This is a genomic window from Tessaracoccus caeni (assembly GCF_029211185.1).
Taxonomy (GTDB): Bacteria; Actinomycetota; Actinomycetes; order Propionibacteriales; family Propionibacteriaceae; genus Arachnia; species Arachnia caeni.
The window spans coordinates 57,672-173,014 of the sequence record NZ_JARGDO010000003.1 but is presented as its reverse complement, the minus strand read 5'-3'; the positions used below and the strand labels follow the sequence as shown (position 1 = coordinate 173,014).

Annotated in this window: 87 protein-coding genes, 2 tRNA genes and 2 pseudogenes (2 of these 91 cut by a window edge); 35 read left to right on the top strand and 56 right to left on the bottom strand. The window is 66.8% G+C overall.

Annotation, left to right across the window (positions count from 1 at the left end; all coding sequences use genetic code 11):
- The 11 genes from P0D62_RS04180 to P0D62_RS04130 all read left to right on the top strand — a co-directional run.
- Positions 1–312 carry the end of a carbohydrate ABC transporter permease gene (locus tag P0D62_RS04180; protein WP_275701366.1) on the top strand. Its footprint begins 591 nt before the window's first position, so the window shows 312 of its 903 coding nt (coding positions 592–903); its start codon lies off the left edge, out of view; the stop codon is at positions 310–312.
- A complete protein-coding gene (locus tag P0D62_RS04175; protein WP_275701365.1) occupies positions 309–1,433 on the top strand; it encodes a family 20 glycosylhydrolase in 1,125 nt (374 codons plus the stop codon). Before P0D62_RS04180 ends, P0D62_RS04175 begins: the two co-directional genes overlap by 4 nt.
- 136 nt (positions 1,434–1,569) lie before the next feature.
- A complete protein-coding gene (locus tag P0D62_RS04170) occupies positions 1,570–2,580 on the top strand; it encodes a methionine ABC transporter ATP-binding protein (protein ID WP_275701364.1) in 1,011 nt (336 codons plus the stop codon).
- The gene (locus tag P0D62_RS04165; RefSeq protein ID WP_275701363.1) at positions 2,577–3,263 is read left to right on the top strand and encodes a methionine ABC transporter permease; all 687 of its coding nucleotides are present in this window, start codon (positions 2,577–2,579) and stop codon (positions 3,261–3,263) included. The genes P0D62_RS04170 and P0D62_RS04165 overlap by 4 nt, the downstream gene beginning before the upstream one ends.
- A 54-nt stretch (positions 3,264–3,317) precedes the next feature.
- The gene (locus P0D62_RS04160) at positions 3,318–4,193 is read left to right on the top strand and encodes a MetQ/NlpA family ABC transporter substrate-binding protein (protein ID WP_275701362.1); all 876 of its coding nucleotides are present in this window, start codon (positions 3,318–3,320) and stop codon (positions 4,191–4,193) included.
- A 74-nt stretch (positions 4,194–4,267) separates the two neighbouring features.
- Positions 4,268–4,630: a TadE/TadG family type IV pilus assembly protein gene (locus tag P0D62_RS04155; RefSeq protein ID WP_275701361.1), complete on the top strand. Its 363-nt coding sequence runs from the start codon at positions 4,268–4,270 to the stop codon at positions 4,628–4,630.
- Entirely contained in the window at positions 4,627–5,052 is a 426-nt protein-coding gene (locus P0D62_RS04150; RefSeq protein WP_275701360.1) for a TadE/TadG family type IV pilus assembly protein, read from the top strand. Before P0D62_RS04155 ends, P0D62_RS04150 begins: the two co-directional genes overlap by 4 nt.
- Positions 5,053–5,069: 17 nt before the next feature.
- Positions 5,070–5,732, top strand: coding sequence for an HAD family hydrolase (locus tag P0D62_RS04145; protein WP_275701359.1), 663 nt, complete (start codon positions 5,070–5,072; stop codon positions 5,730–5,732).
- 105 nt (positions 5,733–5,837) lie between these two features.
- Positions 5,838–7,085: a hypothetical protein gene (locus tag P0D62_RS04140; protein ID WP_275701358.1), complete on the top strand. Its 1,248-nt coding sequence runs from the start codon at positions 5,838–5,840 to the stop codon at positions 7,083–7,085.
- A 171-nt stretch (positions 7,086–7,256) separates the two neighbouring features.
- On the top strand, positions 7,257–7,751 hold the full coding sequence (locus P0D62_RS04135) for a SigE family RNA polymerase sigma factor (protein WP_275701357.1): 495 nt from the start codon (positions 7,257–7,259) through the stop codon (positions 7,749–7,751).
- Positions 7,748–8,839 carry a hypothetical protein gene (locus P0D62_RS04130; RefSeq protein ID WP_275701356.1) on the top strand — a complete coding sequence of 364 codons (1,092 nt, stop codon included), beginning with the start codon at positions 7,748–7,750 and terminating at the stop codon, positions 8,837–8,839. The genes P0D62_RS04135 and P0D62_RS04130 overlap by 4 nt, the downstream gene beginning before the upstream one ends.
- 59 nt (positions 8,840–8,898) lie before the next feature.
- Here P0D62_RS04130 and P0D62_RS04125 read toward each other — a convergent pair.
- A tRNA-Gly gene (locus P0D62_RS04125) sits at positions 8,899–8,972 on the bottom strand.
- A gap of 167 nt (positions 8,973–9,139) precedes the next feature.
- Here P0D62_RS04125 and P0D62_RS04120 point away from each other — a divergent pair.
- Positions 9,140–11,083 carry an FAD-binding oxidoreductase gene (locus P0D62_RS04120; protein ID WP_275701355.1) on the top strand — a complete coding sequence of 648 codons (1,944 nt, stop codon included), beginning with the start codon at positions 9,140–9,142 and terminating at the stop codon, positions 11,081–11,083.
- Here P0D62_RS04120 and P0D62_RS04115 read toward each other — a convergent pair.
- Positions 11,080–12,210 carry a 6-phosphofructokinase gene (locus P0D62_RS04115; protein WP_275701354.1) on the bottom strand — a complete coding sequence of 377 codons (1,131 nt, stop codon included), beginning with the start codon at positions 12,208–12,210 and terminating at the stop codon, positions 11,080–11,082. The two genes, P0D62_RS04120 and P0D62_RS04115, sit on opposite strands and share 4 nt — an antisense overlap.
- A gap of 89 nt (positions 12,211–12,299) precedes the next feature.
- On the opposite strand from P0D62_RS04115, the gene P0D62_RS04110 reads away from it, so the two are divergent.
- Genes P0D62_RS04110 through ppgK form a run of 4 tightly spaced genes read left to right on the top strand, consistent with a single transcriptional unit; the run spans position 12,300 to position 15,853 of the window.
- Entirely contained in the window at positions 12,300–12,974 is a 675-nt protein-coding gene (locus P0D62_RS04110) for a DUF1707 SHOCT-like domain-containing protein (protein ID WP_275701353.1), read from the top strand.
- Between the two features lie 17 nt (positions 12,975–12,991).
- Positions 12,992–13,501 carry a PH domain-containing protein gene (locus P0D62_RS04105; RefSeq protein WP_275701352.1) on the top strand — a complete coding sequence of 170 codons (510 nt, stop codon included), beginning with the start codon at positions 12,992–12,994 and terminating at the stop codon, positions 13,499–13,501.
- The gene (locus P0D62_RS04100) at positions 13,501–15,021 is read left to right on the top strand and encodes a PH domain-containing protein (RefSeq protein WP_275701351.1); all 1,521 of its coding nucleotides are present in this window, start codon (positions 13,501–13,503) and stop codon (positions 15,019–15,021) included. Before P0D62_RS04105 ends, P0D62_RS04100 begins: the two co-directional genes overlap by 1 nt.
- A gap of 49 nt (positions 15,022–15,070) precedes the next feature.
- Positions 15,071–15,853 (top strand): polyphosphate--glucose phosphotransferase, encoded by a 783-nt coding sequence (gene ppgK / locus P0D62_RS04095; protein WP_275701350.1) that lies wholly within the window; start codon positions 15,071–15,073, stop codon positions 15,851–15,853.
- An 81-nt stretch (positions 15,854–15,934) separates the two neighbouring features.
- On the opposite strand, the gene P0D62_RS04090 is transcribed toward ppgK, so the two are convergent.
- The 10 genes from P0D62_RS04090 to P0D62_RS04045 form a co-directional block, all read right to left on the bottom strand.
- Positions 15,935–17,521, bottom strand: a complete 1,587-nt coding sequence (locus P0D62_RS04090; RefSeq protein ID WP_275701349.1) for an ABC-F family ATP-binding cassette domain-containing protein — start codon at positions 17,519–17,521, stop codon at positions 15,935–15,937.
- A 31-nt stretch (positions 17,522–17,552) separates the two neighbouring features.
- Positions 17,553–19,310 carry an ABC transporter ATP-binding protein gene (locus tag P0D62_RS04085; RefSeq protein ID WP_275701348.1) on the bottom strand — a complete coding sequence of 586 codons (1,758 nt, stop codon included), beginning with the start codon at positions 19,308–19,310 and terminating at the stop codon, positions 17,553–17,555.
- 87 nt (positions 19,311–19,397) lie between these two features.
- Complete coding sequence (locus P0D62_RS04080) at positions 19,398–21,158, bottom strand: ABC transporter ATP-binding protein (protein ID WP_275701347.1); 1,761 nt, start codon at positions 21,156–21,158, stop codon at positions 19,398–19,400.
- A gap of 142 nt (positions 21,159–21,300) precedes the next feature.
- Positions 21,301–22,515 (bottom strand): hypothetical protein, encoded by a 1,215-nt coding sequence (locus P0D62_RS04075; protein ID WP_275701346.1) that lies wholly within the window; start codon positions 22,513–22,515, stop codon positions 21,301–21,303.
- A 1-nt stretch (position 22,516) separates the two neighbouring features.
- The gene (locus tag P0D62_RS04070; RefSeq protein WP_275701345.1) at positions 22,517–23,134 is read right to left on the bottom strand and encodes an RNA polymerase sigma factor; all 618 of its coding nucleotides are present in this window, start codon (positions 23,132–23,134) and stop codon (positions 22,517–22,519) included.
- A gap of 258 nt (positions 23,135–23,392) precedes the next feature.
- Complete coding sequence (gene ppdK / locus P0D62_RS04065; protein ID WP_275701344.1) at positions 23,393–26,041, bottom strand: pyruvate, phosphate dikinase; 2,649 nt, start codon at positions 26,039–26,041, stop codon at positions 23,393–23,395.
- A gap of 188 nt (positions 26,042–26,229) precedes the next feature.
- The gene (locus P0D62_RS04060; RefSeq protein WP_275701343.1) at positions 26,230–27,576 is read right to left on the bottom strand and encodes an ABC transporter substrate-binding protein; all 1,347 of its coding nucleotides are present in this window, start codon (positions 27,574–27,576) and stop codon (positions 26,230–26,232) included.
- An 84-nt stretch (positions 27,577–27,660) separates the two neighbouring features.
- Positions 27,661–28,575: a carbohydrate ABC transporter permease gene (locus P0D62_RS04055; RefSeq protein WP_275701342.1), complete on the bottom strand. Its 915-nt coding sequence runs from the start codon at positions 28,573–28,575 to the stop codon at positions 27,661–27,663.
- Positions 28,572–29,450: a carbohydrate ABC transporter permease gene (locus tag P0D62_RS04050; RefSeq protein WP_275701341.1), complete on the bottom strand. Its 879-nt coding sequence runs from the start codon at positions 29,448–29,450 to the stop codon at positions 28,572–28,574. The genes P0D62_RS04055 and P0D62_RS04050 overlap by 4 nt, the downstream gene beginning before the upstream one ends.
- Before the next feature lie 260 nt (positions 29,451–29,710).
- A complete protein-coding gene (locus P0D62_RS04045) occupies positions 29,711–30,589 on the bottom strand; it encodes a pyruvate, water dikinase regulatory protein (RefSeq protein WP_275701340.1) in 879 nt (292 codons plus the stop codon).
- 164 nt (positions 30,590–30,753) lie between these two features.
- On the opposite strand from P0D62_RS04045, the gene P0D62_RS04040 reads away from it, so the two are divergent.
- Positions 30,754–33,273: a sodium-translocating pyrophosphatase gene (locus P0D62_RS04040; RefSeq protein WP_275701339.1), complete on the top strand. Its 2,520-nt coding sequence runs from the start codon at positions 30,754–30,756 to the stop codon at positions 33,271–33,273.
- 248 nt (positions 33,274–33,521) lie between these two features.
- On the opposite strand, the gene P0D62_RS04035 is transcribed toward P0D62_RS04040, so the two are convergent.
- From P0D62_RS04035 to P0D62_RS04025, 3 genes are all read right to left on the bottom strand, one after another.
- Complete coding sequence (locus tag P0D62_RS04035; RefSeq protein WP_275701338.1) at positions 33,522–33,947, bottom strand: thiol-disulfide oxidoreductase DCC family protein; 426 nt, start codon at positions 33,945–33,947, stop codon at positions 33,522–33,524.
- A 130-nt stretch (positions 33,948–34,077) separates the two neighbouring features.
- Positions 34,078–35,028: a prolipoprotein diacylglyceryl transferase gene (lgt, locus tag P0D62_RS04030; RefSeq protein WP_275701337.1), complete on the bottom strand. Its 951-nt coding sequence runs from the start codon at positions 35,026–35,028 to the stop codon at positions 34,078–34,080.
- A gap of 223 nt (positions 35,029–35,251) precedes the next feature.
- On the bottom strand, positions 35,252–36,925 hold the full coding sequence (locus P0D62_RS04025) for a DUF885 domain-containing protein (RefSeq protein ID WP_275701336.1): 1,674 nt from the start codon (positions 36,923–36,925) through the stop codon (positions 35,252–35,254).
- A gap of 172 nt (positions 36,926–37,097) precedes the next feature.
- Between P0D62_RS04025 and P0D62_RS04020 the strand changes: the two genes are divergently transcribed.
- Entirely contained in the window at positions 37,098–38,822 is a 1,725-nt protein-coding gene (locus tag P0D62_RS04020; protein ID WP_275701335.1) for an ATP-binding protein, read from the top strand.
- A gap of 140 nt (positions 38,823–38,962) precedes the next feature.
- On the opposite strand, the gene P0D62_RS04015 is transcribed toward P0D62_RS04020, so the two are convergent.
- The 3 genes from P0D62_RS04015 to P0D62_RS04005 all read right to left on the bottom strand — a co-directional run bounded on the left by P0D62_RS04015 (position 38,963) and on the right by P0D62_RS04005 (position 42,151).
- Positions 38,963–39,853 (bottom strand): hypothetical protein, encoded by an 891-nt coding sequence (locus P0D62_RS04015; protein ID WP_275701334.1) that lies wholly within the window; start codon positions 39,851–39,853, stop codon positions 38,963–38,965.
- Positions 39,854–41,135: 1,282 nt separating this feature from the next.
- Entirely contained in the window at positions 41,136–41,390 is a 255-nt protein-coding gene (locus P0D62_RS04010) for a hypothetical protein (protein WP_275701333.1), read from the bottom strand.
- A 635-nt stretch (positions 41,391–42,025) separates the two neighbouring features.
- A complete protein-coding gene (locus P0D62_RS04005) occupies positions 42,026–42,151 on the bottom strand; it encodes a hypothetical protein (protein ID WP_275701332.1) in 126 nt (41 codons plus the stop codon).
- Positions 42,152–42,197: 46 nt separating this feature from the next.
- Here P0D62_RS04005 and P0D62_RS04000 point away from each other — a divergent pair, with 46 nt between their 5' ends.
- The gene (locus P0D62_RS04000) at positions 42,198–43,580 is read left to right on the top strand and encodes a class II fumarate hydratase (protein ID WP_275701331.1); all 1,383 of its coding nucleotides are present in this window, start codon (positions 42,198–42,200) and stop codon (positions 43,578–43,580) included.
- A gap of 173 nt (positions 43,581–43,753) precedes the next feature.
- Here P0D62_RS04000 and P0D62_RS03995 read toward each other — a convergent pair whose 3' ends face one another.
- The 7 genes from P0D62_RS03995 to P0D62_RS03965 all read right to left on the bottom strand — a co-directional run bounded on the left by P0D62_RS03995 (position 43,754) and on the right by P0D62_RS03965 (position 53,081).
- The gene (locus P0D62_RS03995) at positions 43,754–44,404 is read right to left on the bottom strand and encodes a response regulator (RefSeq protein WP_275701330.1); all 651 of its coding nucleotides are present in this window, start codon (positions 44,402–44,404) and stop codon (positions 43,754–43,756) included.
- A 22-nt stretch (positions 44,405–44,426) separates the two neighbouring features.
- Positions 44,427–45,623, bottom strand: a complete 1,197-nt coding sequence (locus P0D62_RS03990; protein ID WP_275701329.1) for a sensor histidine kinase — start codon at positions 45,621–45,623, stop codon at positions 44,427–44,429.
- Between the two features lie 260 nt (positions 45,624–45,883).
- Positions 45,884–47,218, bottom strand: coding sequence for an MFS transporter (locus tag P0D62_RS03985; protein WP_275701328.1), 1,335 nt, complete (start codon positions 47,216–47,218; stop codon positions 45,884–45,886).
- A 13-nt stretch (positions 47,219–47,231) separates the two neighbouring features.
- Complete coding sequence (locus P0D62_RS03980; RefSeq protein ID WP_406708215.1) at positions 47,232–48,392, bottom strand: TerC/Alx family metal homeostasis membrane protein; 1,161 nt, start codon at positions 48,390–48,392, stop codon at positions 47,232–47,234.
- Positions 48,393–48,560: 168 nt separating this feature from the next.
- Positions 48,561–49,946 (bottom strand): glycosyltransferase 87 family protein, encoded by a 1,386-nt coding sequence (locus tag P0D62_RS03975; RefSeq protein ID WP_275701327.1) that lies wholly within the window; start codon positions 49,944–49,946, stop codon positions 48,561–48,563.
- A gap of 9 nt (positions 49,947–49,955) precedes the next feature.
- Positions 49,956–52,190 (bottom strand): transglycosylase domain-containing protein, encoded by a 2,235-nt coding sequence (locus tag P0D62_RS03970; protein ID WP_275701326.1) that lies wholly within the window; start codon positions 52,188–52,190, stop codon positions 49,956–49,958.
- A 30-nt stretch (positions 52,191–52,220) separates the two neighbouring features.
- Entirely contained in the window at positions 52,221–53,081 is an 861-nt protein-coding gene (locus P0D62_RS03965; protein WP_275701325.1) for a mechanosensitive ion channel family protein, read from the bottom strand.
- A 307-nt stretch (positions 53,082–53,388) separates the two neighbouring features.
- Here P0D62_RS03965 and P0D62_RS03960 point away from each other — a divergent pair, with 307 nt between their 5' ends.
- Genes P0D62_RS03960 through murJ form a run of 3 tightly spaced genes read left to right on the top strand, consistent with a single transcriptional unit; the run spans position 53,389 to position 60,372 of the window.
- A complete protein-coding gene (locus tag P0D62_RS03960) occupies positions 53,389–54,795 on the top strand; it encodes a CCA tRNA nucleotidyltransferase (protein ID WP_275701450.1) in 1,407 nt (468 codons plus the stop codon).
- A 38-nt stretch (positions 54,796–54,833) separates the two neighbouring features.
- Complete coding sequence (locus tag P0D62_RS03955; protein ID WP_275701449.1) at positions 54,834–56,690, top strand: DUF6049 family protein; 1,857 nt, start codon at positions 54,834–54,836, stop codon at positions 56,688–56,690.
- Positions 56,674–60,372, top strand: coding sequence for a murein biosynthesis integral membrane protein MurJ (murJ, locus tag P0D62_RS03950; protein ID WP_275701324.1), 3,699 nt, complete (start codon positions 56,674–56,676; stop codon positions 60,370–60,372). The genes P0D62_RS03955 and murJ overlap by 17 nt, the downstream gene beginning before the upstream one ends.
- Positions 60,373–60,444: 72 nt before the next feature.
- On the opposite strand, the gene rpiB is transcribed toward murJ, so the two are convergent.
- The 3 genes from rpiB to P0D62_RS03935 all read right to left on the bottom strand — a co-directional run bounded on the left by rpiB (position 60,445) and on the right by P0D62_RS03935 (position 66,251).
- Positions 60,445–60,894 carry a ribose 5-phosphate isomerase B gene (gene rpiB / locus P0D62_RS03945; RefSeq protein WP_275701323.1) on the bottom strand — a complete coding sequence of 150 codons (450 nt, stop codon included), beginning with the start codon at positions 60,892–60,894 and terminating at the stop codon, positions 60,445–60,447.
- A gap of 129 nt (positions 60,895–61,023) precedes the next feature.
- Positions 61,024–63,543 carry a YhgE/Pip domain-containing protein gene (locus P0D62_RS03940; RefSeq protein ID WP_275701322.1) on the bottom strand — a complete coding sequence of 840 codons (2,520 nt, stop codon included), beginning with the start codon at positions 63,541–63,543 and terminating at the stop codon, positions 61,024–61,026.
- A complete protein-coding gene (locus P0D62_RS03935; RefSeq protein ID WP_275701321.1) occupies positions 63,540–66,251 on the bottom strand; it encodes an MMPL family transporter in 2,712 nt (903 codons plus the stop codon). The genes P0D62_RS03940 and P0D62_RS03935 overlap by 4 nt, the downstream gene beginning before the upstream one ends.
- Before the next feature lie 87 nt (positions 66,252–66,338).
- On the opposite strand from P0D62_RS03935, the gene P0D62_RS03930 reads away from it, so the two are divergent.
- From P0D62_RS03930 to P0D62_RS03915, 4 genes are all read left to right on the top strand, one after another.
- Positions 66,339–66,932: a TetR/AcrR family transcriptional regulator gene (locus tag P0D62_RS03930; protein ID WP_275701320.1), complete on the top strand. Its 594-nt coding sequence runs from the start codon at positions 66,339–66,341 to the stop codon at positions 66,930–66,932.
- Positions 66,933–67,055: 123 nt separating this feature from the next.
- Complete coding sequence (locus P0D62_RS03925) at positions 67,056–67,664, top strand: MBL fold metallo-hydrolase (protein ID WP_275701319.1); 609 nt, start codon at positions 67,056–67,058, stop codon at positions 67,662–67,664.
- Positions 67,665–67,735: 71 nt separating this feature from the next.
- Positions 67,736–68,725: a UDP-glucose 4-epimerase GalE gene (galE, locus tag P0D62_RS03920; RefSeq protein WP_275701318.1), complete on the top strand. Its 990-nt coding sequence runs from the start codon at positions 67,736–67,738 to the stop codon at positions 68,723–68,725.
- Between the two features lie 308 nt (positions 68,726–69,033).
- Positions 69,034–69,106, top strand: a tRNA-Ala gene (locus tag P0D62_RS03915).
- Positions 69,107–69,298: 192 nt separating this feature from the next.
- Here P0D62_RS03915 and P0D62_RS03910 read toward each other — a convergent pair.
- From P0D62_RS03910 to P0D62_RS03875, 9 genes are all read right to left on the bottom strand, one after another.
- Positions 69,299–70,831: a recombinase family protein gene (locus tag P0D62_RS03910; protein WP_275701317.1), complete on the bottom strand. Its 1,533-nt coding sequence runs from the start codon at positions 70,829–70,831 to the stop codon at positions 69,299–69,301.
- A 29-nt stretch (positions 70,832–70,860) separates the two neighbouring features.
- A complete protein-coding gene (locus tag P0D62_RS03905) occupies positions 70,861–71,727 on the bottom strand; it encodes a nucleotidyl transferase AbiEii/AbiGii toxin family protein (RefSeq protein ID WP_275701316.1) in 867 nt (288 codons plus the stop codon).
- Positions 71,724–72,281, bottom strand: coding sequence for a type IV toxin-antitoxin system AbiEi family antitoxin domain-containing protein (locus tag P0D62_RS03900; RefSeq protein ID WP_275701315.1), 558 nt, complete (start codon positions 72,279–72,281; stop codon positions 71,724–71,726). Before P0D62_RS03900 ends, P0D62_RS03905 begins: the two co-directional genes overlap by 4 nt.
- A gap of 306 nt (positions 72,282–72,587) precedes the next feature.
- Positions 72,588–76,757, bottom strand: a complete 4,170-nt coding sequence (locus tag P0D62_RS03895; protein WP_275701314.1) for an NACHT domain-containing protein — start codon at positions 76,755–76,757, stop codon at positions 72,588–72,590.
- A 256-nt stretch (positions 76,758–77,013) separates the two neighbouring features.
- A complete protein-coding gene (locus tag P0D62_RS03890) occupies positions 77,014–80,976 on the bottom strand; it encodes a helix-turn-helix domain-containing protein (RefSeq protein ID WP_275701313.1) in 3,963 nt (1,320 codons plus the stop codon).
- A 103-nt stretch (positions 80,977–81,079) separates the two neighbouring features.
- A complete protein-coding gene (locus P0D62_RS19150; protein ID WP_406708214.1) occupies positions 81,080–81,337 on the bottom strand; it encodes a helix-turn-helix domain-containing protein in 258 nt (85 codons plus the stop codon).
- Between the two features lie 115 nt (positions 81,338–81,452).
- A complete protein-coding gene (locus P0D62_RS03885) occupies positions 81,453–82,256 on the bottom strand; it encodes an alpha/beta fold hydrolase (RefSeq protein ID WP_275701312.1) in 804 nt (267 codons plus the stop codon).
- A gap of 46 nt (positions 82,257–82,302) precedes the next feature.
- Positions 82,303–82,932: a dihydrofolate reductase family protein gene (locus P0D62_RS03880; protein WP_275701311.1), complete on the bottom strand. Its 630-nt coding sequence runs from the start codon at positions 82,930–82,932 to the stop codon at positions 82,303–82,305.
- 57 nt (positions 82,933–82,989) lie between these two features.
- Complete coding sequence (locus tag P0D62_RS03875; protein WP_275701310.1) at positions 82,990–83,964, bottom strand: RNA polymerase subunit sigma-70; 975 nt, start codon at positions 83,962–83,964, stop codon at positions 82,990–82,992.
- Between the two features lie 197 nt (positions 83,965–84,161).
- Between P0D62_RS03875 and P0D62_RS03870 the strand changes: the two genes are divergently transcribed.
- Positions 84,162–84,857, top strand: a complete 696-nt coding sequence (locus P0D62_RS03870) for a YciI family protein (protein WP_275701309.1) — start codon at positions 84,162–84,164, stop codon at positions 84,855–84,857.
- Between the two features lie 2 nt (positions 84,858–84,859).
- Positions 84,860–86,086 carry an RNA polymerase sigma factor gene (locus P0D62_RS03865; protein ID WP_275701308.1) on the top strand — a complete coding sequence of 409 codons (1,227 nt, stop codon included), beginning with the start codon at positions 84,860–84,862 and terminating at the stop codon, positions 86,084–86,086.
- Here the strand turns inward: P0D62_RS03865 and P0D62_RS03860 are convergent.
- The 3 genes from P0D62_RS03860 to P0D62_RS03850 all read right to left on the bottom strand — a co-directional run bounded on the left by P0D62_RS03860 (position 86,083) and on the right by P0D62_RS03850 (position 89,592).
- The gene (locus tag P0D62_RS03860; protein ID WP_275701307.1) at positions 86,083–86,985 is read right to left on the bottom strand and encodes an alpha/beta fold hydrolase; all 903 of its coding nucleotides are present in this window, start codon (positions 86,983–86,985) and stop codon (positions 86,083–86,085) included. The two genes, P0D62_RS03865 and P0D62_RS03860, sit on opposite strands and share 4 nt — an antisense overlap.
- A gap of 310 nt (positions 86,986–87,295) precedes the next feature.
- Positions 87,296–89,110, bottom strand: coding sequence for a hypothetical protein (locus tag P0D62_RS03855; protein WP_275701306.1), 1,815 nt, complete (start codon positions 89,108–89,110; stop codon positions 87,296–87,298).
- Positions 89,107–89,592 carry a SigE family RNA polymerase sigma factor gene (locus tag P0D62_RS03850; RefSeq protein WP_275701305.1) on the bottom strand — a complete coding sequence of 162 codons (486 nt, stop codon included), beginning with the start codon at positions 89,590–89,592 and terminating at the stop codon, positions 89,107–89,109. The genes P0D62_RS03855 and P0D62_RS03850 overlap by 4 nt, the downstream gene beginning before the upstream one ends.
- Positions 89,593–89,696: 104 nt before the next feature.
- On the opposite strand from P0D62_RS03850, the gene P0D62_RS03845 reads away from it, so the two are divergent.
- Positions 89,697–90,578 carry a PmeII family type II restriction endonuclease gene (locus P0D62_RS03845; RefSeq protein WP_275701304.1) on the top strand — a complete coding sequence of 294 codons (882 nt, stop codon included), beginning with the start codon at positions 89,697–89,699 and terminating at the stop codon, positions 90,576–90,578.
- Positions 90,579–90,725: 147 nt separating this feature from the next.
- Here P0D62_RS03845 and P0D62_RS03840 read toward each other — a convergent pair whose 3' ends face one another.
- Entirely contained in the window at positions 90,726–91,949 is a 1,224-nt protein-coding gene (locus P0D62_RS03840; protein ID WP_275701303.1) for a carbohydrate-binding domain-containing protein, read from the bottom strand.
- A gap of 111 nt (positions 91,950–92,060) precedes the next feature.
- The gene (locus P0D62_RS03835; RefSeq protein WP_275701302.1) at positions 92,061–92,759 is read right to left on the bottom strand and encodes a TetR/AcrR family transcriptional regulator; all 699 of its coding nucleotides are present in this window, start codon (positions 92,757–92,759) and stop codon (positions 92,061–92,063) included.
- A gap of 87 nt (positions 92,760–92,846) precedes the next feature.
- Here P0D62_RS03835 and P0D62_RS03830 point away from each other — a divergent pair, with 87 nt between their 5' ends.
- The 3 genes from P0D62_RS03830 (at position 92,847) to P0D62_RS03820 (ending at position 95,316) form a co-directional block, all read left to right on the top strand.
- Positions 92,847–93,491, top strand: coding sequence for a DUF4386 domain-containing protein (locus tag P0D62_RS03830; protein WP_275701301.1), 645 nt, complete (start codon positions 92,847–92,849; stop codon positions 93,489–93,491).
- Between the two features lie 50 nt (positions 93,492–93,541).
- Entirely contained in the window at positions 93,542–94,726 is a 1,185-nt protein-coding gene (locus P0D62_RS03825; protein ID WP_275701300.1) for a hypothetical protein, read from the top strand.
- Positions 94,727–94,911: 185 nt separating this feature from the next.
- Positions 94,912–95,316 (top strand): hypothetical protein, encoded by a 405-nt coding sequence (locus tag P0D62_RS03820; RefSeq protein WP_275701448.1) that lies wholly within the window; start codon positions 94,912–94,914, stop codon positions 95,314–95,316.
- A 149-nt stretch (positions 95,317–95,465) separates the two neighbouring features.
- On the opposite strand, the gene P0D62_RS03815 is transcribed toward P0D62_RS03820, so the two are convergent.
- The 14 genes and pseudogenes from P0D62_RS03815 to P0D62_RS03750 all read right to left on the bottom strand — a co-directional run bounded on the left by P0D62_RS03815 (position 95,466) and on the right by P0D62_RS03750 (position 111,521).
- Positions 95,466–96,821, bottom strand: coding sequence for a hypothetical protein (locus tag P0D62_RS03815; protein WP_275701299.1), 1,356 nt, complete (start codon positions 96,819–96,821; stop codon positions 95,466–95,468).
- A gap of 331 nt (positions 96,822–97,152) precedes the next feature.
- Entirely contained in the window at positions 97,153–97,527 is a 375-nt protein-coding gene (locus P0D62_RS03810) for an FKBP-type peptidyl-prolyl cis-trans isomerase (protein ID WP_275701298.1), read from the bottom strand.
- Between the two features lie 180 nt (positions 97,528–97,707).
- The gene (locus tag P0D62_RS03805; RefSeq protein ID WP_275701297.1) at positions 97,708–99,162 is read right to left on the bottom strand and encodes an NAD-dependent succinate-semialdehyde dehydrogenase; all 1,455 of its coding nucleotides are present in this window, start codon (positions 99,160–99,162) and stop codon (positions 97,708–97,710) included.
- Positions 99,163–99,396, bottom strand: a complete 234-nt coding sequence (locus P0D62_RS03800; RefSeq protein ID WP_275701296.1) for a hypothetical protein — start codon at positions 99,394–99,396, stop codon at positions 99,163–99,165.
- A 6-nt stretch (positions 99,397–99,402) separates the two neighbouring features.
- Complete coding sequence (locus P0D62_RS03795) at positions 99,403–100,311, bottom strand: class C sortase (protein WP_275701295.1); 909 nt, start codon at positions 100,309–100,311, stop codon at positions 99,403–99,405.
- On the bottom strand, positions 100,308–101,615 hold the full coding sequence (locus P0D62_RS03790) for a SpaH/EbpB family LPXTG-anchored major pilin (RefSeq protein ID WP_275701294.1): 1,308 nt from the start codon (positions 101,613–101,615) through the stop codon (positions 100,308–100,310). The genes P0D62_RS03795 and P0D62_RS03790 overlap by 4 nt, the downstream gene beginning before the upstream one ends.
- A gap of 47 nt (positions 101,616–101,662) precedes the next feature.
- Entirely contained in the window at positions 101,663–103,351 is a 1,689-nt protein-coding gene (locus P0D62_RS03785; protein ID WP_275701293.1) for a SpaH/EbpB family LPXTG-anchored major pilin, read from the bottom strand.
- A gap of 557 nt (positions 103,352–103,908) precedes the next feature.
- A complete protein-coding gene (locus P0D62_RS03780) occupies positions 103,909–104,595 on the bottom strand; it encodes a sirohydrochlorin chelatase (RefSeq protein WP_275701292.1) in 687 nt (228 codons plus the stop codon).
- Positions 104,592–105,503: a sulfite exporter TauE/SafE family protein gene (locus tag P0D62_RS03775; protein WP_275701291.1), complete on the bottom strand. Its 912-nt coding sequence runs from the start codon at positions 105,501–105,503 to the stop codon at positions 104,592–104,594. The genes P0D62_RS03780 and P0D62_RS03775 overlap by 4 nt, the downstream gene beginning before the upstream one ends.
- A gap of 1 nt (position 105,504) precedes the next feature.
- Positions 105,505–106,860: a sulfate adenylyltransferase subunit 1 gene (locus tag P0D62_RS03770; RefSeq protein ID WP_275701290.1), complete on the bottom strand. Its 1,356-nt coding sequence runs from the start codon at positions 106,858–106,860 to the stop codon at positions 105,505–105,507.
- Positions 106,860–107,774 (bottom strand): annotated as a pseudogene (gene cysD, locus P0D62_RS03765) (sulfate adenylyltransferase subunit CysD); the annotation flags it as partial. The pseudogene cysD and the gene P0D62_RS03770, both read right to left, overlap by 1 nt.
- A 195-nt stretch (positions 107,775–107,969) precedes the next feature.
- A pseudogene (locus P0D62_RS03760) lies at positions 107,970–108,680 on the bottom strand (phosphoadenylyl-sulfate reductase); the annotation flags it as partial.
- 20 nt (positions 108,681–108,700) lie between these two features.
- A complete protein-coding gene (locus P0D62_RS03755) occupies positions 108,701–110,401 on the bottom strand; it encodes a nitrite/sulfite reductase (protein WP_275701289.1) in 1,701 nt (566 codons plus the stop codon).
- Between the two features lie 421 nt (positions 110,402–110,822).
- A complete protein-coding gene (locus P0D62_RS03750; RefSeq protein ID WP_275701288.1) occupies positions 110,823–111,521 on the bottom strand; it encodes an MgtC/SapB family protein in 699 nt (232 codons plus the stop codon).
- 114 nt (positions 111,522–111,635) lie between these two features.
- On the opposite strand from P0D62_RS03750, the gene P0D62_RS03745 reads away from it, so the two are divergent.
- The 3 genes from P0D62_RS03745 to P0D62_RS03735 all read left to right on the top strand — a co-directional run.
- A complete protein-coding gene (locus tag P0D62_RS03745) occupies positions 111,636–114,140 on the top strand; it encodes a DEAD/DEAH box helicase (protein ID WP_275701287.1) in 2,505 nt (834 codons plus the stop codon).
- Between the two features lie 119 nt (positions 114,141–114,259).
- Positions 114,260–114,874, top strand: coding sequence for a TetR/AcrR family transcriptional regulator (locus P0D62_RS03740; protein ID WP_275701286.1), 615 nt, complete (start codon positions 114,260–114,262; stop codon positions 114,872–114,874).
- Positions 114,875–115,074: 200 nt separating this feature from the next.
- A protein-coding gene (locus P0D62_RS03735) for a MarR family winged helix-turn-helix transcriptional regulator (protein WP_275701285.1) crosses the window boundary here: on the top strand, positions 115,075–115,343 show its start. The gene runs 457 nt beyond the window's last position; only the first 269 of its 726 coding nucleotides appear in the window; it begins with the start codon at positions 115,075–115,077; its stop codon lies off the right edge, out of view.

Genomic DNA, 115,343 nt, shown 5'->3' with positions numbered 1-115,343 from the left:
ATCGACGGCGCCACGACCTGGCAGCGGATCCGGCACATCGTGTGGCCGAACATCCGCGGCATGGTCAGCGTGGTAGCGATCTTCGCCTTCATCGGCGCATGGGACGACTTCCTGTGGCCGTTGATCGTGCTGACCGATCCGTCGAAGTACACCCTGACGGTGGGCATGGCCTACCTGAACGGCAACTTCGCCGCCGATCCGCGTCTCATCGCGGCCGGCACCATGATCGCGCTGGTTCCCATCGTGATCATGTTCTCCACGATGCAGCGATTCTTCTTCGCCGGCGTGCAGGAAGGCGCTGTCAAGGGGTGACCACTCCACTCCCTCACCACGACGCTGGCCTGCCGCGAGACTCGGTCTCCGGCAGGCCAGCCGTCGCGGAGCGCGGGCTCCATCTCGATGCTGCGCGGATGTACTTCCCCGGCGAGTGGATCCATGCGCTTCTCGAGCGCATGGCCGATTTGCGGCTGAACGCGTTCCAATGGCACTTCTCGGAGAACGAGGGGGTCCGTCTCGCGTCGTCGGCGTTCCCCGAGATCGTCTCCGCCGAGCACATCGATCGCAGCGAGGCGCGAGAGATCATCGCCCACGCCCGCGACCTGGGCATCGACGTCGTGCCTTCGCTCGACATGCCGGGCCACCTCCGGCACGCGCTGGCCACACGGCCCGAACTGCAACTTCCCTCGCGTGGCGGCATCGACACCAGCCACGCCCTCGACATCACCAACCCCGCGGCGGTCGACTTCGCCCGACGGCTGATCGACGATTACGCAGACGTTTTCCGCGACAGCACGTACTGGAACCTCGGCGGAGACGAGTTCGTCGACTTCGTCCGCATGGACGACTACCCGACGCTCGCCGCGGAGGCCGAGCGACGTTTCGGGCCGGGGGCAACGGGTTTCGACCTTCTGACCGACTTCGTCAACGAGATCGCCGAGTACCTCATCCAGCGAGGCTTCACCCCCCGCGCGTGGAACGACGGCCTGTTCCGCAGCAGCCTAGTGCGCCTGGATCCGCGCGTCGAGATCACGTGGTGGACCAACTACCACCGGGACATGCGGCCCGCCGAGGAGGCCTTCGCCGCGGGTCACCGGGTGCTGAACTTCGACGACCGGCACTGGTACTACGTCGTCGGTCAGAACGCCGGCTACTGGCACCCGACGTCGGAGCGCGCCTGGGCCGACGACTGGCACCCCGGCGTCTTCTCGCCGCTCGCCGGCGTCACCGCTCAGGAGTGGCGCCAGCCCTACCCGGATCTTCTTGCCGGCGCCTATTTCTCGATCTGGAGCGACAAGGGCGGCGAGTCGCTGGAGGAGATCACTCGACGAATCCAGCTGCCGCTCGCCGCATTCGCGGAACGCTGCTGGAACGGCGGGAGCTCGCTCACCTTCGAGCAGTTCATCGCGCTCGCGACCTCCCCGCGCCACCGCTGAGCCGCCCGTCGTCCTGAGCCAGTTGGCGTTCTCCGGCGGGATTGAGCCCTGCGTGAACAGTCGCGCCCCCGATTCGTCCCCTGAGTGCTCGGCTGATTGAATGTCATCAGGATTCTCAGCACGTTAGGAGGCGCCGGTGATCACCGTGACGGACCTGCACAAGGTCTACCGGCAGGGCAAGCGCGAGGTGGTCGCCCTGGGCGGCGTCTCGCTCACCGTGCCGACGGGCTCCATCCACGGCATCATCGGGCACTCCGGTGCCGGCAAGTCGACGCTGGTGCGCTGCCTCACCATGCTGGACCGCCCCACGTCGGGCTCCATCGAGATCAACGGGGTCAACCTCACCCAGGCCAAAGCCGACGAGCTGCGCACCGCGCGCCGCCGGATCGGGCTGGTGTTCCAGCAGGCCAACCTGTTCGACTCGCGCACCATCGCCGACAACGTCGGCTACCCGCTGGAGCTGGTGGGCGTCGGCAAGGAGGAACGCCGCGCGAAGGTGGCCGAGCTGTTGCGCCTCGTGGGGCTCGCGGATTCGGGCGAGGCTTACCCGTCCCAGCTGTCGGGCGGCATGCGCCAGCGCGTCGGCATCGCTCGGGCGCTCGCGTCGGATCCCGATGTGCTGCTTTGCGACGAGCCCACCTCAGCGCTCGACCCCAAGACCACCGACGAGATCCTCGAGCTGATCCTCGCGCTCAGGGACCGGCTGGACATCGCGGTGCTGGTGATCACCCACGAGATGCACGTCGTGAAGAAGATCTGCGACTCCGTCTCGCTGCTCGACGGCGGCCAGATCGTCGAGTCCGGCCCGCTCACCGAGGTGGTCCGGGAGCTCGACGGCCGACTCAGCCAGTCGCTGCTCGGCATCCCGCCGCACAGCTCGGTGCAGGGCTATCCCGGCGCCCTCGTCGACGTGCTCAGCACGGGCGAGAAGGCCGCGCTGCCCGTCGTGGCGCACACGTCGTCGGTGGTCGGCGCTGAGCTCAGCATCCTCGCGGGGTCCGTCGAGCACCTGGCGGGCACCACCTTCTCTCATCTTCGGATCGCCGTGCCCGAGGGCACCGACCCGCACGCCGTGATCGCCGCGCTGCGCGAGCAGGGCGCCGACGCGCGGCTCACCAGCGAGGCGGATCTGGAGGGGCGTCGATGAACCCCATGAACTGGCTGAACGACCTGTTCAGCAACCCCGCCATCCAGAAGGCGACGCTGCCCGCGATCTGGGAGACGCTCCAGATGGTCGGCATCTCGGGCCTTGTCACGGTGGTCCTCGGCCTTCCGCTGGGTGTGGTGCTGTTCGTCACGCAGCCCGGTGGAATGACGGAGAACAGCGTCATCAACCGGGGGCTCGGGGCGATCGTCAACATCACCCGTTCCTTCCCCTTCGCCATCCTGATGATCTCGATCGGTCCGCTCACCCAGTTCCTGGTGGGCACCAAGATCGGCCCGGTTGCCGCGTCGGTGTCGCTCGCCATCGCCGCCACCCCGTTCTTCGCCCGCCTGGTGGAGACGGCGCTGCGCGACGTGCACAGCGGCAAGTTGGACGCGGCCCACGCCATGGGCTCGACGCGAATGCAGTCGATCACCAAGGTGCTGATCCCGGAGGCTCTACCCACGATCGTCGCAGCCATCACCACCACCGTCGTGACCCTCGTCGGCTACTCGGCGATGGCCGGTCTGATCGGCGGAGGCGGCCTGGGGCGGCTCGCCTTCAACTACGGCTACCAGCGCTACCAGCCTGAGGTGATGTTCTTCCTTGTGATCATCCTGATCCTGATCGTGCAACTCATCCAATGGATCGGCGACGCCATCAGCCGCGCCGTCGACCACCGCTAACCACCCCATAATCGGGCGACTTGTTGTCGCCCCCGGAGCAAAGGAATCCTCCTGATGCGCAAGATTATCCCCACCATCGCGGCCTCGTTGGCAGCAGCCCTGGCGCTCACCGCCTGCGGTTCGAGCACGCCTTCGACCACCCCCTCGGACACCGGCGCCCCCACGACCAGCGAGTCCGCCGAGGCCCCGACTGGCGAGGTGACCGTCGTCAAGGTCGGCGCCAGCCCGGTGCCGCACCAGCAGATCCTGGAGTACATCGACGAGAACCTGGCCGCCGACGCGGGCATCGACCTCGAGATCACCCCCTTCGACGACTACGTGCTGCCGAACGAGGCCCTGGCGGACGGCACCCTGGACGCCAACTACTTCCAGCACCTCCCGTACCTGGAGGAGGAGATCGCGACGAAGGGCTACGCCTTCGAGCACGGTGCCGGCGTCCATATCGAGCCGCTGTCGCTGTTCTCGTCGAAGCACGCCGAGCCCGCGGCCGTCCCGGACGGTGGCCTGATCGCCATCACCAACGACGTGACCAACCAGAACCGCGCCCTGAAGCTGCTGGAGAAGGCCGGCCTGCTGGCCAACATCGACGACGCGGCCTCCGTGCTGTCGCTGACCGACGAGCAGAACCCGAAGGGCCTGCAGTTCGAAGAGACCAACCCTGAGATCGTGGTGACCCTGATCGATGATCCGAAGGTCGACGCCGCCGTGGTCAACTCCAACTTCATCCTGACCGCCGGGCTCAACACCGAGGACGCGATCGACGTGGAGGCGGTCGAGGGCAACCCCTACGCCAACATCCTGGCGTGGCGCACCGACAACACCAACGAGGGCGTCGCCGTCCTCGAGGGCCTGCTGCACTCGCCGGAGGTAGCCGAGTTCATCCGCACCACCTGGCCGTCCGGCAACGTCCTCCCGGGCGCGGCTTCCTGATCCGTCCTCCGCTTTTCCACAGCTGGGCCACCTGCATCACGCAGGTGGCCCGGCTGTTTTGGCACACTGACCCGATGAAGAGCGAACGGGGTCTATCCAACTCGGTCCAGTTGACCGTGCTGTTCCCGCTCGCCTTCCTTATCTTCCTCACCGTCGTGCAGTGGGCGCTGGTGACCTGGGCCAACTCGTCGGCGTTGGCGGCCGCTCAGGATGGCGCTGCCGTCGCCTCAGCCCTCGACGGCAGCGCCGACGCCGGGCGGGAGGCAGCCCAGCTGGCCGCCGACAACGGGTCGATGGGCTCCTTCACCGTCGAGATCCGGCGCGATGTCAGGCACACCGTCGTGACGGTGCGGGGCGTCGCGCACACCCTCCTGCCCGACCTGCTGGGCGCCGTCGAGAAGACGGTGACCCGCCCCACCGAACGGCTCACGCCATGAGGCCGAAGCGCGTCCCGAATCGCGACGAGCGCGGGATGAGCCTCGCGGTCTGGGCGACCTTGGCCATGCCGGCCTTCGTGATCGCCGTCGGGCTCGGAGTGGACTTCGCCGGCCACGCGACGGCCGAGCAGGAGTGCCGGGCGGTGGCACGAGAGGCCGCCCGCTCGGCGGGCCAGCAGGTGGTCTCCGATCTCGACGGCACACCGCGTCTGGACACTGGCGCTGCGAAGGCTGCCGCCCGCGCGATGCTGGACGCGGAGGGATACGGCGGGAACATCGAGATCGGGGGCACCACGATCACCGTCAACGCGTCCGGCGAGTACGACACCTTGTTCCTCGGCCTCATCGGCGTGGACCGGCTGCCCGTCGACGGGACCGGCACCGCCGACGTCGCCCGAGCGTTTCAGGGCCAGCGACGATAGGCCATATTCTGGGGCATATGACTGACGCGCGCGCCGCCCTGTTCGATCTGGATGGCACCCTCACTGACACCGTGCCGATCATCGCCTCAGGGGTCAGCCAGGCCCTGAACGAGTTCGGGGTCGCCTGCCGGCCAGAGCAGGTCGTTCCCTACATCGGAGTACCGCTCGTGGACTCCGTACAGCGGTTGGCCCCGGAGCTGGCGGCCAGCGAACGCTTTCCGGAGATGCTGCGGCTCTACCGCTCAAGGGTCATCGAGACCATCGCGGCGGCCGGCTCCGACCTGTTGCTGCCTGGTGTCACGGAACTCCTATCGGCGCTGCGCGCGGACGGCTGGATGGTGGCGGTGGTCACCGCGAGGCAGACCGCTGCTGCTCACCGTGTGCTCGACGTGGCGGGAATCAGCGACGCAGTGGACCTGGTGATCGGCACCGACCAGGTCGCGAAGGGCAAGCCGGCCCCTGACTGCGCCTTCCTCGCCATGGAGCGCTTCGGCACACAGCCGGCGAACACCTGGTACATCGGCGACGCCGCCACCGACATGCAGATGGCCGTCTCCGCAGGAATCCCGGGCCTCGGCGTCACCACCGGGGCGGGCACGCGGGAGGATCTCCTCGCGGCGGGCGCCCGCGCCGTCGTCGATTCGGCCGACGAGGTTCTCGACATCCTCGCCGCGGCATAGCGGCGTCCGCCGCTCAGGGCAACCCGACGTATCGCGGCGGCAGCCCGGTTGGTACGCTTCCCCCACCGTCAGCGAAGAAGCTGACACTCGTCAGGGGGAACCACCATGAGCGACGTCCGCAGCATCAGTCCGTCTCGATCGATCGTGGCCAGGGTACTCGGCGCATGCCTCGCACTCGCGCTGGCCGTCGTCGGCCTCGTCGCCCTCGTCGTCACACCCGCCTCGGCGGCAGACACGTCGTTCTCGATGAAGGGAAACGGATACTTCGCCTCGGAGAACCTCTACCTCGCGTCGGGGACGTACCAGTTCGACCTCAGCTTCTCGGGCAACACCGGCGGGGATCGGTTCACCTCCTGGGTGTTCCACGAGGACAGCAGCAACTCACCGCTCGTCGTCAGCGATGCCCCCGCTGGTAGTGCGCGGCACCTCATGCAGTTGGACGCCGACCTGGCGTTCTCGTTCTATATCGACGCGCCCGACCACGTGTCATGGGAGGCCTCCATCACGCAGCTGACCTCGCCGTCGGCGAAGCTGAGCCACTCCCTCAGCGGGACCGGCCTGAACGACTCATCGCTGTTCACGGTGAGTCCGGGCGTCTATCGCTTCCGGATGAGCTACTCGGGCAACTCCACGGCCGACGGCGCCGCTCCATTCGCCCTGCAGCTCACCTGCACGGAGGGTGAGACGACGACGTTGTGGTCGGACTACGCAGACAAGGGGTCGATGACCGATTGGCTCGTTGACGATGTGACGTCGACCTGCTGGATCAGCGCGAACAGCGCCAAATGGACGGTGAAGATCGACGGCGCCCTCACGTCGACGCCCACCCCCAGGATCGACGGCTCCCCCACCGTCGGCTCCAAGCTCGTCGCGGTGCCCGGAACCTGGAAGCCATCCGGCGTGAAGCTGTCCTATCAGTGGCTGCGCGACGGGAAGGCGATCGCGGGAGCGACCAAGTCCAGCTACACGCTCACGGCGTCCGACAAGGGCAAGAAGATCAGCATCAAGGTGACCGGCTCCAAGCCCGACCACGAGACCGTCTCCATGACCTCCCGGAAGACGGCGAAGGTCGCCGATCCGCGGAAGTTCTACTCGGCACCCACGCCGACGATCTCGGGCACTGCCAAGGTCGGCAAGAAGCTCGCCGCCAAGGCGGGCACCTGGAAGCCGTACGGATCCAAGGTCAGCTACCAATGGCTCCGAAGCGGCAAGGAGATCAAGGGGGCGACGAAGTCCACCTACACCCTCACCAAGTCGGACAAGGGCAAGACGATCACCGTCAAGGTGACCGGTTCCCGGCCCGGCTACAAGACCACCTCGAAGACCTCGAAGGCCACCTCCAAGGTCAAGTAACTCACTCCCAGCTGAAGCACACACGATGCCTCCTCGCTCCTTCGCAGACGGGGGAACATCTCCCACTGGAGTGTTCTCGGCGGCGGGGCGACATCCTTGTCTGCTCACCTCGCTGCATGCTGTTGTCAACCGACCGTCCTGGTCAGCGCGTGGTAGGGGTGAGGAGGGGTCATGACTGAACAGATCGCCGACGGCTTCGACCGGTTCGTCGCGCATCGATCCGGTCGGCTCTGGCGCGCGGCGTGGTTGCTGACCGGCGATCGACACAAGGCGGAAGACCTGGTGCAGACGGCGCTGTCCAAGACCTACGGGCGCTACGAGTCGATGGCTGACGACGAGGCCTACGAGGCGTATCTGCGGGTGACGCTGTATCGCACCTACGTGAGCTGGTGGCGTCGACGCTGGAACTCGGAGCTGCCCACGGCCGAGCCGCCGGACGAACTGGCCGACGATATATCGTCGTCGATCAGTCTCGACGTGACCAGGGCCCTGGCAGAGCTGCCCAAGATGCAGCGCGCCGTGCTGGTGCTGCGATTCTTCGAGGATCGTTCGGTGGCCGACGTCGCCGAGGCGCTCGGGATCACCGAGGGCACCGTCAAGACCCACACCTCCCGGGGCTGCGCACGCCTGCGCGGCTCCCTCCATCTGGTTGAGGAGGCATCATGAGCGACATCCACGATCTGTTCCACCGGGCCGCTCCCCCTGAGCCCCCGACTCAGGGATGGGCCAACAAGGCGCGCGCCAAGCGGACGCGTCGTCAGGCGACGCTGGGAGGCGTGGCCGCCGTCGCGGTGCTGGCCATCGCCGTGCCGCTGACCCTGCACTTCACCGACGACGGACCGTCCGTCGCATTGCCCCCTGCCGAGACGGCGTCACCGACCCCCGAGCAGACAATCGGCCCCGAACCGGAGAAGACGCAAACCTACCCCGAGGGCTTCTTCTACCCCGAGAACCTCGCCTGCCTGAGTGAATGGGACCGTCCTCGCGAAGCGGGTCCTGGTCCGGTGACCACCGGAGCAACCCAGGTGTGGCTGTGTGGCGACGCCGTCGTGACCGACGTCGTGCCCAGGGAGAAGGCCGACCCAGCCAAGGGACGAAACGGCACGCCCAGCGGGAGTCGCGGGCCGATGGAACCGCTCACCCTGAACCCCGATGAGCTCGTGGCCGCCTATCTGAACGCCCCTGAGGCCGACCCCATGGCCGCGTGCACCGAGGAGTACAGCCTCACCTATCGCCTCGTGTTCGAGTACCCCGACAAGGAGCCGCAGGTGGTGCGAGGCGAGCTGCACGGCTGCCGGACTGCCACCGACGGCGACACCGTGAGGGAAGGTGGGAAAGAACTGTACGACGCGGCGATCGCCGCCTGGACGGAGCAGCGACGCAGCACGGCGGATACTGTCGAGCCGGTACCGGTGAGCAACCTGGACTGCGATATCGCCGGAACCCTGCTGCCGGTCGACCTCGACGAGCTGCGGGTCGCGCTGGTGTGCGACTTCGAGTTGGTCAGCATTCGGGAGCCGCAAAGCATAGAAGAACTCATCGACGCGGTGCGCGAGGGCGGTGAGCCGTTCCCCGACGACTATGTCTGGCCCGACGAACCGACCGGGCGCAGTGTGAACTTGTTGAACGACTTCAGCGACGCCCTGGTCTTGACGGAGATCCGCGAGGGCGAGTTCGAGTTCTTCCACGACGGCGACCTCAGGCTCTTCCGCGCCTCGCCGGAGCTGATCGAACACCTGAAGACCGAAGAATGAGAAAGAGTCCGCAGTTGTGGGCGGGCAGACCCATCATGACTGCGGACTCTCTCATGAGCTGGAGCGGGCGACGGGAATCGAACCCGCGTATCGAGCTTGGGAAGCTAGCGCTCTGCCATTGAGCTACGCCCGCGAAGCCGCCGAAACGGCTCGTCGCCTAGGGTAGCAGGCTCCTGCTCGCGCTGTCAGACCGGCCGGATCCCGCCCTGAAACTCGACGTTCGGCTCTCCGTTCTCGGGCACTAGACTGCGTGAAGTGGACATGGCGGGGCAACGGGGCGTCCCACAGGAGGCTCAAGGCATGACGCGGGATGCCAGCGCCCTCACCCGGCTGGCCATGGCTCACGACGCCTCCCGTTTTCTCCTTACTCCGGAAGAAGTCGTCACCCCGGAGTCCGCTGAGGATGTGGCAGAGCTGTTCCGCTTCGCCCGCCGAGAACGACGCCACCTGACTTTCCGTTCCGGTGGCACCAGTCTCTCGGGGCAAGGCCTGACCGACGGCATCCTCGCCGACACCCGCACGCATTTCCGCCAGATCGAGGTGCTCGACGGCGGCGAGCGCGTCCGCGTCGGACCGGGTGCGACGCTGGCCGACGTCAACGCCAGACTGCGCCACTTCGGCCGACGGCTGGGCCCGGATCCGGCCAGCGCCGTCGCCGCGACGATCGGTGGCATCATCGCCAACAACTCCACCGGCAAGTTGTGCGGCATCCGCGACAACGCGTATCACACCATCGAGTCGATGGTGGTGGTGCTGCCAAGCGGCCTGGTGCTGGACACGGCGGACTCGGCGTCGGACATCGCCCTGCGCCTGGTCGAGCCCGAGCTGGTGGGCGGACTGTTCCTGCTGCGTCGCCGGCTGCGCAGCAATCCGGAGTCGGTCGCGGAACTGCGTCGGCTCTTCTCGATGCGCAACACCATGGGCTACTCGCTCCAGGCGTTCCTTGATCATCACGATCCGGTGGAGATGCTGCGGCACCTGATGGTGGGGTCGGAGGGCACGCTCGGCTTCGTCGCGGAGGCGACCTTCCGCACGGTGCCGCTGCGCCCATACCGCGTGGTGCACGTCGCGTTGTTCGCCACGCTCGAGGAGGCGCTGGAGGCGGTCACCCCGTTGAAGGCCACGGGCCTGGACATCATCGAGCTGCTTGACGTCGACGGCGTCCGCATCGCGCGCACGTTGCCCGACGCTCCCACCCTGTTCGCCGACCTCGACCTCGAGGACCAGTCGGCCCTGGTGCTCGAGTTGCGTCACGAGACCGAGGAAGGGGTGGCCGCGCTCGACGAGGCCGTCAGGAGCGTGCTGGACCGGGTGGAGCCCACCGCCATGCAGCAGCTCGACCCCGAGAAGATCTATCCCACGTGGCGGACCCACCACGGCCTGTTCTCGGCGATGGCCAACCAGCGTCCCGACGGAACGAGCATCCTGCTGGAGGACATCTCGGTTCCGCACGAGCGCATCTCGGCCGTCTGCCATGCACTGACTGCGCTCTTCGTGAAACATGGCTACGAGAACTCGGCCATCACCGGACATCTCGCCGAGGGCACGCTGCACTACATGCTGTATCAGGACTTCCAGGACCAGCAGGAGGTGCGCCGGTTCACCCGGTTCATGCGCGACATGGTCAGCCTGGTGCTGGACAACGGAGGCGTGCTGAAGGCCGAACATGGCACCGGGCGCGCCATGGCCCCGTTCCTGCAGCGCCAGTACGGCGACGAGCTGTACGAGGTGATGCGAGAGGTCAAACGCCTGTTCGACCCCGACCACGTGCTGAATCCCAACGTCATCTTGAACCGCGATCCGCAGGCCCACGTCACACGGTTGAAGCTGTTGCCGCGTCTGAACCCCGCCATCGACTCCTGCGTCGAGTGCGGCTTCTGCGAGCCCAGCGCACCCCGCACTGGCGGGGCGTTGACGCTTCGCCAGCACATCGTCGTGCAGCGCGAGATCGCGGCCCGCACCGACGATCCGGAGCTCGTCGCACAGGTGGCCTACGACTACCGCAACGCCCTGTGGGCCGCCTATCCCCACGACGCCTTGGCGCCGCCGGCATGCCCGTTGGGCATCGACGGCACCAGCCTGGTTCAGTCCGACCGACCAGACGTCGTGGGCGTCGATCCCGCCGCCGAGACGAAGAACGGGGAACGCAACGGCTCGACGATCGCGAACGCCCTGACGGGCCTCATCCGCAAGGTCATCGCCGTCTTCTCCGGCCGGCGGACCTTCGAAGACGAATCGTCCTAGTCTCCGAGACCCGTGCCCACCTGGCGGGCGGCGCGCACCCACTCGTGGTCGACGGGCACCGCCTTGAGATTGCCGGCCACGTCGGCGAGTGGCACGGGCACCGCCTTGCCGGCCTGTGAGGCGACGGTGATGCCGAAGGTGCCCTCCGCCACCAGATCCGCGCCGGCGCTGCCGAGCAGGGTGCCGAGCAGCCGGTCGTTGGCGTCGGGAGTCCCGCCGCGCTGCACATAGCCGAGGATGGTCACCCGCGACTCCAGCCCAGTGGCGCCCTCCAGAGCGGCGGCCAGCTTGAAGGCGTTGTCGCGGTGCGCGGCCTCGACGGCAGCGAGGTGCTGCTTGGCCGCGGCATTCTGCTCAGGCGTCTTCGCGACGTCGACCAGCGCCCTCGCCGCCTCCAGGTTCGCGGCATCCTCGACGGAACGGGCACCCTCCGCGATCGCGATCACGGAGAACTTGCTGCCGCCGTCGGCGCGACGACGCACCGACTCCGCCACCGAATCGATCGAGTAAGGGATCTCGGGAATCAGGATGATGTCGGCACCGCCCGCGATCCCGGAACCCAACGCCAGCCAGCCGGCCTTGTGCCCCATAATCTCGACGAGGATCACGCGGTGATGCGAGTGGGCGGTGGAGTGCAGCCGGTCGACGGCCTCCGTCGCGATGCCGAGCGCCGTGGAGAAGCCGAAACTGGTGTCGGTGTGGGCGATGTCGTTGTCGATCGTCTTCGGCAGGTGGATCACGTTGAGGCCGGCCTTCGCCAGCCGCTGCGCGTTCTTCGCGGTGCCGCCACCACCGATGCACACCAACGCATCCAGGCCGTTGCGCTCCACGTTCTCCAGGATCACGGGCGTCATGTCGCGGACCTCGCCGTCCACCAGCATCTTGTGCGGCTTGTCCCGCGACGTGCCGAGGATGGTGCCTCCGATGGTGAGGATCCCGGAGAGCTTCGTGGAGTCCATCACCTCCCAGCGGTCTTCGACGAGGCCCTTCAGCCCCTCCCTGAAGCCGATCAGCTCCATGCCGTGCTCACCGATGGCCGCCTTGCCGAAGCCGCGGATCGCGGCGTTCAGGCCCGGGCTGTCGCCACCCGCGGTCAGAATGCCGACCTTCATCTTCTTCTTGTTCATCGTGCTCCTCCTTCGTCGGGGGCTGCAGATCCGCTCGGGAACGGGCTCCGACAGGCGCCACCTACTTGCGGGATCTCTAAACTACTCGTATGAGCGAGGCAGAGGGCATAGAACATCTCAGGTGCGCCGACCAGGACCGGGAGCTGGTGGCCGAGGTGTTGAACGCGGCTTATGCCGACGGTCGGCTGAGCTTCGACGAGCACGCCGACCGCATCGCGGCAGCCTATGACGCGAAGACCTACAAGGAGTTGAACAAGCTCACCTCAGACCTCATCCCGGCCGCACCGAAATCACCTCAGCGCTTCGTCCCACCCCCACCGCCACAGCGTGGATACGGCTATCCGCCCGCCCCGGCCACTCCCCGTGCGCCCCATATCGCGCCCGCGACCTCCAGGGGTTTCGACGGCGGCAACGCGCACCTTTCGTCGCTGCGTCCGGGACGGATCACTCTTCTGGAGCCCGTCGTGAAGCTCAGCACCGTGATGGGCGACGTGCATCTGGACCTGATCGGCACCACCTTCGCCCACCAGGAGATCCAGCTCGACACCATGTGCATCATGGGGGAGATCAAGATCCGGGTGCCGGAGGGCGTCGGGGTGCGCACCGAGAACATCAACCCGGTGCTGGGCGAGGTGAAGGTCGAGGGGCTGGTTCCGGTTCCCGGCGGCGTGACCCTGCTGCTGAGCGGCCTGGTGCTCATGGGTGAGATCAAGATCTATGGTCCGGCCATGGACGAACGCAAATACCGAAAACTCATCAAATAGGCGGAAGAGCGAATCACGTGAGCGACCCATCGACGTCCATGAACGACCTCTTCGCACCACCCACCGAGCAATGGCAGCGCCTCTCGCCCAACTATCTGAAGGCGAAGTACCTGGGCTTGGCGGTCAGCGCGGTCATCGTCGGAGGCGGCGGCACCGTGGCCGCCTTCCTCTTCCTACCCGAGCCCTGGGGCTGGGTGGTGCTCGGCGTGATGGTGCTGTGGTTCGCCTGGAGAGCGGTGCGCGCCCCCAGGGTGTTTCGACGGTGGGGCTACGCCGAGCGCGAGCACGACGTCTACCTGACCAACGGCCTCTGGTTCCGCAACCTCACCTGCGTGCCGTACGGCCGGATGCAGATGGTGGAGGTGTCGTCGGGGCCGATCGACCGGATGTTCGGGCTGGCCTCCGTCGAGATGGTCACCTCGTCCACGTCCGGCACCGTGACCATCCCCGGCCTGGACAAGGACGCCGCAGCCGCGCTGCGCGATCGTCTCATCAGCCGCGGCGAGCAGCAACAGGCCGGCATCTGATGACGGAGTCCCATTCCGATGAGGCCCCGGCACCCCGGGAGAAGGTGATCGAGCGCCCGCATCCGCTGACCGGCATCGCCAACGCGTGGATCGCGCTGGTCGCGGTGATCGCGTTCGGCGGGCGTGAGTTCCTGGAGGGCGGTCTCACCTTCGATTGGAGCGGGGCGACGCTGGTCATCGTCGCGATCGTGCTCGGCGTCGCGCTGCTCAGCGTCATCGGAGGCGTCATCACCTGGCGTACCACGACGTTCATCGTCGACGACGAGGAGTTCCGGATCGAGCGCAGCCTGATCTCGCGGGAGTCGACGCGGATCGACTTCACCAAGGTGCAGGCCGTGGACATCCATCGACCGCTGGCCGCGCGGCTGCTCGGTCTGGCCGCCGTGCAGATCGACGTCGGTGGCAGCGGAGGGAAGTCGCTGAAGTACCTGAGCCTCGAGCGGGCCGAGGAACTCCGCGACCATCTGCTCGCTCGCATGGGCGGCCGCACCCGCATCGCCCGACTTCAGCCCGGCCCCGTCCGTCCCGATGACTCCCCAGATGACTCCCCCGAAGACTCCCTCACCAATCCCGGAAAATCGGCCATTGGCCCATTTTCGGCAATAGACACCGCAGAATCGGCCATTGGCCGATTTTCCGGGGAGGGGCCGGGGGCCGCGGGAGAGGTCGGAGGGAGTGCGCCGGGGTGGGCAGCCCCGGCATGGGTGGCTCCGCCGCAGACCGTCGTCGCGGTGAAGCCGGTCACCCTCGTGCTGGGCGTGCTGGTGTCCAACATGGTGTGGTACATCCTGATCTCGATCGTCGTCGGCGTCGTCGGGTTGGCCACCGGCACCCTGGGCGTCTACGGGTTCGGCTTCCTGCTCGGCGCCGCCGGCATGCTGTGGAAGGAGGTGGCCGGCAACTGGGGCTTCGTGCTCACCCAGACGCCGGACGGACTGCACGTCTCCCGCGGACTCACCAGCCGGTCGTCGCAGAGCGTGCGCCAGGACCGGATCCAAGGGGTGCTCATCCAGCACGACTTCCTCCAGCGCATCACCGGGCTGTTCCGCGTCCGGGTCACCGTGCTCGGCCTGGGCGACGAGGAGGGCACCTCCACCGACGTCATGCTCCCCTACGGCACCTGGCCCGAGGTGATGCGCGTGCTGCACGCCATCTGGCCCGACGTCGACCTCTCGACGATCACCCCCAACCACCAGCCCGAGCGCGCCAGGTGGCTCACCCCGCTCAGTTTCGCACACCACACCTGGGGCGCCTCCGACCAGGTCATCGTCGCCGACGACGGCTGGCTCTCGCACTCTCGGCAGATCGTGCCGCACCGCCGGATGCAGTCCATCGGCATCAGCCAAGGCCCGATGCAGCGCCGCCTGCGCCTGGCCAGCGTCGAGATCCACACCACCGACGGCCCGATCAGCCTGAAGGCCTATCACCTCGACGAGGCCGACGCGCGCCGGCTCTTCGACGAGCAGAACCTGCGTGGACGTCGCGCTCGGGCCGCCCAGCGATCGCTCGGCGATCGATAGTTCACGGGCATCCTCGCGTCTGGCGGAGCCGGATACTACCCTGTACCCCATGACCATCAGCTTCGGTATTGATATTGGCGGTTCGGGGATCAAAGGCGCCCCCGTCGACCTCAAGAAGGGAAAGTTCGCTGCCAAGCGACTGCGCATTCCCACGCCCCAGCCTTCGACCCCTCAGGCCTGCGGTGAGGTCATCGCGGCCATCGTCGAGCACTTCGCCGACGAGGTGCCCGCAGGTTCTCCGGTGGGCATCACCATTCCCGGCCCCGTCCAGCACGGCACCGTGCCGTTCATGGCCAACCTCTCGCAGGAGTGGGTGAACTTCCCGGCCAACGACTACTTCGAGGACCGTCTCGGTCGCCCGGTGTCGCTGTTCAACGACGCCGACGCCGCCGGCCTGGCCGAGGTGAAGTACGGAGCGGCCAAGAAGCATCCCGGCCTCGTGATCGTGACCACGCTGGGCACCGGCATCGGCACCGCGCTCATCCACAACGGCGTCCTGATCCCCAACTCCGAACTCGGCCACCTGGAGATCGACGGCTACGACGCGGAGAAGCGCGCCGCGTCGTCGATCAAGGAGAACGAGGGCCTGACCTACCCCGAATGGGCCGAGCGTCTGCAGCGCTACTACAGCCACGTCGAGATGCTGCTCTCTCCTGACCTGTTCGTGGTCGGCGGCGGCATCTCCAAGGATTGGGAGCAGTTCGGTCCGCTCCTCAGGCTGAAGACCCCCATCGTGCCGGCGCAGCTGCTGAACAAAGCCGGCATCATCGGCGCGGCGATCGCGGCCGAGGAGGCCGTCAAGCACCCCGACCAGCTCGCCCACAAGGGCTGACCCAGACGAACAAAACGGGATCCGGATGGTGGTTCGACGACCACCATCCGGATCCCGTTCGGTTTTCCGATGCGGCTCGCGTCAGAGCTTCTGCCAGTCGGGTTTCTCGACCTCCCGGACGCTGCCGTCGCGCTCCAGTACGAGGAACCGGTCGAAGCCGTTCGCGAACCACCTGTCGTGCGTCACGGTGATCACCGTCCCGTCGAAGTCCTCCAGCGCGGCCTCGAGTGCCTCGGCGGAGGGCACGTCCAGGTTGTCGGTGGGCTCGTCGAGAAGCAGCAGCGTGGCACCGGACAGCTCGAGCAGCAGAATCTGGAGGCGCGCCTGCTGGCCGCCGGACAGCGTGTGGAACCGTTGATCGATCGCCTTGTCGAGGCCGTAGCGGGCCAGCGGCTCCAGCGCCTCGTCGGGCTGGAGGGATGCGAGATCCCACAGGATCTCGGACAGCTGACGCTGATCCAGATCCGCTCGAGCGTTGGTCTGGGAGAAGTGGCCGGCCTGCACCCTGGCGCCGAGCGTCACGCTCCCCCGGTACGCCACCGTCTCGTCGCCCGCGATCACCCGGAGCAGGTGGGACTTGCCCACGCCATTGCCGCCCAGCACCGCGACCCGTTCACCGTGCAGCACCTCCAGATCGAATGGATCGGTGAGCCCCTCGACAGCGAGCCCAGACGCCGTCAGCACGCGCTTGGCGGTCTGCCCGCCGGCGAATCGCATCTGCACCTCTTCGCGCTCCGGGGCGCGGGGCGGTTCCTTGGCCAGGTGCCTCTCGAGCCTGGTGACGGCCGCCCCGGTCTTCGGCGAGGCGGCGTTCCGGAGCCGTTCGACGAGCGCGGTGAGCTTGTCGCGCTGCTCGCGCCACCGTCGGTGCGACAGGTCGAGGCGTGCGTGCCGATGCAGATGCTCCTCCCGGTAGCTGGCGTATCCGCCGCCATGCGCCCACGCCGAGTTGCCCCGTCCCTCGCGCCCCTCGAGCGTGATGATGTGATCGCCGACGGCCGCCAGCAGTTCACGATCGTGGGTGATCAGCAGCACCGACTTGCTCGTCGCACGAAGCTGATCCTCGAACCACATCTTGGCCGGCACGTCCAGGTAGTTGTCGGGCTCGTCGAGGAGCAGCACCTCGTCGTCGCCCTCGAGGAGCGCGCGGATGACGAGCTGCTTCTGCTCCCCACCGGAGAACTGCGCTGAGGCTCGGTGCCCGACCTCGCTCATCGACGCCCCCAGCACGTCGGACGCCGCGATCTCCCAGGAGTGCTCCACCGCGTAGCCGCCGACGTCGGCCCACTCGATCAGCGCATTCGCGTAGGCCATCTGCTCGTCATGCCGGTCTCGTGCGGCGAGGTCGTCCTCTGCTCGACGGAGCCTCCGGGCCGCCCGTTGCACCGACGGCGGCGCCATGGTGAGCAGCAGGTCGGTGATAGTGCCGGTGAAGTCGCGCGCGCCGACGAACTGCGGCATGTAGGCCACGCCACCGACCGACCGCACGCTGCCCTTGTCGGCCGGCAGTTCCCCAGCGAGGATGCGCATCAGCGTCGTCTTCCCGCAGCCGTTGGCGCCCACGATGGCGGCGACGTTCCCGTCGCCGACCTTCAGATGTACGTCCCGGAGCAGCGCGCGCCCGTCCGGCAGCGCATAGCGCACCCCGAAGGCCTCCAGGAAGCCCATTTCACCCTCGTCTCAGCGTGCGGCCCAGCGGTCAGCCGGCCTGTTCCTTGAAGATCTCCGCGAACCGGCCACCGGCGGCGAGCAACTCCTCGTAGCGGCCCTCCTCGATAACGCGACCCTCGTCGAAGACGTAGATGCGGTCCATGCCGCGCAGCGTCCACGCCCGGTGCGAGACCACGATCGTGATGCGATCGGCCGCGGACTGGCGCAGCTGCGAGAAGATCTCCTGCTCTGCCTCGGCGTCGATGGCCGACGTCGGCTCGTCCAGCAGCCAGATGCCGGCCCCGCGCAGGTAGATCCGAGCCAGCGCGATGCGCTGCCACTGGCCGCCGGAGAGGCCGGTGCCACCCCACTGCGTGCCCAGCTGGGTATCGAGGCCGTCGGGGAAGGACCGCACCAGGTCGCCGGAACGCGCGGCATCGAGCGCCGCCCAGATCCGCTCGTCGGACACGTCGAGGTCGGGAGTGCCCAGCGCGACGGACTCTCGCACCGTCAACTCGTAGCGGCCGAACTCCTGCGTCAGCAGCCCGAAATAGCCGAGGCGCTCGAACCGGGTCATCCCGGCGACGTCACGCCCGTCGATCGCGATCTCACCGTGGTCGGCGTCGACGATCCCGAGCAGCGCATTGACCGCTGTGGTCTTGCCCGCGCCGTTGACCCCGACGAAGGCGATGGTCTCGCCGCGTCGCACCGAGAACGAGAACCCGGTGAGCGCGGGCACGGCCTTCGTGGGATAGGTCACCTGGAGGCCCGTGGCCCGCAGCTCGTGCACCACGGGCACCACGACGCTCGGCTCGTGCGGCTCGATGGAGCCGATGAACTCGCGGAACCGAGTGACCTTGGGCGCTTCCGTCATGAGCGCGCCGTATGAGTAGGCCGCGCCCTGGATAGCGGCGACGCCGGAGATCACGCCGAGCGTGCCCGCGGCAACACCGGCGCCTCCTCCGCCACCGAGCGCGATCGAGCCCAGTGCACCTGCGATCAGCGCGGCCGTGACCGCACCTGCCAGCACTCCGGAGATCATGTAGGTGCGCAGGAGGCGCCCGAACAGGCGGTTGCGCTCGACCTGCGCGTCGTCGGTCAGCCGCGCCATCCGCACCCCGGAGCCCAGCGTTGCCAGCTCGGTGCCCGTCCGGGCGAACACCAGCTGCTCCTGGTAGTAGCCCTTCTTTCGCTCGAACTCGCCGATCAGCGGCCACTGCCGGTCCTCGGCGATCGCCGTCCACGATGAGGCGACGATCGTGGGCAGCACAGCGACGACCACGAGGATGCCGGCCAGCGGGTTGATCGTCCAGACCGATAGGCACAGTGCCGCAGCGCCGATGATCGCCGTGACGGCCGAGATGGCGCTGCGCACGTTCATACTCACGTCCCAGAGCGCGCCCCGGCAGCCCTGCACGTTGGCATTGACCTCTTCGGTGGCCAGCCGCTGCGGCGGCAGCTCGGTGATGGCCCACAGCAGCTGCTTCTGGTACTCGCGGGCGAGGGAAATCGAGAACTGCTCGCCGATCATCCCGCTCAGTCTGCCGGTGATCAGAAAAAGGCCGACGAAGGCTGAGAGCAGGATCAGCGGCAGCCACACGCCCTCTCCCCCGCCGTCGACGGCACGGACCAACTGGGCCACGAGCTGCACCTGGACGGCAGGGTTGAGCGCGATCAGCAACTCGAGGAGTACCGAGATCGCCAACCAGCCCGGTGTCCACACCGCTGCCTGCTTCACGCTGTAGCCGGCTGACGTCAGGGCCTCGCCCAGCACGGTCATCTTTGATCTCGTCGCCGCTTCGCTCACCGGGTTATCCTGCCACATCCCCCCCCCCGGCGAATCTCAGGTACAGCCGGCCCTCGACTCCGAACGTCGCCGCACCGGGCCGGGTGGTTATCCCGCCTGTTCCCTGAAGATCTCTGCAAACCGGCCACCGGCAGCGAGCAACTCCTCATAGCGACCCTCTTCGACGATGCGTCCCTCGTCGAAGACGTAGATGCGGTCCATGCCGCGCAGCGTCCACGCCCGGTGGGACACCACGACGGTGATCCGGTCTGCCGACGTGCGTCGCAGCTCTGCGAAGATCTCCTGCTCAGCCTCGGCGTCGATGGCCGATGTCGGCTCATCCAGCAGCCAGATGCCCGCGCCACGCAGGTGGATCCGCGCCAACGCGAGGCGCTGCCACTGCCCACCAGAAAGACCGGTGCCACCCCACTGCGTGCCCAGCTGGGTGTCCAGACCTTCGGGGAAAGACCGCACCATCTCCCCCGCCCGAGCGGCGTCCAGCGCCGCGCAGATCCGCTCGTCGGACACCTCCAACTCCGGAGTGCCCAGCGCTACCGACTCCCGCACCGTCAGCTCGTAGCGGCCGAACTCCTGCGTCAGCAGTCCGAAGTAGCCCAGGCGCTGGAGCCGCGACACGTCCTCGGCGTCGCGCCCGTCGATCAGCACCCGACCCGCGTCGAGATCGACGATGCCCATCAACGCGTTGATCGCGGTGGTCTTTCCCGCGCCGTTGACCCCGACGAAGGCGATGGTCTCCCCGCGTCGCACCGAGAACGAGAACCCGGCGAGCGCCGGAACGTCCTTGCCGGGATAGGTGACGCGCAGATCTTGGCCGCGCAGCTCGTGCACCACCGGAACCACGACGGTGGGCTCGGCGGGTTCGACGGAGTCGAGGAACTCGCGGAACCGGGTGACCTTCGGCGCGTTGCTCATCAGCGCGCCGTAGGCGTATCCGGCGCCACCTGTCGCTCCCACACCCGCGATGACGCCGAGGGTGCCGGCCGCGATCCCGGCCCCGCCACTGTCGCCGAAGGCGATGGAAGACAGCGCGGCCGCGATGATGCCTGCGGTGAGCACGCCGGCGGTGAACTCGCCCCGCATCATCGTGCTCATCAGCGCATCGAGTAGCCGGTTGCTTTCCACCTGCGCCTCGTCGGTGAGGCGGACCATGCGCACCCCGGAGCCCAGCGTCGCCAGCTCGGTGCCCGTCCGAGCGAACACCAGCTGCTCCTGGCAGTAGCCCATCTTTCGCTGGTGCTCGCCGATCTTCGGCCATTGCTGATCCTGCTTGATCGCCACCCAGGAGGAGGCCACCATCGAGGGAACCACTGCGAGCACCACGAGGAGGCCCGCCAGCGGACTGAGCGACCACACCGAGGCGCACAGGGCCGCCGCGCCGACGACGGCCGTCACCGCCGCCATCATGAACATGCTGTTCCGCGCGAGATCCCTCAGCGCACCGCGGCATGCCTGGACTTCGGAGTTGGTCTCCTCCGTTGCCAATCGCTGCGGGGGAACCTCCGTGAGCGCACGGAGGAGTTGCTGCTGGTACTGGCGGTAAAGCCGGACGAACTGCCGCTCAGCAAGGACATTGAGGAGGCTGCCAGCGACCAGCGACAACCCCATGAAGCCCGAGAGCAGGAGCAGCGGCAGCCAGATATCGCCGCGCTCACCCTTGTCGACGGTGTTCACGAGCAGGGCGACGAGCTGCACCTGGGCTGCGGGCGTGAGCGCCATGAGCAACTGAACCGCGACCACGGCGGCCAACCAGCCGGGTGTCCACGCGACTGCCTGTCGCACGCTGAACACCGCCGAGGTCAAGGCCTCACGGACGACACTGACCCTGGTGCGCGGAGCTTCCTTGTTCACCAGAGCATTCTGGCAGCGCCGACTGACACACCGCAGCTTGCGCGCACAACCGGTGGTCAGCCGCGAACAGGCTCCGGGTCGTGGCTTCCCACCACGACCCAGAGCCCGTTATCTCGTCGGCACCGTCTAGACGGCTACCCGGTCACTCCTTCCACCGGATGTCGTCACCGAAGTCACCGGGTGCGTACCGGAGGCTCGGGTAAGCCACATGGGGGTTGCCCGTTTCGATCTGCAGCCACCCGGTGTTGCACTCCCCCAGCTTCAGCAGCTTGGTCTTGTACACCGGCTCCCACCGATCCGCCTGCGGGAACTTCTTCAGCTTCACCCACTCCGTCGGCCGTCCGACCTCCAGATCCTCATAGGAGAAGTACCACGGATCGATACTCGTCCGGGTTGTCCCGTCCGCGTTCTCCTCGGGATGCCGGGCCGCGTAGCAGACCTCCACCTCGGCAGCCCAGGAGATGTTCTCCTCGTGGGAATCGAAGTCAAGCACGGTGACGTCGAAGTAGCGGGTCTGCACCGTCTCGCCCAGCTCGGCGGTCATCGAGACCGGACCGGTCGGACGGTCGGGCGTCTCGGGGTCGGTCGACGACGGCCAGTTCCAGCGGATGTCGTCGCCGAAGTTGGCGGGGGCATAGCGCAGGTCCGGGAAGAACAGATCCGGGCTGCCCGGCTCCGCCTGCACCCAACCGGAGTTGCACTCGCCCAGCTTCACGAGCTTGGTCCCGTAGGCCGGCGACCAACGCGTCGACGACGGAAGATCCTTCACCTTCACCCACTCGGCAGGCCCACCAACCTCGCCGTCCTGGACGGAGAAGTACCACGGATCGACGCTCGTGCGCGTGGTGCCATCGGCGTTCTGCTCCGAATGCGGGGCCGCGTAGCAGACCTCCACCTTCGCACCCCAGGCAAGGCCCTCGTCGTCAGCCTCGAGCGCGCTCACGGTGACGTCGAAGTAGCGGGTCCGCACCGTCTCGCCCAGCTCGGCGGTGATCGAGACCGGACCGGTCGGGCGCTCGGGCGTGGTCGTGGTGGTGGAGGACGTCGTCGGCGACGGGTCAGGCGACGACGTGGCCGAGGGAGAGGGTGTCGTCGTGCCCGACGGAGAAGACGTCATCGTGACCGGCGCGGTGGGCGTCGGAGTTCCGGGAACGACCGGCGCAGTGCCGCGCCCCATCAGCTGGAAGGCGACCACGCCCATCGCGGAGACCAGCGTCACCGCGGCGGCAAGGCTCAGGTACGGGATGTAACTCTTGCGGACGGGCTCGGACTTGACCGAGTCCACGCCGCTGATGATGTCGTCGACCATCCGGGCGGCGCCGGGAAGATCTCGTTCAGGGGGCAGGTTGGTCATCATCTCAGTTCTCCTTGCCGAGCAGGTGGGCGACCTCGGAGGTCGCGAGAGTGTTTCGGGCGCGGGCGAGCCGCGACTTGACGGTGCCGACGGCGACTCCCAGCGCATCGGCCACCTCGGTCATCGAGCAGCCGCCCCAGGCGACCAGTTCGACCACTTGACGCTGCCCGTCGGGAAGGCGGGAGAGGATGCCGTTGATGCGTCGCATCGACTCCTCATGCATCAGCCACGCGTCGACGTTGTCGTGCTGCCAAGGCGGTGGGTCTTCGCCCGCCTTGCCGACGAGGCGGAACCGTCGTCGATCCGAGCGGACCAGATTGCGGGCCTCGTTGCGTCCGCACGCACAGAGCCAGGCCCTGACCGCGCCGGAGCGGACCACCGGAAGACGGTTGCGGGAGGCCTGTCGCCAGACGGTGCTGAAGCACGCCTGCGTGGCGTCCTCCGCGATCGTCCAGGAAGCCGCGTGCCGGAACGCAACGTTGTAGACGGCCTTGTTGTGGCGGCCGAAGAGCTCACGGAAGGCCGTCTCGTCGGCCCCCCGGAGCGCCGCCCACAGCGCGTCGTCATCCATGGCGTCCATCATGTCTCGTACCTCAGGTCGGCGGAACTGCACATCCATCATCACCCCTCCTTTAGGTTTGCGGTTCACCTACGAATGTCCGGATGTGCCCGGTCCGGTTCCATCGGGGCTGAATCCGTCAGCGTTCGGGCCCATCCACGCTCAGCGGGGTTCTGAATGTCAGCATGCTGATATTCAGAACCCCGCTGATGCCAGATCGGCGAGCAACCGTACGGAATCAGCCCCGCTAACCGCGAGCGACCAAAAAAGGTGGCCCCGGGATCTTGTCCCGGGGCCACCCCCTTGTCGATTGGCTGCGTTCTAGCGCTGCTTCAGCACCGCCTTCGCTGCGGCGAAGCGGGCGATCGGCACGCGGAACGGCGAGCAGCTGACGTAGTCGAGACCGACGGAGTTGAAAAACTCCACCGAGTCGGGATCGCCGCCGTGCTCGCCGCAGACGCCGGTCTTCAGGCCGGGCTTGACGCTGCGGCCCTTCTCGACGCCGATCTTCACCAGGGCGCCCACGCCGTCGACGTCGATCGACTCGAACGGGTTGCGCTCGAGCACGTTCTCCATCACGTAGCTGGTGAGGAAGCCGTTCTCAGCGTCGTCGCGCGAGATGCCGATGGCGGTCTGCGTGAGGTCGTTGGTGCCGAACGAGAAGAAGTCGGCGTGCTCAGCGATCTTGTCCGCCACCAGTGCCGCGCGCGGCAGCTCGATCATGGTGCCGACGGTGTAGTCCAGCTTGCGGCCGGCCCGGGCCAGCTCGTCGGCCACGGTCCGCTCGACGATGTCACGCTGGGTCTCCAGCTCCTGGCTGAGCGCCACCAGCGGGATCATGATCTCGACGCTCACCGTCTCGCCCTCGCGGTCGAGCACGGCCAGGGCCGCGCGCACGATGGCGCGGGTCTGCATCTCGGGGATCTCCGGGTAGAGCATCGCCAGGCGGCAGCCGCGGGTGCCGAGCATCGGGTTGAGCTCGTGCAGGCGCTTGACCTGAGCCAGCGTCTGACGCTGGGCCTCCAGCTCGGCCGGGTCGCCGTCGGTGAGTTCCAGGCGCTGCACCAGCAGCGACTGCTCCACCAGGTTGGGCAGGAACTCGTGCAGCGGCGGGTCGAGCAGGCGCACCGTCACCGGCAGGCCCTTCATGGCGGTGAAGATGCCCTCGAAGTCCTTCTGCTGCATCGGCAGGATCTCGGCGAGCGCCTCGGTGCGGTCCTCGGGGGTCTCCGCCAGGATCATCTTGCGCACGGCCGGCAGGCGGTCCTGCGCCATGAACATGTGCTCGGTGCGGCAGAGGCCGATGCCCTCGGCGCCCAGCTCGCGAGCCTTGGTGGAGTCCTCGAAGTTGTCCGCGTTGGCGCGCACGCCCAGGCGACGCACGCCGTCGGCCCAGGCCACGATGCGCTCGAAGTCCTCGTTGATCTGCGGCGGAATCAGGTCGAGGCCCTCCCCGAAGACCTGACCGGTGGTGCCGTCGAGGGTGATCACGTCGCCCTCCTTGATCACGGTGTCGCCGATGGTGAGCGTCTTGGCCACCAGATCGAGCCGGATCGCCGAGGCACCCGCCACACAGGGCTTGCCCATGCCGCGGGCCACCACCGCGGCGTGCGAGGTCATGCCGCCATGCGAGGTCAGGATGCCCTGGGCCACGATCACGCCGTGGATGTCGTCGGGCGTGGTCTCGTGCCGCACCAGCACCACGGCCTCGCCCTTGCCACCGCGCTCGGCGGCCGTGTCGGCATCGAAGACCACCTCACCGACGGCGGCACCCGGCGACGCCGGCAACCCCTGGGTGAGCGCGGCCTTGCCGTGATTCGGGTCGAGGGCAGGGTGAAGAAGCTGATCGAGCTGCTCCGGCTCGATGCGCATCAGCGCCTCCTCCTTGGTGATCACGCCCTCGTCGAACAGATCGGAGGCCACCTTCAGTGCTGCGGCGGCGGTGCGCTTGCCGTTGCGGGTCTGCAGCAGGTAGAGCTTGCCGTTCTCGATGGTGAACTCCATGTCCTGCATGTCGCGGTAGTGGAGTTCCATCTTCTTCATGGTGTCGATGAGCTGACCGTAGGCCTCGGGCAGCACCGCCTCCATCTCCTCCAGCGGCCGCGGGGTGCGGATGCCGGCGACGACGTCCTCGCCCTGGGCGTTGGTCAGGAACTCGCCGTAGAGCACCTTCTCACCGGTGGACGGGTTGCGGGTGAAGCAGACGCCGGTGGCCGAGGTCTCACCCCGGTTGCCGAAGACCATCTGCATGATGTTGACGGCCGTACCCAGCGAGGCGGGGATGTTGTGCGCGCGGCGGTAGACGTCGGCGCGCGGGTTGCCCCAGGAGCGGAACACGGCGTTGACGGCGCGGTTGAGCTGCTCGACCGGGTCGCTGGTCCATTCGCCGCCCAGGTGCTCGTTGGAGATCTCCTTGAAGGTGGCGACGAGACCCTTGAGGTCGTCGGCGCTCAGGTCGGAGTCGAGATCGACGCCCCGCTCCAGCTTCAGCTGGGTGAGCGCGTCCTCATAGGCGTGCCCGGGCACGCCCTCGACGACCTCGCCGTACATCTGGATGAAGCGGCGGTAGCAGTCCCACGCGAAGCGCTCGTTGCCGGACTCCTCGGCGACAGCGACGACGGACTCGTCGGAGATGCCGAGGTTCAGCACCGTGTCCATCATGCCTGGCATGGAGACAACGGCGCCCGAACGGACGGAGACCAGCAGCGGCTTCTCGCTGCCGCCCAGCTTGCGCCCGGTGCGCTCTTCGAGCCGGGCCAGGCCTTCCGCGATCTGCGCCTTGAGCGACGACGGCCACTGACCGCCGTTGTTCATCGCGTAGACGCAGGCGGCGGTCGTCACGGTGAAGGCATCCGGCACGGGAACGCCGACGCGGAGCATTTCTGCAACGCCGGCCCCCTTCCCGCCCAGGATGCTCTTCATGCTGGCGTCGCCTTCGTGAAGGTCGTAGATGTAGCGATCCTCAGACATATCTGGGCAATCTCCTTTGACTCAAATCCCTGGGCCCCTGAGGGCCGCCCCCAGCCTACTCTGCCCACGCACCCCAGCGAAAAAGGTGACCGAGTTCCGCGAGACAAGGCCGGATGCGCGGCATGAGAAAGGGCCCCGGCCTCCTCAGCGGAGACCGGGGCCTTTCTGCGTTGTAACGACGCCGAGAATCAGCCCTCGAGGACCGACTTCAGGTCGCGGTCGTAGAGGGTGGTCATCTCGTCGGCGACCTTCTTCATGGTCTCCTCCGGGTCGGCCTTCTGCACCAGTACCTCGTTAAGGCCTCGAGCCAGAGCGATGTCGCCACCGGGCAGAAGCACGCGGCCGAAGTCCTGCACGTGTGCCCGCTCAAGCTGCTGCACCGCAACCTCGAACAGCGGATTCTCCGCGTAGACGGCAGACATATCGGCGTCCTTGCGAACGGGCAGGTAGCCGGTCAGGCCCGAGAACGCAGCGGTGTTCTCGGTGCTCGTCATGAAGGAGACGAACATCGCAGCAGCTTTCTGCTTCTCGGGTGCCGACTTGGAGGCGATAGCCAGGCCTGCGCCGCCCGTCGGCACGACGTCGGTTGCACCACTGGGGCCGGTGGGCAGGAACCCGACGCCGATATCGAAGCTCGCGGCTTCGATCGTCGAGCGCAGCGCACCTGTGGAGGCCACAACGGACGAGTTTGCACCCGCGGCGAAGTCGGTCTGCGGAGAGGCGGAAGCAACCGCCGCCCAGCCGTCGGCGAGCGCCTCCTGAGCGAACTTCAACGCGGCCACGGTGCCCTCGCTGTAGGCCTGAGAGAAGTCCCACTCATTGCTCCAGCCACCACCGAAGCTCCACACCAGGTTGGCCATGGTCCACGCCGGGTACTCGGCCTCGGGCGGGAAGGCGAAGGCTGTGGTGTGGCCGGCCGCAGCCAGCTTGTCCGCGTACTCCCTCAGCTCGTCCCACGTGGCGGGAGCCTGATCCGGCAGCCCCGCGTCGGCGTAGTGCTCCTTGTTGTAATAGAACAGCGGGGTCGAACGACCATACGGCACGGCCCAGTGCTTGCCGTCGTACAGGTAGTCCTCGTAGAGCGCGTCGACATAGGTAGACGTGTCATTGTCGGCAGCCGCGACCAGATCGTCCACCGACGTGATGGAGCCCGCCAGATAGGCCGAGAACCAGTTGGCGTCGGACATCACGACTACGTCGCCTTGGTCACCCGCGGTCTGCGCAGTCTGGAAGCGCTGGGCGATCTCTTCGTAGGTGGCACCGGCGGTGATCAGATCGACCTTGATCCCGGTCTCCGCCTCGAACTTCGCCGCGATCTCCTTCTCGAAGTCCATCGAGCCACCGGGGTGGGTGCTCCAGAACGTGATCTCCTTGGCCGGTTCGACGGTTGACCAGTCGGTCGCCTCGGTCTGGTTGGCAGAGGGGTCACTGCCCCCATTGTTGCCACCGTCGACGATGGGGCCACCGCAGGCGGTCAGCGCCAGTGCTGACACTCCGGCGAGACCCACCGCCTTGATCAGGGGGTTCTTCCTCATGTGCTTTTCCCTTTCTTTTCACAACTCGCGTTCGGTTGCGGGGTGATTGACTTACTTGGATAGCTATCTGACTATGGGCGCCGGTTACTTGACGGAGCCCTGGGTGAGACCCGCGACGATGTAGCGCTGCAGCATGGCGAACACCACGAGGATCGGGGCGATGACCAGCACGGCACCTGCCATGAGCACGCCGTAGTTGCCGGTGTTGGATTCCAACGATTGCAGCAGGTTCAGCGCCACCGGCAGCGTCATAGCCTCCGGCTTGTCTGTGATCACCAATGGCCAGAGGAACTGGTTCCATTCACTGACCACGGTGACCAGCGCAACGGTGGCGATCGTCGGGACGGTCACTGGCACCACGATCAGCCATAGCCGTTTCCAGTGTCCGGCTCCGTCCAACTCCGCAGCCTCGAGTAGCGCATGCGGAAGAGTCAGGAACTGCTGACGCAACAGGAAGGTGCCGAACGCGGTACCCAGCGACGGCAGGATGATGCCCCACAAGGTGTTACGTCCACCCATCGTGGAGATCGTGATGTAGTTGGGCAGCATCGCCGCCTCGGTTGGGACCATCAGCGCCACCAGAATCGCCATGAAGACGATGCCAGCACCCCTGATCTTGATGAACACCAAGGCGTACGCCGTGGTGATCGCAAGGAACACCTTGATCGTGGCGCCGACGATGGTGACGATCAGCGAGTTGATCACCGCGGAGACCAGAGGCACTCGGGCAGCAACCGACTCGTAGTTCGCCGTCGTGGCCTCCTGCGGCCAGAACGTGGGATTGATCGTGACGATCTCCGTCGGCGGCTTGAACGATGCGATCACCATCCATACCAGCGGCATGGCGATGATTATCAGCGCGAAGATCATCGGCAAATAGCCGGCGAACAAGGTCTCCACGAGATTCTTGCGAGAGAAGGCCTTCTGTAGATCCGACTTATCCGGATGGAAATCAGGACTGGCCGACGAACCGGCACGGGGCTTGGTAGTCGCACTCACTGGTAATGCACCTTTCGCTGAACGTAGCGCATCTGGAATGCGGTGATGGCAAACAGGGTGAGGAACAGGATCACCGAAACCGCGCCGGCATACCCCGCCCGTTGGTAGGCACCGAAGGACTGCAGGTAGATCTCGAAGATGATGGTGTTGGTGCCATTGCCAGACGGAGTCATGATCCGCAGGATGTCGAAGGCCTGCATCGAGTTCAGCACCATGGTGATGGAAAGGAAGAAGATGGTGGGACTGAGCAACGGCATCACGATGGTAAAGAAGGTCCGCCGGCGACTGGCCCCGTCCACATCGGCCGCCTCCAGGAGCTCGGGCGGAACAGACTGCAGACCTGCGATGAAGATCACCGCGGCGTAGCCGAGGTTCTTCCAGATGTAGACGATGATCACCATGACCAGCGCCCAGGTTGGGTCGTTGAACCACTCGGGAGACTTGGAACCGAAGAACTCGAAGACGAAGCGCATCACGCCGAGCCGGGGATCGAAGATGAAGCTCCACACCATGCCCACGCCGACGCCGGAGAGGACGTAGGGCGAGAAGAGCGCGGTACGCGCGACCGTGCGGCCCGGGAGCTTCTTGTTGAGCACTACCGCCATGAGCAGGCCCAGCACCATCGCGCCGATCACCGTGGCGACCGTGAAGATGATGGTGACCTTCCACACTTGGAGACCGTTGGAGGAAGTAAAGAACTCGATGTAGTTCTGCAAGCCCACCGACCGCGCATTCGCCGACCCAAGCCGCCAGTCCAGGAAGGAGAAACGGAAGTTCATGATCAACGGGTAGTAGATGAACAACAGGATGAGCGCGATATTTGGACCCGCGAACAGCAGGAAGGTGAAGTAGTTCTTGGAACGACGTACGCGCATCGCTCTTCGCCGGTCTGGTAATTCCGTCTTTGGACGCGCCTCCTTGGCCACCTCAACACTCATACGCATGCTTCCTTTGTTCGGACCAAGACCTCGCCAATGCGGTCTTGATTCTTCACCGGCGACCTCCCGGACCACCTGACAGGTCACGCTAACAGACTCGCAGGTCACTAGCCAGACTGATTTGATAACCATTTGGCAACGCCCATATGGTCATCGCGAGAACTTGTGCATGCACGATTTCTCACGTAACCATCCCGTCAGGGCCTGCTGGTGATCACCCCCGGCGGGCGGCGCAGCCGCGACCCCATCCGCTGGGCGCGCTGATCCACCATGTCGATGATCCGCGACGCCGCCTCCTCGAGGGCTAACCCCGTCATGTCGATCACGGGACACCCGAGGCGACGATGAATGGCGGCCACCTCGTCGAGTTCGTCGTAGATCTTCGCCAGATCGGCGTAGCCATCCTTGGTGCCGAAGCCGCCCATGCCACGCACTCGCTGTCCCCGGATCGACATCAAGCGCTCCGCATCCATGGTCAGCCCCATGATCCGCCAGCGGTCGAGCGCGAACAGTTCCTTGGGCGGGTCGATGCCGGGGATCAGCGGCACATTGACCGCCTTGTAGCCGAGGTAGCCCAGGTAGATCGACAGCGGGGTCTTGCCGGAGCGCGACGGCCCGGCCAGGCAAATGTCACACTCCCCCAGCGCGGCCGGGAGGGATCCGTCGTCCATCCGCACCGCGAAGTCGATGGCTGCGATCCGCACGAAGTAGTCGGCCTCGACGCCCACCGGACGCATCGGCACCTGGTCGGCATGCACGCCGGTGATGGACTCGAGCGCGTGCATCGCGTTGGTCATGAGGTCGACGAACGGGAAGCCCAGTTCGCGGCACGCTCCCTTCACCAGTTCCGCCAGATCTTCGTTGACGAGGGTGACCATCACCGCCGTCGGCTGTCCTGCCCGCTTTTTGAGCGCTTCGAGGGCCGTCATCATCGTCTTCGTGGACGCCATCCGACGGTGTCGCACGACGGTCATCTGGTGAGCGGGGAACTGGGCCATCGCTGCGCGCGCGATGCGCACCGCGCTCTCTCCCGTGGAGTCGGCGATGATGTGAACCTCTAGCGGCGCTGCTGGCATGCCTGAACCCTAGCGCCCACTCTCGAACCCCATCGGTCAGGCTTGTATATACAAAGCCTTCCGGGCGAACTCACATTTAACGGGGGTACCCCTCATCGCGACCAACTACTGGTCGTAGTATGAAGGTGGGCAATGCAGCCCGATAACAAACGCCAGGAGAAGTCATGTTGGACAACGAGAAGTCCGCTGAGACTGTCGGTGACAGTCCACGTCGATGGCGACGCGGCGCCGTAGGCATCGCGGCCATCCTCACGCTCGCGCTGAGCGCCTGCAGCAACACCGCGCAGCAAGGTGGAGGCGACACCCATATCGGCGGCGAGGCCAATCTGCAGCTGCCCGACCTCAACCAGGTGAGCTTCCTCGGCATGCCGGGCGGCACGCTGCTGTCGCTGGGCCTGTTCGTGTGTGTGCTCGGATTGGCCTTCGGCATCCTCACCTACTCGCAACTGAACAGGATGCCGGCCCACCGCTCCATGCGGGAGATCTCCGAGCTGATCTACACCACCTGCAAGGCCTACCTGATGCAGCAGGGCAAGTTCCTGCTCGTGCTGTGGGCCTTCATCGCGACGATCATCGTTCTGTACTACCTGTTCCTCGTCGGCTTCGGCGTCGGCAAGACCGCCGTGGTGATCCTGTTCTCGCTGATCGGCATGGGCGGATCCTTCGCCGTCGCGTGGTACGGCATCCGACTGAACACCCTCGCCAACTCCCGCACCGCGCACGCGGCGCTGGCCGGCAAGCCCTACCCCGCGCATGACATCCCGATGCGCTCCGGCATGAGCATCGGCATGGTGCTGATCTCGATCGAACTCGCCATGATGCTGATCATCATGGTGTTCCTGCCCGGCGAGATCGCCGGCGCCTGCTTCATCGGCTTCGCCATCGGCGAGTCGCTGGGCGCCTCGGCACTGCGCATCGCCGGCGGCATCTTCACCAAGATCGCTGACATCGGCTCCGACCTGATGAAGATCGTCTTCGGCGTCAAGGAAGACGACGCCCGCAACCCCGGCGTGATCGCCGACTGCACCGGCGACAACGCAGGCGATTCCGTCGGCCCGTCGGCGGATGGCTTCGAGACCTACGGCGTCACTGGCGTCGCGCTGATCACCTTCATCCTGGTGGGCGTGCACGACGTGACCGCCCAGGTCACGCTGCTGGTGTGGCTGTTCCTGATCCGCGCCGTCATGGTGGTCGCCTCCGGCGTGTCCTACTACGTCAACGCCGCGCTCACCCGTGGTCGCTACAAGGACGCCGACGAGATGGACTTCGAGCACCCGCTCACCCAGCTGGTCTGGATCACGTCGGCCGTCTGCATCGCCACCACCTTCCTCACCTCCTTCTTGCTGATCGGCTCGATGGACGGCGGCATGTGGTGGAAGCTCTCGCTGATCGTGTCCTGCGGCACCATCGCCGGCGCACTCATCCCGGAGCTGGTCAAGGTGTTCACCTCCGTCAAGGCGCGCCACACCCACGAGGTCGTGGTGTCCTCCGGCAAGGGCGGCGCGTCGCTCAACATTCTCTCCGGCCTGGTGGCGGGCAACTTCTCCGCCTTCTGGCTGGGCCTGTCGATCACCGGCCTGATGGCGGTGGCCTTCGCGATCTCGACGATGGGCCTCGGCGATCTGATGCTGGCGCCCGCCGTCTTCGCCTTCGGCCTAGTGGCCTTCGGCTTCCTCGGCATGGGCCCCGTGACCATCGCCGTCGACTCCTACGGCCCGGTCACCGACAACGCACAGTCGGTGTTCGAGCTGTCCACCATCGAGGAGATCCCCGGCATCGAGCAGGAGCTCGAGCGCGACTACGGCATCACCGCCGACTTCGAGCGCGCGAAGTACCTCCTCGAGGCCAACGACGGCGCGGGCAACACCTTCAAGGCGACGGCCAAGCCTGTACTGATCGGCACCGCCGTCGTGGGCGCCACCACCATGATCTTCTCGATCATGATGGGCCTCACCAAGGGTCTCACCGAGAACGTCGACCAGCTCTCCCTGCTGCACGCCCCCTTCCTGCTGGGACTGCTCATGGGCGGCGCGGTGATCTACTGGTTCACCGGCGCGTCGATCCAGGCGGTCACCACCGGCTCCTACCGCGCGGTGGAGTACATCGGGGCGAACATGAAGCTCGACGACACCATCACGCGGGCCAGCAACGAGGACTCGTCGAAGGTGGTCCAGATCTGCACCCAGTACGCACAGAAGGGCATGTTCAACATCTTCCTCGGCGTGTTCTTCATCACGCTGGCCTTCGCCTTCGCCGAGCCGTTCTTCTTCATCGGCTACCTGATCTCGATGGCGCTGTTCGGCCTGTACCAGGCGATCTTCATGGCCAACGCCGGCGGCGCGTGGGACAACGCGAAGAAGCTGGTCGAGGTGGATCTGGCGGCGAAGAACACGCCGCTGCACGAGGCGTCGGTGGTGGGCGACACCGTCGGCGACCCCTACAAGGACACCTCGTCGGTGGCATTGAACCCGGTGATCAAGTTCACGACGCTGTTCGGCCTGCTGGCCGTCGAGCTGGCCGTGGCGTTCAACGCGCAGGGCAACACCACGCTGACAACGGTGCTGGCCGTCGGCTTCGGCCTGGTGGCGCTGTTCTTCATCTACCGCTCGTTCTACGGCATGCGGATCGGTGAGAGCATCGAGTCGGCAGCGGCTGCACAACAGAAGGAGCCCACTCCGGTGTAACCCTCGTCACGCTCTTCGAGGTGCGACGAGCTCTGCGAGGAGCCTCGAGGAGAGCCAGCCGGCAGCCGGACAACAGACTGTTCTTCGGCTGCCGGCTCTTTTCGAGGCTCGCTTCGCTCGCACCTCAAAGAGCGTCATCGGCGCTTCGCGCTTGCCTTGATTGTCGAGGCTCGCTTCGCTCGCACCTCAAAGAGCGTCATCGGCGCTTCGCGCTTGCCTTGATTGTCGAGGCTCGCTTCGCTCGCACCTCAAAGAGCGTCGGGCAGGCGGCACTCTTGGGTGCCGCCTGGAAGTCTGTGGCGGTTCTTCGCGACGACGCCGTAGGCCCAGGCGGCGAGCCTCGAGATCCCGGGGAGCAGGATCAACCGACCCACCAGTGGCCAGGGCCGACGACTCCGGCGCAGGATGGCGGCGACCGCCTCATGACCGACGCTGATCGTGCCGTCCGGAGCCACGCAATGCAGCGACTCAGCACACTTGTCCACAGCCAGGTTGTGGATAGATAGGTCGACCGATTGGAAGGCCCTAGCACAACAGTCCGCCCGAAACCAGGCCCCGAGCGCAATCCGAACGGACCGTGAACAGAAACCGCAGTCTGAATCGAACAGAACGAGCAATTTCTGCGGTTTCGCACTTTCCCCCAGGTTTTCAACATCCCGGATCCGACCTGACATCAGGAATAACACCTAGTCAAGCCAGATATGAGCGGTGCCACCGGCCACATTCCCACAGACGATAGAAGCCTGTTGACAAGCTCGCAGTGGACAACCCTGAAAAACTCTCAGGTGAACCTGAGTTGTCAACTCAGCGCTCATCCGACGCGTGATCACGCGTATCTGCGCTCTCATCCGACTCACCCGAGGCGACGATGTCACCCTCGTTCGGTGGCTGCTCGTCGGAGTTCTCCACCTCGTTGTCCACAGGGCTTTCCACGTCGGATACGGCCTTCATCTGGCCCCAGCTCAGCAGCACCGCACCCGCCAGGATCATCGGCACGCACAGCCACTGCCCCATGCTCATGCCGAGCGACAAGAAGCCGAGGTGAGCGTCGGGCTCACGGAAGAACTCACCGACGAAGCGCAGCGCCCCGTAGCCAAGGAAGAAGGCGCCGAGCACCTGGCCGCGGTAGCGCGGCTTGCGGGCGTACAGCCACAACAGCACGAACAGCAGGACGCCCTCGAGCAGAGCTTGGTAGAGCTGAGACGGGTGGCGAGCCACGTCCCCGCCCGTCGGGAAGATCATGGCCCAAGGCAGGTCGGCCGAGGCCTCGCGTCCCCAGAGTTCGCCGTTGATGAAGTTGCCGATCCGGCCTGCGGCCAGGCCGAGGGGCACCGTCGGCACCAGGAAGTCGCCGAGCTGCAGGAAGGGGCGCTTCTGCCGCCACGCCAGGATCGCGAGACCGAGCACCACACCGATCGCCCCGCCGTGGAAGCTCATGCCGCCGTCGCGGATGTAGAGGATCGAGATCGGGTTGGCGAGGTACTCCGCTGGCTTGTAGAAGAAGCAGTAGCCCAGCCGTCCGCCGACGATCACGCCTGCGATCGCGTAGAGCAGGATGTCCTCGACGATGGCCGTCGTCCACGGCGATGGCTTGGTGATCGAGCGGTACGGCTCGTGACGCAGCCTGCGGCGCATCAGCACGTACGCCATCGCGAACGCCAGCAGGTACATGATGGCGTACCAGTAGATGGCCACGCCGAAGACGCTGAAGGCGACCGGGTTCAGGTCGGGAAAGTTCAGGACCAGAGGACTCACGCCCCCTAGTCTCCCCTATCCGGCAAAGAAGCCTCGAGAATCAGGATCCACGCTCGTCGAGGTGCCTCCCCCCACGCTGTTCGAGGTGCGAGGCCGCCTGCGGCCGAGCCTCGAGGAGAGCGTCAGGGGGCCAGAGCATCCGGAGGACGTCGAGGCCAACGAAGCACCCCACCCACGCTCTTCGAGGTGCGAGGCCGCCTGCGGCCGAGCCTCGAGGAGAGCGTCAGGGAGCCAGAGCATCCCGGAGGACGTCGAGGCCGACGGAGCCGAGATCGAGGGCCTTCCGGTGGAAGTCCTTGATGTCGAAGGCGTCCCCAGCCCGTGCGGCGGCGGCGTCGCGGGCTTGTTCCCACAGCCGCTGACCCACCTTGTACGACGGCGCCTGGCCGGGCCAGCCGAGGTAGCGGTCCAGCTCGAAGCGCACGAAACCCTCGTTCATGTTCACGTTCGACTTCAGGAACGGCCAGGCCTTATCCGCGTCCCAGATGCCGCCACCCCACTCGTCGGGGCACGGCTTGCCGAGATGCACGCCGATGTCGAGCACGACGCGGGCCGCGCGCATCCGCTGCCCGTCGAGCATGCCCATCCGGTCTCCGGGGTCGTCGAGGAAGCCGAGTTCGGCCATCAGGCGCTCCGCGTACAGCGCCCAGCCCTCACCGTGACCGGACACCCAGCACAACAGGCTGCGCCACTTGTTCAGGTCGGACGCGCGGTACACGGCCTGGCCGATCTGCAGGTGATGGCCGGGCACGCCCTCGTGGTAGACGGTGGTCTTCTCTCGCCAGGTGCTGAACTCGGTGACGCCCGGCGGCACCGACCACCACATCCGGCCGGGACGGGAGAAGTCGGCGGTGGGGCCGGTGTAGTAGATGCCTCCATCCTGGGTGGGGGCGATGCAGCACTCGAGCGCGCGCAGCGGCTCGGCGATGTCGAAGTGGCTTCCGGCCAGGGCCGCGACGGCTGCGTCGGAGGTCTCCTGCATCCACTGCTTCAGTGCGTCGGTGCCTCGCAGCTGACGCCCGGGGTCGGCGTCGAGACGCTCCATGGCCTCGGCGGGACTCACGCCGGATCCGTACAGCTCGCGCGCCACGGCCTCCTGCTCGGCGACGATGCGAGCCAGCTCCTCGCGGCCCCACTCGTAGGTCTCGTCGAGGTCGATGGTGGCGCCGAGGAAACGTCGGGAGAAGCGCTGGTAACGCTCGCGCCCCACGCCGTCCTCGCGAGGCGCGCGGTAGGCGAGGTCGCGGAGAGCGTCGGCCAGCAAGGCATAGGACTCCGCCGCGTGGGCGGCACCTCGCGCCAGCTCGGTGCGCAACTCGTCGGGGGCTTCCTCTGACGCAGCGAGCTTGGTCCAGAACGAGCCGCGTCCCGCCAGCTCCTCTGACTGCGCGATGCCGATCTCGATCTGCCGGATGGCAGGGAACGGACCATCGGCCTGAGCAGCGGCGTGCTGCAGCGACGCGATATAGCCCCGGATCGCGTCGGGCACGGCACCCATGCGTCCGGCGATAGCGGCCCAGTCGTCGGCGGTGGCGGTGGGCATCAGATCGAAGATGCTGCGCACGCCCTGCAACGGCGAGGCGATGTTGTTCAGCTCCGCGAAGTCCTCACCGGCATCGAAGAGTTCGACGCCGAGCCCCAAACGCTCGATCATGGCGGCCTTGGTGACGGCATCCACGTCGTCGACAACCTCGGCCTGCTCGACCTTGCGCAGCGTCGCGCGGGTCAGATCAGCCCTGGCCTGAAGGCCATCGGGGGAGAGATCGTCGAGTCGGTCCGTGCCGGCGTCGTAGCCGAGATCGATGGCAAGGATGGGGCTGAGCGTCACCAGATCGTCGACGTAGGAATCGGCGATCCGATCCAAGGCGGTAGGGACGCGAGTGCTATCGGCAGACATGCCAGCGAGGTTACTCCCCGCACCCCATTGATCAGCATCAGCTCAAGCTCGATGGCGATGGTTCCCTCTGCTCGCGAAACAACTCTCTCAACAGACGCACCCGACGGTGATAGAGTCGGTGATAGAGTCTGAGAGAGTTGGTGAGAGAGTGTCGGAGTCGAGTCTGAGTGGGGTGATCGAGCGGCTCCGGCGGCTCGGGCTGGAGCCAACCGAGATCGAGGTCAAGGCTGCTGTCGGCGGGTTGCCGAAGTCCGTCTTGGAGACGTTGAGCGCGTTCGCCAACGGCGACGGCGGGACGCTCCTGCTTGGCCTTGACGAGGACGGATTTCTTCCTGCTGCCGGTTTCAGCGCGTCGAAGATTCGAGACGCATTGGCTGACGCGTGCCATCAGAAGCTGACACCACCCATCCGGAGCACCATCGAGGTCGTCGACTTCGACGGGGCGCAAGTTGTCCGTCTCGATGTGGAGGAAATCGATCCTGTCGAAAAGCCGTGCTTCGTGACCGATCGGGGTGAGTACAACGGGTCCTTTATCCGTGGCGGCGACGGCGACCGGCGCCTGAGCCGATACGAGATCACCCAGCTCCTGTGGAACCGCGGCCAGCCGGTCGACGATCAGGAGGTTGTGACCCACGCCACTGTTGACGATCTCGACCCACGCCTCGTCGAGCAGGTGCTGCGCCGCGCAGCCGAGCGGTCGCCTCGAGCCTTCGACGGTGTCGAGGCAGTCACGGCGTTGACGCGTCTTGGCGCGGTACGGGATCTGGACGGAGTGCCGCGTCCCACCCTGGCCGGCCTGCTCTGCCTGGGGATCTATCCGCAGCAGTTCTTTCCCCAGCTTTTCGCGTCCGTCGTCGTTCTCCCCACCGTACGTATGGGAGAGGTCGGCCCAGAAGGTGAGCGATTTCTTGAAAACGCCACGGTCGACGGGCCGATTTCATCGATCCTCCATGACATCGTGGCGATTCTGCGGCGGAACATGAACCGGGCGGCGATTGTTCGCGGCCTGGGCCGCGAGGATCGCTATGACTATCCGATCGAGGTGATCCGCGAGCTGGTGACCAACGCGCTGATGCATCGCGACTACAGTCCTGAAAGCCGCGGAACGCAGGTCCAGATCGAGTTGTACCCGGACAGGCTCGTCGTCAAGAGCCCCGGTGGCCTCTTCGGTGGCGTCACGGTGGATCAGCTGGGCACTGGGCGGATCGAGTCGAGGTCGCGCAACGCGACGCTTGCGAAGCTCCTCGCGGATGTCCCGCTTCCTGATCGACCAAATGAGACCGTTGCCGAAAATCGGGGATCCGGGCTCGTCACCGTTGTAGCTGCCTTGCGCCAAGCGGGAATGTCGCCGCCGGAGTTTGACGCAGAGCCTGGCCGACTCATGGTGACCGTGCCACGAACCGCCCTGCTCGCACCTGCGACGGTCGATTGGATCGCCCGGCTCGGCCTCACAGGCCTTACCGATGCGCAACATCTAGCTTTGGCCATCATGCGAAGCTCTGGCCGCGTCAGCGTCGGAATGCTGCGCGCGTGGGGCGTCAGTGACGCCGATGCCCAACGCGCCGTCCGCGATCTCGTCACACGAGGTGTGTGTGTCCGCGCCGGGGGTAAGCGTTACGCAAGCTACCGACTGATCGAGGACGTCGACCAGTCACCACTCTCTCTTAGTGACGACGGGGCAGCCCCTTCGGAACAAGCGGGCGTTGACGCCGACCTAGACATCATCATTCAAGCCATCCGGGCTGGACACACCACTTCGCGCGACCTGGCTGAGCACCTCAGGATGGGGTACCAGTCAGTCCTCAGGCGCCTACGCGAACTAGAGAACCGAGGCCTGGTGGCCCCCACCCGACCCAAGAGAAGCAGCAAGCAGAGCTACCGCCTTGTCGACGGCTGACTCGTGCCGAGCAGCTGCTGCCGTGAGCAGTGCTTGACTGATCACCCTGACTGCGCTGGGTTCATGATCTGAATTGGCGGGGACGCGAGGGCTATCGGCAGGCATGCCAGCGACGCCACCCCTTGCCCGCCCGAACGGATTCACATTCCGAAGTGGATCAACACGTCCTCCGCACATCCCGGATCGATCGGGAACTGGTCCCTGTAGTCGGCGGGATTCCGCAGGGCCTCCTCCCAGAACCCCCTTCCGCCCATCAGCAGGCTCATCGCCAGCATCGCACCACTATCGGTGGCGCAGTGGATGCCCGTGACCTCCGCCTCAGCCTCCTGCCACTGCGCCACCGCGTCCTGCAGGGCCAGTTCCAGAGCAGGTTTCTCCTCCTCGGGGATCTCTTCCAGCCGATCCCATAAGCCGTCGAAGTTTGCTTCAGCGTCCGTGGTGGGAGCGATCACCTCGAACATCCGCTCTGGAGACACCGGCTCCTCGAGACTCACGCAAACCAGAGGCGGATCGCCTACCTCGAGCCCCTCCGGGCGCCGGACGTTCGACGCGATGGACTCAGGCACAAAACCAAGATCAATACTGACCACTTGCACTTCCGGTGCCGTGTTCCCCGCTTCCAACCATTCACGTTCGCGTCGGGTGAGAGGGATCCTTGGGGGAACTGGAAGCGCCAGTTTGTGCGCCCACTGGTCGACGATGCCCTGGCACTGAGCGACAAGTTCCAGCGCGGCCTGCACAGGATCCTCGGCGAAGATGCCAAGATCCACAGCGATCTCAACGCTCACGGTGTGAAGATCGTCGTTGACGCGATGCCAGTGGAATCGCGGACTTTCTACCTGCGTTGTGTCGAGTCTGACGATGAGGTAAGCCGCAAGACCTTGGGCTTGGGCCCACACCGCCAAGATCTCGCCGTACACCGAGTTGATTACGTCTCGCCGACCTACGATCCGACTCGGAAAGCGCGTCGGGTCTTCGAACAGAAGCTGGAACCCGCTCCAACTTCGCTCATCATCACGAAACAGGCTCATCGACTCACCTTTTTCCTTCTTCCCAATCCAGGACCTACGCCTGTCAGTGTAGCGCCGACCGGACCAGAGATTTCTGAGCGATTCCTCGATACCATTCACCCAAAGAGCGGCATGGATTCAGGTCATAGCAGAAACGGCTGGAGCTTGGCCGGCAGCGTCAAGCGCGTCGCACCGTGACTCAGGAGCACCCCGACCAACCGCTCACCCTTGGTGGCGCCGCCGAACCGACCCGATAAACGCAACTCCCTCAAGACTCGCCAGCGAAGCTTTCCCCGAGAGTTTACGATCAAAACGGGGACGAGATGCCCATCTTCAAATGAACCAGAAGACACATTAAAAGTTCTCGCTAGCCCCACGCCCCTCAAGTCGTCCCATTTGATTCTTCCACGCCACGTCCACAACCCCGATTTTCCGCGAACGACACCCCCGGGAAACCCCGATGCGGGCATCGCAACCGCCGCCAATCCGAAGACCAGCGCCAGAACCGGTTCCCATTCGCCGACCAACAATGCTATTACAGGACCAACGAACAGAAACCCCGGCACCAGAGAAAGTGCGAGAGCAAGGCCACTAACCATTATTCGTACACGCCCCCTTGCCGGAATGCGCACAGTAGGCTTCTCGCGGCCCAACGACGCAGCTAAAAACTCCCCGGGAGACGGCCATCGTCTCAAATCCGGCACCTCTTTCACGACCCAATCAAATCTGACGTGGTGGCTGAAAAGACCACCTTTACCCCCTGAGGTTTATTCAGGCGGTTGCCCTGGAGCACCTTGACCCGTGCGGCTTGGTCAAGGTTCTTCATCTACCTCAAGGCGCAATTCGGGAAGCCCTCCACTCTGTGCGTATCTCTTCATCGCGCAGTCAAGGAGTTCCTTGTGCCGTTCGAATGATTCTTCCCCCAACCCGAACAGAATTTTTGACCATCGCACCCTCCGGGAAATAGCAATCAAGAACCCGCCACCCAGCGACGTCCAAGGAACGGGAACTATGTCAAATCCTTCGATATCAACAATCTTATATCGTTGAGTCCGCCACAGCCCTCTATAGAACAGCTCCGCTTCACGCTGATTCAAGTATAGGCCGATTCGAAGCGCTCTAGTCACCCAGAAGACCCAAAACAGACTCCACGAGAACGCTAGGACCAAAGACTCCGTTGAGAAAAATCTAATATCCCAGTAAGTGACCCACGGCAACGCAGCAAGGGCCGCCAGCAAAAGGCTTGATTTTAGTCGACTCGAGACAGTCACAACAAGTGCAACAATACCCGTCTCCCGACGAATCATCTTAGCTCTATTTGAAACTGCCCAACCTCGCCCGCTGGTCCGGCGAAGGCGTTGAAGTCAGGGCTAGTGACATCTCGTACTAGAAAATCTATATCACCAGTCCTACAAAAGTAGACATCTTCGGCGTCACCTGGTTCACATCCCATGGCACCCAGGCTCTGGATACTAACTTTAGAGAACGGCGCCATCAGGATTCCCACCTGCCCACCGTACTCCTCACAGTCGTAGCTGGACACATGATCAGCCTTCACGGAGAGCCCTTCCTCCACAGCGACTACTGCGCTATCAAGATCACGAGCGCCCCATGGCGTACACGAGTACTCAATCGCGCACGACGACAACAAAAAAGGTGCCGATAGTATCGCCAGAACCACCCCGACACCAGACCAACTAACCGCACCCACCTTGCCCATAGTCACCTCAGCAGTCCACACTTTCCGTCACAAGTGACCTTCCTTCTACGAAACAGCTTCTACGACCTGACCCGTTGCATTGCGGTAACCGTACACGGTTTCGTGGCCGCCTCATACGGGGTCGATGCCGGTGAACAAACCAATGGCGGGATTATAGAGACGGGCTCCCATTAGCAGGATCCCGATCGTGGTGATGGTGCGCTGATCGCCCCAGCCATCCGCAACCGGCGGGCGCTGCCCTGGTATTACCCGCGTGTTGGGTGGCGAGAGGTTGGCCGTACTCGGCCGACTGTCAAGGCAGCGGCCAACGTCAACAGCACGCCTCGAACCCATCGCCAACCCGACCACTCTGTCCATGTCCGCGGGTCTCTTCGCATGGCGCGAATACTAAGAGATCCCGCAAGCAGGTGGCACCTACTTGCGGAATCTCTAACGGGCTACTCCCGATGGTGGATGCGCGAGCGCCAGGAGCGCTACACCGGGTCGGTGGCCTCGGCCCAGAGTTCCTGGCGCTTCTTGGCCCTCCGCACGTCCGTGACCTTGAAGCCGGCCCAGATCAGCGTGGCGATGATCGCGGTCCACATCAGCTTCTTCATCATGGACCCCACCGTACCCGCGCCGATCAGCCGGGGGTACGGTGGATATATGAACGATATGCGTATCGAAAAAGACAGCATGGGCGAGGTCCAGGTTCCGGCGAAGGCGCTGTGGCGGGCCCAGACCCAACGAGCCGTCGAGAACTTTCCCATCAGCGGCACTCCTCTCGAGCCCCGGCTCATCCGGGCTCTGGGCTTGGTCAAGCAGGCAACCGCCCGCGCCAACCTCGGGCTCGGCGTGCTCACCGAGGAGCAGGCGACCGCCATCGGGGACGCGGCCGCCTCCATCGCCGCCGGCGAAAATCTGGATGCGTTCCCCATCGACGTCTTCCAGACCGGCTCCGGTACCTCGTCCAACATGAACACCAACGAGGTGATCGCCACGCTGGCCGCCCAGGCCGGCGTCGATGTGCACCCCAACGACCACGTCAACGCTTCGCAGTCGAGCAACGACATCTTCCCGACCGCCGTCCAGGTGGCCGCGTCGCTGGCCGTCACCGAGGATCTCCTCCCCGCCCTCGACGTGCTGCGCGCCAGCCTGGCGGCGAAGGCCGAGGAGTTCGCCGATCTGGTGAAGTCGGGCCGCACCCACCTGATGGATGCCACGCCGGTGACGCTCGGCCAGGAGTTCGGCGGGTACGCCGCGACGCTGAGCCTGGCCGCCGAGCGCCTCGAGTCGGTACTCCCCCGCGTTCGCGAGCTGCCACTGGGCGGCACCGCCGTCGGCACCGGCATCAACACGCCTCCCGGCTTCGCCGTCGCGGCCATCGAGGCCCTGGCGGACCTGACCGGAACCCCCTTCACCGAGACCCGCAACCACTTCGAGGCGCAGGCCACCCGCGACTCCGTGGTGGAACTGAGCGGAGCGCTGCGCACGGTGGCCGTCGGGCTCACCAAGATCTGCAACGACCTGCGCTGGATGTCGTCGGGCCCCACCACCGGATTGGCCGAGATCCACCTGCCCGACCTGCAGCCCGGCTCCAGCATCATGCCGGGCAAGGTGAACCCGGTGCTCCCCGAGGCGACGCTCCAGGTGTGCGCGCAGGTGATCGGCAACGACGCGGCCGTCGGCTTCGCGGGCGCCGCGGGCAACTTCGAGCTCAACGTGATGATCCCGGTGATCGCCCGAAACGTGCTGGAGTCGGCGCGTCTACTGGCCAACGCGTCGCGTGTGCTCGCCGAGCGCTGCGTCGACGGCATCACGGCCGACGCCGAGCGGATGCGTCGCTACGCCGAGTCGTCGCCGTCGATCGTCACCCCGCTCAACCGGGTGATCGGCTACGAGGCCGCGGCCAAGGTGGCCAAGCACGCCATCGCGCATTCCATGACGGTGCGCGAGGCCGTGATCGACCTGGGCTTCCTGGAGCGAGGAGAGGTCACCGAGCAGCAGCTCGACGAGTACCTACGCGTCGACTCGATGACGGGTCGCTGAGAGATTCGACGGGGTCGTCGAGGCGCAAGGAACGAGCCTCGACGCCCCCGTCGAATGACCGGACTGACCACAGATCCCTGCGCAGCGTCACGCTCTCCTCGAGGCTCGGCCGCAGGCGGCCTCGCACCTCGAAGAGCGTGGGTGGGGTGCACCTCGGAGAGCGTGGGGGTGGGTTAGTCGAGGAGGCCGCACTCGTGGGCGATGAGGACCAGGCCGACTCGGTCGCGGGCTCCCAGCTTGGACAGCAGGCGACCGATGTGGGTCTTGACGGTGCCCTCAGCCAAGTACAGCCGTGAGGAGATCTCGGCGTTGTTGGCCCCCTTGGCCACCTCGAGCAGCACCTCGCGCTCGCGCTCGGTCAGTACCTCCAGCGGATCCTCGGAGCGCTCGCCGGGCGTCGGCAGCTTAGAGGCGAACTGATCGAGCAGGCGCTTAGTGGTCGACGGGGCGATCACCGCGTCGCCGTCATGCACCTTACGGATGGCTCCCAGCAGTTCCTCGGGCCGGGCGTCCTTGAGCAGGAAGCCCGATGCTCCCCCGCGGATGGCGGCGAACACGTACTCGTCGAGATCGAAGGTGGTGAGCACCAGCACCTTGGTGCCCACTCCGAGAGCGGTGATCTGGCGCGTGGCCTCGGTGCCGTCCATGATCGGCATCCGGATGTCCATCAGCACCACATCGACCTGGCGCTGCTTCACCAACGCCACCGCGTCGCGCCCGTTCTCGACCTCGCCGACGGTCTCCATGTCGTCGGCCGAGTCGATCAGCATCCGGAAGCCGCTGCGCACCAGCGACTGATCATCCGCGAGCAGAACCTTGATCATGACTTACCTCCGGTCGATGCGATCATTCCAGCCATCCTCGGCCTAGTTGATTGGGCGTGGGCAGCGTAGCCCGCACCTCGAAACCCCTGTGGGGATGCGGCCCTGCGGTGAGCGTACCGCCCATGGCCGACACCCGTTCCCGCATGCCGCGCAGCCCCGCGCCGCGCCCGTCGGATTGCGACTGGCCGCCCACTCCGTCGTCGCGGATCAGCAACTCGATGGAGCTGGGCGTGAACTCGATCTCGACGGTGGCCCGCGCGTCGGCGCCGGCGTGTTTCAGGAAGTTGGTCACCGACTCCTGCACGACGCGGAAGGCGGTCAGCCCCACCGAGTCGGGCACCACCGGCACCTCGTCCGGCATGGCCAGCGTGATCCGGTCGCCCGCAGCGGCGAGCATCGCCGGAATCTGGGTGATCGACGGCGCGGGCCCGAACTGCGCCTCGTCCTCCTCCTGGCGCAGCACGGCGACGATGCGCCGGATCTCCTGGATCGACGTGCGACCGGTGTTCGCGATCACGTCCAGCGCCTCCCCCGCAACGTCGGGCTTCTTCACCATCAAGGCCTTCGCACCCTCGGCCTGCACGACGATCACCGACAGCGAGTGCGCCAGCACGTCGTGCAGTTCCTGCGCCACCTCGTTGCGCGCCCGACCCACCGCCAGCTGCGACTCCTGCGCGGACTGGCGTTGCGCCGCAGCGAAGCGCTCGATGGCGATCTCCTTGTCCAGTGCCGCGGAGACCCGGCGCTCGCGCGAGTAGCGTCCCAGCACGTAGGCCAGCGCCACCGTCGCCCCGCACAGGGCGATCAGCACGATGCTGCTCAGAGCCTGCATCTCCACCGGCAGGTGGGAGGCCCAGCGGGTAGGACCGAGGATCGACCCGACCGACCCCAAGGTCGCCACCACGGCCGCCGTCGAGGCGCGCTGGTACCTGGCGAGGGAGTACACGACGACCGGGATGACGATGAGAGCCGGCAACGGAGTGAGGTCGGAGGCGTACATGCCGAGCGCGGCGATGGTGACGATCCCCAGAGCGACGATGGGGAACCGACGACGAACCGCCAGCGCGCTGGCCATCAGCAGCGACCACAGAACGGCCGCCACCGCCGACGAGTGATCGGTCGCGAACATGGGCAAGCCCAGCACCACTCCGGCGAGGACGGCCCAGAGGGTGTCCATCAGGAAGGTGCGCCGGTCGCGCGTCAGTCGGTCGGTCAGCATGGTGTCCCTAGCCTATGGCGCGAGGCGGTGCGTGAGCCTACGACTCTGGGCCCCGGCGGGTGCGCCTGCGGTCACCTCAGCACCCCACCCACGCTCTTTGAGGTGCGAGGAACGAGCCTCGAAAAGAGCGACCGGTAGCCGCACGATGGTCCCTGCCAAAGATCGCGCGGGGTCTTTTCGAGGCTTCAGCTTCAGACCTCGTTCCGGGTGCTGAGGAGCGAGGTACGAGCGTCTCGAAGTACGCCCAGCGCCTCCGCACCTCAAAGAGCGTTACGGGTGAGCGATTCCGTGCCGCGCTCGAACTGTGCGACGCCGATCCGGCGGGCGGCCAGCGCGACGAAAACCGCGGTGCCCAGATAGATCAGGGCCGCGACGCCGAAGGCGACGGGGTCGAGCCCGGTGGGTGGCAGCGCGACGGCGGCGATCACGGCAGAGGCGACGAAGGCCCCGTTGAAGCCCATGTCGTAGAAGGTGAACACCCGCCCCTTGTACTGCTCGTCGACGTGCGCCTGCACCAGGGTATCGACGCAGATCTTGAAGGACTGGGTGATCAGGCCGATACCGAAGCTCACCACGAAGAGGGCCAGCTTCCCGTCGGTGAACACGGTGACGCACTGAAGCAGAGCCCCGACGCTCAGCAGGCCGACCGCCGTGCGACGCAGTCCGAGCGGACGCACCAGCACCGGCACCAGCGCGGCGGCCAGCACGAACCCGGCTCCGGTGAGCCCTCCCCACAGCGTGAGGTCGGCCAGGGCCGCCTCCGTCTCGGAGGTCTCGTGCCAGAGGTTCCGCGCAGCCAGGATGATCGCGACGGAGAAGAACCCGAACAGCAGCCGCGAGACCACCATCCCGATCAGCGCCACCAGCGCGGGCAGCCGCTGTCCCAGATGCCGGCCGGCCTCAGCCAGGCCGCGCAGCACGTCGATGCTCCGCGTCCGCTCCCCCGGCGCATCGGGGCCGAGCGCATCGCGGGTGAACCCGGAGCACATGATCACCGACCCGACGAACAGGACGGCCGAGATGACGAACACCATCGCATCCGCCTGGTGCGACTCCATCACGCGCCCCAGCGTGAGCCGGACGCCGAACCCGAGCCCGGCGCCGATCACCACCCCGAGCGGGCCCACCGTCGGGACGATGGACGAGGCCGTGATGAACTCGTCCTCGTCGACGGTGTGCTGAAGCCCGGCGGAAAGCCCGGCCAGCATGAACCGGTTGATGCTCATCGCCACCAGCAGTGCGCCGTAGAGCACCGCCTGCCACACCCCGGAGGTGAGCCCCGAGAAGATCACCACCGCGATCAGCAGCGCCAGCACCGCACGGGTGATGTCGGAGTAGAAGGCGACCTCGCGTCGCGACCACCGGTCCAGCAGCGGCGAGACGAACGGCCCGACGATGGTGAACGGCAGCAGCGTCAGAGCGAGTACGCCGGCGATCGACCACGCGTCGGGCTGGCTCTGCGGGGAGAACAGGATGTAGCTGGCCATCCCCACTTGCAGGGTGCCGTCCGCGGCCTGGCTGAAGACGCGCAGCAGAAGCAGGCGGCGAAAGGCCGCGTGCTTCCACAGCCGCCTCAAGGCGTTGATGAGAGTCACAGAGGAGGACGGATCAGCTGGTGGCTTCGGGGTGGAGCTTCTTGGCCTTCTCCAGCGCGCGATCGGCGTTCATCTCTTCCATCATCGCCGTGACCTTGGCTCTGTCGAACTGGGCCAGCTTGGCCTCGGCCTCCAGCATCTTGGCGTAGTTCTGCTCGCGCTCGGTGTCGTCCTCGGCGTGGTATTCGGTGTGCACGTAGGCGCTGGCCAACCGCTCCACGGATCCCACGGCAGCCATCAGGCGGCCCCTCTTGGAGGTCAGCGACAGCACGACGGTGACCGCCAGGATGCCGAGGATGATCGGCAGCGACGTGGACGGGCCGAAGGTGAACACATTGACGTGCTCGCCGCCGTTGATGAAGCCCAGCTGGTTGGTGTGCAGCGCCTCGAGGATCATCTTCACGCCGATGAACCCCAGGATCAGGCACAGGCCGTAGTTGAGGTAGACCAGGCGATCCAGCAGCCCGTCGATCAGGAAGTACAGCTGACGCAGGCCCATCAACGAGAAGGCGGTGGCCGTGAACACGATGTAGACGTTGGTTGTGAGGCCGTAGATGGCGGGGATCGAGTCGAGCGCGAACAGCAGATCCGTGCCGCCGATCGCCACCATCACCAGCAGCATCGGGGTGAGCACCCGCTTGCCGTTCTCGTAGGTGAACAGCTTGTCGCCGTCGTAGTGATCGGTGGTGTGCAGGTACTTCTTGGCGGTGCGGATGATGAGGTTGTTGGCCTCGTCCTCGCCCTCGCGCTCGGGAACCAGCATCTTGCCGGCGGTCACGATCAGGATCAGACCGAAGATGTAGAACATGAACGAGAAGTTCTCGATCAGCGCCTTGCCGGCGAAGATGAAGGCGCTGCGGGCGAACAGTGCGAAGACGATGCCGAAGAGCAGCACCTTCTGCTGGTCGGCCCTCGGCACCGCGAAGCTCGACATGATGACCAGGAACACGAACAGGTTGTCGACGCTCAGCGCCTTTTCGGTCACCCACCCGGCGAAGTACTCGGCGCCCATCTGGTGGCCGCCGAAGATCCACAGCACGATGCCGAAGACGATGGCCAGGCCGATGTAGACCACGGACCAGAAGGTGGCTTCCCTCAAGGTGGGGATGTGCGCCTTGCGCACGTGGAAGAAGAAGTCGAAGAAGAGGAGGCCGGCTATGACGGCGATGGTCACTACCCAAACCAACAACGGGACGTCAGTCAACGAAGGTCAACTCCTGTTAGGCGGAACCCGAGGGCGATTGCCCCGGATCGAGGATGCCGGATGAGACGGCGCTTTCTATCAAGGATAAGGGCAAGGGGAAGCGGGTTCCGACGACGAGTTCTCGCGGATCGCGAACCGTTACCCAACGGTTACGTCCGCGGTCGATGGCACGGCTTTCAGCGGCTTCAGTTCCTCCCCGTCGACGAGCACCCCGCCGATCGGATCGCTGAGGTCGGGCGTTCGCAGGCGGTCGCTGCCGGGGCGGGCGACGTCGATCAGGCACGACGCCAGCACCCAGGCCTCCACCGCCGCCCTGGCCAGCAGCACCCAGAAGTAGACGCCTTCCGGCCCATTTTCGGCCTGGGACAGATGCCCGGACAGCCACGCCCAGATCGCCGCCACGTACGCGGTGTGAGTGACGGCGGTCAGGACGAGCTCTTCCCGGAAGGGCCGGGCAAGGTAGACCGCGATCAAGACCCAGAGTCCGGTCTGGGGCGTGAAACCGGGCGCGAGCAGCACCGTGATCAGGACGAACACGCCGACGAGGCTGCCGACGCGGGGGCGCCGTCGGGTGACGTAGAGCCAGGCGATCACGACGCCGAGCACGAGCAGCCGCGCGGCGAAGAACAATCCCCCGACCTCTCGCGACTCGAACCGGAGGAGGTGTTCCAGCAGATACAGCAGCGACCCATCGCTGGTGCCCTTGTTGATCTCCGCGACGTAGTGGTTGAACACCACGCCCGGCTGGTTCAGCATCAACGGCACGTGGACCGCGAGGAAAGTGCCGATGGACGGCACCAGGAAGGCCGCTACCGCACGTCGATCCCCGCGCAGCACGACGGCCACCGCGACGGCGAGCCACACCGCGATCGGCATGGTGCCGGCCGACGCAGCCAGGCCGAGCAGCACGCCCGCCTCCAGCACGCGACCTCGCGCGAACCCGAGCAGGCCAAACATGGTGAGCCCGATGGGAAGCAGGGACCAGTCGATCAGGCCGGCGGCGAAGACGATCGGCGACCCCGCCACGGCGAGCCCGAACCACGACCGGAAGCGTGCGTTGCCCGAGTCGGGGCCCATCAGCACGGCGGCGGTCACCGTCACGAGGAAGCAGCCGAACAGCACCAGCGCGCTCAGCCCGAAGAACAGGGGCAAGGCGTCGAGCTGGGTCTGCAGGACGGCGTCGGGAGGGATCTCTCCGCCCAGCACGGAGGTGAGCCACACCGTCGCGGCGACCACCACTGCCACCAGCGGCGCGAGAGAGATCTGCCCCCCGAAGACGCTGTCGCCGGTCGCGAGTCCCTGGCTGATGAATGAGGTCTGGATGTCGGTGTAACAGAGCCGGACGAAGGTGTCGACGCCCTCGTCCGCCTGGGACTGCAGGCAGGGAAGGTGGCGCAGGTACAGCGCGGCGAACAGCAGCGTGGCGACGATCAGCGCCCAGGGCATGGGGTCGAACCAGACGCCCTCCTTGCGGGCGTGGCGTCCCATCGGCCCACCGAAGCCGGGCAGCAGCGCGTCCTTCACGGCGTCAGGTTACCCATCGGCCCCGGCCGCGGGATCGCCTCCGCCCACATCTCCCCCGTCGGCATTCGTGTCGCTGTCCGGCTGCTCCGGGGCGGGCGTCTGCGTTGCCGTCGGGGTGGGCTCGGGCGTCGGTGTCTGGGTGGGTGTCGGTTCTGCGGTCCGGCTGGGTGTTGACGTGGGCTCCGGCTCCTCCGTCTGGGTGGCCGTCGGCGTCGGAGAGGGACTGGGAGTCTCGCTGGTGGACTCCGACGGCCTGGGTTCGGTGGTGCGGGGCGGCGCCTGCGTCCGCTCGCCGCCGCCTTGGCGGTTCTTCAGCGGCAGATCGTCGAACTGCTCCACCGGCATGCCGTCGGTGGCGACCTCCATGAAGTCGATCCAGGTCATCAGCGGATAGGACGACCCGAAGAAGGTGGGATCCTGCGGCCTGCGGAAGGGGTCGAGGTCGGCGGTGCCATCGCCGGCGACGTACATCACCGCGGTGGAGACCTGCTTGGTGTAGCCGACGAACCAGGCCGACTGGATGTCGTCGAGGACGCCGTGGGTGCCGGTCTTGCCGGCCACCGGACGCCCGAGAGAGGACGCACGTCGACCGGTGCCCTCCTGCACGACGGACGTCAGCGCGTCGGTGGTGCTGGCCGCGACATCGGCCTCGATCGTCTGCTCGGACGCAGGCTTGGCCTCGTAGAGCACCTGGCCGTGCTGGTCGGTGACCTTGGCGACGATGTGCGTCTCGTTGCGCTTTCCGCTGTTGGCCAGGGTCGCGTAGGCGTTGGCCATGTTCACCGGGCTGACCTCCACCGCGCCGAGGGCGATCCGGTTGTTCATGTTGAGCTCCCAGGCCTCGAGCTCGGGGGCACCCGCGTCGACGGCGGCCTTGGCCACTTCCCTGGCACCGTCGTCGATCTGCTGGGTCATGTCGACGAAGGCCGTGTTGATCGACTCCGCCGTCGCGCGGCGCAAGCTCACCTGGCCGTACTGGTAGCTGAACTCGTTGCGAATGGGACGGTCGTCGCCGCGCGGGGTGAACGTGTTGCCGTTGAACATGGAGTTCAGGGTGAAGCCGTTACGCAGGCCGGCGACGGTGGCGAAGGTCTTGAAGGTCGACGCCGTGGCGCGCGGCGTGGTGGCCCAGTTTCGCTGGTTCTCCACGTAGTCGGGGCCGCCGTACATGGCGATGATGGCCCCGGTCTCGGTGTCCACCGACGCCAGCGCGACGTGCAGATCCTCCGCGTCGCTGCCCGCGTTGCCCGAGGCCTCCTTCGTGTAGCGCTCGACCGTCTCGACGGCCGCCTCCTGCGCCTTCTCGTCGATGGTGGTGATGATCCGAAGGCCACCGCCCTGGGTCTCCACCTCGTCGAAACCGAGGGTCTCCATCTCCTTCTCGACGGCCTTCATCAAGAAGCCCTTCGCGCCGCCATAACGATTGTTGAGCGGCACCTCCGGGAACTCCGGCAGCTCGCCGTAGACCTCGTCGTGCTCGGCCTTGCCGATCGTGCCCATCTCGAGCATGCCGTCGAGGACGTAGTTGTAGCGCTCGAGCAGGACGGCCCGCTTGTCCTCGCCGTCGGAGGGGTTCATGGCAGCCGGGTTGTTGAGGATGGCGGCCAATGCGGCGGCCTGGCTCAGCGTCAGGTCTTCGGCATCGGTCAGGAAGTACGACCGCGACGCGGCCTGGATGCCGTAGGCGCCGCGCCCGAAGTAGATGGTGTTGAGGTAGCCGGCGAGGATCTCCTCCTTCGGCACCTCCCTGCCCATGCGAATGGCCAGCATGATCTCGCGTGCCTTGCGGGTGAGCGTGCGCTCGGAGTCAAGGTAGAGGATCTTGATGTACTGCTGGGTGATGGTGGAGCCGCCCTGCATCTGCCCGCCCGAGGCGATCGACCACGCCGCACGCGCCAAGCCCCGCGCGGAGAAGCCCGGATCCTCCCAGAAGCTGCGGTTCTCGGCGGCCACCACGGCATCCCTGATCACCTGCGGCATCTCGGAGTAGCCGATGGTCTGCCGGTTCTGCACGGAGAGGCTGCCCATCTGGGTCTCGCCGTCGCCGTAATAGATGAAGGAGGTGTTGGTCTGGAAGTCGTCGTTGGGGTCCGGGAGGTCCGTCGTGAAGTACAGGAACGCGAACCCGCCCAGGCCGGAGAACCCGACGATCAAGAAGGTCACCAGAGCGGCGATCCCCAGTTTTCCCCAGAAACCGCGCTTCGCCTTGGCCTTCTTGTTCGGCCGCTTTTTGGTAGACGCCATGCGATCCAGGGTAGGCGGACCGGCAACCGATCACTCAATCCTGGTGATCAGGGGCGGCCGGATGCCGTGCGCCGTGAACGCCTCGCTCGCGTACTCGCGCACCTCGCGCATGGGGCCCCACTGCTGGTTGGCTTTGGTCTTCAGCAGCACCTGCATGGTCATGGTGCCGCCCTGCAACGAGCCCACTCCGAGCACCTCCGGTGGTGCCATCAGCACGTCCTTCCATGCCTTCTCGGTGGCGATCGGGGCGATGGCCTCGCTGAGCACCTGACGGACGCGGTCGGGGTCTTCGTCGATCGCGACCGGGATGTCGACGACGGTGGACGAGAAGCCCTGAGTGAGGTTGCCCAGGGTCAGCACCTCGCCGTTGCGGACGTACCAGATCGCGCCGCTGGGATCCTCCAGCTTGGTGACGCGCAGCGTGACCTCCTTGACGGTGCCCTTGAGGTCGCCCACCTGGATCATGTCGCCCACCCCGAACTGGTCCTCGGACAGCATGAACACGCCGGAGAGATAGTCCTTGACCAGCGACTGGGCGCCGAAGCCCAGCGCCACACCACCGACGCCGGCCGACGCGATCAGCGGCCCCATCGGCACACCCCAGACAGACAAGATGGTGAGCACGGAGACGGTCACGATCACGACGTTGACCACGTTGCGCAGCAGCGATCCGATGGTGGACACCCGCCGCGCCTGCCGTTCGGGATCGGCGCCCCCGGCCTTGGCCAGGATCACGGCGGTCTTGCCCGACAGCCCGGTGCGCTGCTCGCTGCGACGCGCGATCGTGCGCACGGAGCGTCGGATGACATAGCCCAGCACCACCCGGGCGACGAATGCCACCGCCACGATGAGCAGGCTGACCAGCAGGTTCTCGTACCAGGAATCGAGCATGGCCCCATCTTCGCACCCCACTCCAGCCCAGCTCTCCCCCGTCCCGCTGCCCCAGCCCAGCTCTTCCCCACTCTTCCCCCGTCCCGCTGCCCCAGCCCAATCCAGGAAAATCGGCCAATGGTCGATTCTCGGCGATAGACACCGCAAAATCGGCCATTGGCCGATTTTCCTGGATTGGCGCGGGGGCGGAGATCGGCGTGTAAGAGAGATTGGCGCCCGGGCGGAGATCGGTGCGTGAGGGAGATTGGTGCGGGGGCGGTTAGAATCGTGCGTCGTGCCGAGCCTCACCCAAGCCCAGACCAACGCGATGCAACAGCTGCTGCGCATCGCGCCGGTCATCGACGAACTCGGAGAGCTGTTCCGCCAGGCCGGCCACGAGCTGTACCTGGTCGGCGGATCGGTGCGCGACGCGCTGCTGGGCGTCCTCGGCGACGATCTCGACTTCACCACCTCAGCCCGACCCGAGCAGACCCACGAGCTGCTGCGCCAGTTCAGCCGCAGCACCTGGGACATCGGCAAGGCCTTCGGCACCATCGGCGCGATGAAGCGCGTCGACGACCTGGAGTGGAAGATCGAGATCACCACCTTCCGGGCCGACGCCTACGAGCAGGACTCGCGCAAGCCCATCGTCGCGTTCGGCGACAGCATCGACGGCGACCTCATCCGCCGCGACTTCACCGTCAACGCGATGGCCGTCGACGTAGCCACCCGCGCCTTCGTCGACCCCTACGGCGGCCTGAGCGACCTGGCCGAGGGCGTGCTGCGCACCCCGACGACGCCCGAGATCTCGTTCTCCGACGATCCCCTGCGGATGCTGCGCGCGGCCCGCTTCGCCTCGCGGCTGGGCTTCCGGGTGGCCCCCGACGTCGTGAAGGCGATGACGGAGATGGCCGAGCGCATCGAGATCGTCTCGGCGGAGCGCATCCAGGCCGAGCTCACCGGGCTGCTGCTCACCGATCGTCCCCGCACCGGCCTCAACCTGCTGGTCACCACCGGGCTGGCCGACCATTTCCTGCCGGAGGTGTCGGCGCTGCGCCGGGAACGCGACGAGCACAACCGTCACAAGGACGTCTACGAGCACACGCTCACCGTCGTCGAGCAGGCGATCGACCTGGAGAAGACCCGCGGTCACCAGCCCGACATCGTCAACCGGCTGGCCGCGCTGCTGCACGACATCGGCAAGCCGGCCACGCGCAAGTTCGAGGGCTCGAAGGTCACCTTCCACCACCACGACATCGTGGGCGCCAAGCTCACCGCCAAGCGCTTGAAGGCGCTGACCTACTCGTCGCAGATCGTGAAGTCGGTGTCCAAACTGGTGGAGCTGCACCTGCGCTTCCACGGCTACGCCGACGCGGAGTGGTCGGACGCCGCGGTGCGCCGCTACGTGCGCGACGCCGGCGACGAGCTGGAGCACCTGCACATCCTCACCCGGGCCGACTGCACCACCCGCAACCGGAACAAAGCCACCCGCCTGCGCCGGGCCTACGAGGAACTGGAGTGGCGCATCGATGAGCTGGCCGCCCAGGAGGAGCTGGCCCAGATCCGGCCAGACCTGGACGGCACCGAGATCATGGAGATCCTTGGCATCGGACCCGGTCGCGACGTCGGCAAGGCCTACAAGTTCCTCCTCGACCACCGCATGGAGCACGGCCCGTCGTCCAAGGACGACGCCGCCCAGATCCTCCGTGACTGGTGGGCCTCCAACGCCGGCTGACCCGTCGCCGAGCGGCAGCCAAGTACCATATGACGGTGATGAGGATCCGAGCCCTGGGTGGGGCGCTGCTGGCGCTGGCCATCGGGCTTCTCGGATTCTTCCTTTCCCCTTCCGTCCTGGCGCGCGCCGATGAGACGCAGCCGTTGGATGTGCGCATCGAGAGCATCGCGCCGACGATCATCGACCCCACCAAGCCGGATCAGGTGGTCGAGGTCTCCGGCACCGTGACCAACGCCTCCGAGACGAACATGCGCTACGTCAACGTTCACTTCTGGCGCAGTCAGCAGCCGTTGGTGAGCACGGAGCAGGTCGACGCCGCCGTCGCGGCCCCGCTGACCTCACCGCTGGGAAGCCGACTCGACAGCCTGGAAGCAGGAAACCTGCATCTCATCGCCGCCGATCAGCCCTTCGAGCCCGGCGAGACGGCCGACTTCAGCGTGAAAACCACCGTGGGGCAGCTAGCCCTGCCCACCGCCACCGACGCGGTGTACTGGCTCGGCGTCCACGTGCGCGCCATCCCGGAAGGCGGGGTGAACACGACGATGGGTCGGGCCCGCGTCCTGGTTCCCGCGACGACGCAGCCGCTTCCGGTCAGCGCCACCGTGCTGCTGTCATCGCGCCCGTCGCTCCTCCCCGACGACGCCGCTCTCACCGACGACGCAGCGGAGCAACTGGCCGTCGAGGTCGAAGGCCGGTTGGACGTGCTGCTCACGGCGGCGGAACGGTCGGGCGTGATCGGCATCATCGACCCAGAGCTCTACCGCGCGCTGCAATTGCTGGCGGTGGGCGACGAGACCACCGAAGCCAACCCGGCCGCCAAGGACTGGCTGGCGCGGGTCGACCGGCTGGCGACGGCCCAACGGCTATGGCGACTGCCCGGCGGCGACCCCGACCTGGCGAAGGCCGACGCCGTCGGCCTCCTCGATCAAGCGCTGGCCGGCACCGCCACGGACACCCTCGCCGACCTTCCCACCGCGGCGGTGCTCGACGAGACCGGCTCGGAGGAGCTGGCCGCACGACTCACCGACTTCGACCGCATCGTCGCCAGGCAGGTCCAAGGCGTGACCCGCACCGTCGCCGAAGGCCGGCGCGCTCAGCTCCCCGACACGCTCATCGGAAAATCCGATGCCGAGACCCGCGGCTACCTGCTGGCCACCGAGCTGACCCACGGCATGCCCGTCAACTACCTGCTGACCGACGAGGCCCAGGTGCGCGTCGAAGGCCTGCTCGACGATGCCCGTCCCCACCGCACCCCGACGGGCGCCGTCGGTAGCGTGCTCGCGTGGAGTCCCGCCCAACCGGCACCGAAGTGGACGAAACTGGCCAAACGCCTGGACAAGCTGGGCCTGAACTGGGAGCTCGTGGCCCCCGATTCGCCGGCCCGGTTCGACACCTCCGCCTTCAACCGTCACCTGGGCAGCGAGGACGAGGCCCTCGCGTGGATCGACGCCTCCCCGCAGGCCGAGCTCGACCCGAGCAAGATCACGGTGCGCGCGGCCCAGCAGTTCGTCCTGAGCTCCACCACCGGGACGCTGCCCGTCACGATCGCCAACGACACCGCCCTGACCGTCACGGTGCAGCTGCGGTTCCAGTCCGACACCCCGCAGCGCATCTCGGTGCCCGACTCCGAGGTCGTCACCCTCCCGTCCGGCCAGTCGCAGACGCTCGCCATCACCCCGCAGGCCACCACCAACGGCGTGACTCTGGTGCACGGGCAGCTGGCCACCGCGTCGGGACGCACGTTCGGGCCCGAAACCACATTGGAGATCACGGCCACCGAGTTTGGGCGTGTCGGTTGGATCATCATCGTCATCTCAGGTGCAGTAGTGCTGGGAGGAACCGCCTTGAGAATCAGGGCGGTCCGGTCCGAGGAGAAGCATGAGTCAAGTCAGTAGTACCAAGAGGCTGGTGTCGGCCAGCGCGATCATGGCCTCTGGCACGCTGGTCTCCCGTGTGCTCGGTGTGCTGCGGGTGATGCTGATCACCTTCATCCTCGGCACCGCAACCCGGCAGTCCGACATCTTGGCCATCGCCACCATGGTGCCCAATTCGCTGTACGTGCTGTTCGTCGGCGGCGCCCTGAACACGGTGCTGGTGCCGCAGATCGTGCGCCACATGAACAGCGACGACGACGGCGGTGAGGCCTACACCAACCGCATCATGACGGCCTTCATGCTGATCGTGACCGTCGTCGCCGTCCTGATCACGATCGCCGCCCCTGCCGTGACCTGGATCTACTCGTCGAGCAGCTGGCGCGCCCCCGGACTCACCGACCAGTACGCGTCGATGGTGACGCTCACCTATCTGACGTTGCCGCAGATCTTCTTCTACGGCGCCTTCTTCCTGCTGGGCCAGATCCTCAACGCGCGCGACAAGTTCGGCCCCATGATGTGGGCGCCCATCGCGAACAACGTGATCTCGATCGCGACGCTGTCGGTCTACTTCGTGGTCTGGGGCAACCAGGCCGACCACTCGCAGGCCTTCACCACGCCGCAGCTGCTCGTGCTGGGCCTTGGCAGCACGGTGGGCATCGCGTTCCAGGCGCTGGTGCTGATGTTCTACGTGCGCAAGATCGGCTTCAAGCTGCGCCCCCGCTTCGACCTCAAGGGCACCGGTCTGGGCCACACCTTCTCGTTGACCAAGTGGACGCTGGGCTTCGTCGCGGTCAACCAGCTGGCGCTAGTGGTGGTGCAGAAACTGGCCACCTCGGCAACCGCCACCGGACACGGCGCGGGCGCCAACGTCTACTCCAACGCCCACCTCATCTGGATCCTGCCGCACTCGCTGGTGACCATCTCGCTGGCCACGGCCATGCTGCCCAGCGCATCGCGTCTCGCCGCCGACGGCAAGTTCGACGACGTGGCCCGCGAGATGACCAAGACCATCCGGATGGCCCTGGTGGCGATCGTGCCCGCCACCGCCGCCTTCATCGCGCTGGCCGGCCCCGCCACCAGCCTGCTGTTCGGCCATGGTGCCGGCGCCGACGACGCCGTCCTGATCGCCTGGACCCTGATGGGATTCACGGTGGGCCTGATCCCGTTCACCGTCCAGTTCGTCTGCCTGCGCACCTTCTACGCGCTGGAAGACACCCGCACCCCGTTCTTCCTGCAGTGCTTCATCGCCGGGCTCAACGCCCTGGGCGCGATCCTGCTGGTGTGGCTGATCACCGATCCTTCGCTGGTGGCCGCGGTGCTGGCGCTGGCCTACTCGCTGGCCTACTCGCTCGGCGTGTTCGCGTCGTGGCGTTCTCTCAAGCGCCGACTGCCGGGACTCGACGGATCGGCCATCATCATGCACACCGTGCGGCTCCTCCTTGGCGCCGGGATCGGCGGCGCCGGGGCCTACTTCCTGAGCGACGTGATCCTGGGCTGGATCCCCCACGTGGTGTGGGGCAACCTGGTGGCCCTCGCCGTTGGCGGCGCGCTGATCCTGGGCGCCTACTGGCTGGTCGGCCGGCTGCTGAAGGTGTCCGAGCTGAAGGACATCGCGGGCCTGGTCGGAGGGCGCTTCGGGCGCCGTCGTCCGGAGGCGTCATCGTCGGAGTCAGCGCCGTCGCCCACCGAAGACGAGAAGGTCGCCGAGCGGATCAACGAGATCCCGGCCACCCAGGAGGCGCTGGGCAGCGGCAACAGCAGCTCGGCGGTGCTCGTCGAGGATCTGATGCCGACGGCCGTCGAACCGGCGCTGACCGACGACGAGCTGTATCGCCGAGACGCCGAACGACGGCTCGAGATGGACGCCGATGACGATGACGATGACGATGCTCCTGCCACCGGCCGCTACGACGACTGGATGGGCGATCCCACGCAGGTGCACGACGCGATCATCGACGACGACGCACCGGACGAGGACACCGAAGACGACCTGCCCCAGCTGGCGGTGGCATCGTCGCCGCTGATCCCTCCGCCGCTGCCGAAGCCGGAGGAGGGCGTCGCGGACGTCCTCGACGACATCTTCCGTCCCCTGGGTGGCGGAGGCATCGCCGAAGACGGCACGGTGGTGCATGCGCGCTACCAGCTCGCCGAGCTGCTCACTGAGCGCGACGGCTCCGAGACCTGGCGGGCGCACGACCAGGTGCTGTCCCGCGACGTCGTGGTGCACCTGCTGCGCAAGGACGACCCGCGCGCCGACGAGCTGCTGGCCGCGGCACGCCGGGGCGCCATCGCCACCGAGTCTCGCTTCCTGCGCATCCTCGACGCGGGAGTGCTGCACGACCCCGACCTCGAGGTCGGCGCCTATATCGTGTGCGAGTACGGGCCGGGCAAGTCGCTGGAGCAGCTCCTGATCGCCGGCCCGCTCAGCTCCATCGAGGCCGCCTGGGTGGTGCGTGAACTCGCCGACGCCCTGGCCGGCGTGCATGCGCAGGGGCAGTTCCACGAGCGACTCAGCCCGGACACCGTCGTGATCACCACCTCCGGCACCGTGCGGGTGGTGGGCTTCGGCATCGAACCGTCCCTGGTGTCGCCGTCGTACGAAGAACGCTCCTGGAGCGAGCGCGAGCGCTCCGACATCGAAGCCCTCGGGGCCCTGCTCTACGCCATGACGGTGCACCGGTGGCCGGGTTCGTCGGCCTGGGGCCTGGCGGCGGCGCCGATGATCGACGGCCGGCTCGCCCGTCCGAGCGAGTTGCGAGACGGCATCTCGCCCGTGTTGGAGCAGATCTGCCTCTCGGCGATGAACGGTCAGGGCATCTACACCGCCCGCGAGCTCGCCAACGCACTCACCGACATGCTGGGCACTGCGGACGCCTCCGCCGACCTCGAGCGGCGCGTGCGGCGGCCGGCCAGGCCCCTGACGCCGGTGGCCGAGCCGGCGGTGCAGCTGGCCGCGACGTCGGCACCCCCCACTCTGGTGGCACCTGTCGCTCCGAAGGCGTCGGCCCCCAAGCGCACGCCGAGCAGCCCCGCCCACGAGGACGTCAGCGAGCTACGAGCGCCGATCCCCTCACGCCAGCGCGTGGTGGTGGCCGCGATCGCCGGTTTCGCCGTCCTGGTGCTGGTGATCTCGCTGCTGATCAGCAAGGGGCTCAGCTCCGACAACAACGCCAACCCGGCGAGCACCTCGCCGGGTGCCTCGACCTCGGCATCCGGAGAACCCGGAGGCGGGGCCGGTCCGCTGACGGTGGTGAGCGCGCAGGACTTCGATCCCGAGGCCGACGGCGGCAACGATGAAGAGAACCCGGATCTCGTGGGCAACGCGATCGACGGCGACCCTGCCACCGCCTGGAGCACGCTGCGCTATCTCCGGCAGTCGAAGCTGGGCGGGCTCAAGCCCGGCGTCGGCCTGGTGCTGGATCTCGGCGAGACCCGCGAGGTGAGTTCCATCGATCTCACGCTCACCGGCGACGGCCCGACCGCCGTCGAGATTCGCACGCCCACCGGCAACGACATGTCGATGACCACGGTGGACCAGTGGGCGATGGTCGCGTCGAACGCGGCGACCCCGCAGGGCACGACGGCCTTCGAACTGACGGAACCCGCTTCCACCCGCTACCTGCTGGTCTACCTCACCGACCTGCCCCCGGTCGAGGGCGGCTTCCGCGGCGTCGTGAACGAGGTCGTCGTCAACGGCAAGTAGCAACGCTCTCCTCGAGGCTCGGCCGCAGGCGGCCTCGCACCTCGAAGAGCGTGGGGGATGCTTCGAAGAGGGTCAGCAGTGAAGCGACTCGTCGAGGTCGATCAGCTGACCGACTCGTCGAGCATGCCGCTCGCCCTCGAACTGGGCTTCGAGGAAGGCCAGGCAGATCTCGTAGGCGACGTCGTCACCGACCACTCGGGCTCCGAAGCACAGCACGTTGGCGTTGTTGTGCTTGCGCGACATGGCGGCTGAGTAGGTCTCAGACACACACGCGGCCCGCACGCCCTTGACCTTGTTGGCGGCGATCGAAATGCCGACGCCGGAGCCGCAGATCGCGATTCCCAGCTCGCCTTCTCCTGCGACGACGGCGTTGCCCACCTTCGCGCCCCAGATCGGGTAGTCGGTGGACTCCGGGCTGTCGGTGCCAAGGTCGACGATCTCGTACCCGTCGGCCCTGAGTCTTTCCACCAGCTTGATCCGCAAGTCGTAGGCCGCGTGGTCGCTGCCCATCACGATCTTCATGTCACCCCTCCCGACGACACCTCGCAGTCTATCCACCATGCCAGGACCGGGCTCCGGAAATATAGCTGGCTGGGTTGGTCGCACTGTGCATATTGCACACTGCGACCAACCCAGCCAGCTATAAATTCGTTACGCGGCGAGGCGGCGACGGAATTGGGCGGCTGTAAGGCTGCGACGCGACGTGATGGCGACGATCGAGGCCGCCAGCGCGATCACGCCGAGCAGCAGCGCGGTCGCCCAGAGCCCGATCAGACCCGAGCCGTCGGCCGCGTGGGTGCGCACCAGCAGGAACGCGTTCTGCACGGGTGAGACGCCATTCAGCCAGCTCAGCCAGCCGGTGCCGCTCGACGAGATGGCCAGGGCCACCGTCACGACGATCAGCAGCACGGAGATACCGCGACCCACGTTGCCCAGCCACGCAGCAAGCGCATGGTTGGCCAGCACGAAGCTCACCGCCAGCCCGACGAGGAACACCGAGAGCATCGCCGTCGGGCCGACCCCCAGACCGAGCACCCCGCCGCCGATCGCGCCGAGGAGCAGGCCCTGCAGGGCGACCACCAGGGTCGGCAGGCCGACGGTGCGCGCCCAGAGGGCGAGGCTTGAGGCCCGCGAGGTGACGACGGTGGAGGGCACCGCGCGCACGGCGACGAAGGACAGCATGGCGCCGACCCACAGTCCGAGCACCAGCAGCAGCGACACGAGGCCGGTGGTGTTGGCCCCCGCGACGCCACCCGGCGCAGCCACCGGGTTGGTGACCACCTCGGAGAGTTTCTGCCGGTCGGCCTCGGAGTAGCTGGGCAGATCCTCGGCGCCCGACTCCAGTTCGGAGGCGAAGGTGTCGAGGCCCTTGTTCAATTCCTTCGTCCCGTCGGCCAGCTTGCCGAGGCCATCGGCCAACTCGGGCGCGCCGTCGGCGGCCTTGGTGACCCCGGCGGCGAACTGGCCCACGCCGTCGACATAGGTGCCCAGCCCCGTGTCGAACTGAGCGACGCCCTTGGCGAGCTGCGAGGCACCATCGGCGAGCTGGTCTGCGCCGTCGGACAGCTGACCCGCTCCGTCGTTGAGTTGCGAGACGCCGTCCTTCAGCTGGTTGATGCCCTCGGGCAGCGCGCCCACCTGGTCGTTCAGCTGGTTGATCCCGTCGAGCAGCGCGGAGGCTCCCGAGCCGAGGGCGTCCGCGTTGTCGACGATGGGCTGCGCCTGGGTGACGATGGTGTTCGCGCCTGCGGCGAGCTGACCGAGGCCTCCGCCCAGCTGCTTCGGCAACTCCACGACCACCTGGCCCACGCCGTCGGACAGCTGGCCCGCACCCCCGGCCACCTGCTGGGCGGCCTGCAGCAAGGTCACGCCGGCTTGGGGATCGGGGGTGTTGAGCGCCTGCACTCCGGCGCCGGCGCCGGCCTTGAATCCCTCGAGCGCGGCGGCATTCGCGCCGGCAGCGAAAGTCTGGGCGAGCAGTTCACACGTCGCGGGATCCTCCACCGGGCACTGGAAGGCCGCGGAGACACCCGCGCCGATCTGCCCGGCGGCCTGCTGCGCGGTCTCGTCGCCGGAGGCCAAGCCACCGAGCGTCTTGTTGACGGTGTCCAGTCCGGCGCTCACGCCCGAGGTTCCCTGGGCCAGGCCTTTGGCGCCGTCGGTGAGCGGGGCGAACTGCTCGCCGATGGCCTCCTCCGAGACCCCGGCGACGACCTGGTCCAGTCCCTTCGCCAGTTCTCCCACGCCCAGCACCACGTCCTTGGATCCCTGTGCGAAGTCGGGGATGCCGCCCAGGAGCTGGTCGGCGCCGTCGGCAAGCTGACCGACGCCCTCCACGAGCTTCGGCGCCTGGCCGGCGAACTCGGCGACCCCGTCGTTCAGCTCTCCCACGCCCGATGCCAGCGTGTCCACGCCGGTGGCGAACTCGCCCGCGCCCTTGGCCAGCTCCGAGGTGCCCGTGACCAGCTGGCCCGAGCCGTTCTTGAGCTGCGATCCGCCTGAGGAAAGGGGCTTGGCGGCGTCTGCGAGCTGGCCGAGGCCATCGGCCAACTGCTCGCCGCCTTCGGCCGCCTGGCCTGCTCCCTTCGCAAGCTCGCCCGATCCGTCGGAGAGCTGGGTGACGGCGTCCATGATCTCGCCGAACTGATCGCCGACGGTGTTGAGCCCGATGAACACGTTGTCGAGGTAGGTCTCGGTGAGCGTCGAGTTGATGGTCGACGTGGCCAGCCGCGCCACCTGCTCGCCCACCTGAGCGTCGGTGATGGGGGCGTTCTCGCTGACGTCCACCTGGATCGTGGCCTGCGAGGCCTTGGCGGCGTCGTTCTCGCTGAACGACGTGGCCGCCGCCGAGAAGCTCTCCGGAATGGTGACCACGACGGAGAACTCACCTGAGCGCAGGCCGTCGCGGGCGGTGTCCTCGTTGGCGAGCATCCAGGAGATGTCGCTGCCCTCGTCGATGATCGCGGCGGCCAGCTGGCGACCCATCGGCACGTACTGGTCCTGCAGGGTGACCGGCTCGTCGAGGTTGACGATGGCCGCGTTGACCAAGGTGTCATTCCAGGGCTTGGCCAGGCCGAGCAGCACCCCGACGGCGAGGATCGGCACCAGGCCGAGGATCAGGACGGAGATCCAGCTCAGCGTGCGCCCGCTGGCGGCAGACTCGGGCCTCATGCGTTGCTCCCCTCGTGCGAAGGCTGGGTGATCTGGTGTGCATCCTGCGGTTCGGGCGGTGGGGCCGGGACGACCCCGTCGGGCTCGAACAGCTCCAAGTGGGCCGACGTGGTGCCGCAGAGCAATAGGGCTGAGACCTTGTCGGCTCGGGTGCGTCGCACCAGATCCATGAGGGTGGCCAGTTCGGCGTCGGTGGCCGCGGCCTCGACGTTGTCGATCACCACCAGCGTTCCCTCCTGACCCTCGATCCGACCGAGGGCGGCCGCGACGTCGTGCACCAGCAGCAGGTCGGTGTATTCGGTTGTCCGCCGCACGCGCGACGCGGCCCCCGGCAGGAGGTGGCCGGCCACGCGGGCCCGACCGCTCGTCGCGCTGAGGCGGCCCGTCAACGCCAGGGCGGCACCCGTACGGGCTCCCACCGGTCCGGCGAGTCCGACGACGTTGCCGGGCATCAGCCGCAGCGACAGCGGGCCGGCCACGCCGTCGACGGCGAGCTCGTCGGCGTGCGCCACGGAGCCGTCGCCCGGCCAGGCGGCCAGCTCGAGCTCGCGGCTGAGGGTCTCGCCCTCGACGTCGAAGGTGGGCAACAGGCGGTCCAGCCAGCCGGGCAGCCACCAGGCGCGGTCGCCCAGCAGGGCCAGCACTGCCGGCACGAAGGTCATCCGGATGACGAAGGCGTCGACGGCCACCCCCACCGCGAGCGCGAAGGCGATCTGCTTGATCGGCCCCATGCCCTCGGGCACGAAGAAGGCGAACACGGCGAACATGATCAGCGCAGCCGCCACCACGACGGGCCCGGACGCCACGAACCCGGAGCGCACCGCCTCGAGGGCGGTCTTGCCGTGCACATACTCCTCGCGCATCCGGCTGACCAGGAACACCTCATAGTCCATCGCCAAGCCGAACAGGATGCCCATCAGCAGGATCGGCAGGAAGGAGATCACGGCCATGGGCTGCTCCAGGTTCACCAGGCTCATGAACCAGCCCTGGTTGAAGACCAACGCCGTGGCACCGAAGGCCGCGCCCACGCTCAGCAGGTAGCCGACGGTGGCCTTGATCGGCACCCACACCGAGCGGAAGACGGCGGCCAGCAGCACCAGGGACAGGCCCACGACGAGGACGCCGAAGGGCAGCAGCGCGCCGCCCAGCCGGGCCGAGACGTCGTTCTGGATGGCGGTCATACCGGTGACGGCGGTGTCGACGTCGTAGGTCTCCTGCCAGTGCGACTCCAGGTCGCGCAGAGCGTTGGCCAGATCCTGGGTGGCGGGATCGTCCGGAGCAGTGGTGGGCACCACCTGGATCAGGCCGGTGTCGACATTGGCGTTGGGCGTCGCCAGCGGCACGGCCGCCACGCCGTCGGTGGCTTCGATATCGGCGACGATGCCGTCGATCACGGCGATCGGGTCGTCGGAGTTGAGGATGTCGACCGTGACGATCAGCGGGCCGTTGAAGCCAGGGCCGAAGTGCTCGGCGACCAGGTCGTAGGCGATCCGGTCTTGGGCCGTGGACTCGTGCTGCCCGGAGTTCGGCAGCGAGAGCCGCAGGCCGGCGGCGGGCAGGCTGAGCGCACCCAGGGCCGCCACCACGGCGACGACGGTGATGATCGGGTGCTTCGTGGTGACGCCCACCCACCAGGCGAAGGCGCCGCCCTCGCGCTTCTTCGTCGTCTTCTCAGCCTTGGGCTTGGGGCGCATCCGCTCGCCGAGGTAGCCCATCAGGGCGGGCAGCATGGTGAGCGCGATGATCACAGCGAAGGCCACGGCGAGCGCCGCGAAGATGCCCATCACCGTCAGGAATGGAATGTTGGCGACGCCAAGGCCGAGCAGGGCGATGAAGACGGTGAGGCCCGCGAAAACCACCGCCGAGCCCGCAGTACCCACGGCCCGGCCTGCGGACTCCTCGGGGTCGGCACCCTTGCGCAGCTCGTCGCGGTGCCGCGAGAGGATGAACAGGGCGTAGTCGATGCCGACGGCGAGGCCCAGCATCACCGCCAGCAGCGGGGTGGTGGAGCTGATCGACGCGACGCGGGTGATCAGCAACAAGAGCGACATCGCGATCCCCACCCCGATGATGGCCGTGATCAGCGGAAGCCCCGCCGCCACCAGCGAGCCCAGCACCACGGCCAGCACCACGAGCGCGACGAGCAGGCCGACGGCCTCGATGATCGTGAGGTGCGGCAGCTCGATGTTGAACGCCTGGCCGCCCATCGCCACCTGCCAGCCGTCGGGCAGCTGGCTCTCCAGCGCGTCGCCGACGACGGTGATCTCGGCCAGCTGATCGCTGTTCGGCGTCTCCGGAATGTTGAGATTGAGCTGCATCATGGCCGCGCGGCCGTCGTCGGAGACGGTGCCCTCGACCATCTCGTCCCACGGTGAGAGGGCCTCGTCGATAGTGGGGACCGCGAGGAAGTCGTCGATCGCGTCCTCGATCACGGCCTTCTGCTCGTCGGCGCGCGCGCCTTCGGGCGCGACAATCATGGCGGTGGCCGTGAGCGCGGTCGCCTGGGGGAAGGTCATGTGGAGACGACGGAAGGCCTCGGACGACGAGCTGCCCGGGATCTCGAAGGCGTCGTCGAAGCTGCCGCGCAGGGTGGCGCCGAGGCCGCCCAGCACCACCAGGAGAGCGAGCCAGATGGCCACCACCCGGCCGCGGTTGCGGTAGCACCAACGGCCCAAGGCGTAGAGCGATGCGGACACAGCAGACCTCACGTTCGGATACAAGGGTGTATTCAAAGGCAGCATACACATCTGTATCCTTTCGCCCGCAATCGTGTCACCGACCGTTAGGCTGTGCGCATGACCGACCCCACCCCGCGACGAGAAGCCACCCGGAAGCGCCTGATCCAGGCCGGCATCCGGGAGTTCGCCGCCCGCGGTATCGACGCCACCAGCGTCGAGCAGATCAGCGAGGCCGCGGGGTTCACCCGGGGGGCGTTCTACTCCAACTTCGAGGACAAGGACGAGCTGATCCTCGCCATCGTCGAAGACGTGCACACCGCCACCAGCGCGCTGTTCCGGGAGGCCGTCGAACAGCTGCCCGGCGGGGTGCAGCTGGAGGAGGCGGTCGCCCTGGTGCTGCAGAGCCGGATGGTCTCGCCCGAGGTGCACACCACGATGCTGGAGATCACCCTGCGCTCGCACCGCGACCCCAAACTCCAAGAGCGCCTGGGCGAGCGTCGCTGCGAGCTGACGCCACTGTTCCGCGAGGTGCTGACCGCAGCTGCCGATCGCCTGGGCCTGCGGCTCACCGTCGAGGTCGCCGACTTCATCGACATCATCGACGCCCTGTACGAGTCGACGTTCGTGCTCAGCACCGGCGGCGGCGAGGCCCGGATGATCTACCTGACCGGCCTGATCGCCTCCCGCTTCACCGAACCCGCCCCCCGGTGACGCTCTTCGAGGTGCGACGAGCTCTGCGAGGAGCCTCGAGGAGAGCTAGCGAAGTCCCAAGAACCCGATCACGGCCTCCATCCAGCGAGGTAGCGTGGACGCAGCCAACGAAGGAGCCCGCCAGTGACAGCCCGGATCGAACGCATCACCACCTCCGACCCCGTCAGCGGAATGGAGAACAACACCTGGCTGGTCGGCGACGATTCCGAGGTGATCGTCATCGACCCGGCGCACAGCACCGACACCGTTCTGGCTGCGGTCGACGACCGTCGCGTCACCGCGATCCTGCTCACTCACGGCCACTGGGACCACGTCCGGGCCGCCGTGGGCCTTGGCCAGAAGGTCGACGTGCCGCCGCGACTGCGCGAGCCCGACGACTTCCTCTGGCGCGAGTCGCACCCCACCGCACGCTTCGCCCCGCTGAACGATGGCGACACGTTCGAGGCAGCCGGCGCCACCCTCGTCGCTCGCGCCACACCCGGCCACACGCCCGGCTCGACGTGCTTCGTCGCGGAGTCTCTGGGCGTCGTCTTCGCCGGCGACACCCTCTTCCCCGGCGGCCCCGGCGCCACGCGCTGGAAGTACTCCAACTTCGCCACCATCGTCGAGTCGATCGGAACCGCGCTGTTCGCCCTCGACGACGCCACCGTCGTCTGCCCCGGCCACGGCGACTCGACGACGATCGGCGCCGAGCGCCCACAGCTTCGGGACTGGATCGCTCGCGGTTGGTGAGCGCCCCTGTCGCCCGCTCCACCCCCACCCCATAGGATGGACTTAGTCTCGAAGCGGAGGGAAAGACACGGATGAAGGTACTGATCACCGGAGGCGCCGGGTACATCGGCAGCACCGTCGCGTCGGCGTGCGAGGACGCCGGGCATGAGGTGGTGATCCTGGACGATTTCTCCACGGGCCGCCGCGAGTTCATCGGCGATCGCACGCTGCATGAGGGCGACATCGCCGACGCCGCTCTCCTGGATCGCATCTTCAGCGAGAATGACGTCGACGCCGTCGTGCACTGCGCGGCGAAGATCGTGGTGCCGGAGTCCGTCGAGGATCCGCTGGGCTACTACGACAACAACGTCGGCAAGACCGTCGAACTGCTGAAGGCCGTCGAGCGGGGTGGCGTGAAGCGCTTCCTGTTCTCGTCGTCGGCCTCGATCTACGCGCCCGACGAGAACTTCGTGGTCACCGAGGAGTCCCCGCTGCGACCCGGCTCGCCGTACGCCACCACCAAGTTCATGGTGGAGATGATCCTCAAGGACTTCACGGTGGCCTCCGACGTGCGGGTGCTGTCGCTGCGCTACTTCAACCCCATCGGCACCGACCCCAAGCTGCGCTCCGGACAGCAGCTCGAGAAGCCGTCGCACGTGCTCGCGAAGCTGCTCGAGGCGTGGGTCAACAAGGAGACCTTCACGGTCACCGGCGTCGAATGGCCCACCCGCGACGGGTCCGGCATCCGCGACTTCATCCACGTCTGGGATCTCGCGCAGGCCCACGTCGCCGCGCTGGAGCACTTCGACGAGGCCACCGCCGATGCCGACTACCAGGTGATCAATGTCGGCACCGGCAACGGCGTGACCGTCAAGGAACTGGCGGCCTCCTTCGAGGAGATCAGCGGCGATCCGCTGAACGTGCAGTTCGGTCCGCCGCGCCCTGGCGACGTCGCCGGCGTCTACACCGTCTCGAAGAAGGCGAAGGACCTGTTGGGATGGGAGGCCCAGCTCACCGAGACAGACGCCGTCCGCGACGCCATCGCCTGGCTGCCGAAGCGCAAGGAGATGCTCGGCTACTGACCACCCGGCTCTGCGACGCACGCACGCACGCAAACTGCAAACTGCAAAGACTTGATTTTTGCAGTTTGCAGTTTTAGTCCTAATGACGACGTAGGCAGGTGCCGGAGTCGCCAACGACTCGTCCACACCGAGCTTGTGGAAGCGCACGGTGGGACAGGCGGTACCGTCGACGCCATCGTGCCCCGGTTGAGGACCGTTTCGATATCACCTACATCCCCGCAACCGCCTGACCGTTCTGTCTCAAGACAGGCCTCCGGCAGGCAGGATGTGACCGCGAGACGGTCCACCCCCTATACTCGACCCGTCTCGGGGCATTAACTCAATTGGTAGAGTGCCACCTTTGCAAGGTGGAAGTTAGGGGTTCGAGTCCCCTATGCTCCACCCAGTTGCTCTTGTCAAAAGTGCAGATCGACGCTTGTGAGGCCGTCCGAGAGGGCGGCCTCAGTCGTCTCCTGGCTCGCTGGAAAACCTGCTCTGATCAGCAGGTTTGCTGGCAGCGCGGGTGGTTCGAGTAGGTTCTCCTTGCCTCTCCGCCGGGGTGGTTCTACTAAGGTGACCAGGGTCGCTCGGGACTCATCTGGGTTGGGTGATGGTCGCGAAGGGCTCGTTGAGGTCGGTGCGGATCTGGCCGGGTTCTGGGCCGAGGAAGATCCCGGCGAAGATGGCGCGGTTGAGTTGCTTCCGCATGGTCGCTGGCGCATCGGCGTAGGTGGCGTGGACGTCTTGAAGCAGGTCGAGGGCGTCGCAGAGGCGCTGCTGGATCTCGGTGTTCTCGGACTCCAGCTTCGCCCTCTCGTGGACGAGGCTCGTCTGCTCGGTGTTGAGCCGTCGCTGGTGGGTGAGGAACAGCTCGCGGTTGATGGCGTCGGCGTAGTAGGCCTCGAGCAGTTTGACCTGATTCGCGTTGACCGTCTGGGCCTCGACGGTGATCTGCGTGAGTCGTTCGTCGTTGGCTGCCTGCTGTCGGTGGAGCTTCGCGAGCGCAATCTGTTCGATGTGTACACGCTGGCGGGGGTTCAGCTCGATCGTGCGGTAGAGGTCCTCGACCCGCTGCTCAACCTGGGCGATCGGCAGGACCTTGCGTTGCAGGCAGGTGGCCTCGCGGTGTCGGTGGCAGACGTAGTACTCGTAGACGCGGCCGGTCTTGGTGCGGGTGTGCTGCATGATCAGCCGCCTGCCACACTCGATGCAGAACACCGTGCCTTTGAGGTAGTGGTCGTGCTCACGTGAGCGCTCTCCGTTGCGGCGGGAAGTGAGGATGTCTTGCACGGTCGCCCAGGTCACCGGGTCGATCAGTGGCTTGTGGCGACCGGGATGCTCGACGCCGTTGTGGACGACCACGCCTTTGTAGTACGGATGTCGGAGCACACGGTGGAGCCCGTTGACCGTCAACGGCTGCGCTGGCGTGTTCGGGCCTGGCCTGGTCGTCAGGCCACGGGATTCGAGTTCGGCGGTCAGACGGGTGACGCTCCACTCGCCGGTGGCGTAGGCGTTGAACGCCCAGACGACATGCTCGGCGCGTTCCGGGTCGACCGTGATCGTGCGGACTTCATGGCCGTCGTCAAAGCGACGCTCGTTGAGATAGCCGAGCGGCGCCCGTCCGGGTGTTCCTCCCTGGATTGCCTTCTGTCGCATCCCCTTCATCACCTCGGTGGCGAGGTTCTGGGAGTAGAACTCCGCGATGGACGCCATGATCCCATGCAGCAGCCTCCCGCTCGGTGTCGTGCTGATCGCCTCAGTTGTAGAGACCAGGTACGCACCCGCTCCCAGGATCGTCTTCGTGATCACTGCGTCGTCGGCCCGGTTGCGGGCGAGGCGGTCGATCTTGTGCACGATCACGAAGTCCACCGGCCGGTCCTGAATGTACTCCAACATCCGCCGCAACTCGGGTCGCTCGATGGACCTGCCCGAGCGGCCACGCTCGACGAACTCCGCAACCACGAGCGCACCCATCTCCAACGCTCGCCGTCGGTTCGCCTCCCGCTGCGCTGGGATCGACAACCCCTCCGGCTCAGCACCTCGCCGGGCCTGATCGAGGGTGGAGACGCGGACATAGGACACGGCCCGAAGCGGAGACAACGGACTCTCTGTGGTGGTAGTAGTCATGCCCCAACGCTCCGGGGCCCAGACGCGCGCTATGTGCGAGGTGGCGGGGCGTCGCCGCGGCTGAACACGGGATCCAGGTAAGAGGCCACCAGTGTCATCTGCCCGTCGAGGTCTGCTTCACAGGCCTCCTCCAGTCGTTCCTTGCGACGCCATGCCGCCCATTTGGCCTGACCGACTTGCCCGTAGCCGACGACGTAGGGCGCGATGGGCTCGAGGGTGACGCCGCGGTAGCGGGCCACGGCCCGCGCGGAGCGAAGCAGTTCGTCAGTGTCGATGCCCTGCCTGGCGAGCTGGACAATGTCGACGTAGTCGCGCCACCTCGTGCTGGTGATCCCCCGCTCCAGGATGGTTACCCCCTTCTCAGCGATCGTCGTCTCGGGCGCGTAGCCGAGCAGCGCGATCGGTTCGCCCAGGACGCGGTCGATGCGCACCTGCCGCGGCGCGGGCACGATCGGATCTCCGGTGGAGACATCCCACGCAGCGGTGCCCTTCCACGGCCCGATCGACACACCGACCCGCACCCGGAATCCGGGGTAGTCGGCATGCTCGCGGATCTCCTGCACGCTGATCGAGTCGAGGTCGAACACCACCCCGTCATCGGTCTGGACGGCGGCGATGTCGTGAACGACTGCGATGAGGTGATCGGCAGTGACGTCCGCTCCGATGGCGTTCGCGTCGGCGTCCTTGGTCGGGCGCCGCACGCCGTAGCCGGCCAGCAGGATCCCGCCCTTGAGCACGAAGTCCTCGGCATGGGCAGTGCGCGTAAGCCGGTCCAGGAACGACTCCAGCGTATGCCGGATCAGATACTCCTGCGTCGGCGCACCCGTCCCAGCCTTCGCGGCGGCGGAGCGTGCCGCGGACTGGATGCGGCGGAACACCTCATCGCCCACACTCATGCCAGCGCCTCCAATGCCTGGAGGACGGGAGACTTTGCCCGAGGGAGCCGAGAGGCGATCTCCATCAGATGGGCTGGTTTCCCGCCGCGGCGCAGCCACTCCTTCAACGACTCCCGCGCCAGCTCATACCCGACCTCGCCACGCAGCCGGAACGCATCGGTGATCGCTCGCTCGGGTGAGTAGATCCCGATCGTCTGATCTGTGCCTGGAATCGGGATCTTCTCCCGGCCGATCTCGAACGTTGGCCGGTCGAACTGATGCCACGCGATCGCGCCCGTGCTCGCCGGCGTACGCGATCCGCGGGGGATCGCGACATCCAACGCGGCGGGGATCGCATCAGTCAACTCATGGTGCGCGAGCGCGGACGTCAGGCAGATCGTCGCATCCGGGCGACGGGTCGCAGCCTCGATCCAGTCCCAGTCTGCCGCCGGAGCATCCGCCGGCAGGTAGATGCCCCGCGCGATCCGCTCCAATCGCCCCTCACGTGCCGCACGGTACAGCCCGCTGCGTGATAGGCCTGACTCCTCGGCCGTCCCCGGCCTCAACGTCGCCATAACTACCCCCACCTTCGAGACGAAACGTACACACGTAAGCATATCTGATGATGTATCGTGCCAGCATCAAGGCGCACAGCGGTTGTCATCTCGCGGAGATGGCATGGGTACTCGTCTCAGTTGCTGTAGACGAACAGTTGCGCGGTCTCCAGCCGCTTCTAGTCCGTCGATGATGCGGTGGTACTTCGTCTTGATCTCTCCAGAGGCTGACTGAACTGTGGGCATTGAACGGTCTGGTGTGGCACGTCCTGGGGGATCTCGATAGATCGGCACCACCTGTGGAAATGAGTTGCGCCGATCGTGATATCAATTGTCGCGGGCGGGCATGCGTTGCCAGCCAGGCGCAACGGTCCGCACGTCCTCCCCGGGGGTCCACGCCCGGACCTGGGAACGAACGAGCGTTCCCGGATGGGACTTGCCCCAACCCATCTCTCGGTAGACGTCCTTTCCTGTGTTCTCGACCCAGATCAGCGACTTCCGCTCGGCGGTGAGCCAGCCCCGCAGGAAACCGGCATCGATCAGGAGCTCGTTCTGGCCGACGTTGACGGAGTGGCGTAAAACGGCGATGAGCCGACCGCGCGCGTCGGTCCATCCGTTGCGACCGTTCCAGCGGAGAACCCCCGGTGTGGGGCCGAAGAACTCAGGAGCGGGGGCGTCAAACGAGACCGTTTCGAGATTCCCACGTGCGTACTCGTTTTCGCCGAGCAGCTCCCATACAGCTGGTCGTGTCGAAACGCTGAGCGGATCCGTCCACTCGTGCTCCATGACACTCAGCGTCGCGCCGTGGTGGTGCCCGAACGGGTACTCGCCGACGTACCCGTTATAGCTCATGGGGAGCCGGGACATTCCCAGGCTGTTGATCAAGTCCCGTCCTTCGAGTTCGCCAAGGGCAACGGAAAGATCGTCGGTGCTCACCAGGTGGGTGTAGAGGTTGGTCCAAACCTGGTGGGTGCGCTTCGCGGCGTCGCCAATGAGATCCCAGCTGTATGAGCCCGACACGACGATGAAGGGGCGTCCGTCTCGTTTGGCAGAGGTGACGTCAATAGTGGGCAGGTCGGAGTCATCCGCCACCCATTGAGCGTCGGTCTTCCCAGTCTTCGCGTCCCAGTCGTAGGTCGGCACCCAGGGGCGAGGCGCATCGCATGCGGGTTCGAACTCGGTCACTGTGGGGTCGACCTGCCGGACAATAGAGGAATCGGGTCCAGGAATAGCGGGCGGTGGGGCTTCCCAGGAGCTTCTGGTCTTGGGTGCGTGGTCGGATAGGTGACCGATGAGCCGGTTGAGTGCGATCCACTGGTATTTCTTGCCGATCCGTTCGATCCACTTTGGCTTCCCGCGTCCGGGCCCGTACTTTCCCAGCACGTAGCCGTCGAAGTTTGAATGCAGGCGGGGTCGGTAGCCGAGTCGGATGACCTCTGCGACTACCCATCGTGCGCCGGCTGCCGCGTCGATACCCGGCCGGTCACGGAGTTCATGCGTGAGCTGGTAGGTGAAGAAGTCGTCTGTCGTGGTGGAGTGCACGAGCTTCGGGTAGTCGCGATTGTCGTAGGGGGCGATGTCCTCTTCCGTGGGCCAGGTCAGTGGCCAGGTGCTGGTGTAAGGGGGGCGGAAATGGTCAGGCGTCACCTCTGCGGGGAGCGCTTCGCGATCGAGTGCCGCTTCGAGAATGCAGCGGGCGGCGTCGCGAACGGCGGCGTTGGGGGTGAGGTCTGCGGAGGGTGCGAAGAAGGCGGCCGAGACGACCTCGGCGGCAGCGCCCCAGTCGGCGTCGCTACCGCTAGCCAGCAGCGCCGAGTAGGAGACCTGAAGCGCGCGTTCGACGACCCACTCATCGTCGACGATGCAGAATCGTTCGATCAGGGCGGCGGCCTGGTGAGGGTGACGCGCAAGCAGGCGGGCTGCGGCGATCGTGGCTGGCTCGCGAACGCGGCGATCAGTGGCGCTAGTCGTCCAGAGCAGTGCGGTGACCCACAGTCGGGTGGTTTCCGTGCCGACCAGGTCTAGCGGTTTCTCGCCTCCCCAGCGGATCAGACGGTCGACCGCTCCGCTGGTGCCGTGACTGGTGTGCAGCCACCCGGCGAGGAACTGATCTCGGGTCGACATGGTGAGTTCACTGAAGAACTCATGGAGAAAGTCGGCGTTGAGCGGGTGGCCGGGGCGAGCTGCGAGCCTGAACAGCATCGTGAGGCCTGCGTCGAAGGTCTCACGGCGGTGCAAAGCGTTGATGATGATCCTCCCCGCGTCAAGGGAGATGGAGGACACGGGTCGCCATGCCGTGCCGGCGATGACGGCAGCGTCGCGGGCGGCGGTGTCGGGGATCTCGGCGGAGAACGCGGTCAGCTCGAGCCCGAAGCGTTCGGCGACGACGACCGAGGTCGCTTCTAGGAGACCGACGTCGATAGTTGCGTCGAGTCCGATGAGCTCCCCGAGGCGACCGGACAACTGAGCACGTACGCCATCCGCGTCATTCACATGTGCGAGCGCATCGGAGACAATCAGGTGGTGGCCGATGCGCTCGAAGGTAACGGTGATGATGTCGGTGCCATAAGGGCCGCTATCCAGGATAACGTCTTCTTCGACAAGACCCTGTGCGACGAGTCCATCGAGCAGCGACTTCTCCACACCGTTATCGGACCAGATCGGGTTAAGCACGGCCTGCGCGGCGAGGCGGGTTAGCGGGGCGCCGCCCTTGTCTGCGACAGCGCCGGCCAAAGCGTGCATCGCGCGGTGAACGATCTGGTCGGACACCGATGCGTCGATGCGACTACTGACCGCCTCGTTCGCGTGGTCGAGGATCATTTTGGTGAGCTCGCCCAGCCCCATGTTGGCCTGGTCAAGCGAGAGGCGGCCATCAGATTGCAGCGCTTCGCAGACCAACCGGAGGTAGAGCGGGTTGTCGAACTCGCCGTGGATAGGCGGTGACGTCGGAGGCTCGAGACCGTAGAACGCGGCGTACTCGCTGACCGCCTCGAACTCGACACCCTCGAACCCCGTGTGCTCGAACCGGGGAATGGACATGCCGGGCGGGAGGACCTGATTGATGTAGTGGGTGCGTGCGGTCAGCAGCAGCCGAACGTGCGAGTGCCGGGTGACGATGGAGATGAGGCGATCGAGATTGTCCCGCCACACCGACCGCGGGCGGGTGTCGTTGAGCGCGTCGATGACGAGCAAGGTGGGTGCTCCCGCGGCGCGCGCGCTTTGGTCCAGCAGCGCGATGGTCTCCTCGCTGGTCAGGTCCGCTGGCATCTGGAGTACGTCGCGAAGGTGGGTGAGCGGGTCGCGGTCAATGAACCAGCGACCGTGCATCACGATGCTGGGCCGCCCTCTCTGAAGGCGCCGGGCGGCGGCATCCAGCGCAAGGTAGGTCTTGCCGATGCCGGCGGGTCCGGTCATCAACGCAACTTGAGCGCTGGCGAGCGTCCCGAGGGGGCTAATGAGGAGCTCGGTTGCGGTTTCGAGTTTGTCGCCCAAGGCGCGGAGAGCATCGACGGCTTCGGCCGGGAACTGGACCATGTACTCGCTCTGGTACTGTCTCCACCCCGCGGTGTCCCAGTTCTCGTGCGTCGCGTTCATCCGGTCGACCTCGAGGGCCTCCTGCTCCCTGGCCACAGTGGCGGCGGCCTTCAGCGTTTGGTCGAGGCGCTGGAACTCAGCGTTCGTCCGGGCGCGCTCCCATGTCTTAAGGGCCTCAATGACGGTCGTGGCGGCGCTACGAGCAGCATCCAGATCAGCCGCCGTTGCATCGTTTCCGGCGTGCTGCAGGCGTCGTGTCGCTTCCGTGAGCTCGTCGACCTGGCCGAGGACGACCTGCCACCACTCATCGTCTGAGCAGAGCGCGGCGATGCTTCGAGCGGCAGGGACGTCCACGTTCAACTCTGGGGTGTACCGAGGTCTAGCAGCCTCGGTCGCGTCCTGCAGTCGGTCGATCCACCACTGTTGGGAGAGAACGTCGGCGTCGAACCAGTACCGCCGCTGGGCGCCGGAGGCGTCCAAGCGGGTCAGGCGTGTGGCAATGTTCGTCGCCCATTCGAACTCGAAGGCGACGGTCATGCCGCGGGCGGCCGCCATCGTCTGCCAACCCTCGAGCCAACCACCAGGGTCGTTTATCTTCTCCAGTAGCGATTTCCCCTTGCCGCCCCTAGGGCCGGTCGGGTCGGCGGGGATGGCGATGATGTACTTGGTGAGATCCGGGTGGTTGGTGAGGGCTGCTTTGACGGATGCGTCGAGCTGCGACTTGTCGACGTCGGCGTGGCTGGTCCAATACTTCGCTTGCCAGCCGTGCTCGGCACCGCCGGGAAGAGTCCAGTAGCACTCAACGCCTCCATCGCCTCCGACTCCGTGAAGGGACACGAACTTCGCGTCGGCGTGCGGGGGCTCTTGCGCGACCAGCTCACAGATGAGTTGCTCGTATCCGTCACGCTGGCCTCCCGCACCAAGCAAGCGCACGCACGCGAAGTCGATATCTGGAATATTCACTCGGCTCCCTCGCTGTGTCGGACATACTGCTGAGCTCGCTCCTCAGCTGCGCCATTGTCGTCTATCAGGTCCGCGCACGGACCCGGTCGGCCCGGATCATCATGCCTCTCGAGTGAAGAAATCCGGGAGGAGAATTGGTGCGAAAAGCAACAATCACCCGCAGTCAGCCTGAGGGTTCCTGCTCGCATGCATCGAGTGCTACGGGAGATAGCCGCGGGTACCACCCAGCGATCCATCATCATTGAGGAGGAGAGCATTATCCGTCGTCGCCCATTCGTTCCGCTTCTGCGTCGTTACGGCGGGCTTCAAGCTGATAACTGTCCGCGATGCCTCGCAGGATGCGAGCCGTGCGTGGCCACCGCGTGGCGATCTTGCCAGCCATCTCCCGGTACTGCTGTTCGAGCACACGTTCCTGATCGCCGCCATCGAACACGCCACGCGACGTCACACCACGTTGATTGGTCTTGCCGATGTGCAAGCCCGTATCGATCCGTGCATTGCCAACGTTTTCGATGATCTCCCGAACGGCTTCGGCTGGCCAAACCCCGTCTGACCCAACAGGGCTCGAGGCAAGTACCTGACCGATCTGCTCGTCGCCGATCGATGCTCGCCCACTATCCGCGAGGGCAAGGCGGGCGGCGCGTATCCATTCCGTGAGGTGGTCGGTGTCGATACTGCCGTCGGCCGCGAGTCCGGGGAGCGTGCGCCATTTGCGGAGCACTGAGAAGGATAGGTGTGCGAAGGCCTTCTCCTGTGGTGTGGGCGTTCGCTTGGGCTCCCCTTCCGCTCGGAAGATGGCGCTCACCATGTTGACGAAATCAGTGGGATCCTTGCTCAGCGCCCGATAGAGGGCGCCCGAAGGCTCATGGTCGTGGACAAGCTCAAAGAACATGAACTCGTAGCCTGGGAGCTCGTTGTCGTCGGGCACCCGTTGTTCCATGTATTCCAGAAGTTTGCCGACGTAGTAGCCGCTCATCGTGGCGTCCTGGGGAGGCTCCGTTCCTCGACGTAGTGCGTCGAACACCTCTTTGACGAGACTGATCTCCGGTTCCTGATGCTCGTGCAGCATGATGCTCAGAAGTGCCATCGCCTCCCAGGGGCGACCATGTTGAACGAACCGCCGAACGCCCTCCGCCCGATCTTCAGAGGCCGCAGCGAAGGGCTGAGCTCGTTTCCAATAGGCCTCTTCGAGTTCTTCGCCCAGCGAGGACACCTCAGTCCAGTACTGGCGGGAGAGGGGCACTGCCGCCATCAGAATCTCTCGAGCTTCGGCCTCCTGAAGCGCCGGGCTTGCGAAGGCTTCTTTCAGCCACTCCATTCCGCCTTCGCGGATCTTCACGCTCGCGTAGTTCAACGCTGCTTGATTCAAGTTGGGCTCCGATGAACTTAGCCACCCGAGAATCTCTTGATCTGGCGCGTTGGCCGTGCCTGCGAGTAGCCGTCCCACGACATGGGGTGTCTTGACATCGATGATGAGCGAGCGCAGTGCGTCTGAGCCGAGCACAAGTACGTGGTCGAGCGCCTCGCGTCGAAGTCGCGCGAGTTCGATGTCGTATCCTTCGTCGCCCAGCTTGAGATTGGGTACGTGAGCCTGCCAGTCGAAGAGACTGGAGAACCGTCGCCCGTCTTGGGTGGGCGTGAGGGCGTCGGCAAGCTCTCGGAACGTGACCACGTCCTCGGCGGGCATAGCCCACTCGGCGTCGGAGTATTCCTCGTGCCGATCTGCCTCGCTGCTCAGCGTTTCCCAAACCGCATACACGTCTTCGGGCGACCAGTCTTGAGCGCCGATGACCTCGCGGAGCTTGGCTAGGACTGTGACCCGCTCCTGGGGTGGTAGTTGATCGATCTGCGGAACAAGCTCTTTCCAGCGTGCTGCGTCGGTCCCAGCAGCGGTGGTGACGAGGAACACGAGCTCATGAACGAAATGCCCCCAGTCCGCATAGGTGACCGATTGCCGGATGGGTGACCAGTCGCGATACGTCGGAGCGTGCGGCTGGAAAGCAACTGCGCGATGTTCAGGCCAGACGCCGAGGGCAAGCTTCCAGCCGACATCGGGTTCGCGCTGCATGAGGCGCGCGATGACGGCGAGTTTGTCGTCGGCGCTCGCGCCGCTCTGAGGCAACCAGCCCGCGGCGACATTCTGCAGGCTCTCGATCGGACGATTGCTTAGCCGACCACCGGGATCCAGTGCGGACAGCCTTCCAAGAAGCGCTGCCGCCCGACCGAAATAGGTCGGCGACCAGCACAGCGTCTCGAGTGCCCACAGCAAGTTGGGGTGTGGTGACGATGGTCCGAAAAGAGTGTCCGCGCCGCTGTCTTGGAACATCGTGCGAAGAATCGGGTCGGCGCGGTCCAAGTCGAGTTCAACCGCATCCTGAAATACCTCCGGGGCGGCTTCCGCCAAGCTGGGCAGGAAACTGGCCAGTCGAGCCCAGGTCGTTCCTGTGTCGTCGGCGTTTGCAGCTTGAAGTAGATCGTGAACGAGCCGGCTGACCCGCCCCTGCATGGCTAGGTCAGCGGGAAGCTCGACGTCGCTCGCGGCGGCGAGCGCTAGTCCGTCCGCCACGCCTTTCCTGAGCGTCTCCGAATGGGGCGGGTTGGTGCCCTGGGCGCTCGCGGTCAGACGAGCGACGGCATCCATGCCCTGGTAGGGGTCCGGTGTCAACAGGACATCTGTGACAACCTCGGCCCACCTCGATAGTTCACCATCAGTAAGCGTCGGTAGGAGGAGAAGAGCAGCCTCCGCCGGCGAGGTGACACGCCAGGTGCCGCCCGAACGAACGAACGGTGCATCCGCACGGCCGGCGAGGCTTTTCAGAAGGCGATCGAGATCGTCGCGTGATCGTCCGGTCAGCCTTTCGATCACTGCGAGGTCGCCTTCAGCGTTCGTCCACGAACCAACCAGAACGAGTGGTGCGAGGACAGCGGCTTGATCGGTACTGGTGACCCACTCTGGGGCTCGGAAGCGTGGCTCGCGTGCGATCGAACGAACGAGCGCGGGCACACTGCGACGCGCGAGGGCCACCATCGCCTCGGCCTTGTTCGAGTCGGACACGACGGCCTTAAGCGCCTCGCGAGCGGTTGCGCGGTCGACCTTGCGGAGCTCAATCTTCTTCGCGTTTCGAATGATGTCGCCAGGCTCGGCGATCAAGATCACCCGATGTCCGTTGTCGACCGCGGCCGCGAGGTCGAGCGCATCGGAAAACAACGGAACGAGAATCAGAGGAGACCGTGATTCGGTCAGCCGCTGCCAGGCGGCGCTGTCGGTGACAACAATGGCCCGGTACAGAAGGTCGTTCTGCGCAGCCAAGGCGGCGAACGTGAAGGCAAGGGCCTCATCGCGCCACGGCGCTTGAATGGCCAAGATCGCATGGCTGGATCCTGCAGCAGTAAGGGTTGCACGCAACTCGTCGGCCTCAGCAGTGCGTCCAGCCGCGAAGAAGTCGGCCGGGAGCGCCACCGTCGTGCGACCCTGAAAAGCCTTCCACCACCGTTCGATGGTCTGTGCGTCTCGCGGTCGGTAGCCTAATCGCTCCGAAATCCAACGATGTACGGACGGCGATTCTTGGAGCCAACTCTCTAGAGTGTGCGCATCGATGGCCTTCACGCCAGCGAACTTCTTCTCGGCGGCGCGATCGGAAGCCCACGCGCTACCGCCACCCCAGTTCCTTGGCGTGGCGAAGACAAAGACTGAACTCGCGTCAGCGGGGAGCGCGAGCACCCGCTTGTCGTAGTCGCTCTGAGCCTTTCCTTTCGGGTTGGCGTCCGCGCCGAACTCGAAGCGCAGCTCGCCGACCGGAAGGTATGCACTACCTGCAGACGTGGCGGTGCCGTCCCAACCAGAGGCAGCCACACCTTCGTGGGCACGGACTTGCAGATTGCTGATCCCGGGAGTCACCGCGAGAAGACGACGCATCAACTCGGGAAAGGCGGTCTTCGCATCATCGCGGGACGCCCAGGCGTTCAGTTCGTTCGCCGTGATGAGCTCAGGCCCGTCCGTGCGGAGCGCGGGTGCGACCGACGAAGCGCTTGAGCCACGTTCCTTCTGAAGACGCAGCACCTCTTCTCTGGCAAAGCGATGCTGCTTCGAGCCAGGCACACGAGCCGATACGAGGGTGCCGGCCGTGACCCAGTTCCTGATCGTGTTCTCGTGTACCCCAAGGAGCTTCGCGGTTTCGCGAACGTTTAGGAACGGCTCGAGCTCTTCTGCACTGTTCATACCACTAGCGTAGCAGATTGTGGACTTTGTGGCCTTGTGTACTCAGTGTGCGGTCAGCGAGCGCAGGAAACTGAGGATTCGGGCCGAGCCGCGTACCTGGGCATCAGGTGGTCGAGTTTCGTGTCTTCTGCCACACCGTCATCCGGCTCACACCAAATCGCTCCGCGATCACCATGACGCTCTCGCCGCCCGCCCTGGCAGTTCTAATAGCTTCTACTTGCTTCTCCCCGAGAGGGGTTCTACTACGTCTACTAGGGTTCTCGACGACATCGAAACCCTCGTCAAACGTGAGTGGCGGCGACACCTGGAGGGTTGCAGATCCCCGTATCCACGCGGAATCACGGCGTTCCAGCCTGCGCATGTGGTTCCAGTTGGGTACCCTAGAGACCACAGCCAAACGCCCTTGTGAACCGCGTTTCGCGAGGGTGTTTCTCGTTCTTCGTCCTGGACGCAACCTCAACCGGGGCGCGTCGCATTCAGTGCGTATAGAAGTCGCTCAAGATCGGGCCGAGGACGGCCGGATCGGGGACATGCCCAGCAAGCTCGATGGTTGCTCGGCGTGCGTTCGGGAGGCTGACAGCAGCAGCGTCGGCGGCGGCACCGAAGAAGTCCGCGGGCAGCCCGGCCATGTGCGGGTCGATAGTCACCCCCGTCGTGAGGAGGACCGGCTGTGCCACCGTGGCGAGCCGGCCAGCGGGCGGCGGGCCGTCGCCGAGGCAGGCGGCGTCGTACCGCAGCGTCGGAGCCACAGCTCGCAGCGCATCCCACACGGGGTCGGTTCCCGCAGCCGGGATCTGCTCGACGGGAGCACCGGCGAGCCGCATGAACAGACGCAGCGCCTCGTCTCGGTCGTCCGCGTCGAGAGCGGCATCGAGATCCGTCTTGTAGCCACGCCAGGCGGCGAGCATCTCGTCGCCGAGCAGGTACGGCACCTCGTGGACGGCGATCCGGTCCACGGGCAGGCCCGCCGCCGCTGCCTCCAGGGCGAGTGCGCCGCCGGAGGATGCGCCGAACAGGTGGGCCCGCCCGCCGACGGCGTCGACGACCGCCGCGAGATCCTCCACTTCGCGCTGCACCGCGTATGGCTGGGTGTCGCCGCTATCGCCGCGCCCGCGCCGTCGGTAGGTGACGACGGTGAATTGCTCCGCGAGGTGTCGCCCCAATGGAACGTTCTCGGCACCGTCGTCCAGCCCACCGCTGACCAGGATCACGGCGGGACCGTTGCTGCTCAGTCGGTCGTAGCCGATGGTCGTGCCGTCGACCGATGTCACATGAGGCATGTCCGTCTCCTTCGCTCGGTGTTCTCGCGGGATGCTGCCGCTGTCTTCAGACATTGTCTGGTCGCGGCGAGGTCACGCGGTACCGCAGTTGCACGTTCGGAGAATCCTCGAAGCGGCGGCACTCGACCAGGTCGAGGTCGGCCGGGACGCCGAACAGGCGCACACCGTCGCCGAGCACGGTCGGGCTGACCATCAGATGCAGCTCATCAACCAGCCCCTCGGACAGGAGGCCGTTCCAGGTTCGACGGCTGCCGAAGACGACGATGTCGCCGTCGCCATTCTGCTTCGCGTCAGCGATCCATCCGGCCGCCTCGTCGCGCGGGATCACGGTGGTGGTCTGCGCCCACGCGTTGTCGGTGGCCACCGGGCCGCGGTCGCTGACGACGACCTTCGGGATCGCGTTATAGCGGCGGCTGATCGCGCGGTTCACCTCGTTGAACGCGCGAGCCTCGGGGGCATCAGCGTCGGCCGGTTCAGGAGCGTCGACGATGAACGGCCAGTAGGAGCTGAACCCGTCGAACGAGTCCCGGCCCAGCAGCACCATGTCAGCAGCGTTGATGCTGTCGAGGTTGGCCTGGTCGAAGGCGGCATCCATGTTCAGCACGAGCGGGTTACCGGTGGCGTCGGCGTAATAGCCGTCGAGAGAGACGATGTTGTTGACGATGATCCTGCGCATGATGCGCTCCTTCCGTATGTATCCGTCATCTATTGGGATACGCGCGGGGGCGGAGATTCATCGGTCGGACGGAAGGTTCTCCGCCCAGGCCGCACACATCGGGCCGATGAAGGTCGCCAGCCAGTCGATCCTTCCCTCGCGAAGGTGCAGGATCATCAGCGCGCCGGGCCGCCATTCGCCCTCCCACAGCTGTTCCCCGAACACCGCCGGATACCCATTGACCAGCCCGACCTCACACGCCCGCCACGGGGTGGCGAACACGCTGTTGCGCAGGAACGCGGCGACGTCGGCACGCCCGTCGAACCAGGCGGGAAGCGGCGGCATCGTGAACCGAGCGTCCTCGGCCAGCAGCGCGACCACGCGTTCCACGTCTCCGGCCGTGAACGCCTCGACGAACGTCCGCACGGCGGCGCGGTCGAGGTCGGGGGCGCTGGCGTCGTCGGGCTGCGGCATCCGCTGCGCGAGGGTGGCGCGTGCTCGCTGGAGCGCGCTGTTGACCGATGCCCGCGTCGTGTCGAGGATGTTCGCGGTCTCGTCGGCCGTGTATCCCAGCGCCTCCCGCAGCACGAGCACCGCACGTTGTGTGGCAGGAAGGTGCTGCAAAGCGGCGATCCATGCCAACTCGATGTGCTCGCGTCGCTCCGTTGCCTCCGCCGGATCGCCGGTTGCCGGGAACGGCTCGACCCAGCGGACATCCTCGCGGAGCATACCCAACTCCGCCGCGGGATGGGCCGCGGTAGCGGTATCCCAGGACAGCAGTCGGGGTCCGCGTCGCTCGACCAGCCGGAGCGCCGCATTCGTGGTCACGCGGTACAGCCACGCCCGCAACGCCGCCCGCTCCCTCAGACCTGAGAGCCCGCGCCACGCCGCGAGCATGCCCTCCTGCAGCACGTCTTCGGCATCCGACGACGCACCGGTCAGCCGATACGCATGCACCAGCAGTTCTCGACGGTAGGGCGCCACGATGCGAGCGAACTCATCCGCGTCAACCGCGGGAACCGCATCCGCATCTCGCCGGATGGTTGGTGCCATGCGTCATCGTATCGTTCGGCCTCCGTACAGCCTGGTCAGAAGCGCTATGACACCATTCGCAGCGAAGGGACCGAACTGACAATCAAGCCGATACTAAAGTCAGAACCACCGTCCCCGACCTGGTCCGACGATCGCGTTGTCGGATTCCGGGCGGGCCGATCGTCGTCTTTGTGAAACCGTTCGAAAGGAGAACGATCATGAAGTACGCACTGTTCATTTGCGCCGATCCGACCGGCGAGCCCACCGACGAGGATCCCGAGGTGTGGGTGGAGACCTGGAATGGCCGCGGTGTGCGCATCGAAGGCATGCCGTTGAAGGATCCCTCGGAAGGCAAGACGATCCGCGCTCGCGGCGAGGAGGTGCTGGTGACGGATGGTCCGTTCGCGGAACTGACCGAGTACATCGCCGGCTACGACCTGATCGAGGTGTCCGATCTGGACGAGGCAATCGAGGTGGCGCGCTCGCACCCGATGGCGACCGCGGGATGCATCGAGGTACGTCCCGTCGGCTCGATCGACCTGGGCCCGGGTACCGAGAACGTCCCGCACGACGGCGACATGCCGGCGTCGCGGTTCCTCGCGTTGTTCCGGGAAGACCCCGACGCCCCTCCGTACACCGCGGACCCGGCGGACGTCGCCGCCTGGGTGCTCGACGGCAAGGCGTCCGGCCGATACCTGGGTGGGGAGCACCTGGCCACGGTCGACGCGGCCACGACGGTCCGCGTGCGCGACGGCGAGCTGCGGCTCTCTCCCAGCGGTTATGCCGACGTGCCGCAGTGGGTCTCCGGGTTCGTCTTCGTCGACGGCGGTTGGGATGAGGTCACCGAGTATCTGTCCCGGTCGCCGATGTCCCGTGCGGGGATGGCCGAGCTGCGCGAGTTCTGGGAGTTCTGACGGTGTCCCGACCGGCAGAGGTACGCGCGGCGCTCGCGGAGGCGTACCGCGGCGAGTGGGCGGTGGTGTTCGGCACGCTCGTGCGCCTGACGGGCGACTGGCAGCTCGCCGAAGACTGCGCCCAGGACGCGTTCGCGCGTGCCCTGCCGGCTTGGGAACGTGACGGCATTCCGGACAAGCCCGGTGCCTGGCTGGTCACGACGGCCAGACGCCGGGCGGTCGACGTGCTGCGCAGGCGCGGCACGGAGCGGGACAAGCTCGCTGAAGCAGCCGCCGTCGAAGCCACCCGTGAACCTCCACCGCCCGGCGACGAGCGACTACCGCTGATCTTCACCTGCTGTCACCCTGCGCTGCCGCTGGAGTCACGCGTGGCGCTCACGCTGCGGACCGTCGCGGGACTGACCACGCGGGAGATCGCGCGGGCGTTCCTCGTGGGAGAGAACACGGTCTCGCAGCGCATCCTGCGCGCCAAACGCAAGATCGCCGAAGCCGGCATCCCCTACCGCGTTCCCCCGGCGGGGGCGCGGCAGGATCGGCTGCCCGGGGTGCTCGCCGTGATCTACCTCGTCTTCACCGAGGGGTACGCCCCCAGCGACGGCAGCGTCGTCCGCGACTCGTTGGCGGAGGAGGCGATATATCTCGCCGGACTGGTCGCAAGGGAGCTGCCCGACGAGCCCGAGGCCCAGGGCCTGCTGGCACTGCTGCTGCTCCAGCACTCACGCCGCGCAACACGCGTCGATGCGGCTGGAGGCCTCGTGCCGATGGAGGATCAGGATCGCTCCCGGTGGGATCACGCCATGATCACCCAAGGCGTCGCCTTGGCAAAAGAGGCCGCGCAGTATGGCGGCCCTTACGGCATTCAAGCGGCGATCGCAGCCCAGCACGCCACCGCCGTAAGTAGTGAGGCGATCGACTGGGCCGAGATCGTGCACTTGTACGATCAGTTGCTCGCCCTCCGCGCAAACCCCGTCGTCGCCCTGAGCAGAGCGGTCGCCATCGGCATGCGCGACGGACCGGAAGCCACGCTCACTGCCCTGGACCACCTCGGCAGCCCGAAACAGCTGACCGGGAACCACCTGCTCCCCGCCGTTCGGGCTGACGCGCTCCGCCGTCTCCGTCGAACCCATGACGCAGTGGAGAACTACCGGCTCGCGCGCGAACTGTCACCCAACTCCGCGATAGCCGCCGAGTACACACGACGCATCGCGGAGATGGGAGCGGAACCCTAGAGCCTGTCACGGCTGCGGGTACCGATCCACATCAAAGCATCCGGTGCGCTGTCGAGCACGGTGATGTGCCCCGCGCCCGAGATCGTGCGAAGCGTCGCCGTCGGGCAGTGCGCCGCGAGCCAGCGGCCGTGCGCGACCGGCACCATCTTGTCGCTCTCACCGTGCATGATCAGGACCGGGACGCCGAAGTCCTCCGGCCGGAAGCCCCACGGCTGGACGGCGGCGAGGGTGTCTTCCACCAACCCCTCGTCGCCCTGTTCGATGGCCTGGCCGGTGACATCGCCCAGCCACGACCAGTCGCCGCCAAGAGCGGCGATGTCCCTCTCGGTGAAGAACGCGCTCGTCTCCTCGGGCGCCGTGTTGGCCCAGTGTGCTTGCAGGGAGGCACGCCCCGCCGTCGCGGCACGGTTCTCGGCCGCGAGCCCAGGCGACCAGTCCGCGAACCAGTCCAGCCCGTCGGCGGTCAGCGGCGCAGGAGCGGAGACGCTCACCGCCGCGATCACCCGTTCCGTCAGCAGCGCAGCGCATGCCAGAGCGTGCGGGCCGCCGCCGGAATGGCCGAACACGGCGAAGCGCTCAATGCCGAGGGCGTCCGCAATCGCCGCGACGTGGGACGCCGCGGAGGCTACCGTCCGGCCGTCGTGCGGGCTCGAACCGCCATAGCCCGGCCGGTCGTACGAGATCCAGCGCAGACCGTTTGCTTCAGCAGCCGCGAACAACGGCTCCGGCGGCCTACCGAGGTTGGGCGATCCATGAAGCCAGAACACCGGCACGGGCGATGCAGAGGCCTCGCCTGCGGCGGCAGCTCGACCCAGACCGGTGTCATACGCATGCAGCGTCCGGCCATCGTCAAGGCGGACATCGAGTTCGGCGATCTGCCGAAGGGCGGGCGGGCACATGATCCTGCCTTTCCAGTTGGATTCGAGGACGCCAAGTTCCTCCGACCATAGAACACCTCGAAGGTCAGCGGGATCGGGTTCGCTGGGTGCTCCTCCCGAACGGTCGGGATGCGACAGTCGACACGCCTACTCAGACTCTCTGACCCAGGGCCTGTTGCGAAAGTAGAGATGGCCTACTACGCGGCGCCCTGGCACGCCATCTGCTTCGTTGCACTCGTTGTCGTTAGGCACCGCTAGCGACTTCCTCCTGCGCCTTGCATCTGACGCACCATGACGCCGCTCGCTACGGCCACCACTTCCGCAACAGGCCCTAGCCGCGACAGGTGGCTAGGACATCGCCGTCCGGCCCGAGAATCTCGCCCTCGATCGGCGGCGGATTCTCCCAGTCGAGAGCGATGGTGGCTTCAGGCTTCACCCATGCGTCGACAATCACGATGCCCTCCACGACGGGATGCGTGGTCGCCACGGTGTCACCAACCAAGCGAAAGCGCATGGCTGTCGCGCCGGTCAGCACCTTGCCGCTGCTGTCGCGGACGGCGCCCGCGCCTCGAAGCGCATAGTAGTCAAGGGTGCCTTCGCCGGACATCGCCATTCCGCTCGGCTCCACAGGACAGGCCTGCACCCACGCCGCGGCTCCGGTCTCGGCGGACAACTCCACGTACGCACCACCGTCATGGCCGTCCCAGAGGTAGGCCATGCAGCTGACCAAGGTCTTGTCGTCGTCGATGAAGGCTGCGGTGACTATCTCCTCATCGATGGTGCCGGGCTCGCCCGGGTCGGGCCGCTCACCGGCCCACTCGCGCTCGCGGTGGCCGAGATACCGCCAGGTGTCGTCCATGGGCAGCCCGCTGCTCGAACAGATCCGGCGTAGGCCGGCCTCGGTGGTCATCTCGTCGCGAGAGATTTGGATCTCGCGCTCTGGTTCGGACCAGCCGATCCCGCAGTGATAGTCATCGAACAGGAACGTGTACTCCACCGAACTGCCCGGTGGAAGCCCGGTCACTTCGCTCAAGTCAGGATCGGAACTCGCCAAGAACGGTTTCGGACACCGCTCGAGAACCACCGAAACAGGGATCAGCGGCTGCGTCCACCACTCCCCCGGCTGGTGGACGTCGAGCGTCCAGGGTGCGGGGCCCGTCGTTGCGGCGCCCGACGTGTCGGTCACGGGCAGGAACACAGGGGCGAGCCGGAACGGAACCTCGCCCGCGGCCCCGCCGACCACCGCCGCCACGTCGGGAGTGTCGATGGCCACCCGCACCTCGATCTCGGGCGGAAGCTCGCTGACATCGCCTTCCACATACTGTGCAGGGAGCTGGGCGACCCCTGCGAGGACGGCATCGAGCGCCTCCCTGCGGCGTTCCCACGTCGGGGCATCCGACGACTGGACGCACAATCCGCCGTCGAACTCGGCTCGCAGCTTCTGGAACGCCGCTTCGGCGTCGCCTTGGACCAGGTAGTTGTACGTGGTGCCGGACCCCCAGGTGGACACCACGGGAATCTCGTTCTCTCGCTCTGCCACCTCCAGTGCGCCGGCGAATGCCTGCTGCCACTCAGGGTCGACCCCTTCCGGCGCACCCGCCAGCGGGTCGTCGCAGAGCTGCGGATGTGTGGTCTCGGGCTCCTCGGCCCGGGGCGCCTCCTGGACCGGAGCCGTCAGAGTGAACGAACCGTACTCGCCATCGGTCGGGTCATAGAACCCGCGGACCCTGTAGCGCTGTTCGGTCCAGCGGACGACCTGGCCGAGGTCTTCGGCGCGTTCGCCGCCGCCCACAGCGAAGGTCACGTCGCTCCAGTCGAAGTCGCCCTTGAGACTAGGCCCCGAGCATGACTTCGGGTTCGGCACCGGTTCCGCCTCAAGGCACAACTCGGGCGCGTCGGCCCTGCCGAAAATCCAGACGTCGCCCGTCACCTCGCCGCCCGGTGTGGCAGGCACCGCGGTCTGCGGAGGCTTCTGCACCAAGAGCATTCCGACCGGAAGTGCCAGCACGGCCAGGGCAGCGACGGCAGCCATTCCCGCACGTCGGCGACGTCGCGCGCCTCGAATGGCGCTGCCCGCCCATGCGTCGGGGGATGGGGCGTCGGGCACAACTCGTCCCAGCACCTTGGTGACATCGTCGCTGTTCATGATCGCTGCTCCTCCAGATGGACGGACCCGCGCAACTGCTGCAGCGCGCGGTGGGAGTAGGCCTTGACGGTGCCCTGAGCCAAGCCCAGCGTCTCGGCGGCCTCCGCGACGGACTTGTCCTCGAAGTAGCGCAACACGAGCACGGCGCGCTGGGTTCGCGGCAGCTCCGCCAACGCCCGGAGGACGTCGACGCGCAGCCCATCCACGGCGTCAAGGCTCGGTGCCGTGGCGCCGTCGAGCGTGCTGGGCACCTCACCCGTCCAGCGACGCCGCCACCACGAGACGAACGTGCGGTAGATCGTGGTGCGGACATAGGCCTCGAACGTGCGGTCGTTGCCGTCGTAGCGCGGGAAGGTCTTGGTGAGCGCGGTCTGGACCAGATCCTCGGCCCGCTCGCCGTCGCCGGTCAGCAGCCACGCGGACCGCCAGAGGTCGCGCCCGCGTCGTCGCACGAACGCCTCGAACCCGGCCTCATCCAGCATCAGCCACCTCCTGCCTCTTTACACGCTCTGGCGGCTCTGGGAGGTTACCTCGCTCCACGCCGGGCGCGATCGCGGGGTCGGCAGTCCTCTGCGAGGATAGGGCCATGGCCACGACACGAAGTTGGGCGGCGCAGGAGCCGCTCACCATGGACGATCAGCCGACGGCGGAGGACCAGCGGCTGGTCGTCGAGTCGGCGCTCGTGCGGGACGACCTGGTAGACGAGATGCCCACGGCGACGTACGAGGCCGTGGTCGCGGAGTCGCTCGCGTTCATCGAGCGACGGTTCCGATCGATGCAAGAGACGCGTGTGATCAGCGACAACAACCTGAATCCGTTCCTCATGCTGCTGATGGCCCCCGCCTACAACGTCTTCTCGCCGTTCGAGGTGGCCGGGTACCTGCAGAACGCCAAGATGCCGCACGGGGACGCGACGGCGTTCGGGAAGTTCGTCGAGGATCGGATCTTCCCCTTGTTCGGGATGTCCGACCCGCTGGAGAAGTACGGAGACAGGGCGGTCTTCAGTCCGCTCGATGCCGAGCTCACGGTGGAGGGCACGCGGTATCTGGCGTCGTGGAAGTCAGGGCCGTGGACGATGACCCAGGCTCACGCGAACGAGATGATCACGCAGTTCCCCATCATTCATGACCGCACGAAGTGCGACCTCATCCTGGGCATCATCTACGGCACCGAGAAGCAGCTGAACAACAAGCCGGCCCTGGTCCGACGGCACACCGGGCCTTACGTCCACGTGCTCGTCGGGGCCGAGCTCTGGGAGTTCGTCACCGGGGTCCGCGACGCACACATGAAGATCCTCGACGCGATCCGCGAGGCCCAGTCGCGCTTCGCGATCGATCACGGCGGCAAGACCTTCTACGAACACATGGTCGAGGCGCGCCTGGCACTCGCCGAGTCGTTCCGTCGAGAGTTCAAGCTCACCGGCGAGAACGAAGACATGTGGACTCAGCTGTTCCGACGCGCCTTTTAGGGCCTGTTGCGAAAGTGGTGATGGTGGGGCACGGAAGATCCCACGAGAGGCGCCGCCACCACCCCGAGCGACCGCCCTTTGCATGGAAGGCCTTCTTCGTCGGCGAGTGACTCACCGACGAAGAAGGCCCTGGGGTGATCGACGGGGTCAGCGCCCGCCGCGACCCCCGCCCATGCCACCGCCCGGCTGGCCGCCGCCCATCATCTGGTTCGTCAGCTCGGTGACCTGCTGGCCGTTCACAGTGACCGTCGCGCCGCTGAGGCTGCCGGTGCCGTCGAAGTCGAAGGGAGACTGCGCGGTGATGTCGAGGACCCCGCCGGTGATCGTCAGATCCCCGTTGCTGTCGATGGCGTCGGTGTCTCCGGCACCCATCGCGATGGCGAGGGTTCCGCCGTTGATGGTGATGCTCATGCCGTCCAAGATGATGTCGGAGGCCGACGCGTTGATGCCGTCGTCGGACGCGTTGACGATGATGTCGCCGTCGTCGATCACGATCACCGGGGCCTCGATCCCCTCGACCGACGAGACGATGTCGATGGCTCCGCCCGTGATCTGGATCTTCTGCTCGGCCTTGACCGCGTCGTCACCGGAGGTGATGGTGATGTCGCCGCCGGTGACGGTGAGCACGCCCTTGCCGAGGTCGGTGTCGTTGCTTGCCTTCAGGCCGTCGCCCGCCGCGTCGATCGTGATGGTGCCGTCCGCGATGGTCAGCGAGTCCTTGCCGCGGATCCCGTCGTCGACGCTCGTGATGTTGATGGTGCCGGAGAGAATCCAGAGGTCGTCCTTTCCGACGATGGCGTCGGCGAAATTGGCCGTCACGTTCAGCGTGCCGCTGCCGGTGATCTGAAGGTCGTCCGAGGAGTAGATGGTGCCGTCGATCTCCTCGTCGGTGCGCGTCGCGGCATCCGAGAGCGTGTTCTCGCTGCCGTCCGCGAGCTCCACCACCGTGGCCTCGGCGTTATCTACCTGGATCGCGGCGCCGACGCTGCTGTCGATGGTCACGCCGTCGAGGACGATCCGCACGTACCCGTCGGAGTCCACCCGCACCTGCCCGGTGGAGGTGCCGCTGAGGACGTAGGTGCCGGCCTCGGTGATGACGAGACCCTCGTCGGTGAGCTCGACCTCGGTGCTGGGCAGCTCGCTCCAGTCGACGTCGATGCTCGACGCCGTCGCCTCCGTCGCAGTGGTGGATGCGGACGAATCAGAACTGGTGACCGCGTCGGCGGTGGTGCTGCTCGTGCTGGTGGAGGAGGTGGTCGTGGAGCCGGTGGTGGTGTCGTCGGTCAAGGCGGCACCGGCCGACGCGCAGCCTACGAGCACGAGGACGGAGGAGAGAGCGGCGGCGGCGAGCTTGGTTCGGATTCTCATCATTTTTCCTTTTCATGGGGCTTGTTCAACCTGATGAGATGAGTTCACTCGCCGTCACTGTGTGATTCCTGTGGGCTTCTTGTGATCCCCGCATGAGTCCATGAGACCCCTCGATCACCCCACGCGCCCGGGCGCTCGCGACACCCAGCCGGCCGCATGCAGCCGTTCGACGGCGTCGAGGATCAGGTCGAGGGTGAACTCGAATTCCGCCGACCGGTCGCAGGATCCTGCGGGGTTGCGCGTCATCGCATCCCTGGCGATCGTCACCACATGCGGGAAGCGCTCGGTCATGTACTCGACGACGGCCGGGCTGTCTGCGTCCCCAAGGGTCGGGGCGTCGGTGTCGTCGAAGGCCTCGACGCTGAACCCCCAGATGCGGGCGCCCAGGGCATGCATGGCGTAGTGGGTGAGATCCGGCGACACCCCGCCGTCGATGAACTCGCCTGCGACGGCGTCCATGTGCGCGAAGACGGTCTCGGTGCGCCGTGTGCAGCTCTCGATGGCGCTGCCGAGCCACGGATGGACGGCAACCGCCGCTCGGGCCTCGAGCACACGGAACCTCACCCGCGCCCTCCACTCACCACCGTCCGACGGCTGCCCATATCCGGCGACGACCGCGTCGACCATCCCGCCCACCAGGTCTTCCTTGTCGGCGACATGCTTGTACAGCGCCATGGGAACGACGCCGAGCCGCGTCGAGAGCGCGCGCATGCTCAGCGACTCGAGCCCCTCGGCGTCGGCGAGCGCAATCGCCTCGGCGAGCACCCTCGCGCGATCCAGACGCGGGCGCCGCGCCTCTCTGTTGGTCGGCATGACCACCTCCTTGACTCGGCATACACCGTACACCTATGCTCACAGCGAGAGGTGTATGGCGTACACCTTTGAGCGAAAGGCGTACTCATGGCCACGGACCGCATGCTCGCCGCAACCGCGGGCTCCCTCTATCTCCTGACCTTCGTCACCTCCTTTCCCGCGCTCGCGTTGAAGGAGTCCTTCCTGAGGGGCGACGGTGCACCGTCGTCGGCGCTGTGGGGAGCGGCCCTCGAGATCGTCCTCGCGTTCGCCTGCGTCGGCACCGCCGTCGCGATCCACCCCGTCGGACACACCCGCAGCCCGGCGCTCTCGCTCGGATTCGTGGCGGCGAGGACGGTGGAGGCGTCGACGATCATGGTCGGCGTGCTGGCGCTGTTGTCCATCACGACGGTGCGCGCTGGCTCGGGCAGTGCGGCCGAGGCTGCGCTCGTCGCGCTGCACGACTGGGCGTTCCTCCTCGGCCCCGGGCTCCTGCCCTCCGTCAACGCGCTGCTCCTGGGCACCCTGCTCTATCGCCATCGACTCGTCCCCCGGGTCATTCCCCTCGTCGGCCTGATCGGCGCTCCCCTGCTGGCGATCTCGTTCCTCGGCACGCTGTTCGGCGTGGTCGACCAGGTCTCGCCCATCGCGGGCGCACTCGCCCTGCCGATCGCGCTATGGGAGCTATCGGTCGGGCTATGGCTGCTCATCAAGGGCTTCTCGACCGGCGTCGTGGACGGGCACCCGGGTTAGAGTGGCGACTACCTCGAAGAAGACACAGTCGACTCACCGCAGGGGGAGCCATGAAACAGATCATCAGAGGAATAGCAGCGACGATGCTGGCGGCGGTCGTGGCGCTGCCGGTGCTCGTGAGTGCGCCGTCGGCCGAGGCGGCCGTCGACAAGAAACTCGACACCAAGACGGCGACGCTCACCGCGTCGGTGGAGGGATTCCCGACCACCGACGCGGCCCGACGCCAGCTGAAGCGCTCCGAGATCACCGTGCACTACCTGAAGAAGGGCAAGGTGGCGCTCGAGGCCGACGTCTGGGTGAAGGGACAGCCCTCCAACGTGTCCGACACCCAGATCGAGGCATGGCTCGGCGTCTTCAAAGGGGGCAACTGCGAGATCGTCGACGCCGGCGACACCGCCAACACCCGCCTCGCCAAGAAGGACACGCAGTACTGGCTGTGGGACAGCGGCTTACGCAACACCACCGCCTGGGATTGCGCCGTCGTGCTCGTCGTCGACCGCGACAACCCCGAGGTGATCTACGACGCGCAGGTCGGCAAGCTGAAGGACAACTACATCACGCCGAAGCTGAAGTTCGGGTCGGTGGAGTTGCTCTCGAAGAAGGTCGCGTCGCTGAAGCTGGTGCGCGACTCGGCGCAGTATCACTGGGTGACGATCCGCAACACGGGCAAGCTCAAGGCCAAGGGCGTCGTGCTGACCGGCAGCGGATCCGGCATGACGGTGAAGAAGGTGAAGGTCGGCACCATCGAGCCCGGCGACTCGGAGACCGTGCGCGTCGCGATCACCCTCACGGGAAAGAAGAAGTCCACCAGCGTCACGCTGACCGCCAAGGGATCGGGCCTGACGGTGAAGAAGAAGCTGAAGGTCACGGCCGTCAGCGCACCGAAGAAGGCGAAGAGCGGCACCTGGAAGGCCACCAACGGGGTCAAGTTCACGGTCAAGAGCAGTGCCATCCAGAGCTTCAAGATCGTCAACGCCCGCATGGCGTGCTCTGCGCCCGGCACCTACACCACGTATCGCAACGTGACCCTGACCTTCCCCAAGACGAAGATCCCGCGCCACGGCTACGTCGAGGCCAAGAACAGCTACGAGAAGGGCAGCGTCTGGTACAACTCGCGGCTGGAGGCCCGGATCGTTGACGGCAAGCTCACCCAGGGCCGCTTCTTCTACCGCACCGCCGGCAACAACGTCGGTGGTTTCTGCACGGTCAACGAGAAGTTCACTGCGAAGAAGTGACATTAAGAGATCCCGCAAGTGGATCCGTCGGCATAGCGACGTTCACGACCGCAGTAACGACAAACCCATCGTCTAGCCGGGCTACGGCGCCAGCGGGATGACGCCGGTGGCGTCGGCTGCATCTCCGCTTGGGCACAGGATCGAGGGACCGGTCGGGCGGATAGAATCAGCTCGTGGCCAATGACATGTCCCGGCGCGAGGCAGCGCGAGTACGACAGGCGCTGAGCGACGCCCACGCCAAGGCGGAGTCGGTGGCAGCGCAGAAGCTGATCGACCAGTTCCTGATCGACGTGAAGACGAGCGGCGTCGCCCCGGTCCCGCTGAGGGCGGTGACGCTCGACGGGCACGTGGTCAAGACCGACAAGACCGGCTGGTACATCCGCCAGAACCATTCCCTCGCCATCGGCGAGGACGGCGGGTACTACGTCCTCACGGTTCCCGGCGGCTGGATGGAGCGCCTGCGCGGCGTGAAACTCCCCCGCACCGACCCGCCGCTCGTGGTCGGCAAGGGCGGCCGAGACGGCGAGACCGGAGACCTGACGGAGTTCCTGCAGTGGGTGCTCGAGGGCAGGGTCAACCAGGACAACTGACGCAACGGCAACCGGCCACCGCCTAGGAGGGAGCGGTGGCCGGTTTTACGCTCTTTGAGGTGCGAGCGAAGCGAGCCTCGAAAAGAGCGCGCGTGGGGGCTCGAAAAGAGCGCGCGTGAGGGGCTCGAAAAGAGCGCTCGGGGGTGGGACTATCCCGTGACGCCGACGATCTCGACCGGCGCCTTGCCCACCTCGACCGACTTCCACACCGTGCCACCGGCGTAGTCGACGATGTGGATGGTGTTCGTGGCCGGGTCGGTCACGTAGGCCATGCCCTCGAGCTCCATCAGCGCGGGATGCGCGCTCTGCCAGTCCTCGGGGACGGTCCAGCCGCCGTCGATCACGGGAATGGAACGCGTCTCCTTGCCAGTGGCGGGATCGAGGACGCGCAGGACGCCGTCGGTGCCGAAGACGAGCGCCTCGCCCGCTGCGCCACGGGCCAGGTCGCGCCAGGTGTACTGGGAGCCGTTTCCGCCGAACGGATCCACGACGCTGATCTTCTCAGCAGCCGTGTCGACCAGGGACACCTGGCTCAGGCCCAGGCCGGCCTCGGGATCATTCTTGTAGTCGCCGAGCACCACGTCGTTGCCGTCCACGGAGAACGCGTTGCCGATGCGGCCGTACTCGTCGGGAGAGGCCAGCTTGTGCGCGTGGTCGCCGTGGAAGGTGAGCACGCCGTCGTCGCAGCCGAGCAGGATCACCTCGTCGCCATCCGAACTCTCGAAGGCGGTCTCGCCGTGCACGCCGGGGCATTCGTCGGATGCGACGATCTCCTTGCCGTCGGCGTCGAGGATCATGGCGCCGGTGCGCGCCTCCTCGTCGCCGCGGGTGACGAGGAGCGTGCCGTCCTCCATGGCGACACCGACGCCGTGGTGCGGTTCGGCGGTGGTGTACTCGCGGATCGGGTGCAGGTGAGCATGCTCCACCTGATCGGCCCACTCGCTGATCTCCACGACGGTGACCTGCCCGGTGCCATCGTCGAAGAAGGTGGTCAGGCCGTCGTGCACCACCACGTGAGCGGGCGCCTCGGCCTTCAGGATCACGTCGTGCAGGGCGGGATCGGCGGTGTAATAGTGGTTGTGGTCGCCGTGGCCCTGGCTCCAGGTACCGGCATCGACGATCGCCCAGCCGCCCGTGGTGGAGACGGCGACGTGGCGCCCATCCCCCACGCCGGCGAGACGATTGAAGCCGGCCAGCGGCAGGTCGGCGACGGTCTCCAGCGTGAGCGCGTCGAGCACCAGGATGCCGCCGTCATAAGTGGTCACGACGCGAGGGGTCTGGCCGGCCGCCTCCGTGGCGTTGGTGGCGCCTTCCTGCTCGTCGTGGTCGTCGTCGGCGTGGTCGTCGTGCGTGCCCTCACCCTCGTGATCGTGGTCGTGGTCGGCCTCGGTCGAGGTGGTCTCGCTGGGCGTGGAGCCCGGCTCGGTCTGCGAGGTGCCGCAGGCGGTCAGGGTCAGCAGCGAGGCGCCCAGCAGGGCGGCCGCGCTCAGTCGCAACATGCGCATGTGTGGTCCTTATGTGGTCTGGCCCGGGCCTCCCGGGCGATTCCGTAGGAACACAGTAACACTATTGAGAGTCGTTATCATATTGGGGTGTCAACGCGGCCGCCTCAACCCAGACACCCCCTTGCCCCACCAATCCCGCAAAATCGGCCAATGGCCCATTTTGCGGTGTCTTATGCCGAAAATCGGCCAGTGGCCGATTTTCCGGATGGGGTACCGGAGAATCGGCCACTGGCCGGATGAAAGAGGGGAGATCCCGCAGGCAGATGGGGGCTAGCTACCGGCCCCCAACGCTGACCCGTTCACCGGGGGAGATCCCGCAGGCAGATGGGGGCTAGTTGACGGCCACCAGGTCGACGACGAAGACCAAGGTCTCGTTGGGGCCGATCACGCCACCGGCGCCGTACGGGCCGTAGCCGAGATGCGGCGGGATGGTGATCTTGCGACGACCACCCACCTTCATGCCCACGATGCCCTGATCCCAGCCCTGGATGACGCGACCCGCACCGAGCGGGAAGGTCAGCGCCTCGCCGCGATCCCAGGACGCATCGAACTGCCGCCCGTTCGACCAGGACTTCCCGACGTAGTGGGCGCTGATCATGGTTCCCACCGACGCCTCCGCACCGTCACCGACGGTGATGTCCTCCAGGACAAGCACCGTGGGAGGCTGATCGTTGGGGATCTCGAATACTGGCTTTTCTGAACTCATGCGCCCAAGGGTACGCGGTCGCGACCAGTCGTCCCTGCGAATGCTCGCGCTGGGTCTCTTCGAGGCTCGCTGGCGCTCGCACCTCAGAGAGCGTGAATGAGGTGCTTCGCCGCTTTGCACTGTCGAGGCTCGCTAGCGCTCGCACCTCAGAGAGCGTCGGGGATGGTGGCAGGAATCTCCTTACAACGCGATGCCGATGTACTTGGTCTCCAGGTACTCGTCCAAGCCCTCGTGGGAACCTTCCCGACCCAAGCCCGACTGCTTGACGCCGCCGAACGGCGCTGCAGGGTTGGAGACGAGGCCGGTGTTCAGGCCCACCATGCCGCTCTCCAGACGCTCGACCGCCTTGATCGCGCGGCTGACGTCACGCGAGTACACATAAGCCATCAGCCCGAATTCGGTGTCGTTGGCCAACTGGATGGCCTCGTCGTCGGAATCGACCACCACGATGGGCGCCACCGGGCCGAAGATCTCCTCCTTCAGCAGGCGCGCGTCGCGGGGCACGTCGGCCAGCACCGTCGGCTCGAAGAAGTGGCCGGGGCCGTCGATGCGGGCGCCGCCGGTGAGCAGCGTGGCGCCCTTGTCCAGGGCGTCGGTGACCAGTTCCTCCACCTTCGCCAGCGACGCCTCGTCGATCAGCGGACCGAGGGTGACCCCCTCCTCCAGGCCGGGGCCGACGACGAGGTTCTCGACGGCGGTCACCAGCTTGGACTGGAATTCCTCCACCAGGTCGCGGTGCACGTAGATCCGGTTGGCGGCGGTGCAGGCCTCGCCGTTGTTGCGGAACTTGGCGGGCATCGCGCCGGCGACGGCGGCGTCCACGTCGGCATCCTGCAGCACCAGGAACGGGGCGTTGCCGCCCAGCTCCATGGAGGTGCGCAGCACGGGATCGGCGGCCTGGCGCAGCAGCGCCTGACCAACGCCCGTCGAGCCGGTGAAGGTGAGTTTGCGCAGCCGGGGATCGGTGAGGATGGGCTCGGAGACCGCGCTGGAACGGGAGCTGACGATGCAGTTCACCACGCCGTCAGGGATGCCCGCGTCGGCGAAGGCCTTCATCAGGTACAGCATCGTCAGCGGCGTCAGTGAGGCCGGTTTGATCACGACGGTGCAGCCGGCGGCCAGCGCCGGGCCGATCTTGCGAGTGCCCATGGCCAGCGGGAAGTTCCACGGCGTGATCGCGTAGACCGGACCCACCGGCTGCTTCATGGTGAGCAGGCGGTTGCCGCCCGCCGGGGCCAGTGACCAGCGTCCTTCGATCCGGCATGCCTCCTCCGCGAACCAGCGCAGGAATTCGGCGCCGTAGGACACCTCGCCGTAGGCCTCGGCCAGCGGCTTGCCCATCTCCAGCGTCATCAGGGTGGCGAACTGCTCGCGTCGCTCGATGATCAGGTCGAAGCTGCGACGAAGCAGCTCGGCCCGCTCACGAGGATCGGTGGCCGCCCACGACTCCGCCGCCGCGCACGCCGCATCCATCGCGGCCCGCGCATGCTCGGCCGAACCGTCGGAGACCTGGGCGAGTTCTTCGCCGGTGGCGGGGTCGTGGACCGGGAAGGTCTTTCCCGTCTCGACGAACTTCCCCCCGATGAACTGGCCCTTGGGCACGTCACTCAGAATCGTCTCGATCTCGATCTCCACTTAACTCTCCTCGTCGAAAAGGATGACCCGGCGAATAGCCTTGCCATCGGCCGGCTCGTCCATTGCTTCATTGATCTGACTGAGCCGGATCCGCGACGAAACCAACCGTTTCACGGGAAACCGCCCGCCGCGCCACTTCTGAGCGTACTTGGGGATGTCGCCGTCCGAGACGGCCGATCCGGGATACGAACCGACGACCAGACCCCCTTCAGTTGTGATGGTCGACGATGGCATCGCGCCTCAGAGGGTGCGTCGGCGATCGCGTTTCGGGGGCGCGAAGAGGAGCCAGGCGACGGCACCCGAGCCGAGGACGAACCAGACCGCCCACCAGGGGAAGCCGAGCTCGACGCCGTCGCCTCCGATCACGCCGTCGCCGCCGCCTTCCGGGGTGGGGATGCGGACGGCGTGCAGCATCAGGCGGTGACTGTTGACGCCGATGGGGGTGCAGGTGAACAGGGTCACCCAGTCCTCCCCGTCGATGATCTTGAGCGAGTCGGACTGGCCCGGATCGACCACCTCCATGGACTCCACTCGATAGTGGTGGTCCTCACCCAGCACGCTGATCCAGAACGTATCGCCGATCTTGGCGTCGTGCAGCGGGGAGAACAGCTTGGCATGCGGCAGCCCTGAATGGGCGGTGAGCACGGCTCGCGTCGACGGACCGCCGACGGGCAGCGAGGTGCCGTACAGGTGGCCGATGCCCTGGGAGATGGCCTCCTCCGAGGTTCCGTGGAAGACCGGCAGGCCGATCTCCAGCGCCGGATAGCTGAGGGTGCCGATCGCGGAGGTGCCGCTCAGCCGAAGCATCTCCTCGTAGGCCTTGTACAGATCGCTGCGCAGCACCGCGTCCTCAGATGCGGACACATACGGATCGGTGAGGGGACCGGGATCGAGCTCGTCGTTGTAGGCATAAGCGGCCTCGATCAGGCGTTTCCGCTCTTCTGGCGTCTCCCCCTGCACCTGCTGCACGTAGCCGGAGATGTCCGCGTTGTGCCCGATCCGCGACACCCAGTCGGCCGCTTGCGGGTAGAGCAGCAAACCGATGCCCACCATGGCCAAGAACTGCAGCAGCACCCCGCCCAGCACGCTTTGTCGTCGCGTTCGTCGCGCCGGAGCGGAGCGACGGGCCGTCGCCGTGGCCCGGCTCATTCGTCCTCCCGGCCGCGTCGTCCCCGTCGGACCAGGGCGAGCCCACCGCCGATCAACACCACCGCGGCCACCAGGACCACGCCGCCAACCTGAGCTCCGGTGCCGGAAAGCTTGGGCGGCTTGGGCACAACGGGCGGCGGTGCGGTGGGGCTGAGGCTGGGATCGGGCCGCGTGGTGGGCGTCATGCTGCGGCTAGGGGTGGGACTGGGCGACGGCGACTCGCTGGGACCGCAGTCCTGCTTGTAGGTGGCGGCCGCGGTGCCGGTGGCGTCCTTGGCATCGTCGACGCTCAGCCGCACGTCGCTCTGATGCGTGCCGGGCGCGAGCAGTCGCGTCGAGTACGCGATCGTCACCTCGGCGTCGGGATTCGCGTCGCGGGCGGCGAGCAGGACGGCGCGACCGGCTTCAGTGAAGGCCGTCTCGATCACCGTCCGCTGCCCGGCGCCTCGGGGGACGAGCAGGGCGACGGTGTAGTGCGTCCCCTGGGACAGGGCCGGGGCCCCGTCGATCGCAACCCCCACTGCCGAAGATCCCCCAAGAAACTCGGCAGTGGGGGCCACGACGTTTTGTACGACGTAGCGGTCAAGGTGCGTGACGCGAGGAACGGAGGAGCGTGATGTCCACGTCACCTCGGGTACGCAGGTGATGGCTTCGCTGACGTCGAGTTCTACGCCGGCGTGGGCGTTTTTCGGATAGACGTGCACCGTGTCCAACCAGGTGCCGCCGCCCGCCGGGTCGGTCATGGGTAGTGTGACAAGAAAGGGAGCCGACGGCACCACGCCCTCCAGCGCGTGCTCGGCATGATTGTCGGTCTCCTCGACGAGGTACAGCCCGACGCCGAGGTCCAGCCTCAGGAGGCCATCGCCGTCGGTGCGTCCGGAGGCCTCCGGAACCAGCTGCTCCGTCATCGTCGCGGCGGTTGCCACGGTGAGTCGGGAGGCGGAGGCCCAGCCGTCGTTCGTCGTGAGGTCGATTCCGGGCACTCGGGTGGCCCGGAAGGTGACCCCAGGGACGGGAACCAGCTGGTCGAGCGAGGCCTGATCGAGCGGCAGACCGGTGGCCGGTGCGCCGAAGTCATGCGGTTGCTCGACCTTGTGCACGATCAGCTGGGTGCGGGCATCCGGGGCTATCCCGAGCACGCCGTCCGCATCGGCCTGCGCCGGAGCGAACACCATGAGGGCGGCTCCGAGGCAGGCGATCACGACGAACTGCAAGAGGATCGGCACCCAAGGACGCCGTGGCGCGGTCCGTCGAAGGGCAGGGCCGGAGGCACCCGAGAACTCGCTCATGAGCGGGTGGTTCATCGGGTGCCTCCTTTCCTGGCTTCGAAGGGGTGGGTTTCAGCGACCGATCAGGCCTGGCTGCGACGACGACGCGCCACCACCAGCACCAGACCCAGCAGGGCGATGCCACCGACGGTGAGCATCAGGGTGCCCGTGCCACCGGTCAGCGGCAGCGTGAAGCCGCCGTTCTTGGCCACGTTGATGATCTCGAGGTCGTCGCCCGGGTTCCCGTACTCAGCCCGACCAGTGGCAGCGTCGAACCTCAGCGAACCATCCGAGTTCTGAGAGATCTGACGGACCTCGCCATCGCTGAGCAGCGCCACGGGAACAGGCTGGGCCAGCAGCTCGTAGCCCTCTGGTGCCGTGGTCTCGGTGAGCCAGTACACGACGTAGTCAGGGTTGTAGGTGTCGAAGCCGCCGCCAGGCGTCGTCTCCGCACCCAGCTCCTGCATGGCATTGTTCGCGAAATCAGAGGCACGCAGACCGGTGATCTCGACCGCACCGTCGGCGGCGCTCATCACTGCGGCGGCGCGGATGAAGACTCCGGTATCAGCGTTGTTGCGGCTGGTCGCCACCTTGAACTGCGCGTTCTGGAGCGGGTTTCCTTCCTGGTCCGCCTTGGTGAACCGCAGGGTTCCCCAGTGGGTGTCGACGTTGTTGGTCACGAGCCAGCGGGCGTCGGCCGGCGGGGCGTCGATGCTCGCCTGGTCGGGGAACACGCGACCCACGTTGCCGAGGACAGCCAGCGCGGCGGCATCGGCCGTCGCGATCGCAGGGGACACGTCGGCCACGATGGTCACCACGACCTTGGAGGCCGGGGTGGCGGCAGCGATCCGGAGCTTCTCCAGACCTGCGGCCGTGAAGGTCACCACAACCTCATCGCCAGCCGCGAAAGTGGCCGGCGTCACCGTGTAGTCGGTGCCACTGGTGAGCGTGCCCGCCGCCACCGGGGCGAGCTCGGCGACCACCGATACCGGCGTCAGCTCAGCGGCAAGATCATCCGAGACCCGGAAGCCGGTGGGCGCACGGAAGGTTCCGTCGGTCTGCCCGGGGTTGCGGGGAACATCGGCGGTGATCGTGTAGGAGAGGCGCTGCTGATCGATCGCAGTAAAGGGCGTGGCGTCGTCGATTGCCTTTTCCGGCTCGCCGAGCTTCGAGTTCTTGGGATAGACGTAGATGTCGGTCAACCAGTCGCTTTGGTTGGACGGATCCGTCAGCGGCAGCGTGACCAGGAACGGGGCAGACGGCGTGACGCCGGCGGGGGTGAACGTCTCCTGCACCAGGTACAGGCCGATCGGAAGGTTGGCGAAGTCCACGACGCCATTCACGTCGGTGGTCAGGCTCACCGCAGCGTCGAGGTCGAGCGCGGTGTCGTCCGCCTGGCTGGTCTCGACCACCGGGTTGAACGGATCGGCGATGTTCAGCTGTGCCTCGCCGGCCTGCTCCCAGCCGGGGTTGGTCGACAGGTCGATGTCTGACACACGCCGCACCGAGAAGGTCACGTCCTCAAGGGGGACGGCACCGGCCGGGATGCTGGGGCCATCGCCATGGCTCGTGGGCAGACCATTGGCGGCCTCATTCGGGCCCGCCGGCGGGGTGTCGTACTTCGTGATGTGCAGGTTCGCCGTCGCGAACGCCGGCAGATGGATGGTGGGGTCGGCATGGGCCGTACCCACACCGCCGAGGGTCAGAGCGGCGGCCGCGACCAGCGCTCCAACGCTAGCGAGGAGGCCTCGCTTCTTCGTGTTGATCTTCATTTCTCCCCTTCGTAGGAGGTCAGTGGGTGATAGATAAGTCGGATCTGTGAACGGGGGGTGCGGCGGGACGCCGCTCTCAGAGATCAGGCGGGCCTCCCTCCTTTCGCTATGACGGCGACCCCGAGCCGGCGGTAGACATCCGCAACCCGCGGAGCCTGTAGGGGAACACCGCAGGCAGCGGACAGGACGGCACTCAACACTGCCGTCACAGTCCGCTGTTGGAACGGTCCACCCGGTACGGGATCGTCCTTCATTCGCACTTGCAACCTCACGAAGACACAAAAAAAGAGGGTGCGCGCGCAGCACATGGCTCCGCTTACACCCCCCGGTGCGACTCATGCTCGGAACGAGTTCCGAAACGGTCCTCTCCATACCCCTTGAAGAGGAGACCTAGCATCAGCCGCGCTTAGAATAGCTTGATCCACGCCATGGTAAAAAACCGGCGTCACCTGATGGGCACCGGCTGGCCACAGGACCGGCCTGGATGCCAGCACAGAGATCCCGCTAGTAGGCGGCACCTACTAGCGGGATCTCATATGCGTGGAGTCTCTATGCGCTTATGCCGCCAGGAACTCGACGGCGGCGAGACGGGGCGCAACCAGACCGACGATCGCCTGCGCGACCATCGGGTGGTCCCCCAGCGGCTCGGCGACACGGACGCCGAGGCCTTCGATTCGCTCCGACCACAACCCCTGCGAGAGCAGGTAGGGCGCCACGGTGATGCGACGGTGTCCTTCCGCGCGCAGCCGGTCCACCGCGTCGGCCACCGACGGCCGCGCCATGTAGACGTTGCCAGGCACCACGGGCACCCCCAGACGCTCCTCCAGTTCGGCAGCCACGGCGTCGATCTCGGCGAGCGCGTTGGGGCGCTTGGAGCCGGCGGCGGCGAGCACCACGGCGTCGCCCGGTCCGCCTGACTCTGCCAGCCGCTCGATCACGGCGTCGGTCAGCAGGCCGCCGATGTGGCGGGTCACCTCGACGTGGTGCCCGCTGGCCGCGGCGGCCTCCGGGATGTCGTGGCGCACGTGGTAGCCGGCGGCCAGGAAGCAGGGCACGACGGTGGCGTCGCCGACCTGGGCCAGCACGTCGGACAGCGTCGGCTCGATCAGGTCGACCCACCCGTTGACCACCCGCGCATCGGGCAGCAGCCGGGCGACGCGGCGGCGCACCAACTCGGGCACCACCGTCCCGTCGGGATGACGGGTGCCGTGCCAGGCAAGGACGACGGTGTGTGAGGTGCTCATATCGACCACTCCATTTCTGAGGCTTCCTTGGCAGCGATCTCTGCCCGGCGCCGGCGTTCGTAGCGCCATGCGGTCCAGGCGGTCATGGCCACCCAGACGGCGGCGAAGACGGTGAACCCGACGGTGATCTGCTCGCTGGACAGCTGGCTCGCGTCGAACAGCGTCTTGAGGTTGGTCATGATGATGATTCCGCCGACGGCCACGCCCATGATCTGGGCGGGGATCCGAGAGACCAGCCAGGCGGCGATGGGGGCGGCGACGAGGCCGCCGAGAAGCAGGGCAACGACGATGCGCCAGTCGATGCCGAGCAGACCGAGGTTCACGACGAAGCCGAGGCTGGCCGCGAAGGAGACCATGAACTCTGAGGTGTCCACGGAGCCGATCACCGTCCGCGGCGCCGTCTTGCCTGCGCTGAGCAGCGACGTGGTGGCCACCGGGCCCCAGCCACCGCCGCCGGTGGCGTCGACGAACCCTCCGGCCAGGCCGAGGGGAACCAGGAACTTCGCGGTGTGCGGGGAGGTCCGGGCCTGCGCCACGGCCGGTGGCCGGATCGCGTAGCGCAGCAGGATGTACATGCCGAGCGCCCCGAGGATCGCCGCCATCACGGGCTTGGCCGCGGTGGTGGAGATCTGAGAGAGGAACGTCGCCCCGCCGAAGGCCCCCAGCGCCCCCGGCACGCCGAGACGGGCCACCAGCCGCCAGTCGACGTTGCCCAGCTTCCAGTGCGAGAAGCCGGACGCCACGTTGGTGCCCAGCTCGGCGAGGTGCACCGAGGCCGAGGCCATGGCCGGGGTGAGACCGGCGATGAGCAGCAGCGACGTCGAGGTGACGCCGAAGCCCATCCCCAGGGATCCGTCGACCAGCTGGGCGGCGAAACCCACCAGAGCCAGGATGACCAGTCGTTTCACGTCAGATGACCCAGTCGACGACGTCGGCCTCGCCGATGGCGGCCTTCGCGGCGAAGGCATCGGAGCCGCGCACCATGCCAGCGGCCAGAGTGCCGCCGGTCTGCGGGTCGATCACCAGGAAGGAGCCGGTGCGACGGCTGACGGTGTAGTCGTCAGCGGCGACGGGGGCGGCCAGCCGGATGCCCACGCGGCCGATGTCGTTGAGCTCCAGCACGTCGGTGCGCTCGGGGCGCAGGGCGTCCAGATCGAGCCGGCCGTGGATGTCGCGGACGAGCCCCTGCACGGTGGTGGTGCCGTGCTTGACCAGCACCCGCGAGCCGACGCGCAGCGGCCGCTCGGCCAGCCAGGCGAGCATGCCGTCGATCTCTTCGATGGGCTCGGGCGCGAACTCGGCCCCGGCGATCACCGCGCCTCGGGCGATGTCGATCTCATCGGCCAGCCGCAGCGCCACCGACATCGGCGCATAGGCCGTCTCCTTCTCGCCCTCGGGGGTGTCGATCCCGACGACGGTGGTGCGCCGGCCCGATGGCAGGACCACCACCTCGTCGCCCACGCTCACCTGACCGGTGGAGATCTGGCCGGCGTAGCCGCGGTACTCCCGGTAGGTCGGATCGAGCGCAGCCTCCTGCGGGCGCAGCGTCAGCTGCACGGGCAGCCGGAACGGCAGCCGGGCGGCCTCGGCCCCCGCGGGGAGCGTCTCCAGCAGTTCGAGCAGCGACGGGCCCTCGTACCAGGGCGTGTTGTCGGAGCGCTCGACGATGTTGTCGCCCACCAAGGCGGACACCGGAAGCGTGATCAGCTCGCTGACACCCAGATCCTCGGCGACGGCGCCCACCTCGGCGGCGATGCGGCGGTAGGTGGCCTCGTCGTAGTCGACCAGGTCGATCTTGTTGACCGCCACCACGATGGTGGGCACCCGCAGCAGCTGACCGACAGCCAGGTGGCGGCGGGTCTGCTCCAGCACGCCCTTGCGCACGTCCACCAGAAGCACCAGCACGTCGGCCGTCGAGGAGCCGGTGACGGTGTTGCGGGTGTACTGCACGTGGCCGGGGCAATCCGCCAGGATGAAGGTGCGGTTGGCGGTGGCGAAGTAGCGGTAGGCGACGTCGATGGTGATGCCCTGCTCGCGCTCGGCGCGCAGGCCGTCGGTGAGCAGCGCCAGGTCGACGTGACCCAGACCCTTGTCGCGGCTGACGCGCTCGACGGATTCGAGCTGATCGGCGAGCACGGACTTGCTGTCATACAGCAGTCGGCCGACGAGGGTGGACTTGCCGTCGTCGACGCTGCCGGCGGTGGCCAGGCGGAGCAGGGTGCCGGTGGTCGACGGGCGGATGGCTTCCAGTGTTGAGGCGCTCATCAGAAGTACCCCTCCTTCTTGCGGTCTTCCATGGCGGCTTCGGTGAGGCGGTCGTCGGCCCGGGTGGCGCCGCGTTCGGTGATCCGGGTGGCGGCCACCTCGGCGATCACGTCGGCCACGGTGGCCGCGTCGGAGGCGACCGCGCCCGTGCAGCTCATGTCGCCGACGGTGCGGTAGCGCACCTGCTCGACGCGCACGGTCTCGCCGTCGCGCGGCTGGGAGTACGGACCCACGGCCAGCAGCATGCCGTCGCGCTCGAAGACCTCGCGCTCGTGGGCGTAGTACATCTCGGGCAGCTCGATGTTCTCGGCCTCGATGTAGCGCCACACGTCGAGCTCGGTCCAGTTGGACAGCGGGAAGACGCGCACGTGCTCGCCGGGACGGTGCCGCGGGTTGTAGAGGTTCCAGAGTTCGGGGCGCTGGTTACGCGGATCCCACTGGCCGAAGGCGTCGCGCAGGCTCACCACGCGCTCCTTGGCGCGGGCCTTCTCCTCGTCGCGACGGCCGCCTCCGAAGACCGCGTCGAAACGGTGCTCGGCGATGGCGTCGAGCAGCGGCTGGGTCTGCAGCGGGTTGCGGGTGCCGTCGGCGCGCTCGAGGAGGCGGCCGTCGTCGATGTAGTCCTGCACGGAGGCGACCACCAGTCGCAGGCCCAGGCGCTCGACGGTGCGGTCGCGGTACTCGATCACCTCGGGGAAGTTGTGCCCAGTGTCGACGTGCATCACGGGGAACGGCACCTTGCCCGGCCAGAACGCCTTGGACGCCAGGTGCAGCATCACCACGGAGTCCTTGCCGCCGGAGAACAGCAGCACGGGGCGCTCCAGCTCGGAGACGGCCTCACGGATGATGTGGATCGCTTCCGACTCCAACTCCTGCAGATGCGTCAGAGTGTGCTCCTCGATGTGCGAAGCCGTCTGCGGCCGAGCCTCGACAATCGGATCGCGCGAAGCACCTTCTTCACGCTCCTTGAGGTGCGAGGCCGTCTGCGGCCGAGCCTCGAAAGGAGCGGCCTCGGGCGCCGACTCATCCACGGGGTCCAGATCAAGCTGGATACGAGCGTCCAAGATGGGCACAGTGATGATCTCCTCGGGGTGGTCTTCGGTGACGTGGAGTCCGCATTCGGTCTTGGCCAGACCGGCCCAGCGGCCGGCTCGGGGATCTTCGCCCGGCGCAACGGGGCGGGTGCAGGGGGCGCAGCCGATGGACGGGTAGCCCTGCGACAGCAACGGGTTGACCGGCACCGCGTGCTCGGTGGCGTAGCCGAGCTGCTCGTCGAAGCTCCATGCAGCGATGGGGTTGATCTTGACCATCTTGTGCGCGGAGTCCCATTCGACGAGGGCCGTGTCCGCGCGCAGCGGGGAGTCCTCGCGACGGAGCCCGGTGATCCAGGCCTCGTAGCCGCTCAGCTCCCGGTTGATCGGCTCCACCTTGCGCATCGCGCAGCATTGGCGGGCATCGCGGGCGAAGAGCTCGGCGCCGTACTCGGCGTCCTGCTCGGCGACGGTCAGCTGCGGCAGGGCGTCGACGATCGTGATCTCGAGCGCGTCGACCAGCGCGGCGCGCGTCGCGATGGTCTCGGGAAAGTGGTAGCCGGTCTCCAGGAACAGCACGTCGACGCCCGGGCGATGCGTCGCGGCCAGGTGCGCCACGACGGTGTCCGCCGCCATGGAACAGGCCACGACGAGCGAATCCCCGAAGGTCTCGGCCGCCCACGCCACCACCTCGTCGGCGGACGCATCGGCGAACCGGACGGAGGCCTCCCGGGCCAGCGCCTCCAGCTCAGCCTCCGTGCGACGCCGACCGGGACCATGGCCCCGCACCAGGTACTCAGCAGCGGTCGTCACCGCAACGCCTCCTCGTCGGCACGGTGGGCCCAGCTGGCGAAGGACTCGTCCCCGGCCCGATCCTCGGCGAAGCGACGGGTGACGCGCTCCACATAGTCGGTCAGCTCCTTGGCCGTCACCTTCAAGCCGCGCACGGTGCGGCCGAGGCCCGCCTCGTCGCGACCCGACGACGCCAGGCCACCGCCCAGGTGCACCTGGAAGGCGAACTCGTCGCCATCGGCACTCTTGGCGACCTGCCCCTTCAGGCCGATGTCGGCGGTCTGGATGCGGGCGCAGGAGTTGGGGCAGCCGTTGACGTTGAGCGTGATCGGCGCGCCGATCTGGATGCCGTCGAGCCGCGCGTCGAGTTCGAGCGCGGTCTTGGTGGCGGTGTTCTTGGTGTCGACGAAGGCCAGCTTGCAGAACTCGATGCCGGTGCAGGCCATGGTGTGCCGGCGGAACGCCCCGGGGGACGCCGTCAGGCCGATCCCCTCGGCCGCTTCGAGCAGGCCGTCGACGCGCGCGGGGTCGACGTCGAGCACCACCAGCTTCTGGTGCGGGGTGAGTCGAATGCGACCCGATCCCGCGGCCTCGGCGGCGTCCGCCAAGGTCAGCAGCGCCGACCCGGAGGAACGCCCGACGATCGGCGCCAGGCCGACGTACAGCTTGCCGTCCTTCTGCTCGTGCACGCCGACGTGGTCGCTGGGGCTGCCGTCGGCCACCGCAGCCGGGCCGTCGGGCAATTCGTAGCCCAGGTACTGGTCCTGCAGGACGCGGCGGAACTTCTCCGGCCCCCAGTCGGCCAGCAGGAACTTCAGCCGGGCCTTGTTACGGAGGCGCCGGTAGCCGTAGTCGCGGAAGATCCGCACCACGCCGTGCCACACCTCGGCGGTCTGCTCGGGAGCGACGAAGGCGCCCAGGCGCTCGGCCAGGCGCGGGGCGGTGGAGAGCCCGCCGCCGACCCAGAGGTCGTAGCCAGGGCCCAGTTCGGGATGCACGACGCCCACCAGCGAGATGTCGTTGATCTCATGCACCACGTCGAGGCTCGGATGGCCGGTGATGGCCGACTTGAACTTGCGCGGCAGGTTGGAGATCTCCGGGTCGCCGATGAAGGTCTCGACGATCTCACGGATCGCCGACGTCGGGTCGATGATCTCGTCGGCCGCGATGCCTGCCACCGGGGAGCCAAGGATCACGCGCGGGGTGTCGCCGCAGGCCTCGGTGGTCTGCAGGCCGACGGCCTCCAGCCGTCGCCAGATCTCGGGCACGTCCTCGATCCGGATCCAGTGCAGCTGGATGTTCTGCCGGTCGGAGATGTCGGCGGTGTCGCGGGCGAAGTCCACCGAGATCTGCGCCACCGTGCGCAGCTGCTCGAGCGTGAGCGCGCCGCCGTCGGTGCGCACCCGCATCATGAAGTACTCGTCGCTCAGCTCGTCGGCCGACATCTGCGCCGTGCGGGCACCGTCGATGCCCTGCTTGCGCTGCGTGTAGAGGCCCCACCACCGCATCCGACCGTGCAGGTCGTCGTGTTCGATCGACGCGAAGCCCTGCTTGGAGTAGATCTGCTCGATCCGTTCCCGCACGTTCAAGCCGTTGTCAGCGGCCTTGAACTCCTCATTCGGGTTGAGCGGTTTCGTCCCGTCGATGAGCCATTGGCCGTTGCTGCGGCCCTCGCGCGGCGGGCGAACTCTCGCGCCCGTGGGAGTGGCGGTGGTCATGGTGTCCTCGGATTCGGGGTTGGGGGCCGGGTAGCGACGGCACGCCCCGCAGGACACGAAAAGCCGGGCTACTCAGCCCGGCGGGGGAAGGAAAAAGGGCGCGCCGAGCCGTTCAAGCCCGACACATCGCAGAAAAGACGCGCTGGAAATCCAGGTGATACCGCCGCACCAGCAGCGATCGCGTCAGATTCCTCATGCGGTCCATAGTCAGCAACCGGGGGCACCCAAGTCAAAGCTGTCCGCGCACCGCGAACAGGGGAATAAGCGCTGCCCTCACCCGAGCTCCGCCCCTCCCTGCCCCATCAGGCCCTTCTCCGGAAAATCGGCCAATGGCCGATTTTGCGGTGTCTGATGCCGAAAATCGGCCATTGGCCGATTTTCGGGATTGCTGGGGGGATTGGGGGGCGTTGCGGCGACAGGGTCAGAGGTCGTCGTCGCGGTTGCGCTGCGAGATGCCCTCGACGCCGGGCACCTCGGTGAGCTGCGCCATCACCTCACGCAGGCTCGGCCCCTTGCGGAAGCGCATTTGCGCATCGACGAAGCGGATTCCGTCCCTGGTGCGCGACCGGGTGTCGAGCAGGGTGGTCTCGCACCCCAGCTCGGTGGCCGCGTGCAGCACCTGCCGCAACACGCCCTTGCCGTCCTGGTAGGTCACGACCACGACGTCGCGCTCGCCGCTCTGCGGCATGAGCTGACTCAGCGGCGCGAGCAGCAGCACCGCGACGAAGTGGAGCAGCGTCGCGAAAATCGCCAGCGGGATCAGACCGGCGCCACTGGCCATGCCGATGGCCGCCGTCAGCCAGATCGACGCGGCGGTAGTGAGGCCGCGCACCACGTCGCGGTTGATGAAGATCAGGCCGGCGCCGAGAAAGCCGATGCCGGAGACGATCTGGGCGGCGATCCGGCCAGGGTCGCGGACGGCCTCGAACTCCACCAGCTCAGCGAACCCGTAGACGCCGATCAAGGTGAACACGCAGCTGCCCAGCCCCACCAGCGCGTGGGTGCGAACACCTGCGGCTTTGTGCTGGAACTGCCGTTCCAGGCCGATGATGCTGCACAGCACGAAGGCCACTGTGATGAGACCGAACTCGGTAGGCACGTTGTCCAATGAAAACGGCATGGCAGCTGCCCCCTTCCACGAAGTGGCCCCGACTCTAGTCCTCTCAGCACACCGCGTCAGGAACCCCACGCCCTTCGAGGAGAGCGTGGGTGGTCGGGGTAGGGTGGTCGAGCTATGCGACTGATCGATCACCTCACCGAAGACCGCTCCCCCGACGCCCTGTACGAGGCGTTCGTGGAGTGGAGCCTTGCCGACGGGATCGAGCTGTATCCACACCAGGACGAGGCCATCGTCGACATCTTGTCGGGCAACAACACCATCGTCACCACGCCCACGGGCTCCGGCAAGACGCTGATCGCCGTCGCAGCCCACTTCGCCAGCCTGGCGGCGGGCACCCGCTCGTACTACACGGCTCCGATCAAGGCCCTGGTCAGCGAGAAGTTCTTCGCTCTCTGCGACATCTTCGGCGCCGAGAACGTTGGCATGGTCACCGGCGACGTCTCGGTGAACTCGAGCGCGCCGATCGTCTGCTGCACGGCGGAGATCCTGGCCAACATCGCGTTGCGCGAGGGACGCTCTGCCGCTGTCGACCAGGTGGTCGTCGACGAGTTCCACTTCATCTCCGACCCCGACCGCGGCTGGGCCTGGCTGGTCTCGCTGCTGGAGCTGCCGCAAGCGCAGTTCATCATCATGTCGGCCACCCTCGGCGACGTGACGTCGATGGCCCGCGACATGGAGAAACGATCCGGCCGCGAGACCTCGATCATCGGCGGCGCCGTACGCCCCGTGCCGCTGGACTACGCCTGGTCGATGCGCCCCATGCCCGAGACGGTGGAGCTGCTGATCGGCGAGCAGAAGGCGCCCATCTACATCGTGCATGCGACGCAGTCGGCGGCCGTCGAGCGGGCCCAGGCCCTGCTCAGCGCCGGTCTGCTCGACCGCAGCAAGCGCGAACAGATCAAGGAGGCCATGGCGCAGGTGCGGTTCGCGTCGGGCTTCGGGCAGACGCTGTCCAAGCTGCTGAACAACGGCATCGCCGTGCACCACGCGGGCATGCTGCCGCGCTACCGACGCCTCGTCGAGCAGCTCGCCCAACGCGGACTGGTGAACGTGATCTGCGGCACCGACACGCTCGGCGTCGGCATCAACGTGCCCATCCGCACGGTGCTGTTCTCGACGCTGTCCAAGTTCGACGGGCGGCGCCAGCGGCTGCTCAAGGCGCGGGAGTTCCATCAGATCGCGGGCCGGGCCGGGCGCGCCGGCTTCGACACCGTCGGCTACGTCGTCGCCCAAGCCCCCGATCACGAGATCGAGAACGCGATCGCCGTCGCCAAGGCCGGCGACGACCCCAAGAAGCTGCGCCGCGTGAAGCGCAAGAAGGCGCCCGACGGCTTCGTGAACTTCACCGAGGCCACCTACCGCAAGATCATCGACATGGAGCCCGAACAGCTCGTGCCCCGGATGAAGATCACCCACGCCACGCTGCTCAACCTGCTGGAGCGCGACCAGGACACCGCCGAGGCCGTCATCTCCCTCGTCCATGCGGCCACGCCCGATGCGGCGACCCGCCGGAAGCTGCTGCGCCGGGCCCTGGCGCTGGGGCGGTCGCTGATCGCGTCGGGCGTCGTCTCGCGCCTCGATCGGCCGACGCCGGGCGGGCGGAAATATCAGGTGGCGCTCGACCTGCAGAAGGACTTCGCCCTCAACCAGCCGCTCTCGGCCTTCGCGCTGGCGGCGCTGGACATCCTCGACGAGACCTCGCCCACCTACGCGCTCGACGTCGTCTCCGTCATCGAGTCGACGCTCGAGGATCCCCGCCAGATCCTGCTCGCCCAGCAGTTCCAGAAGCGCGGCGAGGTGGTGGCCGAGCTGAAGGCCGACGGCGTCGAGTTCGACGAGCGGCAGGAGATCCTGGAGTCGGTGACCTGGCCCAAGCCGCTGGCCGACGTGCTGGAGCACGCGCACCGCGTGATGACCGAGACCCACCCCTGGCTCGCAGAGACGCCCGTCTCACCCAAGGCCGTCGTCCGCGACCTCTTCGAGCGCGCCATGACCTTCGGCGAGTTCGTCGCCTTCTACAAGCTGCAGCGCAGCGAGGGCCTGGTGCTGCGCTACCTCTCCGACGCCTACCGAGCACTGCGCCAGACCGTGCCGGAGTCGCGCCGCACCACCGAGGTGGAGGATCTGATCGAGTGGCTGGGCGAGATCACCCGGATGGTGGACTCCTCGCTGCTTGACGAATGGTCCAACCTTGCCGCGTTGGCCGCCGGCGAGGAGCCCGTCGTCGCCGAGGCACCCAGGCTCACCGCCAACACTCGCGCCTTCACGGTCATGGTGCGCAATGCCATGTTCCGCCGCGTCGAGCTGGCGGCGCACGACGACGTCGACGCCCTGGCCGCGCTGGAGGCCAAGGGCTCTCCGATGGACGCCGACGCCTGGGACGACGCGCTCGGCGAGTACTGGGACGAGCACGACGACATCCTGTTGGACGGCGACGCCCGCGGTCCGGCGCTGTTCGTCGTCGACAAGTACGCCACCAAGTGGCACGTGCGCCAGATCGTCGCCGATCCGGAAGGCAACCACGACTGGTCGATCACCGCCGTCGTCGATCTGCCGGCCAGCGACGAGGCCGAACAGCTGGTGCTCACCACCACGTCGTTCGCCCGCACCGACGGCTGATCCGCGCCTGGATGACTCGGCCGCAGAAGGCGCACGGCGAGTCGAGAGTTTCTAGATGTCGTGTCGAGACGGCTGGTGCTCGCCACTCCGCGGAGGGTTCCGCAGTATCGTGTCTTGGGATGACAGCCACCGATTCCAAGCCCGGCTCGCGACGCGGGCGACCCAACGACCCCGGACGCCGGGATCGGATCATCGACGCGTGCTTGGACGTCGTCGCCGAGCACGGCGTGGCGGGCGCATCACATCGGAAGGTTGCCGAGGCAGCCGGCGTGCCGCTCGGTTCCATGACCTACCACTTCGTGGGCTTCGACGAACTCCTGCATGAGGCATTCGATCGCTTCACCGCCGAGTTCGCCCAGCGCTTCGAGACCCGGATGGCGCAGGCCGGCACCCCCGACGAGGCCCGCGAGGCCGTGATCACGATCATCCTGGAAGACGTCTTCATCGACCGCCGCACACTGGTGCTCACCCACGAGCTCTACACCCTCGCCGCCCGCGAACCGGCCTTCCGCGATCTGACCTCCACGTGGATGGGACGCAGCCGCGCTGCGCTGGAGCGCCACTTCAGCGCCCAGACCTCGCGTCTCCTCGATGCCGCGATCGAGGGTCTCACCATCCACAGCGCCCTGGCCACCGAGCCGCTGAGCCGCGACGACATCGTCGAGGCCGTCGATCGGATCGTCCGCCCGCGAACCCCGTCCGTTCCCCATCGCGGCAAGGGCACCCGCCTCTAGAACCTGTCGGGTAGGCGATGAAAAACGCCCACTCGTCGGCTCTTCTCGAGAAAAATCCGCCCTGAGGGCCTCTGATGTGCGTTTCTCATCGCACGAGCAACCCACGAAAGATTGTCAGGTACTTGACAGATTGAACGCATCGTCGCATTCTTATAGTCAGGTACCTGACAAACTACTCCTTTGAACGAAAGGTCACAACAATGAGTGACGACACAAGCACTGACCCTCGCGCCCAAGCCGAGGAACGACTCACCTATCTCTCCATGCTCCAGTTCCGGATGATGCGCCGCCGGCACGGCGACCGCGGCCCGAAGCGCGACCCGCGCCACGGCCAAGGCCGCGTCCTCGCCCTGCTCACCATGAAGCCGGAGATCACCCAGCGCGAGCTGACCTACCTCCTCGGCATGTCGAGGCAGGCTCTCGCCGAGCTGCTCACCAAGTTGGAGCGCCAAGGCTTCATCGAGCGCAC

Excerpts from the sequence above, each read along its gene's own strand:
- P0D62_RS04165 (WP_275701363.1), top strand. The coding sequence starts at position 2,577 with ATGAACCCCATGAACTGGCTGAACGACCTGTTCAGCAACCCCGCCATC.
- P0D62_RS04160 (WP_275701362.1), top strand. The coding sequence starts at position 3,318 with ATGCGCAAGATTATCCCCACCATCGCGGCCTCGTTGGCAGCAGCCCTG.
- P0D62_RS04155 (WP_275701361.1), top strand. The coding sequence starts at position 4,268 with ATGAAGAGCGAACGGGGTCTATCCAACTCGGTCCAGTTGACCGTGCTG.
- P0D62_RS04150 (WP_275701360.1), top strand. The coding sequence starts at position 4,627 with ATGAGGCCGAAGCGCGTCCCGAATCGCGACGAGCGCGGGATGAGCCTC.
- P0D62_RS04145 (WP_275701359.1), top strand. The coding sequence starts at position 5,070 with ATGACTGACGCGCGCGCCGCCCTGTTCGATCTGGATGGCACCCTCACT.
- P0D62_RS04140 (WP_275701358.1), top strand. The coding sequence starts at position 5,838 with ATGAGCGACGTCCGCAGCATCAGTCCGTCTCGATCGATCGTGGCCAGG.
- P0D62_RS04135 (WP_275701357.1), top strand. The coding sequence starts at position 7,257 with ATGACTGAACAGATCGCCGACGGCTTCGACCGGTTCGTCGCGCATCGA.
- P0D62_RS04130 (WP_275701356.1), top strand. The coding sequence starts at position 7,748 with ATGAGCGACATCCACGATCTGTTCCACCGGGCCGCTCCCCCTGAGCCC.
- P0D62_RS04120 (WP_275701355.1), top strand. The coding sequence starts at position 9,140 with ATGACGCGGGATGCCAGCGCCCTCACCCGGCTGGCCATGGCTCACGAC.
- P0D62_RS04115 (WP_275701354.1), bottom strand. The coding sequence starts at position 12,210 with ATGAACAAGAAGAAGATGAAGGTCGGCATTCTGACCGCGGGTGGCGAC.
- P0D62_RS04110 (WP_275701353.1), top strand. The coding sequence starts at position 12,300 with ATGAGCGAGGCAGAGGGCATAGAACATCTCAGGTGCGCCGACCAGGAC.
- P0D62_RS04100 (WP_275701351.1), top strand. The coding sequence starts at position 13,501 with ATGACGGAGTCCCATTCCGATGAGGCCCCGGCACCCCGGGAGAAGGTG.
- ppgK (WP_275701350.1), top strand. The coding sequence starts at position 15,071 with ATGACCATCAGCTTCGGTATTGATATTGGCGGTTCGGGGATCAAAGGC.
- P0D62_RS04090 (WP_275701349.1), bottom strand. The coding sequence starts at position 17,521 with ATGGGCTTCCTGGAGGCCTTCGGGGTGCGCTATGCGCTGCCGGACGGG.
- P0D62_RS04075 (WP_275701346.1), bottom strand. The coding sequence starts at position 22,515 with ATGATGACCAACCTGCCCCCTGAACGAGATCTTCCCGGCGCCGCCCGG.
- P0D62_RS04070 (WP_275701345.1), bottom strand. The coding sequence starts at position 23,134 with ATGATGGATGTGCAGTTCCGCCGACCTGAGGTACGAGACATGATGGAC.
- ppdK (WP_275701344.1), bottom strand. The coding sequence starts at position 26,041 with ATGTCTGAGGATCGCTACATCTACGACCTTCACGAAGGCGACGCCAGC.
- P0D62_RS04060 (WP_275701343.1), bottom strand. The coding sequence starts at position 27,576 with ATGAGGAAGAACCCCCTGATCAAGGCGGTGGGTCTCGCCGGAGTGTCA.
- P0D62_RS04050 (WP_275701341.1), bottom strand. The coding sequence starts at position 29,450 with ATGCGCGTACGTCGTTCCAAGAACTACTTCACCTTCCTGCTGTTCGCG.
- P0D62_RS04045 (WP_275701340.1), bottom strand. The coding sequence starts at position 30,589 with ATGCCAGCAGCGCCGCTAGAGGTTCACATCATCGCCGACTCCACGGGA.
- P0D62_RS04040 (WP_275701339.1), top strand. The coding sequence starts at position 30,754 with ATGTTGGACAACGAGAAGTCCGCTGAGACTGTCGGTGACAGTCCACGT.
- P0D62_RS04035 (WP_275701338.1), bottom strand. The coding sequence starts at position 33,947 with ATGTCAGGTCGGATCCGGGATGTTGAAAACCTGGGGGAAAGTGCGAAA.
- P0D62_RS04025 (WP_275701336.1), bottom strand. The coding sequence starts at position 36,925 with ATGTCTGCCGATAGCACTCGCGTCCCTACCGCCTTGGATCGGATCGCC.
- P0D62_RS04015 (WP_275701334.1), bottom strand. The coding sequence starts at position 39,853 with ATGAGCCTGTTTCGTGATGATGAGCGAAGTTGGAGCGGGTTCCAGCTT.
- P0D62_RS04005 (WP_275701332.1), bottom strand. The coding sequence starts at position 42,151 with ATGATGAAGAAGCTGATGTGGACCGCGATCATCGCCACGCTGATCTGG.
- P0D62_RS04000 (WP_275701331.1), top strand. The coding sequence starts at position 42,198 with ATGAACGATATGCGTATCGAAAAAGACAGCATGGGCGAGGTCCAGGTT.
- P0D62_RS03995 (WP_275701330.1), bottom strand. The coding sequence starts at position 44,404 with ATGATCAAGGTTCTGCTCGCGGATGATCAGTCGCTGGTGCGCAGCGGC.
- P0D62_RS03990 (WP_275701329.1), bottom strand. The coding sequence starts at position 45,623 with ATGCTGACCGACCGACTGACGCGCGACCGGCGCACCTTCCTGATGGAC.
- P0D62_RS03970 (WP_275701326.1), bottom strand. The coding sequence starts at position 52,190 with ATGGCGTCTACCAAAAAGCGGCCGAACAAGAAGGCCAAGGCGAAGCGC.
- P0D62_RS03965 (WP_275701325.1), bottom strand. The coding sequence starts at position 53,081 with ATGCTCGATTCCTGGTACGAGAACCTGCTGGTCAGCCTGCTCATCGTG.
- P0D62_RS03960 (WP_275701450.1), top strand. The coding sequence starts at position 53,389 with ATGCAACAGCTGCTGCGCATCGCGCCGGTCATCGACGAACTCGGAGAG.
- P0D62_RS03955 (WP_275701449.1), top strand. The coding sequence starts at position 54,834 with ATGAGGATCCGAGCCCTGGGTGGGGCGCTGCTGGCGCTGGCCATCGGG.
- murJ (WP_275701324.1), top strand. The coding sequence starts at position 56,674 with ATGAGTCAAGTCAGTAGTACCAAGAGGCTGGTGTCGGCCAGCGCGATC.
- rpiB (WP_275701323.1), bottom strand. The coding sequence starts at position 60,894 with ATGAAGATCGTGATGGGCAGCGACCACGCGGCCTACGACTTGCGGATC.
- P0D62_RS03940 (WP_275701322.1), bottom strand. The coding sequence starts at position 63,543 with ATGAGGCCCGAGTCTGCCGCCAGCGGGCGCACGCTGAGCTGGATCTCC.
- P0D62_RS03930 (WP_275701320.1), top strand. The coding sequence starts at position 66,339 with ATGACCGACCCCACCCCGCGACGAGAAGCCACCCGGAAGCGCCTGATC.
- galE (WP_275701318.1), top strand. The coding sequence starts at position 67,736 with ATGAAGGTACTGATCACCGGAGGCGCCGGGTACATCGGCAGCACCGTC.
- P0D62_RS03910 (WP_275701317.1), bottom strand. The coding sequence starts at position 70,831 with ATGACTACTACCACCACAGAGAGTCCGTTGTCTCCGCTTCGGGCCGTG.
- P0D62_RS03905 (WP_275701316.1), bottom strand. The coding sequence starts at position 71,727 with ATGAGTGTGGGCGATGAGGTGTTCCGCCGCATCCAGTCCGCGGCACGC.
- P0D62_RS03900 (WP_275701315.1), bottom strand. The coding sequence starts at position 72,281 with ATGGCGACGTTGAGGCCGGGGACGGCCGAGGAGTCAGGCCTATCACGC.
- P0D62_RS03890 (WP_275701313.1), bottom strand. The coding sequence starts at position 80,976 with ATGAACAGTGCAGAAGAGCTCGAGCCGTTCCTAAACGTTCGCGAAACC.
- P0D62_RS19150 (WP_406708214.1), bottom strand. The coding sequence starts at position 81,337 with ATGCGCAGGCTGGAACGCCGTGATTCCGCGTGGATACGGGGATCTGCA.
- P0D62_RS03885 (WP_275701312.1), bottom strand. The coding sequence starts at position 82,256 with ATGCCTCATGTGACATCGGTCGACGGCACGACCATCGGCTACGACCGA.
- P0D62_RS03880 (WP_275701311.1), bottom strand. The coding sequence starts at position 82,932 with ATGCGCAGGATCATCGTCAACAACATCGTCTCTCTCGACGGCTATTAC.
- P0D62_RS03875 (WP_275701310.1), bottom strand. The coding sequence starts at position 83,964 with ATGGCACCAACCATCCGGCGAGATGCGGATGCGGTTCCCGCGGTTGAC.
- P0D62_RS03870 (WP_275701309.1), top strand. The coding sequence starts at position 84,162 with ATGAAGTACGCACTGTTCATTTGCGCCGATCCGACCGGCGAGCCCACC.
- P0D62_RS03860 (WP_275701307.1), bottom strand. The coding sequence starts at position 86,985 with ATGTGCCCGCCCGCCCTTCGGCAGATCGCCGAACTCGATGTCCGCCTT.
- P0D62_RS03855 (WP_275701306.1), bottom strand. The coding sequence starts at position 89,110 with ATGAACAGCGACGATGTCACCAAGGTGCTGGGACGAGTTGTGCCCGAC.
- P0D62_RS03850 (WP_275701305.1), bottom strand. The coding sequence starts at position 89,592 with ATGCTGGATGAGGCCGGGTTCGAGGCGTTCGTGCGACGACGCGGGCGC.
- P0D62_RS03845 (WP_275701304.1), top strand. The coding sequence starts at position 89,697 with ATGGCCACGACACGAAGTTGGGCGGCGCAGGAGCCGCTCACCATGGAC.
- P0D62_RS03840 (WP_275701303.1), bottom strand. The coding sequence starts at position 91,949 with ATGATGAGAATCCGAACCAAGCTCGCCGCCGCCGCTCTCTCCTCCGTC.
- P0D62_RS03835 (WP_275701302.1), bottom strand. The coding sequence starts at position 92,759 with ATGCCGACCAACAGAGAGGCGCGGCGCCCGCGTCTGGATCGCGCGAGG.
- P0D62_RS03830 (WP_275701301.1), top strand. The coding sequence starts at position 92,847 with ATGGCCACGGACCGCATGCTCGCCGCAACCGCGGGCTCCCTCTATCTC.
- P0D62_RS03825 (WP_275701300.1), top strand. The coding sequence starts at position 93,542 with ATGAAACAGATCATCAGAGGAATAGCAGCGACGATGCTGGCGGCGGTC.
- P0D62_RS03820 (WP_275701448.1), top strand. The coding sequence starts at position 94,912 with ATGTCCCGGCGCGAGGCAGCGCGAGTACGACAGGCGCTGAGCGACGCC.
- P0D62_RS03815 (WP_275701299.1), bottom strand. The coding sequence starts at position 96,821 with ATGCGCATGTTGCGACTGAGCGCGGCCGCCCTGCTGGGCGCCTCGCTG.
- P0D62_RS03810 (WP_275701298.1), bottom strand. The coding sequence starts at position 97,527 with ATGAGTTCAGAAAAGCCAGTATTCGAGATCCCCAACGATCAGCCTCCC.
- P0D62_RS03800 (WP_275701296.1), bottom strand. The coding sequence starts at position 99,396 with ATGCCATCGTCGACCATCACAACTGAAGGGGGTCTGGTCGTCGGTTCG.
- P0D62_RS03795 (WP_275701295.1), bottom strand. The coding sequence starts at position 100,311 with ATGAGCCGGGCCACGGCGACGGCCCGTCGCTCCGCTCCGGCGCGACGA.
- P0D62_RS03790 (WP_275701294.1), bottom strand. The coding sequence starts at position 101,615 with ATGAACCACCCGCTCATGAGCGAGTTCTCGGGTGCCTCCGGCCCTGCC.
- P0D62_RS03785 (WP_275701293.1), bottom strand. The coding sequence starts at position 103,351 with ATGAAGATCAACACGAAGAAGCGAGGCCTCCTCGCTAGCGTTGGAGCG.
- P0D62_RS03780 (WP_275701292.1), bottom strand. The coding sequence starts at position 104,595 with ATGAGCACCTCACACACCGTCGTCCTTGCCTGGCACGGCACCCGTCAT.
- P0D62_RS03770 (WP_275701290.1), bottom strand. The coding sequence starts at position 106,860 with ATGAGCGCCTCAACACTGGAAGCCATCCGCCCGTCGACCACCGGCACC.
- P0D62_RS03755 (WP_275701289.1), bottom strand. The coding sequence starts at position 110,401 with ATGACCACCGCCACTCCCACGGGCGCGAGAGTTCGCCCGCCGCGCGAG.
- P0D62_RS03750 (WP_275701288.1), bottom strand. The coding sequence starts at position 111,521 with ATGCCGTTTTCATTGGACAACGTGCCTACCGAGTTCGGTCTCATCACA.
- P0D62_RS03745 (WP_275701287.1), top strand. The coding sequence starts at position 111,636 with ATGCGACTGATCGATCACCTCACCGAAGACCGCTCCCCCGACGCCCTG.
- P0D62_RS03740 (WP_275701286.1), top strand. The coding sequence starts at position 114,260 with ATGACAGCCACCGATTCCAAGCCCGGCTCGCGACGCGGGCGACCCAAC.